This is a genomic window from Endozoicomonas gorgoniicola, from assembly GCF_025562715.2.
In the GTDB taxonomy this organism is placed as follows: Bacteria; Pseudomonadota; Gammaproteobacteria; order Pseudomonadales; family Endozoicomonadaceae; genus Endozoicomonas_A; species Endozoicomonas_A gorgoniicola.
On record NZ_JAPFCC010000001.1, the window covers coordinates 5571816 to 5687158 of the forward strand.

A 115343-nucleotide genomic window follows, 5' to 3' on the forward strand; every position below is an offset into this window, starting at 1 on the left:
CGCCAGTGGACAAATGCTGAGTTGTTGTTGGTCATATCAAAAATCTTTTCTATCACTTTTTCGGCCTCATCTTAAGCGCTTTGGTGCGCTTGTGGAAATTTGCCTCTTTAAGCCCTGCCCTAAATTATTGTTACTATTTGAATAATGAATTCAGCTTTTAATGATCAATAAGCAGGCAGTCGTGATCGAATAAGAGAGAATAACGACAACTACAATAAAAAGCAGTAACTCTGACCAGAGTAAGGCTGAACGGGGTTTTGAACTGCTTTACCGATCCGGTTAGTCAAAGATGGATTTCACTCTGAGCATCCCCCAGTTTCTGCCCATACATTGTGCATGAGACCCTTCAATGACTCTTTGCAGGTGCTTACTCGCGCTCATCAGGTCAGAGTACTGAAACAGACCGAGGTCGGGTTCAAACATTTCCAGCACGTTACTGTCAGAGCGCATGCCCATTATATGGCCCGCTCCTGATATCTCGTTATTAAAGGCGATCATACAGTGGCTGGGCTTGAATGATACCCAGGACGCGATGATACCGGGAATCAGCTGGCATTTTCCGCAGTAAAAATCCCAGTAAACCAGATTCTGAGAATCCAGCAAAGGGATGACCGAATCAATTACATCGTAATCTTGTGGTCGGGGCATTTTTCTTAAGAATGCTGAATGTACGATCCCCATCAGGTGTTGCGAGCCCAGCTCGGCTGCTGTTTTGATGCCTCTGCCCTCGGATGCGAGACTTTTTTTTATCCAGACTGCGGTGATGCCTCCACATAAACCGATGATATTCATTTTATTGCGATACGCCATGCGGGTGTTAAGATCAATCGTTTGTTCAAGCCAATAGACAAGGGGTGATTGCCTGTTGGCCATATCAAAAATCTTCGTAATCACTTTTGTTTCCTCATCTTGAGAGCTTTGGTGCGCTTGTGGAAATTTGCCTCTTTAAGCCCTGCCCTAAATTATCGAATCCACGTAAAACCCCGTATTTTTAGTGCGGGGATGTAAGTGGGGCTTGCGTAGAGCAAGCCTATGCACTATTTTCTTCTTGTCTCTTGCAGACCTACCTCTGGGCTAGAGGAATGTTAAGCCTGCGGAGTTCGTGTGAGACTTGGGGAACATGGGTTGGCTCGTCACCGTAAAAGTTCCCACTGTGGAACTTTTATGCGATAACCAAGCTGTTCCCTGAGCAACGAACTGTGAAACAGGAACCTGTTAGGTGACTAACAGGAATCCCCGTCCTTCAGGGCGGGGAGGATGTCAATGTTACTATCTCCTAACTGAAAGAGGACTCTCTGCGAACCAGCAGGGAGAGGATGTCAAACAGATCCGGTTAGTCAAGTGCTGACTTCACTCTGAAAATCCCCCAGTTTCCACCCAGGCAATCTGGATAACGTTTTGAAATGACTAGTTGCAGATGCTTTACAAAGCTATCCATATCACTGTACTGAAACAGACCCTGACAGGGGTCAAACATTTCCAGCGTATTACTTTCACAGCGCATGCCTATTATATGGCCAAATTCAGATGTCCGGTTTTCAAAGGCAAGCAGGCAGTGGCAGGGTCTGAGAGATGCCCAGATTGCGATACCCTGAGGGTTCAGGTATGTCTTCCCGCGCAAGGCCTCCCAACCTATCAGGCTTTGAGAGGTCAGCAGGGGGGGGATTGAGTCTACTGAATCGAGTCCGAAGCCTTCTGGAGGGGGGGTTCTTGCGAACACGCCATGTACGATTGCCATCAAATGTTTCGAGCCCAGCTCAACAGCTGTTTTGATACCTCTGCCTTTGGATGCGAGGCTTTTTTTTAACCAGACTGCCGTTATGCCAGCACATAAACCGCGATCATCTTTTTCACAGTGGTACTTCATGCGGGTATTGCAACCAATCGTTATTTTGCGCCAGAGGACAAATGCTGACTGCTCGTTAGTTATCTCAAAAATCTGTTCTACCACTTTCTGTCACCTCATCTTGAGAGCTTTGGCGCGCTTTTGAAATCACCCCGGATGGAAGGCAGACCTACGCAGTTAAACAGGAAAGAATAGCGACAGCTACAATAAAAAGCAGTAACAACAGGGAATTGTCGTGACTGGCGTGAAAAATACAACCTTCAAGTCCTCTCAAGCCTCTAAAGCTGTCTTTAAGCATCGTCACCAGCGTCTGGAACTGCCTACCGTGGTTTCAGACCTTGTACGCTCCATGCATCTGTCGCAGGCTGATGCTGACACGGTGTTGTCAAAACACCGGTCTGCTGAGCAGCTGAAGCTTCACCCTCTGGAATATATTGCTTCACTGGAGCTGAGCAGTGCCAGTGAACCCGGAAAAAAGCTGGAACTGGAATGGCTAATACAATGGCTTGCCGCTCTTTCCGGACAGGAATATTTTGCCATTGATCCATTGAAAATAGATGCTTCGGCAGTCACTCCGGTTATGTCCCAGGCTTATGCCCTTCGACATGAAATCCTGGCGGTTGCTGTCAGTAGCGATGAGGTGGTTATTGCCTCTGCTCACCCCTGGTACACAGGCTGGGAAGATAACCTTCAGCATGTGAATCGCAAAACTATTCGCCGTGTTGTGGCTAACCCTGCCGACATACGACGTTTTACCACAGAGTTCTATCGCATTGCCCAATCGGTTCAGGGGGCGATTGAAAACGACGGAGTGCAGTCAGCGAACCTGAACAGCTTTGAGCAGATGCTGGAGCTGGGGAATATGAAATCCCCGGATGCTAACGATCAGCATATCGTCAATATTGTGGACTGGCTTTTGCAATATGCTTTTGAGCAACGAGCCAGCGATATTCATGTTGAACCCCGAAGAGACCAGTGCCATCTGCGATTCCGCATTGATGGCGTGCTGCATTCTATCTATCAGATGCCCGCAAAAGTGGCGGCAGCAGTGACCAGTCGCCTTAAAATACTGGGTCGGATGAATGTGGCAGAGAAACGTAAACCTCAGGATGGGCGGCTGAAGACCGTTAATCTTGACGGTAATGAAGTGGAGTTGCGTCTTTCTACCCTGCCTACGGCCTTTGGTGAAAAACTGGTGATGCGGATTTTTGACCCGGAAGTACTGGTCAAAGGTTTTGCTGATCTGGGATTCTCCAGAGAAGATGAACGCCGCTGGACAGAAATGACCAGTCAGCCCAGTGGTATAGTGCTGGTGACCGGGCCTACGGGTTCAGGTAAAACCACTACGCTGTATTCAACGCTGAAAAAACTGGCGACCGAGCAGGTGAATGTCTGCACCATTGAAGATCCGATTGAAATGGTAGAAGCCAGTTTCAACCAGATGCAGGTACAGCACAATATTGACCTGACATTTGTCAGTGGTTTAAGGGCTCTTTTACGACAGGACCCGGATATCATCATGGTGGGCGAGATTCGGGATCTTGAAACCGCTGATATGGCGATTCAGGCTGCATTGACCGGACATCTGGTGATTTCAACCCTGCATACCAATGACGCGCCTTCTGCGGTGACCCGCCTGATGGAGCTGGGCGTACCGGCTTACCTGATTAAGGCGACACTGCTTGGGATTATGGCTCAGAGGCTGGTGCGCACTTTATGTCCTTCCTGTAAACAGCCGGTTGCGATTGATAAATCAGGATGGCAATCGTTAACCAGACCCTGGTCGGCCCCTCAGCCTGCTGAAGTGTTTAGCCCCGCTGGCTGTCAGGAGTGCAGGGAAACTGGCTACCATGGACGGGCAGGGGTGTATGAAATCATGCCCATGTCCGAAACCCTCCGCAACCTGTTGAACGATGACGCTGATATCCATCGCATCAGGCGGCTGGCGGCAAAAGAAGGCATGTACAGCCTGAGATTGTCCGGCGCACAAAAAGTGGCTTCAGGTCTGACAACCGTTGAAGAAGTGATTCGGGTGACACCAGACCATAACAACCATTAAGGCGCTTAATTGACGACCGATAGTAGAAGTAATGACAAACTGCTACTGCCGGTTGCCATGAATAAACTAACGCTTCTGCTTTTTGCTTTTCTCACCGCTTTGCCTGCCTGGGGAGCCGCCGTTTTGAAACCGGAAGGCAAGCCCACTTCATTTGTTCGCCTGATGAAAGATGACTCCGGCGAGCGAGTGTCTGGTCAGGAATTACAGGCTTATCTGAACAGCCTTTTACGCGCCAATGCGATTTACGACAGAACGGCTTCTGTTGAACAGCCATCGTTGTATTTTTCGGTGAAGGCAAATCAGGCCGGGGATTTGGTTGTCACGCGCAAAGTGACGCAGGCAAACCGAATCGTTATGGAAAACAATACACTGAAAGTGTATGGCATTGGTTATTCCCTGCAATCGGACTGCTCCAGGCTGGAGCAACGCTGCTGGGTTCTGTTTCCTAACCGGAAGACACGTTGGATGGAAATCACTTATGCACCCAAAGCGGTAAAGGAACTGGCAACGGGGATTGGGTTGTTGATCAGGGAGATGCAGCGGTAGGGTATGTAGCTAAATTGGGGGAATCTGCAGATGAACCTTTAATCACTTCAACCACGAAGAGCTTAGATTTATGGTTGGCAATAGTGCGGGGTTATACAAAGCAGGAAAAGTAAGCGGCTGGCGGCTAGTGAGGCAGCCAGTTATCTTCCATGACCTGATCTGTCGTCCACGGGCACGTTTCCGGGAAACTGGTGTGATCGAGCATCTGGTACTTAAGTACATAGCGGTTCATTTCTTTAATGGCGAGTAGTTTTCCGTCCGGATAGGCTTCCTGAAAAGCGGATTCAAGCAGGGACTGAAGGTGAGGGCGTTTTTTGATCAGTTTTCTAATCGCCAGCCTTGTGCGGTCAATGGTGGCGAGCCAGTCCCGGCAATTATAGGGTTCGGGAAGGTTCGGGTTGAGAACCCTGACCTGATATTCGTATTTGAGCAAGTGTAACAAGAGGGTCGTTAACCGGGATTCCAGCGTATCCAGCTCGCTGCCCATATCGTCTACTTCCTCAATCAGATGTTCAATGTCGAGCCGGTCAAAATCACGGTTGAGCAGGTGTTTTTTTTGCTGTTCTTTCCAGTGATAAAAATCGGATTCATACAGTGTTTTGTGTTCATTATCCATAAGGTGATTCCTCTTTTAACAAGCAGATTATAGATTAAGTGCTGAAAGGTTTGTTATGTCAAATATCAGAGTATCAGAATATCAGAGTCAGCAATCCAGCACTGTAGAGTCGGGCAGTCTTACCCACATTTGACCAATATCTTTTTGCTATGGCTGGAAAACTATATCTCGCTTAGCATGAACAGGATTATTGGACGTTAAAGATGGCAAAAGAGGGGGACACAAGGTGTTCACCCATGACCATATTCCGGGGTTCCATTTGACTCGGCAATAGAAAACTTACAGATTCAGTCGAAGCATCTAATTTCCAGAACGGAGCAGATCGACTTTGAAGACGATGACGGACTGAAGGCCAGGATTGTCCGTTTTTACGCCGATGTTGGCAGCCGGATGCAGCTGCCCAGAATCCAGGTTCCCTTTTTCAAGACCGCCTCCTAACGGCTCCACCCTTCCCGCATCAAGCTGGCAAAGTCACGCTGTGAAAGCACCTGAGAGCAATCCCGCAGTCATTGTCGGGAGGCGTTGTATCTCAGGTCAAAGCCGTTGCAGCTGGGTAACGGGCGGTTAAACTGGGCAACTCTGTGGGCAGTTTTATTTGCGCTTGGAAGAATGAAATGTACCTTAGTACACAGTATGAGACGAGGGCAAAACGACGCTTTGATTTTGGGTGTGTGGCTTTTTAGCCTTGTTTTATAAGGTTTTTCGAGAGGAGAGAGACAAGATAAGACGACATGTACCGAATAATAGTAAGCCCCCCCAAACCGCCGCTGTCACGTAAGCCCGTTGCTGTTAAGCAACGGTGGAAGTTGCTGTAGTGAATCGGGCTTTCCACTGCATGGTGGACCTGCGCTCCAGCACCAACGAGGAACTTCCTGGTATGGTATTATCAGCCCGGGTCTTTAATGACTGGCAAACAGACCAGGGAGACTTGAGTTCGATTATATCGGTTCTCGCTCTCAAGTCTGTAGGTTTTTTTTGCTATTGATTTATTTTTTAATAGTGCCGTAGGATGTAAAAAAGTGGGCTTTTCTGATGGCGAACGTTAGCTGTCGAGATTGGTCAGGGCCTGGTCCAGCTTGCCCATCATATCCTGAATCTGCTGCTGGGCGTCGGTGTTGTTTTCGAACTGACTTTCTTTGAGTTGCAGTAGCTCATAGCTCATATTCAGAGCTGCCATGACCGCAATTCGTTCCAGACCAATCACTTTTCCACCCGACTTGATCTCTTTCATTTTGTCATGAAGTTGGTGTGCTGCTCTCTGCAGTGAAGCTTCTTCTTCACGGGGGCAGCTGATGCGATATTCTTTATCGAGAATTTTTACAGAAGTGGTCGAAGAGTTATCAATCATGCTTTATTGCTCCAATCCTCGTAATCGTTTGATCATGTCCTCGACTTCACCTCTCGCCTGATCTTTTGTTGACATCAAATAGGCACGCTCAAGCTGCCACTTGCGTTCCTCATTCCGCAGCAGCCTGTTTTCTTCCTTTAATTTATTACAGAGACTCACCAGGTATTCTATTTTCTGGCTGAGTGCTGTTAAATCCGGGTCGTTCATAAAATCAAGTAGACCGTTTTATCGAATCCACGAAAAACCCCGTCCTTTCAGTGGGGGGATGTAAGTGAGACTTGCGTAGAGCAAGGCCGTGATCTATCGTACTTCCCGTCTCTTGCAGACCTACCTCTGGGCTAGAGGAATGTTAAGCCTGCGGAGTTCGTGTGAGACTTAGGGAACATGGGTTGGCTCGCCACCGTAAAAGTTCCCACTGTGGAACCTTTATGCGATAACCAAGCTTGTTCCCTGAGCAACGAACTATGAAACAGGAACCTGTTAGGTGACTAACAGTAATCCCCGTCGTTCACGGCGGGGAGGATGTCAATCCCTCTACTATAGCGGCTAGAGAGCGGCTAGGGAATAGCAGAACACCCCGTCTGTTTTGCCTGTTTGCGCATATTGGGAACTTTTTTTGCTATAGGCGAATCTTTTGCTTTGCACGACAGGTTTATTATTTCTCCTGGCAGGGCGATAAGAGCTTCAGCTGTGCGTTACAGACAGTCGGAACTTTGGCACCCTGTCGAGCGGCATGACAAAACCGTCTCCCCCAAAATTTGGGCCATCCTATACTTCTGGAGGTGATTTTGAAACGAAGGCTTCGGTTGCTCGCCTACGGGTGTGCAGGAATGGCAGGTATGTTTGCCTGATGAGGTAAGGTTTTATTCCGGATGAAATTTAAATATTACTTAGGCTTCATATTGCTAATCTCTGTATCGCAAAAAACACCCTGTCACTTATTATCTGAGTCCACCCGCCAATTGTTAATACTGTCCAGACAGCAAGTTCTGGTGGTTGCTGATCAGGGCACAGATAATAATGGGCAGATGTTCTGTTATCAAAAGAACGGAGAGAAGTGGTATAAAGCCTGCTCAGACATTCCTGTTGTATTAGGGCGTAATGGCCTGAACAAACAGAAGGAGGGGGATCAAAAAAGTCCTTCTGGTATTTTTAAACTAACCCGTGCTTTTGGTTATAGCTCTAAGGCTCCCGCAGGAGCCACCATGCCATGGATAGCTTTGAAGAAATCTTCTTTGTGTATTGATGACCCTGACTCAAAGCATTACAACCAGATTATTGACCGTAGCGACGAAGGCATAATCCCTGACTGGGAAAGTGCTGAAAAAATGCGTCGTGACATCTACTACCAGGATAACTTATACGAGTTTGGCCTCATACCGGAAGTCAGTTCGGAAATAGGCTCCTGTGTGTTCTTTCACGTCTGGAGAGGTGAGAACAAGCCAACCGTCGGGTGTACAGCAATGAGTAAAGCAAATATTCTTGAGCTTCTTCAGTGGCTGTCCCCCGACATGAACCCTGTGGTTATTCAGGGAGATAAAAAACAGATTCAAAACATACAGGAAAACGGGTTTCTGCAATACCATAATGCCTTCAACTAAGCGCTTCTCTTTTATCAGAATTGCCCTGCTGGTGCTGTTCAGCGAGGGTGGCAATATCTGTTAAACTGCCTGCATTGATGTATTCAGGTTTTAGAGACATGTCTCACAATGAAATGGGTATCAAGCCCATCCTTTTTGATGAACTGGCAGACAGACTGGTAGAGCTGGGCGGTGGCAGTCACCCATCGGAATTGCATGGTTTGCTGTGTGGCCTGCTGGCAGGCGGAGAACGCCCGGGTGTGGAAGCCTGGCAACGTCAGGTCGCAGGTATGTTGAGCGATGAGCCGCTGGATGAAGTGAGCCTGCAACAATTTGCCGCTATGTATGAGGGTACCCGCTTGCAGCTGGAGCAGGGAGATTTTGGCATTCAGGTACTTTTACCTGATGATGAAGAGTCGATGGAGCAGCGCACTGAAGCGCTGGGTCTTTGGTGCCATGGTTTTCTCTCGGGTTTTGGTGAAAGTGCTGCCAGCAAGAAACTGAGTGAAGACCTGAACGGCATCCTGCACGATTTCTCTGAGATCGCCCAGATTCAGGAATCGGATGAAAGCGATGAAACCGAGCGCTTTTTCCTGGAAGTCAGTGAATATGTGCGCATGGCGCTGCTGAATGTGTTTGCGGAAATGAATTCAGACGAAGAAGCGGCAGCACCGGTGCCAGCCGAAGAAAATAGTCGTCTGCATTAAACAGCCATGAGCGGAAACAGCCATAAGCTGCATTTTCATCGTAAATAATAAATACAAACAGCTATGAATAGCCCTTCATGGCTAATGAAATCGGGGGAGATATGACGGAGAAGCAGTTCGATATCCTGATTATCGGAGGAGGGCTGGTAGGCACCAGTTTTCTGTGTGCGCTGGAACCCATTATAAAAAGTCATCAGCTTAAGGTCGGACTGATTGAAAGCCATGATCTTGATAAGCCAGGGGACACTCCACCCAGCTATGATGCCAGGGCATCGGCGCTTTCATACGGTACCCGTCTTATTTATGAGCAGCTGGGCATCTGGAAAGAACTGTCTGACGATGCAATGCCAATTCTTGATATCCATGTTTCGGACAGAGGGCATTTTGGTCAGGTACACCTTAACCACAATGAAGAACATGTTCCGGCGTTGGGTTATGTGATCGAAAACTTTCGTTTGGGTAAGGTATTGCTCAGGCGTCTTAAAGCTTTTCGTGACCAGCAGTTGATCAAGGTGTTAAGCCCTGCTGAAGTCACTGGCATCAAGCCTGTTCCGGAAGCCCGAATGGCGGTTGAAGTGGTTACGGGGAATGACCAAAGTGACTCTCAAGGTAACTCTCAAGGTAACTCGCAAGGTAGCTATCAAAATAGCTATCAAAATAGCTATCAGGCTGACCTGATCATTCTTGCGGATGGTGGTCGTTCGTCACTGCTGGATAAACTGAACATATCCCGTAAACAGTTTGACTATCAGCAGCATGCCCTGGTGGCGAATGTGTCCCTTGATCGCCCTCACGCGGGCATTGCGTACGAACGGTTTGCCGGTGAAGGCCCAATGGCGTTATTGCCCCTGACAGGCACTGAAGCCGGAGATTACCGATGTGGTCTGGTGTGGACGCTGCCAAACCGACAGATTGATGACTATATGGCACTGGATGAAGAGTCGTTTATGGAGCGACTGCAACAGCTGTTTGGCACGCGTGCCGGGCGGTTTGTCCGGCTGGGTCAGAGAAGCAGCTACCCGTTGTCCTTAAATGTTGCCAGAGAGCAGGTTCGTCCAGGTCTTGTGGTGCTGGGCAATGCTGCCCATGTCATGCACCCTGTTGCCGGGCAGGGATACAATCTGGCGATCAGGGATGCGATGGCACTGGTGAGTAATATATCGGACTCTCTGGCTGCGGGAAAATCGCCCGGTCAGCTGAGTCAGTTATTGCAGTATGTTGAAGGTCAGAAACGGGACCAGACTATGACGCTGGATTTCTGTGACAACCTGGTCAAACTCTTTGCCCGAAAAGAGACTGGAGTGATTCTGGCCCGTAATCTTGGGCTGACCGGATTGAATGTCAGTCGTCGCCTGAAGACCCGTTTTGCCCGAAAAGCCATGGGGCTTTGATCTGATCAGGGAAGGAGTATGTTCCTATGCAAAGCTATGATGTTGTCATCGTTGGTGGTGGAATGGTGGGCGCCGCACTGGCGTTGAGTCTGAGTGAAACCTCCCTGCGAACAGTCGTTATTGACCAGTATCGTCTGAAGCCTGATCTGGTTTCAGAAAGTGACCCTTATTCTCCACGGGTCAGCGCCCTGACAGAAGCTTCAGTGCAATTGTTTAAACGTCTGGGTGTCTGGGACACCCTGTTATCCCAAAGGGTTTGTCCATACCGGCACATGCGGGTCTGGGATGGTGAAGGTACCGGGGAGATAGCCTTTGATGCCGGGTCGACAGGTTATCCACAGCTGGGGTATATCGTTGAGAACCCGGTGATTCGGGCATCTTTGTTAAAAGGGCTGGAGAATACATCGGTTGACCTGCTGGAGGTTTCGGGCGAATTGACATTCAGGCAGCTTGAAGCGGGTTATGAGGTATTAGTTGAAAGCGGGCAGGCATTTCATTGCCGGTTGCTGGTAGGCGCTGACGGTGCCGAGTCTGCGGTAAGAAAATGGGCGGGTATTCCGCAGTCACAAAAAGATTGTCTGCATCATGCCATTGTCACTACAGTTGAGATTGAAAAAAACCATCAGGATACGGCCTGGCAGGTTTTTCTTGATACCGGCCCTCTGGCATTTCTGCCTGTGCCTGATCAAAACGACAGACATTACTGCTCTATTGTCTGGTCACTACTGCCTGAGCGTGCTGATGAGGTGATGTCTCTTGATGAAGAAGCGTTCTGCAAAGTGCTGGGCAACGCTTTTGAACACCGTCTGGGTAAAATTATCCGGGCAGATCAGCGCTACCGTTTTCCCCTCAAACATCGTCATGCCAGGCAATATTACCGGGAAGGCATTGTGCTGGTGGGAGACGCCTGCCATACCATTCATCCTCTGGCGGGGCAGGGTGTGAACCTGGGGCTGCAGGATGTCGAAACGTTAAGCCGGGAATTAATCCGTGCCTGTGAGCGTGGCGATGATATTGCAGGTGAGCATATTCTCGGGCGTTATCAGCGTCATCGCAAAGGTGCCAACATGACCATGTTAGCGGCGATGGATGGCTTTCAGCATTTGTTTCATGCTGACGATCTGGCTATTCGCTGGTTACGTAACACGGGTTTAAAACTGGCTAATAATTCTCATTTAATAAAAGAGTGCATTGTTAAACAGGCAATGGGAATTAGCGAAACTAGGTGAAGACTGGTTAAACCGAAAATTTTTTCTATTCTGTTCGCAAGGTTAATTCTAAAGCGAACAGAATAATGAGTAACTTCTGTAGCTGGAGGGGCTGGAGGGTACTGCTGGCTCTTTTAGCGACCGCTTACCTGCTACCCCATTTTGCAGCTGCTGAGTCTCCGGATCTGGTTATCAGTCTGGTTCGCCATGGTGATCGTTCTCCCCGGGTACCTTTGAATGAAGCCCTCTGGCCTATGGGTAACGGTGAGCTGACATTAAAGGGGGTAAAGCAGTGCTACGAGCTGGGGAAAAAGCTCAGACAACGCTACTTCTCTGATGATTTTCCTGAAACCTGGCACAGTGGTTACAGCCGACATATTGCTAAAAGCCTGAATCGCACCATCCAGTCTGCCAATGCCATCCTTCAGGGCTTTTATCCTGCAGGGGTGGCTGAAACCGGCCTGCCGAACCAGACGCAAACTCCCTCTTTGTTTGTCTATCCTCCGGAATCTGACTTTCTGTTCGGTGCCCATCACATTTGTCCGGGATTTGTGAAACGCATGGAAGCTCTGGAAAACAGTGCGACATGGCGACAGAAAAAAGCGAGCTATGGAGCGCGCTTTTCACACTGGGCAAAAGTGGCTAACCGGCCGAAACAGATTTTTTCCCTGATTCCTCTGATAGATGCCGTTTTCATCCGCAAGCTTTACAACATCCCGTTGCCTGATGATCTGACCCCTGCAGATCAGGAACAACTGATTGGTTTGCTGGACTGGTTTTTCACCGAACTGATTAAAGATAAGCAAATGCTCCAGCTCCTGAGTGCAAATTTTATTCAGGAACTGATCGACACTCTTGATGGCTATCAAGCCCGGAGTCAGGCTTGCAAGCCCGCCCGCCATAAAACCTGTAAAGGGAGTCATTGCGAACGCTTTGTCCTTTATGTGGCCAGTGATCTTAACCTGCTGACATTTCTGGCCATTATGGGGGTTGCACGCACTCAGAATGTCGTCGGCTACGGGTCTCACCTTGATCTTCTTGTGAGCAGCAGTGAGGCAAGAAAGCCCGTCGTTAAATGGTTTCTCGATGATGAGCCTCTAATATTAACTGCCTGTCAGGGGGACTGTTCGCTTGAGCAAGTGCTATCCCTGCTCAGAAAACAGCTACCAGAGAACTGGCAGGCGTTATGTGAATTTGGGTCAGGCGTACAGCTTAAAGGCAGCCGTTTTCAGTACTACGACCATAACAGTGAGACGACAAAAGAAAATGACTGATTTTGTGAACTATATTTACTCAGCTCCGTCAAACGATGGTGAACAAATACTAAATTGAGCCCGTATCATTGGTTCCCGGATGTTTTATATGGTTTTCATATAGATGTTAGGCAATGGTTCTCAGGGTTCAGTCCCCGGAAGGAGAATTGAATGCGTAAAGTTGTTTCGGTAGGTTTTCTGCCCGCAGTGGCTGTATTGGCCATTCTGCAGGGATGCAGCAAGCCCAAAGAATGCCCAAAAGTGACGCCTGTGGTTGACGATAGCCGCCCTGCAGCCGTTGAAGAATCTTACGACTGTTCCATAGTCGACAACAGTGACCCCATGAAACAGACCTGGTGTGAAGCCAGAAGCTTGTTTGATGAGAGCGCTGCGGCAGGTGATCCTGAGGCCTTTGGTCCTTTCCTGAAAGGTTTCCGTCAGGGCATCAACGATGGCAGGCGTGCTGAAGTCAGCAGTGTTGCCCGGGAACCACTTGAAGGACAGAATGAAAAGCCTTTCGAAGCAGGCTACCGTGCAGGCTACAACGGCATGGTTGATAAGCTGGGCATTCTGGAATATGACTGTCGGGACGGCGAGCAGGCCAGTGAATATAAAGATCGCTGGTGTGAAGCTGAAGACGCCTATCGAATTGCCGGTGTAGGCAGCAGTGATAATCCATTTATGAGAGGTCGCTTTGTTGATGGTTATATGGCGGGTGGGCGTGTAGCGCTGACCGTACCAACCTCTATGGAGTCTTTCTTCAGTGGTGAGAATCCGGAAGGTAAGCAACCGGCAATATTCAAGCCTGAGGATAGTGAAAATCTGCAGGGAACCACTCTGGCGTTCTATCGTGGCTTTGATGAAGGTTACAAGGCAATGATTGCCAGTATCCGTGAATCCATTAATCAGGTGATGCAGCAGATGCAGATTCCAAACGATATGCAACTGCCTGAAGGCCTGATGCCTCCTCAACCGGATCAGGGGCAGTAAGATCTGGCTTGACAGAAGAAAGCCCGGATACTGGCTTTCTTCTTCTAATGATTTAAAAAAGGAGTTTTAAACATGCGTAAAAGAATTTACCTGAAATTTGTCATATTATTATTTGCTGTTTTGAATGTTTGCTCATCAAAAGCAGAAGTTATGGCTGTTTTTCATGAAAGCTATCGTTATGACCCGGCTATTGAAGTTGTAATAGATAATTATATTAAAAGTGCTGAAGTTAAAGGTCATAAAATAATAAAAGTATTTGTACCTACGCAGACAATCACTGAACTGGCAGATAGCATTCATATTAATTTGCTTAGTCAGGATGTGGCTTTAAAAGATATTTCAGGTATTAATTTTTATGGTCCTGTATTGTCTGAAAAAGTAACTGTTAATTCGACAGAACTTTCTGGTTACAGTCTGTTCAGACTTCAAAATATTATTTATGAACCTCAGGCATCTGATGATGTGCTTTTAGTTAAAAGTGATCATATGTTTGATATAGTGAGATGGGTCTCTCATCAGTCTTTTAAGTCTAATAAAGAGTTAATTAATCATTTAAACAAATCATCGAAAAATATTGCACCTGATAACTCTGTGAATCTTGGAATTCAGCACCTGAAGGACTTAGAAGAAAATATTTATAAATGTATACCGTATTTCTATGGAGCATATATACAACAGCGAGATGATATCCGTATTCTCTATAAAGGATTATCATGGCTTCTCTTTTACGCAACTCTCTCATTACCACAGCTTGTAGAGCCCAATCTTTCCGGCTTCACCAAAACGGCGAAGGATATAGCAAGATTGTGTAGTTTGGGAGCGATGAGTTACTACATGCTAAGCTTTGTGCCTACCTACACAGACAGGTTGTTGAAAGGAAACGAGATAAATGCTGAAGAGTTTTGCCGTAAATTCATTATCCCTGTCATGAACAATGACGGGTTGTTAAAAACTTTCCAAAAGAACGATCAGTTTTAATAATCGTTTCCAGAATGTTAACCGGGACCGCATTGCCTGAGCCATAAGACAGCAGTGTGATTCAGGCTTCTTCAAAACGGTGTATGCAACACTAACTTTGCAAAAGCGGAAGATAAACTGCTAAATTCTAGTGTGTAAAAGAATCATTTATGGAATGGAGGCAGCATGCACACGGCAGTGTTTTCAATCAGCCTGAACTCTGAGCAGGTTTTGCTCTATTACAAAGGCAAAAAACACCGGGTTCAGGTGCGAACCAGAGAAGGCTTCACCATGAGCCTGCCTTACGACATTCTGCTACAGCATGTCACCCGTGAAGGCATTCACGGAACCTTTGAAATATCCTATAGCGATGATGGCAAGCTGGGTGATTTGCGCCGTCTGAGTTAATACAGCCCTGAGCTAATACAGCCCTGAGCTAATAAACAGCATAGGCAGACACAAAAGAGGCATTGTCAAAAACAATGCCTCTTTTGTATTGAACTGCATTAAGCCGCAGATATTACGCAGCGCTGGTGATGATGGTGTACTTTTCCATCAACTCCTCTTTGGATTCCTGGTGTTCAGGGTTCAGCTCAATGCAGTCGACAGGGCAGACATTCTGACACTGAGGCTCATCGTAATGACCCACGCACTCTGTACACAGAGTCGGGTCAATTTCATAGATTTCATCTCCCGGGGAGATGGCGCTGTTAGGACACTCAGGTTCGCAGACGTCGCAGTTGATGCAATCGTCAACAATGACTAAAGCCATGGGGTCTTCTCCGAAAAGCCTGTTCTGATCAATTCAGTCTTTCTGACCAAATTTTTCAGCCAGAGCCTTGCCAACGCAAGGGTCTACAAAATTCGTTATATCTCCACCCAGAGACGCGATTTCACGCACCAGGGTTGAGGATATATACGAATACTGCTCCGCAGGCGTCAGAAACAGGCTGTCTACAGATGGCGCCAGAACACGGTTCATGTTCGCCATCTGAAATTCATACTCAAAGTCAGAAACAGCACGCAAACCACGCAGAATCACGGTTGCCTGCTGCTCTTCCAGAAATTTTGCCAACAGAGAACTAAAGCCAGTGACCTTGACATTATCAAGGTGAGCAATGCTTTCCTCAGCTAATCGAACCCGCTCGTTCAGGTCGAATAAAGGTTTTTTTGTGGGGCTGGCAGCCACCGCAATAACAACTTCGTCGAAGATGCGAGCGGCGCGCTCGACCAGATCCATATGGCCTTTAGTGATCGGGTCAAAAGTGCCAGGATAGATAACTTTGCTCATCGAAAGTGCTTTTCCTGCTATATCCTCCTAAACGGAGGTTGTGTTGGCAAATCAGGGCGCAATCGTAACGAAATCAGCCTTCAGGCTCAAATTTATCAACCGCAATCGGAGTAAGTAGACAGCCATCAACTCAAGCGGTTGATGGGCTGCGCAGGAAGTTTAATGTCAATCATCGTGTTGCAAGAAACTTCAGAATAGCCTGCTTAAACTTGCTGTTATGGGGGGGGAAGATCAGTTTTACTGAATTTAAGCGCCCCTTGGACAGAACTGATTTCGCTTTGCTGAAGGTCAGGAATCCCTCCTGCCCGTGGTAGTGACCCATGCCTGAAGGCCCGATGCCGCCAAATGGCATATCGTCGATGGCAACGTGCATCAGTGTTTCGTTAATGCAGACACCACCAGAGTGGGTCTGTTGCTGTACCTGATTCTGGCGCTGTTTACTGGATCCGAAATAATACAGTGCCAGAGGGCGGGGGCGCGTCCGAACAAAGTCGATCCCTTCTTCAAGGTTATCAATCGCAATGACCGGCAGCAACGGACCAAAGATTTCCTGTTGCATTACCTTCATGTCGTCTGTGGCATTCAGAATCAGGTGCGGAGGAATACGACGAGAACCGTCAGTGATGGTTTCATCATCCAGAGTTACAACAGTAGCGCCTTTGTCTCTGGCATCCTGAATTAACGACAAAAGTCGTTGATGCTGGCGATTATTAATAATGGCTGAATAGTCACTATTACCGCTGACGGTTGGGTACATTGACCGGAACGTCTTAAAATAGGCGTCGATGAACGCCTGCTGCCGTGACTTGTTGATAAGAATGTAATCTGGTGCCACACAGGTTTGACCGGCATTCAGGGACTTACCATAGCAGATGCGTTCGGCTGCTTCCTGCAATGGAAAGTCATTGTCTATGATCACCGGCGATTTACCACCCAGCTCCAGAGTCACAGGTGTAAGGTTGTCGGCAGCGGCACGCATCACATGCTTGCCAACCGATGTTGAGCCGGTAAACAACAGATGGTCAAAAGGCAGTCTGGAAAAAGCAGCGGCAACATCTGCCTCACCGTTGATCACAGTAACAAGACCGTCCGGAAAGGTTCTGGCAATAATATCAGCCATCAGTTTTGAGGTTTCCGGAGTGAACTCAGACAATTTCAGCATGCAGCGATTTCCGGCTGCCAGTGCGGCAACTAATGGCCCCATAGCCAGAAACAGCGGGTAGTTCCAGGGAACAATAATGCCTACAACCCCCACCGGCTGATAAATGACCCTGGCTGAAGCTGGCTGCAGGTGCAGTGGTACGCGCCGACGGCTGGGCTTCATCCATTTTTTCAGGCGTTTGCTGGCGTAAGCAATATCACTCAGGGAGGACATAAATTCCGCCAGCAATGTTTCATTGCGGGAACGTCCACCAAAGTCGGTATCAATTGCCTGAATAAGGTCTTCCTGATGATTGAGTAAGGCCTGCTTGAGTTGCTGTAGCCATTTGCGCCGCTCAGAGGCGTCAGGGCAAGGGTTTTGAAGGAAGGCTTTCTGCTGTTTGCGCAACTGTCCTGCCAGTGTGTTTTTTATATCAATAGCTGGTATTTCAGTTGCGCTGGTGGTTTGCTTATTATTTTCCAGAACGATCTCACTCATAACCTGCTGCCCTCCGGTGGTAGAGGGTCAGTGTGCCAGAGATTGAATTTAAAGCTCAATGACTTTTTGAAGACTATCAGTAGTCGCTTTCATGCCATTCATTAGAGTTAAGGTATTCGCTTGCAGCTTTGATAATTTCAATGCCTTGCTTTTTGCTCAGTTCCTCGGTGTGTAGCGATGCATCTATTAATTTTGTTTTCAATGAGTCCAGTTGTGCATTGATCGACTCTTCAGGCGTGTCATTGTGACTCTCGCTAGCCAGTTCAGATGAGCGGAATTTCAGGTATGCCTCATCAGTTATTGGCTCTTTCCAATATATGGAATTAATACAGTATTCCGCCGCGCAGATCAGTTCTTTTTCATCTCTGGGGAGTGTTGAAAGGGCAGGCCAGTGCTTTAAAGTTTCGCTCAATTCTGTATAGGCAAGTTCTTTCCGGAGGTCGTGTGTGTTTTTTAAACTATAAGTTGATTCTTTTGATTCAAAAATCAATGGCTCAGAGCGAGGTGATGTTGATGCCGGGATTGAATCTGCAGAGAGCTCTTCTTCGGCAGCGTCAAGTGTCGATGTAGGCAAGTGACTATCAGGCTCAAACTCTTCAAAAAATTCACACGCAGCCAGTATCGTTTTTTCTATGTCGGGATTACCATTTTTATTCATTAAGGATATACCTAAAAGTTCCTGTAAATCCATTAGGCTATTGTTTTTCTTATCTCTAAATTTTTGAGCGTACCCTTTATTGGATCCCTCTATTTCTTCAGACCTGCTACTTCTGTTAGCAAATTTTTCTAAGTCTTTATATATGTATGTTTTTGCGACTAATTCTCTGTGCTGTTTGAGTTGTTCAATGCTTTTTTCGGCGAGATAAATCAGATTTATTTCAGAGCGGGTATTAAGTCTAATTTTGTATTTTTCTTGTAATATTTTTTCTAGTCTGGAGAAGGCTTTTTGTGTTTTTTCTTGCTTTTCTTTACTCCATTTATTTGAGTGCTTCAATTTTTTTCTTATTGGCTTTGGAGTAGTGCCTGCAACTATTCCAAGCAAATCCATATTTTCATTTAGTTCACTGAATTCTTTTTCTGGTAAGGATTCGCTCATTAATAATTTAGCCTTATTATATAAGGCGTTGGCATAATGTTTGTTTCTTTCCTTATCATTGTCATGATAAATCTGTTTAGATATCTTGTTTCTTAAGGTAATTAACTGAACATAAATTTTTTCATCTACAGTAATATGTTTTTTTAGTTTTGTTGTTTTTTGTATTAATTGATTGATATTTTCTATATTTATTTTCAGTTTTCGCTGCTTTTGTTCTTTCTTTAGCTTGTTCTCTAAGTTGAAATCAACAAGGACTTTAGCTAATTCATCAAGTGAATCCTGGCATGAATTGACTATTTCATTATCTTTAGAATCAAGTAGTTTTTTTTCATACTGAGCCAGTTTGTCTGCTGTTTTGTCTGCTGTTTTGTCTTCTTGCTTTAGGCTATCTGTATTAACGCCTTTTGTATTTAGCCATTGTTCAACATATTTTACTGCATCCCTTTTATTAGTTCTAAGAATTCCACTCTCCAGGGGATGTTTAGCATTAGCTTCTTGCCTTTTTTTTTCAGATGTATTCGGCTCTTCAGCTAATTGAACTTTTCGTTTCTTGACAGGCTTTTCTTCCTGATCGTCACAGATGATGGGTGACGAGAGATTTCGCTTAATGGCCTTGTGCGGTATAAGCCTGGGCGTTGATACAGACTCAGAATAAGCGGCGCTGGTTGAAGCCTCGCTATGATAAATAGGTTGTGATGCTCTGTTTATGCTGTCCATAGCTGTTTATTAATCCTCAATGCTGTCAAAAAAGATCGTTCGGTTCTATTTTGATAGCTGATTAGCAGGAAAGTTCCGGTACTAAGATATGATTTGTAGAAGGGAGGGCGTGTCAGCTCCTGGCTGGAGCTGACACGAAAAGCTAATCAGCAGATGCGGTCAGCTTTGTAGTAAGCGGAAGCCGCGTCAATACCATTGTCAAACTGAGTCTGACCGTCGGTAGAGGTCTTCAGGTTCTCGCGGGATTCAGCGGTTTCAGCGGGCAGCAGGTGGTCTACAGCGGCTTTTTCTTCCAGCAGTTCCTGCTCAGTCTTCTTCATCATGGCCTGACCGTATTCGTTGACTTCCAGGTCTTTAATAATCTGGTAGCTGCCGAATTCGCAGATACATGGGAAGGAGTAGTAGATGCCCTTGGCGACGCCATAGCTGCCATCGGAGATGATGCCCATGCTGACAATTTTGCCTTCACTGCCCAGAGCCCAGTCGCGCATGTGGTCCAGACCTGCCTGAGCAGCGGAAGCCGCTGAAGACAGACCGCGCCATTCGATGATTTCAGCACCACGCTTCTGGATACGGGGTGTGAACTCAGTTTTGTACCAGTCTTCGTCGACCTGATCGATAACAGACTCACCACCCAGAACGGTTGCATTGTGCAGATCCGGGTACATGGTTGGGGAGTGGTTACCCCAGACAACAACACCGTCGATGTCTGAAGGGTTCACGCCCAGCTTGTTGCCCAGAATGCCCTGGGAACGGTTGTGGTCCAGACGGGTCATGGCACAGAACTGGGATGGGTTCAGGTCAGGCGCGTTACGGGACAGAATCAGGCAGTTGGTGTTAGCCGGGTTACCGATGACCAGTGCTTTAACATCGCGGTTAGCCACTTCGTTCAGAGCCTTGCCCTGTTCGGAGAAAATAGCCGCATTAGCTTCCAGCAGGTCAGCGCGTTCCATGCCCTTGGAGCGAGGACGGGCGCCTACCAGCATAGCGTAGTGAACGCCTTTAAAACCGTCGAATGGGTTGTCGTGCAGGGTGATGCCGTGAATGAGTGGGAATGAGCAGTCTTCCAGCTCCATGGCTACGCCGCGCAGCTTGTCCATTGCCTGTGGAATTTCAACCAGTTGCAGAATAACTGGCTGGTCAGCCCCCAGCATTTCACCAGCGGCAATCTTGAACAGCAGAGAGTAGCTGATGTTACCGGCTGCGCCAGTCACCGCAATGCGTACAGGTTGTTTCATGAAACCGCTCCTTAGGTTTTATAAATAGTATTAAGTTCAAAATCGCTGTCGTCCGGCATCTTACAATTTTACCGACGATGCTTTTTTTGATCAGGATCAGCGTCGTGAAGGTTACTTAGACAAACGGGGTGTGTCCACTATTTACGCTGTTGAAATGTCGTATGAGGGATTACCATGACACAGCCGGGGCGGTTTTAATGATTACGACCACTTTCAAATCAGGAATGAGCGTATGAAAATCAACTGCGATATGGGAGAAAGCTTTGGTATCTGGAGCCTGGGATGCGACGAAGACATAATGCCTTATCTGGATATGGCAAACATTGCCTGCGGTATGCACGCATCTGATCCGTCAGTCATGACAAAAACCGTGAAAATGGCGAAGCAGTATAAGGTTAGTATTGGCGCTCACCCTGGCTATGCAGACCTTCAGGGATTTGGGCGTCGTTATATTCCCATGAAATCCAGTGATCTTACGGCATTGTTTATTTATCAGGTGGGCGCTTTGCAGGCCATTTGTCAGAGTGAAAATACGACACTGGACTATGTAAAACCTCACGGTGCTTTGTATAACGTCATGATGAAAGACGACAGTGTATTTACTGCGCTGCTCAAAGGCATAAAGAACTATAATGCCAGACTACCTCTGGTGGTGATGGCGGTGCCTGATTTTGCAAACTATCAGGATTTAGCGGCTTCATACGGTGTCGAATTATGGTTTGAAGCGTTTGTTGATCGTGCCTACGATGATAATGGCCGGCTAAAGCCCCGCTCGGAGCCAGATGCTATGCACGCCTCGATTGAGAAGGTTGAGAAGCAGGCACTGCAACTGATTGAGCAGGGCTCTTTGACGACCGCAACCGGCCAGATTATCCCGGTTCATGCTGATACGTTGTGTATTCACGGTGATAGTCCCCTTGCCCTGCCAACAGCAAAGTTGTTACATGACAGGGTCGCCCGCCCATGAAAATATGCCCGGTTAATGAAAACAGTGTCATCATTTATTTTGCTGGCACTCACAATGCAAAACCTACCCCGGAAATAGCTGATGAAATTGCACGGTCTCTGTCGATTATTCAGCAGGAGATGAGTGCCTGCATCATTGATGTTGTGCCATCTTATACGTCAGTTTTTATCAGCTTTGATCTGATGACCATTGGGCATCAATCCTTTGTGCAGCGGCTTCAGTACGTTCTTGATCATTGTCGCAGCCGTCAGGCTGAAGAGGCTGAACTTCCACTGATCGAACTGCCTGTTTATTACGGCCCTGAAGTGGCTCTGGATGCAAAAGTCATCACGGATCACACGGGGCTGAGTTTTGAGGAAGTGATCAATATTCATGCCTCAACACTTTACCGGGTGTATGCCATTGGCTTTGCTCCCGGCTTTGCCTACCTTGGCAATACCGATCAGCGTATTGCCGTTCCCAGAAAAAAAACACCCCGGTTGAGGGTTCCGACATGCAGTGTTGCACTTGCCGAACGACAAACTGCGATTTATCCCAGAGAGTCTCCGGGGGGCTGGCAGATCATTGGTCGTTCTCCGGTCAGCCCCATTGATTATCAGCGTAAAAATCTGTCTTTATTTGAGGTGGGGGCAAAGGTGAAATTTACCCCGGTCAGCAAGGCCGCTTTTCTGGACATGGGAGGTGCTATTTTTCCAGAAGGGCGTTTTCCAGAAGGGCGTTCTCCAGAAAAGCAGCGATTTCAGGAGGGGTTGTGACACTGCGTATTATCGAGCCGGGGCCACTGAGCCTGATTCAGGATCTGGGACGTTTCGGCTATCAGAATATTGGTGTCAGCCCCGGAGGTCCTATGGATGAACACGCTTTCTCCTGGGCAAACCGTTTGCTCGACAACCCGCTTAATGATCCTCAGATTGAAATAAATCTTGGATTATTCCATTGTGAATTCCAGTTACCCACCACCATAGCTATTACGGGTGCCAGTATGTCTGCGGAGCTTAATGGTGTGGCGATTCAACCGTGGCAAAGCTATTTAATCCATACTGGAGATCAGCTGTCGTTTAAAGGGGCGCGCTCGGGGGTAAGGGCTTATCTTGCGGTCAGGGGCGGTCTGGATATTCCTGAAATACTGGGAAGCTGTGCCACTGTCGTACGTGACCAGCTGGGTGGCTTGCACCGTGATGGCAAAAAATTATTAGCGGGTGATTGCCTCCAATACCCGGCTACCAAACCCATGATAACAAAACAGGTGCCTGATGAGTTTATTCCTGAATATTGTCAGGATATCACCCTCGAAGTCATACCCGGCTATCAGTACGAGTGGTTTGACACGCAGGAACGGCAGCGCTTTTTTAACTCGGTCTACTGTGTAACCCCCCAGACAGATCGAATGGGCTACCGCCTTTCAGGAGAAGCTATTTATTGCCAGAGGCAAAACCTCGTTTCGGAAGGCATTGCCCCGGGAGCCATTCAGATTCCGGCCGATGGTCAGCCCGTTATTCTGATGCGGGACCGACAGACCATGGGAGGGTATCCCAAAATGGGCTGTGTGACAGCAGGAAGCCTGAATAGGCTGGCACAATGTCAGCCTGGAGGCACCATCCGGTTTGTTAAGAAAGACCTGTACGAAGCTGAAGCCGGGTATCGGGTTGAGAAACAGTTTTTCTGTGATATGAACCGTTGAATAACCGGCCGTAAACTCAGTGCAATAGAATAGCCGGTTATTTTCTATGGGTCCTGTTCGCTCTGAAGCTTTCTATTATTGATCAGCGTTTCTACAACCTGATTGGGGGGAAAGGTCCATTCTCCGGGAATATCGACTCTGCAATCCGGGCAACTGCGATGGTTATTCATCCAGTCATTAATACAATTACGACAACTTGTATGTCCACATGGTGATACCACAGGTTTTTCAAAGACATCCTGACAAATGCTACAGGTCAGATCATCCTGCAGGTCTTTTTTCTCAACCATATTTCCAGTGTTCAAAATAGAACGGGACCAGCTTTTAATGGTTTCGTAATGCGCTTCATTCGGTTTAAACTGGACAACATAATGAAGGCTCGTAGCCAGTTTCTTAGTCGCTATATAAGCATTGTGCGCGCTACTCTCCCAAAGTTCCTCCGAATTTGTCAGTGTGGCAAGGTAGTGCCCGGTCTGTACTTCAGATAAACCGTCAAGAACTGCGCCGAAATGCTCTGGATATTGTCTGGTCTGCTCTCCCAGGTTAATCATAAGAGAAGTGGAATCCGCTACCGGCAGTGGCTTGATAAGCGTTTTTATACAGCTAAACGGCATTTTTGTAATACCCATCAACAAGAGTCCAGTGACATGCGATGGCTTGATCTCTTTAGAGTTGATCATTGCTGCTGTAGCATCTGTAAGCCATCTGGCCTGATCTTCAGACAACTCAAAGTCTGCCTGCTTCTCAATCAATCTGTCCCTGGGGTTTGCTGATAGCCATTGCAGAAGAGGTGGCATACACGCTTTGCACTGATGGTTGATCACTAATTTAAGAGTCAACACTCCATGCTCGATCTGCATGCGTTTCCAGTTGTCGTTCTTTTTTTCTGGTTTTTGCAAATACTGAAAAACACTTTGGGCTACTGCTTCAGGTTTTGTGTTGTTCAGCAGAAAATCAACACCAGCCGAACCAGCATCTAGCCTTATGGTTATCAGTTCTTTTTGTGTGTCAACAGTCAAATGTTTAAGCCATTCCAGAGCTTTTGCCTTATTGTCAGAGTAATTATTCAAAATATGCTGAAGATATAGTTCGCTACTCACCATGGCAAGCCCGTTATACAATCCCGGGTCGCTTACTTCTAAAGCTTCTTCCATAGCCCTGTACAACATATCAGGAGCTGTCACCAGCTGACTGGCAGCAAGTATGAAGCCGTTTTTTGCCTGCTCTCTTATGAGGAAGGTCAGAAGGTTGTCATTATATTTCGAAGGCGCCAGAAGCACGGTGCTTAATGTTCTCAGAAATTTGTACGACCTGGATGATGGTTCACAGCCCATACTTATATATGACACTAAGTTTATTATGAAGTTTTCCTGTGCAGGCAGGAGACTGAACAGGTTCTGCCATATATCACCCCCTTCTTCTATATATGCGACAATGCTTTTTGCGAGCTTGTCTTGAATAACATTTCCCGGGTAATTAGCCAGATGCTGAAAAACTTTGGTTTTTTTATTCTTTACTATGTAGCTGAAAAGTAGATCCTCCCCTCCATCGAACACATCAATAAGAGAACGAATCAGTTTGTTTTTTGCGTATTCGGGAAGCGCTGAGAGTAAAGCGGTCAGGGTGGCAGAGTGGTATTTTCCAAATTCAAGCGTATCGACCAGCAAATCTGTAAAAGTGTTAACCTGGTTATGATCCATGCGGGAAATGATTTTAGTAATCGTTGTTTCGTCTCCTTTAGAAGCTCGCAGAAAATTCATTTTATCTTGATGAGTAAGCTTTTCAAATGCGGCAAAAAAATGTTCAGGAGACTTATTCAGCTCAATGTCCAGCACATTCCGTTGTACCCGGGGAGGCAAATTGGTCAGAATGGGCCGCAAGGATGCAGAAATTGGGCGAACGCTCTGCCCCCTGTTTGTTGACACAACTTTTGGCTTAAAAAACTCAGACCAGTCAAAACCATTGTTTGTCAACCATGTACAAACCTTACCCATATTGACTTCATGGGGTTTACTTTTCAAAACCCTGAGAATACCTCTCCACTCAACAATGGAATAATTTACCAGGTCATCAGCAACCAGCGCGCTGCTGGATTCAAATAAACTCAGTTCGGCGTTTTCCTGTTGTAGCCAGATAAGCTCCATAACCGAGGAAAAGACTATTTTTTCTAACAATTGAGTCAGCTGTTCTGCCAGATTGATATCCCCTGACTGTGCGAGAGCGGAGTGAAACACGCCTCCATACTGCCTTATGTGTACTGAGTCCGCGAATATAAGTGCCGGTTTGTAGTGGGGGTAAGGCAAGGGGTGCCAGAGCAATTGCAGGAAGGTGTCACAATGAACCTGATCTTCCCGACAGAGGTTTATTTCATAGGGTGATCCGGATTCTGATGGAGAGATAAACGTTAATAACGAGTCGGAGGGGATCAGTACGCTTTCTTCATCTTCAAAAAGCATCAGCTCCATGACCTTCTGGATAACATCTTCTTTAAGCAGACTGAGGACTGGACGATTAACTGAAAGATGTTGTGAATGACTGTCAGGTTCCCACTCGTTATGGAGTAGGGATTCAATACTGGCCGGTAGTCGCTCCCATTTAAACTGATCAACATTGATGATACGGCTCTGTTTATAACCAGCTCCGTTTGTGAAGTTCACTAAAATACCGGTCTTTTGGTCATGCTTAAACCATGAAAGTTCTACGGACACATAGTTCTTTTTCAGGAGGGTTTTATAAAAACTACCCCACAGGTCAAGGGTAGGGGATGGTTGTTGGTTATTTTGACCGGGTTCTGGCCGGGCAATGCTGGCAGGAATCGGAAGCACCTTAAGCACTTCCCCTGTACCAGAAGGATTGTAGGATAATTCAAGATAAAACCGGTTCTGAATATGAGGGCTGTCTATTATGACTTGTTCAGTTACCAGACGCTTGCTCATGTACCAGCTGGCAGAGCTTCGAATCATCAGCGGCAGGGCAGACAGGGTTAACAGAAAGCCTGCATGTTTCAGAAAGGGGCTCGGGGCTAAATTGCTGACCCCACGAGCCACTTGATAGTCTACGTAGCCTGTGAGGAGCATTTGAGTCAGACCACTGAGCAAGGTGTAAACCCCCTCTTTACTTGTCAAATGATAAAGATACCTGCGGTAAGTGATGTCCTTGCCTACACGTATAAAGTATCCAGCACTGCTTTTCTCAACCTGAACCAGACCTGCTTCCTTACCAAAGGAGGGTGCAGCAAAAGTGTATAGCGAGACAGTCAGTAGTACCGATACAAAAGCAGCCAAATAGATATTTTTATATTTTGTTCGCACCATTTATACCTGTGCAATATTTTGCCAGAGCCTTAGCTGGTACGTAAGAATAGATATCAAATCTATCTTGTGGATAATTAACACTGATAAACCCCCGGCTATGCCGGGGAGACTCTCATAGGTTTAACCGTAGCGACAGTAGCTAACCTTCAGTTTCCGACCAAGAAAATTGAAGGTAAAACCAATGAGAGACTACAAGAGTTTGGCTCATACGCGTTGGGATTGTAAGTACCATATTGTCTTTATCCCAAAGAGAAGACGAAAGGTAATCTATGGGAATTTGAGAAAGTTTCTCGGAGAAATATTTCATGAGCTTGCCAGAAGGAAAGGCTGCAAAATTCTCGAAGGGCATTTGATGTCTGATCATGTTCACATGTGCATCAGTATTCCACCCAAATATCCGGTATCTCATGTCGTTGGATATCTGAAAGGAAAGTGTGCAATAGAGATTGCGAAAAATTTCAAAGGCAAGCAGCGTAACTTTAACGGAGAGCATTTTTGGGCAAGAGGTTACTTTGTCTCAACAGTAGGACTTGATGAAGAAGTGGTTCGGGCATATATCCGAGATCAAGAAAAGAATGATGGAAATAGAGATCAGTATGATCTTGACTGGTAAGCGCCCTTGGGCGCAATAAAAGCCCTTAGAGGGCGTAATCTGATAAGCCTCCGGCTATGCCGGAGGTCAGTTAACTTTTTTAACTTTAAACGGACAAAAGGTTAAAACTGACCTGACCCGCCTGTTTTGACTTCAACAGCTGCCAGTCTTGAGGAATCGGCAGAGGGTTCAGTTCTTTCTCGACTTCAATATAAAGAATGGTCTGTTCGTGCAGGTAGCCATTGTCCTGAAGTAAGCGGCAGGTTTCTTCCAGCATTCCCTGGCGAAAGGGTGGATCGAGAAAGATAACATCAAATGGCTCGGGGCAGGGCTTGCTCAGAAACTGCAGGGTATTGGTTCCCATCACCTGACCATTATCGGCTTTCAGTAAGGAGAGGTTGCTCTTCAGGGTTTTGACCGCAGGTGTTGCCATTTCCAGCATAACGGCTTCTTTTGCACCGCGGGACAACGCTTCCAGAGACAGGGCGCCAGTGCCGCTGAAACAGTCCAGAACGCGGGCACCGGGAATGTAAGGTGCCAGCCAGTTAAAAACGGTTTCGCGCACCCGGTCTGATGTTGGACGTAATCCCGGAAGGTCAGCAACAGGCAGTTTTCTGCCACGCCAGTCACCAGCAATGATGCGAATCTGACCACTCCCGCCTCTGGCGGAAGGTTTACCGGATGCTTTTCGAGCCATCGGTACAATCTCTAAACAATTCAAAGGGCGGCGATTGTAACAAAATCACTGCCCAAAGGAGATAACCAGGGGGAGACCCTGAGCAGGTAAGGAAAGTCCGTTTCTTGCAAACGCGATTTAAGATAGGATACGCATTTGATTTATACCCACTGTTTTTTGGCAGTGGCCTATCCCAACTATTTGATGAAGTAGTCTATGTTCGGTTCTCGCAAAAATGATGAGAAAAAGGCCAAGCGACGTTTTTGGCCCTGGGGAAGAAGGGAGGAGAAAACCCAAGCCCCGGAAACCGTGGACAATACCCAGGATAATGTTGAAACAGCAGCAGAGCAGCCCGTTATTGAGCCGGCTGTTGAATCGGTTGTTGAGCCTGTTACAGAAGAAAGCCGTGTAGAGCCGGCTGCCCGGACTGAGCCTGAAGTAACAACTGAGCCTGTTACGGAACAGCCAGAAGTGGCTGAACCGCTTGCAGCGGTCATTACTGAGCCAGAACAAGAAGAAGCACCTCAGGAAGCAGAAACGATTGTTGAAGAGGTAGAGCCGGTTCAGGAAACTCCTGCAGAGCCAGAGCCAGAGCCAGAGCCAGAGCCAGAGCCAGAGCCAGAGCCAGAGCCAGAGCCAGAGCCAGAGCCAGAGCCAGAGCCAGAGCCAGAGCCAGAGCCAGAGCCAGAGCCAGAGCCAGAGCCTGTTCAGGAAGCGGTTGTCGCAGCTGTGCAGCCTGAGCCAAAGGCAGAAAAACTCGGCTTCTTTGCCCGCATGAAGAAAGGACTCAGCAAAACCCGAACGGCTCTGGTCGAGGGTGTGGCTGATATCTTCATCGGTAAAAAAGAGATCGACGATGACCTGCTGGAAGAGCTGGAAACCCAGTTGCTGGTGTCAGACGTTGGTGTGGAAGCCACCACGGAGATCATCAAACACCTGACCCAGCGTGTCAGCCGTAAAGAGCTGAGCGATGCAGATGCCCTGATGGGGGCTCTGAAGCAGGAATTGCAGGGTATTCTGGTTCCGGCTGATAAACCTCTGGTTATTGAGAAGCAAAAAGCACCGTTCGTTATTCTCGTGGTGGGTGTCAATGGTGTGGGTAAAACCACCACCATTGGTAAAGTGGCACGCAAGCTTCAGGCTGAAGGCAAGAGTGTCATGCTGGCAGCGGGTGATACCTTCCGCGCTGCGGCGGTTGAGCAGCTGCAGGTGTGGGGCGAACGTAACAGCATCCCGGTGGTTGCACAGCATACCGGTGCCGACAGTGCTTCGGTTATTTACGATGCTTTCGAAGCCGCTAAAGCCCGTGGTATTGATGTTCTGATCGCTGATACCGCAGGTCGTCTGCATACCAAAGACAACCTGATGGAAGAACTGAAAAAGGTGAAGCGGGTTCTTGGTAAGCTGGACGACAGCGCACCTCATGAAACCCTGCTGGTGCTGGATGCCGGCACCGGGCAGAATGCTTTGAGTCAGGCAAAAATCTTCAACGAAGCGGTTGAGCTGACAGGTCTGGCACTGACCAAACTGGATGGTACGGCAAAAGGTGGCGTCATTTTTGCGCTGTCTAAACAGTTGCAGTTGCCTATTCGTTTTCTGGGTGTGGGTGAGCAGATTGATGATCTGCGACCGTTTGACGCCAGAGAGTTTGTTGAAGCCTTGTTTGACAGAAGGTCTGACACCTAACCAGAGCAGGATGCTGAATGATACGCTTTGACAACGTCTGCAAGCGTTACCCCGGAGGGCATATGGGGCTGGAGAATGTCAGCTTCCACCTGCGCCGGGGTGAAATTGCTTTTCTGACAGGACACTCCGGAGCCGGTAAAAGCACCCTGCTCAAACTGATCATGCGCATGGAACGGGCGAGCAGTGGTCAGGTGCTGGTGGGTGGACATAATGTTAAAGACCTCAATCATGGTCAGGTTCCGTATTTCCGACGGAATATCGGGCTGGTGTTTCAGGATCATCAGTTGCTGTTTGACCGTACGGTTTTCGACAACGTTGCCCTGCCGCTGACCATTGCCGGTGTTTCCCGTGTGGAAGCTGCCGGGCGTGTGCGTGCCGCGCTGGATATGGTCGGCCTGCTCAACAAGGAAAAAATGCTGCCATCTTCCCTTTCCGGCGGACAGCAGCAGCGGGTTGGTCTGGCCCGTGCTGTGGTTAACCGTCCTCCGGTGATTCTGGCAGATGAACCAACGGGTAACCTTGACCCGAACCTGTCTGCAGAAGTGATGAAGCTGTTTGAGAGTTTTAACCAGATTGGTGTCACAGTGCTGATTGCCAGCCATGACCTGGCGCTGGTCGCCCGTATGCGGCACAGGGTGCTGACCCTGGACCAGGGACAGCTGGTGAATGATCAGGAGGTAGCCTGAACGTGTTTCCTAAAAAGGCACTTCCCAGAAATAAAGGCGTGTTTTCCGGAAAGGGCCGCCGTAAAACGTCCGGCAGCCACCTTAACAAGGATGATAAGACCCGCAAGCCAGGCAAAGCCCCTGATATAAGACAGGAAGCTGATGCAGAGCGGGGGGCGGCAAAACATGAATCCGGCAGGTTCAGCTTTACCTACCTCAAGGCACTGCACCGGCAGAATGCCGTTGAGTCGTTCCATCGGTTGATACAGGCACCGGTGTCTACGCTGCTGAACTGTCTGATGATTGGTGTGGCTTTTGCCCTACCTGCACTCATGTATCTGCTGGTGGCTAACCTGCAGGTTCTCGGCAATGGCTGGGAAGGTAACCCCCGCATTTCGGTTTATCTGGACGCAGGACTGAACCGCTCCCAGATCGCCAACATTCGGGCAGAAGTCGCCAATGATCCGGATGTTGACTCTATTGCCTATATCTCGCCTGATCAAGGTCTGCAGCAGTTTCAGCAGAAAACTGATATGCAGGGGGTTGTTAACGCGCTGGGCTTTAATCCTTTGCCGGGCGTGATTGAAGTGTTGCCGGTTCCCGGCCTGACCTATGAAGAAATGGATGCACTGGCAGAACGTTATCAGAACGTTTCCGGCGTTCTGGAGTCCAAACTCGACAGGGAGTGGGTTCAACGGTTGCAATCCATCGTCGACCTGCTGGATCAGTTTGCCCTGTTATTGTCATTACTGCTGGGAATCACCGTTGTTCTGGCGATAGGTAACACAGTACGGCTGGGCATTGAAAGCCGCCGGGATGAGATCAAGGTTATCAAACTGGTGGGGGGAACTGACGGGTTTGTTATGCTGCCATTTCTTTATGCCGGTGTGTGGTATGGACTGGGCGGAGCCCTGCTGGCCTACCTGATTGCCTGGGGGGTGTTGCTGGGTCTGATGTCCAATGTGCTTGAGCTGGCTGGTCTGTATGGCAGTTCATTTGCTCCCAGTGGGCCGGGCAGTAGTATCCTGCTGACACTGTTACTCAGCGGTATTGTATTGGGTATTGCAGGCGCTGCGGTCAGTTGTCGGCGTCATATTCGCAATATTGATATGTCGTAAAGTTGTTCTTTTCCTCTGCTACTTCCCTGATCTGACATTCTCTCCCGCTTGATTTTGGTGGGGGAGACTGTCGAATATTAATATGTGAAATTTTTTTGATGTAAGTTAAGGTAAGTCCTTCCAGTGGTTGTTAAAGTTTTCATTATCGCGACCATTGATGTTCCCAGTTAAGGCATCCCTCGTATCGTTGAACATTTCGCTCCGGATTAATGTATCCGGTGCGTTTACACGACACCTTCGACCTTTTAAAGACTGGCTGTCTGCACCGGGTTGAGCTCGTAACATCTGATTCTTGCCTATCCATTCAATGGTTTGTGTTGCGCTTCATTAAACCGGAAAACTCGTTATGCATGCCATCGGCATCGATATTGGCTCTACTGCTGCCAAGGTGGCAGTTATGGCCGGGCAAACACTGACTGATCATTTTGTAATACCCACCGGCTGGAGCAGCGCAGAAACTGCCAGTGCCATACTCAGCAAACTGGCCAGCAGTGGTATCAATGAAAACAACTCTAAAATTATCGCCACTGGCTATGGTCGGGTGGCTGTTCCCTATGCCCATAAAACCATCACGGAAATAACCTGTCACGGCAGGGGGGCTACCTTCTTTACTGACCAGAACTGTACGGTTGTGGATATAGGCGGTCAGGATACCAAAGTCATTTCCATGGAAAATGGTCGGGTTGTCAATTTCACCATGAATGATAAATGCTCCGCAGGAACTGGCAAATTTATAGAAGTAATGGCCAATACCCTGGGCGTTAGCATTGACAACCTGACTGAGCTGGCTGCCTCTGGCTCTGGAATCAACATCACCTCAATGTGTACGGTGTTTGCCGAATCGGAAGTCACCAGCCTGATAGGTCGTGGTGAAAAAAAAGAGAATATTGCCTACGGCATTGTTGATTCAGTGATCAACAAGGTTAAGTCCCTTTGCATCAAGCATGGAAGGGATCATCACTATCTGCTGACCGGTGGCTTGAGTAGCAATCAATATATTCTTCGCAGCCTTGAAAACAGCCTGCAGGCAACAGTCATTTCCAGCTCTCTGGGGCGCTATGCCGGCGCTATTGGTGCCGCGATGCTGGCACAGGAACGCATTTGTTAAACAATGGGTTGAATATCATGAGTTCTACATTAATCCCTACCCTGCCTGACCAGTTCGAAGAGTTTGCAGAAGCTCGTCGTAACGGCTTTCTTTCGGTCAAGGCGTTTAAAGACCGTGGCGAAAAAGTGGTGGGTACCTTCTGTACTTTTACGCCTAAAGAGCTGATCTATGCAGCGGGAGCTCACCCTGTATCTCTTTGCTCGGTCAGCGAGGAAACGATTCCAGATGCCGAAAAGCACCTGCCAAGAAACCTCTGTCCCCTGATCAAGGCCAGTTATGGTTTTGCCCTGACCGACAAATGCCCGTACATGTACTTTGCCGATATGATCGTGGGTGAAACGACCTGTGACGGCAAAAAGAAAATGTATGAACTGCTGGGTGAAATCAAAGATACCCATGTTATGCAGCTGCCACAAACTCAGGAAAAAGAACATGCTGTGACCTTGTGGCAAGATGAAATGCACAGGCTGATAGGAAAGCTGGAAGATAAGTTTGAGGTGACGATCACCAGAGAAAAACTTAATCAGGCCATTAAAAGCTGCAATAAAGACCGTCGATTGCTGAAGGCCTTTCATCAACTGGGCAAACTCAAGCCTTCTGTTATTTCTGGTATGGATCTGTTTAATGTGCTGAACGGTGCCGATTATACCTTTGACCGTGAAGCCATGCGGCAAAATGTTCAGGACATGATTGATAGCCTTACTGCAAAATATCAGGCAGGCGAAACCGAATTCTCAGCGAATGCCCCCCGAATACTCATTACCGGCTGCCCAATTGGAGGCGTCGCCAGCAAAGTTATTCACGCCATTGAGGATGCTGGTGCCGTCGTTGTTGCTTTGGAAAACTGCCAGGGCTACAAGGAACTTCACCAGGAAGTACAGGAAGATATTGATCCAATAGAGGCTATCACCAGAAAGTATCTGGATATACCCTGCTCAGTAATGACTCCCAATAAAGGCCGTGAGCAATTGCTACAGGAAATGGTGGAGGAGTATCAGGTAGACGGTGTGATTGATATCGTGCTTCAGGCCTGCCACACCTACAATATTGAAAGCTACAATATTCGTAAAATTATCACCGGTGAGAAAAGCATTCCGTGTACAGAACCAAGATATAACTCACTCACTTTCACGATAAAGGCCGGTTATACGCGGTTACCTTAGGTTATAGCTGAATTTGAAGTGGAACCCGTGTTTCATTATATGGGACGGTAAACACGGGCTGTCGTTTAGCTATTTTTCACTCTCTCGCCTGCTGGTTAGTCATCTGCAATTTGAAGTGAGCTTCACGAATCGTGATCTCCTGGTGAAGCCGTTTTCGAAACTGGTCTAGCTGCTCAATCTTAGCCTTTTCTGCCAGGTGAATGTCAGCTGAAGCTTTCCCCAAGAAGATCATCGGAACCGAAGGAGCCATTATAAACAGAGGTGTTGAAATCGTGTTAAACGCGTCAAGGTTGAGAATGACATACCCACCTATCAGCAACATTACTACACCATAAGCCATAGACATCAGTTTTGGCCTGTTGAACTGTTGCCGGTTTGCTGACTGCTTCATGTCGCTACCAGCCTGGTTGTACATCTGTATCAGCTCTTCATAGCTGTACCTCTGCCACTCACTTCTGACCTGATAGTTATTAATATCACGCCCTGCTACCTGCTCTACTGTCTCGTTAAACGTCTGCTGCTGGCTCATACTGCTGAGTCCTTTCTGTTACCTTCCTGACTAAAACCGCTGACTGTCGGCAGTTTTCAGAGCCTGAAATCCTATAAGTGTTTGTTATTACGTCTTTTTATTTTCTGCTTCCGTCGAAAAATAGCGCCGATGTCGTCACTTATGCTATCTCAGCGCTTTGGTGTAGCTGGCTACTTCCTACTTATTTTCTTTGTTGTTAATGTCACGGCCTGCAACTTGCCCAACGGAGCCATGAAAAGATTGGTTAGCAGTGTTTGATGATTGTTGTTTGGTGTTCGATTCATTTATGCGTCTGTTTAGCTCCTCAAGAGCCGTTACTTCTTTTTCTAGCTCTTGATCCAGCTGTTGCTTGTAGAGAGCTATGACACCATCAAGGATCTTCTTGAAGTTTTCGGTTAAATAGTGCTCTGGTATATCTTTGTCTATCCCACTTTCTATTACCAGATTGTATATTTCAGCAGCGTGAGCAGGGGGGTTATCTTCGAATAAAAAGATGAGGCTATCGTGTTTAGGATTGGCACTGAATCGACTGTATATCCATGCCATCAGCCTTACATCTACTCGTGAACGCTTATTATGAGCCTCTTTTCCCAAGAGTAAGTTATCAAGTGATATGTCACTAGAAATTGCAAACTCTATAACTTTTTCATATGGAATTGTTTCTCTCTGCTTCCACTTCGAAAGAGTCTGACGTGTAACTCCTAAGACTTCTGCTAGCTCCGAATCTTTCGTCACCCCAGCTATAGAGGCGACTCTTCCCAAAATTGAATCCAAGTCAAATGAAGACATATCGGCAATATTCCAAATAATTGTTGTCAATAGTTACCATTACGGATACTATATAGTCATTAAGGCTACATAAAGCCTTATAACATCAGCTTTATAGACATAATGGAGAAAACGAGATGATGAGTAAAGAGCTTGAACCAGGCCGTGCCCTGTACTCAAAAGTTCGGGGCCATTTCATGATCCAGGACACCACGCTTTCCAAGTGGTGCAAGCAAAAGGGTATTGCCCTCCAAACAGCAATAGATGTGCTGACTGGCTCCAGAAATGGGCCAAAGTCCAAAGCACTCCGCAATGAGATTGTTGAAGCAAGCGGCATGAATAAGTCCCCCTCGGACGCTGCGTAAAAAGTTCGCAAGTAAAGCTAGGCAGTCTCTGGGAAACCCGACAGGGTCACAATAAAAACAATTTTGGAAGGCCAGACATCATGAATAGACAACAACAGGTCGCCAATGCTGCGGTAGAGCAGGAACTTCAAGAGGCACTTGACCAGATCGCCGCCATTTCTGAAACCAATGCACCTTATATGGCCGGTTTAGCTCGCCGTATTGCTGAAACAGGCAAAGACGTTAAGTCATTAACTGTCGCCGAGCTGCTGGCACTGGATGCCAGGCACAACGCTTATTTCAACTCCCTGCCGCTGTAAACGGGGTTTTAATCATGGCTAAACGAGTCTGGAAACGGGTTTATCCTCGGTCAATTGGGCACGCAATGGAATTGTGTCTGGAGTATGCCAGGGAGAAACAAAACCGCTCCGTTGACCGGGTAGCCGATGAAATGGGGCTGGCCAATCGTTGGACACTGTACAAGTGGATTAAAAACGAGCGCCTGCCTGCGGTGTTGATCAGTGCTTTTGAAGAAGCCTGCGGGATTAACCTGGTAACACGTTATTTAGGTCATGCGGCTCATCAGCTGCTGCTACCAATCCCGAACGGTAAACGCTGTAAAAGCCAGAAGCTTCATAGTCTTCAACAGTCGTTTAATGAAGCGATGGGGCTGTTACTGATATTTCATGAGAAGCAGGTCAACCAGGAACAAACCATTGCAGCCTTAACACAGTTGATGGAGTACGCAGCCTGGCATTTAGGCAATGTCGAACGGTATCAACAGCCAGGGCTGGATTTAACAGGGGGTGATCATGAGCAAGGCTGATGATCTTAAAGAAAGAGAACAGTGGGTGCTGGATGCACTGTATGGGCTTAAGGCGGGGGAGATGCTGAAAGTGTTAAACCATGCCAGCCTGGCCATCCTGAATAAAACCAAGAGTGAGCAGTTCAGAGGTAAGCCAGATACCCAGAAGCATCAGGTACGAAGACGCTTGAGCGAAATTGAAAAAGACCCGGAAGTTGCGGCTTTTATTAAAAGCAATGCCCAGCACAAGGAGCAAGCCAAGCTGTTAAGACAGATGAAAGTCATTTTCAAGGAGCGCTGTCCTTCTCAGTCTGCATTAAGTCGTTACCTGACCAAATGTAGACGACAAAGAGCACAGATAAAAAGGGAGGCTGACTAATGGCCAGGCATCAACAGCCCGCTCTGATCAAGGCTATGGGCGTATGGAAAGCCTTGTCTGAGAATGGCTTCAGGGGAAGAACGGCAACAGAGTTGCGGATTGAGTTCGATATGCCCAAGTCTACCTGCTGGCGCATCCTGAAAACACTGGAGGAAGGTAACTGGGTCGTCCGTAAGCCGGGTGGCCGCCAACGGGAAGACATCTGGCAAATCAGCCCGAGCTTCCTGGAAGTTCTGGCTAAATACCGGCAGTACATGATGGGTCGTGTCCAGGGTGTTAAGGATGAATACAGAGCAGTGACCAAAGAGGATCTGGAAGCATGATCAATAAGAAAGATACTGCTGCAATTGATGACACCAAGACGCTGATCAACCAGTACAAAAGGGCTGAAGCGGCTGAAGAAGATATGAAAGACTTGGAGGCTATTGAAGGTTTTGTCGCTAGAGAGAATTCTGAATCTTTGCAGGAACGTGACCTTGCCAATGAGATTTTTGGTCGCATTCAAGCAATGAAGGCTATGGCCAATTTTGCCGACGTCGTCAGTATTCATCAATTGAAAGAAATTAAAGAAAAGAAGTTATATCAGGCACTTAAAGGAAAAATAGCTTATGACCGTCAGGGTCAAAAACTGCCGACTGTCGGCAGTTGGGAAGGGTTTTGTAAGGCAATTGGTAGTTCAAAATCCAAGGTTGACGAAGATATCCGCTCTTTAGAGACCTTTGGTCAAGAGGCGTTTGAACAGCTTGGCTCTATGGGAGTGAGCTACCGAACTCTTAGAAAGCTCCGCAAATTACCAGAAGAAGAACGAGAGGCTGTCATTAATGGCGAAGCCATCAATTTAGGCGACAAAGATCAGGTTATTGACCTCATTGAAGAGATGTCAGCCAGGCACGCAAGAGAAAAGCAACAGCTTAAGGATAAGAACCAAGAGCTAACAAACCAGCTTGAGACAGATCGTCAATTACTCGCAGACAAAGACCAGAAAATCAATGAGCTGGATCGGGAGATTAATCAGAAACTCTCTCCAGAGCAGCAAAAACAAAAAGAGCTGGAGAAGAACGACCGGCAGATTAACAGCCTCAAGCAGCTTAGTGTTGAGAGCATCAAGAACTTCAGTCAGATGCAGGCTCAGATAGAAGCGATTATTGAGCGCAATGATCTTGCTGAGCATGTGCTGGAAGCCGCCTATAACGAGCTTCGCCTGGTGATTGACCGCGCTATGGGGTTGGTGACGGACTTCAATATTGAACCCAGCCTAATCTTCAACTCTCCAGAGTGGAGAGCCGCCTACAACGCGCATAAGGAATGCGAATATGGAAAGTATTGATCAAGGGGTAACGGAATACCTGCGGGAGCTGATCAAACACCTTGCAGTTGCACCCCGTGGTGACAAAGGCCGGATTGTTGCGGGTGCCTGCGAGTGCCTGGGACGCTCAGAAGACTGGGTTTACCGGCAGTTAAAGAACCTTGGCTATCAGTCCAACCGCAAGCGCCGTAGCGACTCAGGGCAAAGTGAGCTAACAGAGGACGAGTGCAGAAATGTCGCTAACCTGCTGTTGCAGTCTAATCGAGAGAACAACAAGCGACTGATGACCATTGAAAACGCATTGGAGCTTGCCCGATCTAATGCGCTGATCAGTTCTGCCGTTTCAGTTTCAACCGCCACACGACAGATGAAGCGCTATCAAGTGCATCCGGATCAAGTGACCAGACCAGCGCCCTATCAGCCTATGGCCAGCAAGCATCCTAACCATGTGTGGCAGTTTGATGTGTCATATTGCGTATTGTATTACCTGCGCAATAAAGAGGGTTTGCGGGTGATGAATAGACAGGAGTTTTACGATAACAAGCCCCAAAACCTTGAGAAGATCAAAAATGAACGGGTGTTGCGCTATCTGGTCACTGACCATACGACAGGGGCTTTTTACCTTGAGTACTTTGTAGCTCCTGGTGAAAGTACTGATGTGCTGATTCGCTTTCTGATCAACGCTTTTCATCAGCGGGAAGGCAAAGACCCCTTTCATGGTGTGCCGTTTATGCTGGTCTGGGATGCAGGAACCGCCAACATTTCCAGCATGGCGAAGCACTTCCTGGACAACTTGCAGGTTAACCATCAGGTACATACACCAGGAAACCCAAGGGCAAAAGGTCAGGTCGAGCGCACCCATGATCTGGTAGAGCGGCATTTTGAAGCACGACTGTCGTTTATGCAGGTAGATTCTATCGAAGAGCTGAACAGCCAAGCCCAACGCTGGATGCGATGGTTTAACGGCGAGAAGAAGCACACCCGGCACGGGCATACCCGCTATGGCCTGTGGCAAACCATACGACAGGAGCAACTAAGGCTGGCTCCATCCCGCGAAATATGCAAAGAGCTGCTTCGCAAGCATGAACCTGTAACCCGAGTAATACAGGGTGATCTGACCGTCAGTTACACCATGCCCGGTTATGGCTCGATGAAGTACAGCGTTAAAGACCTGGATGGAATCAATGCTGGGGACGAGCTGAAAGTGACGTTTAATCCCTACTACATGCCAAAACTGACTGTAATTATCGACCATGCGGACGGTCGCCAGACTCAGGATCTGGTTGAGCCTCTGAAGTTTGATGAGTATGGCTTTGTGACTGACGCCGCCGTTTATGGCGAGGAGTATAAGAGCAAGCCGGACAAGCAGGTTGACAAAAACCGCAAGCAAATGAACCGCGAGGCCTACGGTGTAGAGACTGACCAGGAAGTAAAAGCCGCACGCAAGAAACGGACTCCCGCCTTTGAAGGCCGTGTTGATCCGATGGCTGATGTGAAACAACAGGAGCCAAACCTGCCGGATTATATGAGCCGCAAGGGAACAGACTTGCCTGTTGAAGCGCCGCGTACTCTGTCGGCCCTGGTAATGAGCGCGACCAAGGCTCAAAAGTTGATACGGGATACTTTCAGCCTCAGTCCAGAGCAGACCAGGGAGATTGGCCAGTTATTGAGAGAGCGTTTCCCGGACGGGATACCAGAGGAGGAGTTAAACCCATTTGTAGAAGAGGTTATACAGAACCATGACCAGAAAAACACAGCCACCGGCTGACAAGAAAAAACGGGCAAAGGCACAAGCCCCTGCCCGCCGGGGAAAGCTGCGGCCACAGCCAGCCCCATTCCAAACCGATGAAGAGATCAATCTGGAGGTTGAAATGTTAACACATCAAACGATCAAGCACTTCAAGCTGTTTCGAAACCCGTTTATGGACGATGTCCGCAGTGTTGAAGATGTCTTTATGAGTCCGGATATACGCTATGTGCTAGCGTCGATCCTAGACTCTGCCAAGCATCAGGGCTTCTCAGCGGTTATCGCTGACAGTGGTGCCGGAAAATCCATTATTCGCCGCCTGGCAATGGAAGAGCTGAAGAAAGACGGCAATATCACCGTGATCATGCCCCGCATCTTTGACAAAACCCGAGTAACTGCCGCAGGTCTCTGTGAGGCGATTATTGCTGATATCAGTAGCGAGAACCCGAAGCGTTCCATGGAGGCCAAGGCTCGTCAGGTTGAGCGCCTGCTACGTCAGGCCAGCCAGAGCGGACAACGGCATGTAATGATTCTGGAAGAAGCCCACGACCTGACAATTCCGGTACTGAAGTATCTCAAGCGATTCTGGGAGATGGAGGACGGTTTTTCCCGCCTTCTGGGTGTGGTGCTGATAGGACAGACCGAGCTGAAAGAGAAGCTTAACCTGAAGCGTCATTACGAAATGCGGGAGGTCATACGCCGGGTCATTATCGCAGAGCTTAACCCTCTGGATAACCAGTTAAAGCCTTACCTGGCGTTCAAGCTGAACCGTACCGGCACCTCAGCAGACAAGGTTTTTGCCAGCGATGTGTACGAAGCTATTCGGGAGCGTCTCTGCCGCCGTATTCGTGGAGGCGGCTTTATCAGCCAGGCTCATCCTCTCGCTGTTCATAACCTGGTAGCTCAGGCAATGAATCTGGCTGCCGAACTGGGCGAGCCAAAAGTAACCGCAGAAATTATCAAGGAGGCATAGGGTTATGGCTACTGTAGATTATAAAAATATTGCTGAAGCCGGAAACTCCATTGATCGCCTGGATTTTGCAATACAGGCCTTGCAGGGATTAAGCAATGTTCTTAACAGCCCAGAGCAAGAGGAAGTGATGCATTCAACTCATGATCTCGGAGCCATGCTCTGTGTTCTGTTGCTGCATCTAGAGCGTTCCCATAATGAAGTTGAGGAAGAGCTGGTCGCACTACGTGAGCAGGTAGCGCAACTGGCACCAGTTAACGGGTTGTAACTCGCCGTTTAACAGATGAATAACGATGATTAATGGCATGAGGAAAATAACAATGACCCGGACACCGATTCATAACTACGTCAATGATGGAACTACCCTGGAGCAGATGGCGCTGGCTCTTGAAGCAATGAGTGCTCTGACAAGCGTATGCAGTGAAGTAAATGAAGATCGCCCGATTCCAATAGATCGCTTTGCTGTTCTGCTGGATGTATTGCTGCTGAGACTGGAACAGGTTTACGAAAAACTGGCTGACGAGGAAGACGCCAGACGTGCACTTGGAATGGAGCCTGTTGAGGGCTAGCAGATCTTAAGAGCAGACTGTATGTTAGTACTAATAGCAGCACCCCTTCACGGGGTGCATATCTTACCAAATGCCCACCCCTCTTTCAGACTCATTTTAAAGCGCTCTAAGGCTTGCTTCTGTCTACCCATGCAATGAGTCAGGTTTGCGCTAAAAGCCTCTCTATCGAAGAGTTAAAGGGGTATTGAAACCCTTGTAATTCGATTTCGAAATTAATTTAGTAGATGATTATTTCAAATTGATTGGTATTATGGTGCTTCCAATCTAATTATTGCCCGCTACCTGTCAGAGGCTATTTTAACTTTTCCCACGATGCGCTAATACGCAGCCCCACTAAAAAAACCAATTCTAAAGGGTTTTAGGGGCTTTTACAGTCCGGTACTTGGCAGAATGAGTTTGTCCTATGACAAACCAAGGTAAGTGCCATGAATTTAGATAACGTAAAACCTGCTTACGAGCAGTTCCGTCAGCTTGAGTCCCAAACAGCTCAGTGCCATGAGCGCATCCAGAAGATGCACGACACTTTAAGCCTGAAACAGGCTGAGTTGGTCGATGCTGAAAATGAGTTCAACGACGTTTATAAAAAACATCAGGAACAAAAACTGTCCAGCCTGGTCGGTGAGCCTCATGATGAGGGACAAAAGAAACTGACTGACCATTCAGACAATTTAAGCAGGCTCAGGCATCAGATCGCTGAATTAAAAGACGATATTGCATTGTTGCAATCCGGTTTGAAGGATTCTGAACCCAACTCTGTTTATCTGAACAACCAGCTCAAGGAAGCCAAAGCTCACTATATCGGGCAGTTGGAAGCAGCGATCATAGACCACTATGAAGCCAGCCTTGCACTGTTCTGTGAAGAAAATCTAAAGCCAATGATTTTACTCAATATGATGGCTTCCTCTAATGGCGTCAGCCTTAAAAGACCCGGATGGAGAAAAAAGAATATAAGCCTGATGTCAGTTGGTGATGCTAACTGGCAGATATGCACCGGGATTTTATCGCCTAAAGTCGATACGCCTGATGTAGAGGCGTGGCAAGAAGCCATAGTTAGTGAACTCGTCAGCGATGACGGCGACGAGGAGGCTTAACCATGATCATTACTCCAAGTTCAGTCAGTGCTTTGTTCACCACCTTTCGGGCTCTTTATGACCTGACTTATAAGGCTACGCCTAGCCACTGGAGGCAAGTTGCTACCCTTATCAACTCAGGTACAAGAAGCAACACCTACGGCTGGTTGGGTCAGTTCCCGGACTTCAGGGAATGGATCGGTGACAGGGAAATTAAAAGCCTTCAGGCGTATGGCTACGAGATTGAAAACAAGAGCTGGGAAAGCACAATTGCCGTAAGCCGGACTGAGATTGAAGACGACAACATTGGTGTTTTCTCACCGATATTTAAAGAAATGGCACGTGCTGCAAAGGTTTTTCCTGATAAACAGGTGTTCCAGCTACTTGAACAGGGCTTCACTGCCCAGTGCTATGACAATAAGCCTTTCTTCGCTTCCGATCACAGCGTTGGTGCAAGCAAGGTCAGCAATATGCAGGCTGGTTCTTCAGAAGCCTGGTTCCTGCTGGATACCTCGCGGCCATTAAAGCCTTTGATCTACCAGGAGAGGGAAAAGCCTCAATTTGTCAGAAGAGACCAGGCTCATGACGACCCTGTGTTCATAAAAAATGAGGCTCAGTATGGGGTGGATATGCGCTGTAATGTTGGCTTTGGACTTTGGCAAACTGCCTTTGGTTCAAAAGCAGAACTCAATACAGACAATTTCAATGATGCCTGGGGAGCTATGACCGCCTTTAAGTCTCCAGAAGGACGGCCTTTGGGGATCACTCCGACATTGCTGGTTGTCCCGCCCAAGCTTCGCACCAGGGCTTTTGAAGTGGTCAAAGCGGAACGCTTGGCCAATGGTGGTAGCAACGTAAACCATAATCTCGTTGAAGTATTGATCTGTCCCTGGCTGGCGTAAGCAGGGGCGCAAAGTTTCCGGCAGGCGGCACTTTCCGTCTATGGCGGGCACTTACCTTAAGGTGTCGTTTGTCGGTTTTTACTCCTGAGTGGGGGAGAAGCAGTATGGGTAAGAGCGAAAAATAAGGGACTGGTTATCCCTTCCTGTATCTCTATTAAACAGTTGCTTTACTCCTTTTGTGTCAACCGTTAAGAGATACAGGCGCTCTCACTCATTTTAATGGCAGTACAAGGAGGCAGCTGTGCAGAAAGTAACAACCAGGCTACTCGCCGAAAAACTCGGCATCAAGGAACTTCTGGAGCCGGATATACAGGCCATTATTGAAGATAAAAACCAGTGGCCAAAAGACTTACATACTGTTGCGCAAGTTGCCATGGGGGAATTAGAAAGACTTGGTACTAATAAACAAGTCAGCAGGCAAATTGTTGAAGCGCTACTGGTTGCTATGGCCTTCAGAGTAGGAGGCAAACAATTTTACTTTCCAAAAGGAAGACAGTTAAAAGGAGCAATAAGGAAGTATTGGATATATAAGGATTCAAAGTCACTCAGTGTTAGAGAACTGGCAAAAAAATACCAGATGACTGAAGCCGCTATATATGACGCTATAAAGCAGCAAAAGGCAATCGAAAAGACCGCTGATGAAATTGACTGATGACTACCGACCGAACCTGTTCAAAGCTTTAAATCTGATTGATGATGAGCTACAGGAACTTGGCTATGAAAGCCGAGCTATAGCGAATACACAAAAGGCAATCCTTTATGCCCTCTGGAGCCAGTCGAACCGGGGGCACCTTTACCTTCCAATGTGTCTAATCCTGACCAAGCGCATCAGGAATGACTTCATCTACAGCCTTTATAATGGAAGAAATAAGCGACAGTTATGCAGGTGTTTTGATTTGCATGAAGTGACGTTAACAGGGCTGCTCAAAAGCGAAAAGCGGAAGCGACTACGGTATTGGCACGTCAATAAAAACGAAGAGCCGCAACATGACCCAATGAGCACCTCATAAACGGAACCGGCAAAGCCAAATCAAGCAATTGCCCGACCCAATCAAGCAAGAGTTACACAGGATGCTCAGGGAAGACCGCATGAGGCAGGCTGATATACTGGCAGCCCTTAATGAGCTTTGTATTGAGGAAGGATTACCTGCCATCTCTCAGATCAGCCTTAGCCGCTACAGTGTCAGAATGCGAAAGATGGGCCAGAAAGTAATAGAGTTAAGGGATGTGTCGGCAATCTGGGTTGAAAAGCTAGGTGAAATGCCAGAAGGCGACGCAGGAAAGCTATTACTGGAAATTATAAGAACGCTGTCGGTTAATATAGTCACAGGTATTAACGAAGACGACGAAGTGTCAATAGAGACACTTAATCAGCTGGCTCTCCTGTCTTAGCGTATTGAAAAAGCAGCGCTGATCAATAAAGAGAGAAAAGCATCCGTAAGGCATTTGCTGAAGAAGCATCAAAAGAAGTTGAGAAGCAAGTTGGAAAGAACAAAGGAATGACAAAAAGGACGGTTGATGACATCAAACGAATGCTATTAGGTATAGCTTGATAAGGCATCTGACCGGACATAAACACAGGCTGACATAGAACCGATGAGAGACTGATACCATGAAGCAATGGGTAAAACTGATACCGGCTGGTGAGTTTCAAAGCCTGGCCAATGGACAAATGCTCAACAACGACACACCATCAACCATAGTCTCAAACTTCAAAGATTCTGGTTGGAGCATTCCTGTAGATCTTCAACACGCCACCATACTCAAAGCACCCAATGGAGAACCAGCCCCAGCTCAAGCCTGGATCGAAGAACTGGAAGACCGGGAAGGGGAAGTATGGGGTCGTATGGACTGGAATAAAGACGGCCTCAAACTGGCAAGAGCGGAAAGGTTCAATAAGCTATTGCCAGCTTTGCAATATGACAAGAACACAGGCCGTATAAAAGGTATAAGGTCGGTGGCGCTAATACGATCTGACGAATTGACCTCACCAGCACTCAACCATGAAATCTGTGACGGAAGTTACAGGTTGGCACTCAACTCTTATGGTGCGAACCTTGACCACTCTGAAGCAGGAGCCACAAAACAAGTATTGACCGCCCAGCAAAAACAAATTTGCGAGATGATGAGCATCTCTGAAGCCGATTTTATTAAGACCCTTAATGAGCTATCACCTGACCAGTAAAGAGTTATAAAACCACCTGAAGAGCGTTTCAAATATGAAACAGCTGTTCCGCTATATGAGAAAAGGCAAAATCGGAATATCATGCAGATGGGGCCGGAATATCATGCGGCGCTACAATTCCGTTCATGACGCTGGAGACCAACTATTCTGAGTCCGATACCGGACAGATAAGAACCCGTATGGAAGCTTTTGTCGAAATGCTGTAGCCCCACCTCCACCCTTTCAATTGAAACACCGGGCAGATTGCCCGGTGTTTTATCAGAACCTTTCCGGAATTCCTGAGTCCAAGCTTGACAGAGAGTGGGTATAGCGGCTGTAATTCATCCGGGCCTGCTGACACTGGTTGTCAGCGTCATATACGAAATCTTGATAGGTCGTAAAGTTGATCCCTGCCGCTGTAAAAGGCGCAAGAATCCTGTAAAGTGGCTGGCTTCAAAAATGATAAACTTTGATATAATGGGAAACGTTGTTTCCTTGTTACATCTGTTCAACAGTCAGAATGTTTAGAAGAGTGCCTGTATTGCACTCCAGTGGAGTTGATTATGGGATCCAGTCTTCAACCAGTTGATATGTTAGTGCCAGGACGCAATATTGAAGCGTACATGCAGGGCGTTAGCAGTATTGCTGTGTTGTCTGCTGAAGAAGAGCGATCCATCGCAGATCGCCTCTACTATAAAAATGATCTTGAAGCTGCCCGTCAGCTGGTAATGTCGCATCTGCGTTTTGTGGTTCATATTGCCAAAAGCTATACCGGTTATGGTCTGCCCATTTCTGACCTGGTTCAGGAAGGCAACGTTGGTCTGATGAAGGCGGTCAAGCGTTTTAATCCTGAAGTGGGTGTACGCCTGGTGTCTTTTGCTGTGCATTGGATCAAAGCGGAAATTCACGAATTTATTCTGAAAAACTGGCGAATTGTTAAGGTCGCCACCACCAAGGCTCAGCGAAAACTGTTCTTTAACCTGCGTAGCTCCAAGAAGCGTCTGTCCTGGTTTACCAACGATGAAGTAAAATCTGTTGCCAGTGATCTGGGTGTAGAAGCCAAGGTCGTGCGGGAAATGGAAAGTCGTATGGCAGGGCAGGACACTGCCTTTGACGGCTATGCAACTGACGACGATGATCAGGCTTATCAGGCTCCGGCTCACTATCTGGAAGACAAAGGCCATGACCCGGCTACTCTGCTGGAAGACAGTGACTGGTCGCAATCATCCGTTAATATGCTGCGCAATGCACTGGCACAGCTTGACGAACGCAGTCAGGATATTTTGCAGCAACGCTGGCTCAGTGAAGAAAAAGCCACATTGCATGAGCTTGCTGATAAATACGGCGTTTCTGCCGAGCGTATTCGTCAGCTTGAAAAGAATGCCATGAAGAAGGTTAAGGTTGCTATTTCAGCCTGAACAATTTCTCTCTTCTTAAAACTGCATTTCCATAGTAAACAGGATGGCAAAAGCCATCCTGTTCTGGTTAAAGCACCTTGATTTCCATTCTGGTTTCTACACCTCTCCCGGAAACCTGCTGTTCTGTCGTGTCAGCATTCAGAATAAAAAGACGTTCAGGGCTTAGCCCCTGTTCTACCAGATAGTTTTTGATGGATTTTGAGCGCTCAATAGCCAGGCCTCTCAGGGCAATTTCATCATAGGGCCATTGGCTGACCAGTTGCTGGTTGATCGCCTTCAGGGTTGAGGCTGATTCGATATTGATGGCCTGAGCTTCAGCCAGCTGTGCCATTAACTCCAGCCTTATGTCTTCGGTCAGAATATCGTTATCCAGGGTGTTTACCGCCTGATAATCCTGCCAGCTCAATTCTATAGCGTCTTCTATTTTTGCTTGAGCGATCAGTGGCCAGTCTTCACGAATCGAAGCAGTCCCCCGAATCTCCAGTTCTACCTCAGGTCGCTCATACAGGGCGACGAATAACTGGTTCAGTGAGTCTGTTTGCTGCAAAGGAATAACTGGCGTACCCGGAGCAAATTGAACGGATGACATTGTTTCAGCATCGCCCCCCACCAGAGAGGCAAGGAAATCGAAAGGAGCGGCAACGATATTGCTCAGCATATTAGTGAGCGCCATACGCATAAATGACCCCAGTTCAAACTCCGGGTTATTCAGGTCGCCACTGACAGGCAGTTGAATATCAATGTGTCCGTTCCGGTCTTTCAAAAGGGCAATGGCGAGCTTAAGGGGAAGTTCAATCGCTTCCTGACTGTCCACTGGTTCCCCCAGGGTCAGGTTGTCCAGCAGCATAGCGTTATGGGCTTTCAGCTGAGCGTCGGTGACCTGGTAATTCAGGTCAAGATCCATGTGACCTTTTTCAATAAGGTACCCTGCAAATCTTCCTGAATAGGGGGTAAGCGTCGTTAGTTCAACATCGTTAAACGACATGCTTATGCTGGTTGTATCCAGAGGTTTTGAAGGTATCAGGCTGGCTTTGATATTAACCGGAGAGTATCGATCAACCTGACCTTTCAACACCAGTGTTGCTGTCTGGTCCGTGGGTAATGCCAGCCCGTTGAGCTGACCATTGAGACGACGGATTGGTGTGGCAAAGCCCGGCTGAAAGGAGTGGTCAGCAAAATCAATGAAGGCATTTTCAATATCAAACTGTCTGATGCTGAAACTTATAGGGGAGTCAGTGTCCTGGTGGGGCTGCTCTGCGGTTAAATCACCCTGTTTCAAACCGCTCTGTTTCAAACCGCTCTGTTTCAAAAGGCTTGCCAGATTGACGTTAAGGCTCTGATCAATGGCGATTTTTACATTCGGCTGTTGCAGTTGAATCTGGTTGATGGTCAGGCTGTTTGAATGTTGATGGTACTCGATAGGCTGGAGGGCAAGACTTTTCCATGCGAGAACATCGGACTGGTCACGGCGGTCGACCAGTTTCAGCTGATCAAGATTGATCTGGGCGAGGGCGGACAAACCGCTTTCCGGCAACCAGTCCAGCTTTGCCGAGAGAGTCAGAAAACCCCGGTTTAAACCAACGTACGAGAAGCTGGTGACGTAGGGTTGAAGGCTGGTGATATCCAACTGACTGATATCAACCTGTGTCGATACTTTCCGGGCGGGTAGCTGTACATTGCCGGATAACGCCAACCTGCCCTGTTCCTGAATGTTGCCCTCAATGGAATAGGTGCTGGTGCTTTCCGGCCAGTTAAAATTCTGGAGTTTAAGGTTGAGGCTATCCAGGGCTACTGTGAATGGTTGGCCTGACTGTTCGGCAATAAGCTGATCCATAAAATGGATGTTGGCATTATTTATTGACAGCGAATCCAGAGTCAGAGAAAAATCGACTGACTCTTGTTCAGATTGAGACTTTTGTTCACGTTTAGACTCTGCTGAAGGTGATAAGTCATTGGAATGGAGCAGATGACTTAAATTAATCTCTCCCTGCTCATCAAGGACAATTCTGGCAACAGGATCATTCAGTTCAATCGCTCTTATATGAGGCGTACCTGACAAGCTGTTCCAGCCTGCCTGAACAGACAGTTCTGAAAAGCCAAGTATGGGGTCCTGAAGGTCGCCAATTTTTAACGATTGCAGGGTTAGCCGCAGAGAAAAAGGGTTTAAATGGATGCCACCCAGATGCAGTGGCTGGTTAATAATGCGCGGAGAGAAAAGATTAATAGCAAGATGTAGTGTTGCGGGTAGTATGGCAAAGCCAAACAGAGCGTAAAAGGTAACGCCGAGGATAACCGCTTTTATAAAACGACGCATGACTTATGTTTCCCTATACTTTTTCCAACAGTTTTTTGCACGGTATGCTTTGGTGTTCATGGCTGCGCAGTGTATTCAGGGAGGGTGGACTACTCAAGATTATTTTTGGGGATGTTCCCGATCCAGCTTCCGGTAATGGATCGCTTCCGCCAGATGATTCTTCTGAATGGACGCCTGTTCATCCAGATCGGCCAGAGTACGCGCTACCCTGAGAATGCGATGTACGGCTCTGGCTGAATACCCAAGCTTGTCACACAGGTTAGTCAGAAAGGTCTGCTGGGCTTTATCCAAAGCACAGTAGCGGTTGATTTCCCGGGCTGATAAACGGGCGTTTGTTTTGCCCTGTCGCTGGAATTGTCGGTTTCTGGCTTTAACCACGGTTTGTCTGATGGATTCAGTGGAGTGTTCTTCGTCAGTCGTGTTGTGCTGGAACAGCGTTGCGGCATTCTGGGAAGCAACTTCAATTTGCAAGTCTATGCGGTTTAGCAGTGGGCCGGATATTTTCCGCTGATAACGACGTACCTGCTCCGGCGAACAGTCGCAGCTTCGCCGGGTATCCCCCAGATAGCCACAGGGGCAGGGGTTCATGGCAGCAACCAGCTGAAAGGCGGCTGGAAAGGTTGCCTGCCCTCTGGCGCGGGCAATCACTACTTCTCCGGTTTCCAGCGGTTCGCGCAATACTTCGAGAGCCAGTCTTTGAAATTCAGGCAATTCGTCCAGAAAAAGAACACCCTGGTGTGCGTAAGAGATTTCACCGGGACGTGGGTGAGAGCCACCGCCTACCAGAGAAACGGCAGAAGACGTATGGTGAGGATTCCTGAAAGGGCGCTGTTTCCAGATAACCGACTGCTGCTGTGATGACAGGGAATGTATCGCTGACACTTCAAGGGCTTCGTCATCAGACAGTTCTGGCAATAGTCCGGGCAAACGGCTGGCCAGCATGGTTTTTCCGGTTCCCGGCGGGCCAAACAGCAATAAATGGTGACCACCGGCAGCCGCAGTTGCCAGCGCTCGTTTTGCCTGCTGCTGTCCTTTTACGTCGGATAAATTCGGGTAGTCAATTGCCTCATTATTGTTGAATTGTGCTGTGACAGGTTCTAACACAGCCTGCCCGGTCAGATGCGCGCAGACCTGCAAAAGGTCTTCTGCCCCGAACACTTTTGCCTCACGACAAAGGCTGGCAATCTGTGCGCTGTCGCCTGGCAGAAGTAGCCGGTGAGATGCCTTCCTGGCGGCTATTGCAGCGGGTAATGAGCCGGTAACCGGACGCAATTTGCCGGTCAGTGCCAGTTCTCCCAGAAATTCATAACCATTCAGAGTGTCCAGAGGCAACTGGCCTGAAGCTGCCAGAATCCCAAGGGCGATAGGTAAATCAAATCGACCGCCTTCCTTTGGTAAATCGGCTGGTGCAAGGTTCACTGTGATCCGGCTGGTTGGAAACTCGTAGCCACTGTTGATTAAGGCGCTGCGTACCCGGTCTTTGCTTTCCCGAACAGCTGTTTCAGGGAGACCCACCATGTTAAGGGCAGGAAGCCCGGCTGAAAGATGAACTTCAACCGTAACAGGCGGAGCTTCCAGTCCGGTTCTGGCACGAGTGTGAACAACCGCAATTTTGGACACGAAAAGAGTTGCCTCTGTTTTGTTGTTAGTCTTGGGGGGGCAGAATGGAGAGAAAGAATAGCAGTGAATCCACCTGCGGGCAGGCGGATTTATTGAGTTTGGATTATTCGGGCTTTTCTGCCAGTGCCGTTTCCAGCTCAGCCACTTTTTTCTCCAGTGCCTCCAGACGTTCACGGGTATGTCGTAAAACAGCCATCTGGGCATCGAATTCGTCCTGGGACACCAGCTCAAACCGGGTCATTGTACTGCTGACCAGGGCTTTTATATTGTGTTCAATATCTTCAGCGGTTTTGCTTTTCTCTGTACTGAGTATCTGGCCTGCCCGGCTGGCAATATTATTGATGATGGCTGCCTTGTCGATCATGGGGGAGTCCTGACTGCTTATTGGTTGGGTATGGTTGGCGCTGTCATGACTGTAAGCAAAGTGATTTCAAGATTCAAGATAAGTACCCGGCTATATGAAATCGAATAGTTCAGACTTATTGGTCAGGTGCTATGTAATACCCTGAAGAAAATGAGAGGAGGGTATTTGCACCTTATTAGTGCGTTTTCCCGATACTTGTAAAAAGGCGATGCACGAAAAGAGTGCAATGACCGGGAATGCTCAGAAAACAGCGCTGACAGCCATGACACTGACTGGAATTTAAGTTGGCACAACATCTGCTTTAACAAGAATAAATTTATGAGGCAGGGCTTAACCGCCCATGGCGAAAGTCGTAGACTTAAGCTCCCTCCTCACTGTTTCAGCTAGTCAGGCTAGCTGTTTATTTTTACCCAAGAGCTAACTAGACCCGGGAGAGATGCATGAAGTTGGTATCAGCCATTATAAAGCCCTTCAAGCTGGATGATGTTCGTGAAGCATTATCAGAAATTGGCGTGCAGGGTATTACCGTAACAGAAGTAAAAGGTTTTGGTCGCCAGAAAGGTCATACCGAGCTGTACCGTGGAGCTGAATATGTCGTTGACTTTCTGCCCAAGGTGAAGATTGAAGTGGGTATTTCCGATGACCTGCTGGATCAGGTGATTGAAGCCATTTCCAAAGCCGCAAACACTGGCAAAATCGGTGACGGCAAAATCTTTGTAACGACGCTGGAGCAGGCGATTCGAATTCGAACCGGCGAAACCGGTGAAGACGCTATCTGACAGGCGTCGTCAGACTACCAATAAATAGCGGTTAATCAATAGCTTTGAATCAGTCTGTAACGGTCGTTGTTTTTCACCTGAAAAATACGTTCACAGCAAAAGAATAATATTGTGAATTCCTTCGGGGAGGGGACTCGTGGAAAATCTTGCTCAGGTGTCGTATGCACTCGATACCTTTTATTTTCTGATGTCGGGCGCACTGGTCATGTGGATGGCGGCTGGTTTTTCCATGCTGGAAGCAGGCCTGGTGCGTTCGAAAAACACCGTAGAAATTCTTACCAAAAACATTGCCCTGTTTGCCATTGCCTGCACCATGTACCTGTTATGTGGTTATGCCATTATGTATCCCGGTGCTAATGAAGGCGGCATTCTGCCAGTACTCGGTACACTGATTGGTGGTGAAAATTCGGTTGAAGCCGTGACTGCCGGTGGCGATGATGCACCTTACTATTCATTGCGTTCAGATTTCTTCTTCCAGGTTGTCTTTGTGGCGACCGCTATGTCCATTGTCTCTGGTGCAGTGGCTGAACGAATGAAACTCTGGTCATTCCTGCTGTTCGCAGTGTTCATGACCGGCTTTATCTATCCCGTTCAGGGTTTCTGGAAGTGGGGCGGAGGTTTCCTTAATGAAGCCGGTTTCCAGGATTTCGCTGGCTCGGGTGTTGTTCATCTGGCGGGTGCTTCTGCTGCGCTGGCAGGCGTTCTGCTTCTGGGGGCTCGTAAGGGCAAGTACGGCAAAGACGGTTCCATTAACCCAATGCCGGGTGCCAACCTGCCTCTGGCGACTCTGGGTACCTTCATCCTGTGGTTGGGCTGGTTTGGCTTTAACGGTGGTTCACAGCTGAAGATTTCTGATGTTGAAAACGCTAACGCTGTCGCCCAGATCTTTGTTAACACTAATGCCGGCGCGGCGGGCGGTGTTATTGCTGCCCTGATTGTTGCACGACTGCTGTTTGGTAAGGCTGATTTGACCATGGCTTTGAATGGCGCTCTGGCTGGCCTGGTTGCGATTACTGCCGAACCTCTGACGCCAACAGCCCTGGCTGCTACGCTGATCGGTGCTGTAGGTGGCTCACTGGTTGTGTTTGCTATCGTTGCCCTCGACAAACTGCGCCTGGACGACCCGGCCGGTGCCATTTCTGTACACGGTATTGTGGGAATCTGGGGACTGCTGGCAGTACCTTTGACTAATGGTGATGCAACACTAGGCGCTCAGCTGTTGGGTATCGCTTCAATCTTTGCCTGGGTCTTCGGTGCCTCACTGGTTGTCTGGGGTGTGGTGAAAGCTGTTATCGGCCTGCGCATTACTGAAGAAGAAGAGTATGAAGGCGCAGATATCACTGAATGCGGTATGGAAGCCTATCCGGAGTTTACCGGAAAGCAGTAATCTGAAGCATCCAGTCACCCTGGTTTGGGCGGGGATGTCGCTACTACCATATCGTGACATAAAAATTTTAGCGATGACATAAAACGACAACTTTGACAAAAAAGACCTTGGCAACAATACTTCAGGTGTTGTTTAACCGAGGTCTTTTTTTATGTACCGCAGAAAGCTCGGGAAGTCCAAGGTCAAAAATATACACCGTTTTGTCAGCCCTAAAAACGGTACTACGCTCCTTATTGAATCAACTCTTGAGTTCCACAGCTGCTACCCCCTTGAGTATAACCGAGAAGTAAAATCCTTTGAGGCTCAGCCAGAAGGCTTTGAATATGTATATGAAAATAAAGTTCACAGATACACTCCTGATCATCTTGCTCGGATGATCAGTGGTCAAGAGCCGTATATAGAGGTAAAGCCATCAAGAATCGCTAATCGAAAGGATTTTCAAGATCGTTTTTCCTGCCAGAGAGAAGCGGCAAAGGGCTTGGGAAGAGATCTTTTATTATGGACTGAAGAGTTCATCCGTAGGCAGCCCTACTTTGATAACCTCCAGATAATCCATAAATACAGAACGCAAGGTCCCATAACTGCTGAGCATAGGCACATTCTAGCTACTGCTTCTTCATATGCGAATCATGTAGTAACCATTCAGGAGCTTGCTTGTTTTGCAGATATGAATGAACCTCATTTTTTTCCTCTTGCATATGACCTGATCGCCAGAAACCATTTGGTCACAGATCTGAATACATCACATTTGACCAAAAATTCCTTAGTAGGTATCAATCATGGCCATTATCCAAAGATTTACTGAAGGAACTGTATTCAAGCTGCTTCCAGGGGCAGAAACTGAAGAGGAGTTACTGTTAAGGATAGAGAGTCGGAGTAGTGATAAGCTTGATCTCACAAACCTTTTGCAAGGTGGCTCTACGTTAAGTCGAAGTATTGATGAGATAGAGTTGAGCCTTGCTGAAGGAAGAGTTGAGTTTGTGATCAGTAGCCCGGACAGTCAGAAAGAGGACTCTCTCTCCGAGGACTTAGCTTCTCTGCCCAAAAAGCAGAGAGAAGAGGTTGTTCGTCGGTTCACGTATGTGACTAAATTACGGCAAAAAGTCAAAACCTGGACAGAAAAATCCCTCACACCCTTAATCTCCGAAATAGCCAAAGAGTTAAACGACGATAGACCACCAAATTGGAGAACACTTGCACGCTGGAATGAGTCATATAGTTCAAATGGTCAAACTGTTAAGGCGCTATTTACAGATCAGATGAAACAAGGAAACCGAACAAAAAGGCTTTCTGATGAGGTTGAAGGATACATACGAGATGCAATAGAGACATACAAAACTAAAGAAAGCTCAGGTTTAGAGTTCTTAAAACATGAACGTTCGGTAAAATATTTAGCGTCGGCGCAGCCAACCCCGTCAGGCACACAATTTAAACCTGCCTGAACCGTTTAAATCATTGGTTCTGAGTTCATTTATGTCGTTTTTCCAAAAAAACTATCCGAACGTTCGTTTTTATCCGGCAATTTCAGCTCTAATTTTTGCTCATATCGGTTCCAGCAGCCACGAATTCGAAACTGCGGAATAATCCAAAACAGCGCGCGCCTAAGCATTCCGGCCGTGACTGTATGGGGGTTCCTCCAGGCAGTTTTGGCCAACGCAATGGCCGCAGGATTTTGACAAATGGTCAGCAATTGCACCAGCGCATACCCTGCCATTTTAATGTGCATCCATCGTAACAGCGTTCTGAGTTTCTGCTGCCATAAATGCTTGCATCCAAACTCGTGTTTAAGTTGCTGGAACATAGGCTCTATAGGCCACCTGAGCGAGTAGGCTAATAGCACTTCATCGGCTTTCAGGTCAGGATTTGTGGACAGAAATAGTTTGGTTTCTGTTTCTCCCTTGTCGTTTTCAAAACGACTCCAGACGACTCGGACAATACGGCCTTTCAAAAAACGAGCCCGGCAAATACAGGAACGAAAAGAGACAGTCCGGTTCTTTCTGTAAAGCCAGAGAGTCATCTTGGTCTCTGGTAATTTCTCTACTTCCTCAGGTGTCATTTTGACACCATACTTACGCTTGCGGCCTTTCCTTTTGAAAGGAGAGGGAGGAAGTGCATCGACTGGAAGCGCATAAAGTGCCCGGTTTTTGGGTATATGACCAATGACCTCATACCCAAGCTCAAGCGCGGGCTGCATCATGGTGTGATTCATAAACCAGCAGTCAGTGAGTAGCCGAAAAGCTCGCCCCTGAAGAGTCTGCCGTACAGATTTCAGCATGGCCTTTGCAATTTTAAGTTTACTGATATTGCCTGATTTAGGTGATGGAAATGCCATCACTGGAACCGCAGTATGCACCTTGTCTGATGGTCTCTGGAAAGGAATAGCCAGAAAGACCCAGCATTGACCAAGAAGATAAGTACACCGGTTCTTTTTCTTGCTGTGTTGGTGATGTATTCGGCATGCCGGTGCTTTGTCAGAGCAACGTTCGAGTGTCAGGTCGTCAAGAATCAGGGGAATGGTCTGACCGTCAGGCACTTTAGAACTGACCAGCAATATCAGACGATGCGCCAGGTTTCGCCAACGCCACTTACCTTGAGAGACCCAATGATGGTAGCTGTTCCAGAAATTCTCGTAGTGGATCGTCAGGAGAGCCTGTGTAACAAAGCCTTCGCCAGAAAGCATGCCACCCAGAAGTAACTCACAGAACGTTGGTGCCGCAAGTGGTGATAGCGCTTTTGCAAGAAATGTCGTATATAAAGAAAGCTCTCGAAGGATTACTTTCTGATCTGAAGTGAGCATGGCAACCGCTTTTTCCTGGTAGATGAAGCGGTTGCTTAACCTATTTCGGCATCAAAAAATACAAAACGTTAGTACTTATAATTCTCTAAACTCGAGTAAAGAAAGAACCTGAATTCGTATCATAAGTGCATAACCTCTGTAACCAGAGGATTGTTTCAGAACCTTTGAAGTGAATCAGAACTCAGGGGTATTCTGTAAAGCAACCAAACCATACAGAGGAAGCCAAGGATGGCCTATACACACCTGAGCTCTGAAGAGAGATATTATATCGAAACTGAACTCAAAAATGGGACTTCACAAAACAAAATTGCTAAAAAGCTTGGCCGTTCACAGCCTACCGTGTCGCGAGAAGTAAACCGCAATAAAGGGCAAAGAGGGTACAGGCACCAACAGGCTAATCGCACAGCTCGGCAGCGGCACAAAGATAAGCCAAAAGCTATTAAGCTGACAGACGACATTAAACAACGTATTTCAAACGATATCCGTTCAGATTGGAGTCCTGAACAAGTGGCTGGAAGGCTTGAAAAGGACGGTGTAATCAAGCTGCATCATGAGACGATTTATCAATTTGTAGCGGATGATAAACGGCGCGGAGGCTCGCTCTATAAGCACTTGAGGCACCAGAAAAAAACTTATCGAAAGCGATACGGTTCAGCTCATAACCGAACCGGTATACCAAATCGGGTTGGCATTGAAGAACGCCCCGAAGTGGTCAACAACAGAGAGCGAGTTGGTGACTGGGAAGCTGATACTGTAATAGGTAAAAATCATAAAGGAGCCATCGCTACATTAGATGAACGAAAAACCAAGCTTCGCCTTGCTGTCCCTCTACCAGGCAAGAAGGCAAAAGCGGTTAAACAGGGAATAATTGACGTACTCAAGCCTCTGAAAAGGTTTGTAAAGACAATAACATACGACAATGGAAAGGAGTTTGTTCAGCATGAATCAATTGCCAAAGCTTTAAAATGTGACAGCTACTTTGCTGCCCCCTACCATTCTTGGGAAAGAGGCCAGAATGAGAATGCTAATGGTTTGCTAAGGCAGTATTTCCCCAAGTCGATGGAGCTTAATGGCGTGACAGAAAAAGATGTCATCATTGCAGTGGATAAGCTGAACAACAGGCCAAGAAAGTGCCTGGGCTACAAGACTCCTTATGAGGCATTTAAAGAGTCAACTGGAATAGATGCAAGAAAAGTCATGGGTTATGCACTTATGACTTGAATTCAGGGAATATCAATTTATGAGGCTTGGGATAATCTTGATGGTTATATTACGAATGCAAATAAAAAAAGACCTGAAGGTGATAAGCTAAAAACGCCGTGCTACGACATATTAAGGAAAAGGATTAAGGCAGAGTCTCCTTATGAAATAATGGTTGCCAGAGAAGGAAAAAGAAAAGCTGATATTGAGTTTGCTTCTGTTGGTATGTCTTTAAAACTCGAAAGGGCAATGCAGCGAGTAGAGGTTGATCATACAAAATTGGACGTATTTGTTGTCGATGATGAAAATTATCTGCCGTTGGGAAGGCCTTGGCTAACCACTTCAATTGATGCCTTGTCGAGATCAATTACTGGGTTCTATGTTGGTTTTCATCCCCCAAGCTTTTTAACATTAACAAAGCTTCTTAAGTCCATAATTATTCCTAAAAATTATATCAAGGAACGCTATCCAGAAATAAGAAATCCATGGGTTTGTTCCGGAGTTCCAGAACTTTTTGTGTTTGATAATGGAAAAGAATTCTGGTCAAAAGACCTTGAGGTTGTTTTGGCAGAACTAAATATTCAAACTCAATATAACCCGGTACAAAAACCATGGTTAAAAGGGAAGATTGAGCGATTATACGGAACCATCAACAAAAAGCTTCTTATTGATTTACCAGGAAAGACTTTCAGCAATATATTTGAAAAAGGCGATTATGACCCTGAAAAGAATGCTGTTATTACTTTCAGTACCTTCCTTGAAATTCTTTATACTTGGGTTGTTGATGTCTATCAGCAGCAGCCTGTTGCTAAAGGTACGATTATTCCTGATCTTGCCTGGAAAGAAGGTATCCTTGATTTTCCTCCACGCCATGTCGACCCGAAGCGATTGGATATCATTCTGGGTAGAACGAAGTACAGCAAGCTTCGTCGTGGCGGCGTCCAATATTCGAACCTGAGATATGATTCGAATGATCTTGCCAAGCTGAGAGGCAGGATTGGAAGTGTTCAGGTTATGTATAAGATTGATCCTGATGATCTTGGTTATATTCATGTGTTCAATGAATCTGAACGTCGTTACTTAAAGGTTCATGCGGTAGATTTTGAGTATGCCGATGGTCTTTCAGAGTGGCAGCATAAAGTACATAAAAAATACGCCCGAAAATATATTCGCAAAAAGTATCGGCATGACGATGTGGTAGCAGCTCGTGATGCTATCAAAGAACTAGTCAAGCGCGAGATTGAACGCTGGGAAACCCATGGGAAAGCTGGGAAGAACAGTACCTCTGTAAGAGCTGCCAGATATGCCAAGGTTGCTGATAACTCAACTGGTTCTTTGACTAGTGTCATCAAGGGGCCAGAGAACAATGCAGTGAGCATCAATTCAGGTGATTCGTCAGAGAAAAAAGATGATTGGTATGTTCCTATTGACCGAACAGCGTGGAGTTCTTCTGGAGGTGAAGAGTAATGGAATTAGTACTGTCAGACTGGCAAAAAAAGAGAAGTGCTCACGTCAGAGATATGCGTATCTGGATGGAGATTCATAACCTTATTTTTAGCGACATGGAAGAATGTAAGGAGTTAGCAAAGTACGGTGGAGAACCTCCATGCATGTTATGTTACGGAGACACTGGCTCTGGAAAATCTGCACAAATTGAAAAATTCAGAAATGATCATAAGCGCTATGAGAAGGCAGATCGATCAGTGATACCTGTCGTGTATAGTGTGTTACCGACGAAACTGTCAGAGAGAGGCCTTTTGATCAAACTACTAAAAGCCATTGGTCAAGAGATTGAAGATTATAAGGAACTGGATGAAGATGATCTGCTGCAATTAATAGTGAAATATGTGGATCAGCTTGGTATTGAACTTTTCATTATTGATGAAGCTCAGGGGTTTCTGGAACATGAGAGTAGAAGATTGGTTTATGACGCCACAGAGTGCCTTAAAAGGTTAATTATAGAAACAAAAAGACCTTTTATCCTTTTTGGGATGCCTTGGTGCCTGTATGCTATTGAACAGAACTCTCAGCTAGCAAGCCGTTTTCTTCGTAGAAGATATCTGTCCCCATTTATCATCTCAGAGCTATCAAAAAAAGCGGTTTATCTCAATTTTCTGGATGAGTTGGATGAAAGACTGGGGTTTGAAGAGAAAGCTGATCTGAAGAGTCGAGAAATCTCTCTTCGGTTGTTTGTAGTGAGCCGGGGCAATTTACGGGTCTTGAGGAATGTTATCGATCAGGCTGCATTTCTTGCAATTAAAGAAAATGCTCGACAAATTACTTATGACCATTTTCTGAAAGCTTGTGAGGCATTCTTTCCAGGAGATGAAAATCCATTCCGTATGCAGAACCTTGATAAGCTAGAATTTTTTGAGCTAGAGAAGCCATCATACTGGGATCAAAATGCAAAGAGGGGTGTTAACCCTGTTGTTGAGCAAACGTTTACAGAAGTGAAAACCCTGTCTGAGATCGTTTAGAGTGATCTTGTAGTCCAGTTGTTATCTGGGCTACACAAAAATACATTTTTTTTCACCACCTACGCTGCTGCCAAATCTACCCTTATTCCGTAACCTCAACCCTGCCTCCAGACGAGGCTCGAAACATGGCCCACGGTGGGTTGTGTAGAATGCTTGAGGGTTTTCTCATGGCTAAGTCCAAGACCAGTACTCCTATGACTCCCAGTGCAGCTGCACGTATCCAGAGCAGTGAAGCAAAAGCTAATGGGGGTAAAGTCTCCAGTGATAGCTTTGCAGCTCGTGCACAGGGGGCGGCTGCCAGAAATGAAGGAAAATCAAAAAAATAAAAACTGATCAAAGCAGGTATGCCTTAGCGCATACCTGCTATCAAGGATGTTGAAACATGCGAAAGTTCAGCAGTTGTAAGGAGATCGGCGCACTGGTTTCCATGAAAGTCAGCCAGGGCTGGTTATTTCAGAACGGTAAAAGACATGGAAAGCTTATTTCCCCATTCGGTCCATTTCTTACGGTACCATGCTCGCCAAGTGACAGAAGAGCGTTTCAAAACTTCAGACGAGATATGAAGGCTATAGAGAGGGAGTATCTGAAACATGGCGGCTAACAAAATACCAGAACGCCCATATCTGACTGTGGGAGAGATATATCGCAGTATCTCTGTGGCTTTCGGAACCAAGAACCGGAACTCTGAGGTAGATCAGATGGCTCGCCGAGGCGACTACGACTATCGGCTGAGAGATAAATTGCTTACAGAATTGTTCTATGAACCAATTAAGAAGCAAGCGGGTGATAAGTTTGCCTTATTTGTGTGTCAGGCAATTGATCATTTGATCAATGAGTACATAAACCTCGTCAAGAAAATCCCATTGGATGCTATGACAAGAAAAGAGTCTCTTCCAGTGTTATTTGAGTTCTTTTTCTCTCGTCAGGTTGCAGGCATTGCTACTCAGTTTTTCAAAAAATTCGGCGGCCCCAACCCAATACACTATTTCTGTGCCGACACTCCCGCCAAGCTAGGGATAACCTGTAGGTGGCTGGAAGAAAATAACACTTCTTTTTCAGAGCTTGTGAACTCACTGGATGACAAACAGGCACAAGATCAATATCGAAAGTGGAAGCAGGGAAAAGAGCTACCCAAAGTGAGTTCGCTCTCTGTATTTCTTGACAGTTTGTCATTACCAGATAAGCAGACGGTATGCCTCCATCTTATTGTTGGAAGGCTTATTCAACATTATGTGAATAACCACTCTCAATTTGCTATTTGCAGGAATGTGAGCCAAGTCCTCTGGGAAGCAGAACACTTTGACATTGGTATGGCATTATCCTTTGCGCATATTGATGCAGCTGAAAAATTCGCACCATTACAACATGCGGTTATTCCTGTGTTTGAAGCACTGGATAGAAAAAGTAAGAAAAGCCAGCAGGCGAAAGATGAAAGTTGGGCTCTTCTGGAAAAGTTTGAGCAGGAAACAAACCGGCTAGATCCCGTCGGTATTACCCGTCATGTACTGGAGTGGCAAAAAGCACGTTGGTATGTATTCTCCGGAGATTATAAGACTTCGTGTAAGAAGTATGAAAGAGCGTTTGAGTACTCTTTATACCGAGCATCGAATACACCTGAAATTTTACAAGAATCTCTGGCTATTGCCGCTAAAGAACGTAATAGAAGCCTGCTGAAACGACTTAAAAATCAGGCCATTGCATTTGGTTATTACGAGATTCCTGGTGACCATGACAGCCTCTCCCAGGCTAACAAAAAATCCAAAAGTCATGTTGTTGAAGATTGGGAAGTAGAGCAGTGGGATAGTGCTTTTGCCTACCTTTTCAAGCCTGAATGCTGCTTCCCACAATGGATTGATGAATCAAAACATAAAATACAGCTTCCATTCCTTCACCACGTTGAAGAAAAGTACTTTAAGCGTAAACCTGACTTGTCCCGTCCAGACAGAAGAATCGATGTTGGTATTTCCATCGGAGGAGAAAAACGAAAATATCCACAATTGATATGGCATGCGGACTTAAATCATCCACACCATGTGAAGTCTCTTCTTGACGCTGGTGCGAATGTAGATCAGTTATCAGACACGTCGGATTCAGCACTATTGCTGGCAACCATAGAAATTGTGAATACCGGTGACCGTCGTTGCTTTGACTTAATTAAACAGCAACCGCACAGTCATGAAACCATGAATGTGAGAACCGACAAAAAGAAGCTGACGCTTCTTCTGGAGGCCGTTGATACTGGGCAACCAGATGTCGTCGAGACAATTTTGGATATGGGCGCAGAGGTAGACAGGCGTGGTCATACAGATCATTCAACAGCCCTCAACCAGTGCATTAAATATATTGGCAATGTCAAAAATCCAGAAAAGGCCCTTGCTAATATGTTGAACTTTAACCTCGATGACCCGGTGCTTATAGATACAATTCGCAGAAACTCTCATGGAGCAATGGGCTTAACTGAAGCAGAAGTCAGAAAGAGCTTATCTCGATTTGAAAAAGACGAAACAGCAGTTGCTTGCCGGATAGCTGCTGTTGAGTACTTGCATAAGCAACAGCAAAAGCGGTTTGAGTATGGAAAACTTCTTAAAATAGCCAAGCTGTTACTGCAGAGAGGTGCTAACCCGGATGCAGTGCATACAAGCCCTCTTCCTGGATATACACCACTGATGTTGGCAGTAGAGCTGGATGAACCTGAGCTGGTACAGCTAATGTTGCAGAATGGTGGTAACCCACACAGAACATACCAGCATGGCTCGCACCCTATTGACTGCTGGATGATTGCCAGAGGATTTCGCTCATACAGGGCTCTCTCTGTACTTGGCAGAAGTAGCTGAGCCCTGCACCTCTCAGACTCTCCCGATTGACCGCTCTTGCTGGCTTATAAAATCTGCGAAAGCTCCATATTCAGTAACCTCTGAAGTTCGGGCATGAACCATACTGAAACGAATAATTTCACCCTGATGATCATGCCCGTTAGCCCACTCAAGCTGTACCCGATATGGTGCAGACTGATGCTCAAGTAGTGATTCATAGGCGGCGAGGGCATCAGGGAAGCGGTTAAACAGCTTCTTGCAGACAACCTCTGTGTAAAACTGAGCAAGCCCTTCAACAATAGCAAGATCAGCCTGAGCGAATTTCTGGGTGTTCCAGCTCTTGGCGTCAATATCTTTTCCCAGATGGGTGTAGGCATGTGCCAGCTCATGAGCAAGAACGACAGTAGTCAGAGCTGGGACAGGGATTCCGTAAAGCAGTGACACGACACCAATGGCCATCCAGTAAATTTCTACTCTGGACTCTCTGAAATAGTAAGCACCAAGAATATCCTGATCAATATTTGCAAGCTGTTTGGTTATATCGGTTTTATTGAGCTCCCGGATAACTCTATGGAACCATTGGCCTACTTTTGAAAGTTCAACATCATCAAAATTGGGCTCTACCAGCGCGGACAGTTGTTCAAAATGACGACGGGCTATTTCGATCCCATGTTCAGTTTGTTCCAGTGTTCGCTTATGAAGCAGTAATGGAGCCAGCCTATCGTGACCGCCTAGAACGTCTGCAAGAGGGTATGGAAAGCCATCTTCAACCCTGACAGCAACTTGAGATGTATCAGTGCCAATGGAGAGCCTGAGAGCTGTTTCATTGCGTAGGTGATCCCTGACCTGCAAATTCCATTGCTTCACTGTCCGCTGTACTTCTTCCTTTAGAACCGGATACTTCTGACGCAGTAGCTCAGCCCATCTTTCCAGCTTGCTTGTGTTGCTTTTTTCGGAGTAGTAAGCATTACCCCAAGCATTAAAATTTGGCACAAAATTCTCCTTTCTGGCATTCAGGCATAATCTGAATGCCAATAACCACTTTTCATTCTGTTATTTCGCATCCCTGTTGCGGATGTCGCCATAAACCCGGTGCAACAGATGATCCGTTGCCACATCACGAAACTCTTTGTCGGTCATCAGGCGATTAAAGATATCTTCATTGCCTTCCATCCGGTCAATTACCAGATTCTCAAAGGCTTTTTCAAATACCTGCCGGAAGTCGTCCACATTGTTGACCGCTGCCGCCTGCTGCAAAGGCTCACTGGTGATGGCTTCTTCTTGTATCTGGTCAAAGAACAGCTGATCGGCCGGGGTGAACTCGGTGCCAAAGCGGTCGTTGAGAATCTCAATCAGTTCTGAGAGAAAGACCTCTTCATCTTCATTGCGGCCTCCACCTGTATGGTTCGGCCCCTTGAGCGGATCGGCCTGTCCATCGTTCAGGTCAATACTGCCCTCACTGATTTTTTGCAGCCGGTAATACTGAAGCTGAACATCATCCTCAATATCGTAACCCGCCCCCGAAGCTCGACGAGGCAGCTTGGTCAGCAGGAAACGCAGGTAGGTGTACAGTTTTTCAAGGTCAGTATCCTGATAAGGGATGACCTGAGACAGAAAGGCATACAAATTCCGGAAAGCAACAATCTTGCTTTTCACTTCATCCTGCTCATCCTCCTCCAGTGCCTTAAAGCGCTCTACGGCCTGGTCAAGAATGCCATTCATTTTGGCATGATCCTGAACACTCTCTTTCTTGCGGGGCAGGAAGTAGATTTTTGTGAAGTCCAGTACTTCGTCGTCAAAGATAATATTCGTTTCTTCCACTTCATCCTGAAGCTCGTAAAGCCTGTGGGCATCAGTCAACGGCTCGACCGGGGTGTCTTCGTAAAATGGCTTGAACGCTTTAAAGATATCTTCCGGCGTGTTGACAAAATCCAGTACAAAAGTGTCGTCTTTTCCGGCGCAGATACGGTTCAGCCGGGACAGGGTTTGCACCGCCTGAATGCCGGACAGCTTTTTATCCACATACATGGTATGCAACAACGGCTGGTCAAAACCGGTCTGGTACTTTTCGGCCACCAGAAGCACCTGGTAATCATCGCTGTCAAAGCGGGCAGGAAGCTCGGATTCCTTTACCCCTTCGTTCATGGATACTTCCGTCCATGACTTCTCGGGAAACTTGGGATCATTGACCGTACCGGAAAACGCCACCAGTGACTTTATATCGTCATACCCCATCTCTGAGATATAGCCGTCAAAGCTCTCCTTGTACCTCACCGCGTGAAGACGTGAACCGGTAACAACCATCGCCTTGGCCCGACCACCAATCTTGTGGCGTACCTGATTGCGGAAGTGCTCCACCATCATTTCGGTTTTCTGGCGGATGTTGTAATCATGCAGGTTCAGGAAACGCCCCAGGGCTTTGGCAGTTTTCTTGCGCTCGACCTGTGGATCATCTTCGGCGGTATGCAGCAGCTTGAAATAAGTATCAATATGAGTGAAGTTCTTCAGCACATCATGGATGAACTTTTCCTCAATGGCCTGTTTCATGGTGTATTGATGGAACGGAGCCTCACCCATTGGCCCCGGCTCATCAAAGACTTTTTTGGTCTTGTATTTGGGGGTGGCCGTAAAAGCAAAAAAGCTGATGTTTGGTTGACGACTGCGTTTCAGCATCTCTCTGGCAATCTCTTCCAAAGCCGTTTCGTCCATATCGTCATCGGCGTTGTCAACGGCGTACTGTGCCGCTTCTTCCGCAATGCCATCCTTGTTCAGCACATGTTTCAGCTCCATGGCGTTTTCGCCGGACTGGGAGCTGTGGGCTTCATCGACAATCACCGCAAAGCGTTTGCCCTGGGTGGAAATGGCCAGTTCACTGTCACTCTCAACCCCTTCGTTCAGCTTTTCCAGGGTCTCTGCCACAAAGGGAAATTTCTGTAAGGTGGTGATGATAATCGGCGTATCCGTAGACAGCGCCTTTGCCAGCTGGCGGGTATCCTCATCAATTTTTTCGACAACGCCTTTCTTGTGCTCAAACTGGTAGATGGTGTTCTGCAATTGCTGGTCCAGCACCCGGCGGTCGGTCACCACAATCACGGAATCATAAATCTTGTTGTCGTTATCATCGTGCAGGCAGGACAAACGATGGGCCAGCCAGGCAATGGAGTTGGACTTGCCCGACCCAGCTGAATGCTGCACCAGATAGTTACGGCCAGAACCGTGCTTCTGGGTGTGGCTAATCAGGCTTCTCACCGCGCTCAGCTGATGGTAGCGGGGAAAGATCATGGTCTCTTTACGGATTTTCCTGATGCCCTTGTCGGTAGGAATCCGTTTGTCTTCGACCTGTAAATGCATAAACCGACCCAGGATATCCAGCAAACTGTCCCGCTGCCAGACTTCCCGCCAAAGGTAGCTGGTTCGATAACCGCCATCCGCAGCAGGCGGGTTTCCTGCACCGCCATTGCAACCTAGGTTAAAGGGCAGGAAGAAGGTTTTGTTGCCCGACAGTCGGGTGGTCATAAACACCAGATCCTGATCCACCGCAAAGTGAACCAGAGCCCGTTTTTTAAACTGAAACAACAGTTCACGGTGATCACGGTCGTTTTTGTATTGATACTTGGCGTTCTCTACCGTCTGGCCGGAGTTGGGATTCTTCAGTTCTACCGTCACCACGGGCAGGCCGTTCACCGACAACACCAGGTCAGGCTTATTACCGGCCTTGTCGTATTTCACCTGTCGGGTCACCGTCAGGCGATTGTCACGGTAGAGCTTCAGGCTGTCAGGGTTTTTCCGGTTGCCGGGCGCAAAAAATGCCACCCGCAGTTTTTTACCAAAGCATTTAAAGCCGTTGCGCAGCACCTTGAGCATGCCGGAACTGTTCAGGGTTTTGCACAGGTCATCGAGCACGACCTTTTCGGTATCACTTTTGTGGATAGCCCGCAAAGCCTGCCAGGGCTTCGGCTGCGTAGTCTGGATAAACGACAGCACCTGCTGCGGGAACAGCGCCCGCTCCCTGTCATACTCTTCGGCTGAGCCCTGTTGGTAACCGCCCTGATGAATCAGTTCGTATTCTATGGTATCTTCCAGCCGGTCTTCCGTGTGCTTTTTTTTCATTTGCTGATGAACCTGTAGGCTATGCTTTGCCCTGAATAAGAAGTAATAACGACTCTTTACAATGAATAAAAATCAGCGTGAAAGCCTGTCAAAAATGTGGTTTGATCTGGTCAAAGTGCCGCTGGCCCTTTGTGTACTGGGGCCATTGGTAACAGGTGTAGACCAGTTGTTCGAAATAGAAATATTCGGTTTGTCTTTAGTCATACTCTTTACCTACATGGGGTACATAACAGGAGAAAAGTTATGAATATGGGTGATATTTACCTGCTTATGACCTTCATCGCATTCCTTGTAGCCATCCCCCTTATTCTCTGGATCAAGCGGGAAAACAGGAAGCCCTGACCCTTTTCGCGAAGTCACGAAAAGGGTGCCTGATGATTCCATGAAAATCATCAGGCTGTATCCTCTAGCCTGATCTGGCGTACGTCGATTTTGCCGGTGACGGCAGCGGTGATCAGAGCTGTTCGGTATTCGTTGAGTTTATCAATCATTCTCTGCTTTTCGGCAATCAGAGTGTCCAGCTGGCTGATTTTGTGGTCAAGGAAGTCGACTACTCTCTTTTGCTCAGAATAGTCATCAGGATAAGTAACAGGCAGGCATACCAAATCAGTAGCATTAATGGCAGGATAACTTACACCAACAGATTCTGAGACAACCGCATCAACAAACCCCTGATTCTCTAAGGCGTAAGCCAGAAATCTTGGGTGGATGTCTTCTGAAGGTCGGATTACAGCAAATCCAGTAGATGCAATCAGGTTATCTGGTGCATTTTCTATGTGTGCGATAGCTTTCAGATAGGTTCGAACTGTTGAAATTACAGTGTCGCCATTTTGCACTACTCGCCTGGCGCGAGAAGGTGCATCTTCGAAGAACATTACTTCTGTGTACTTAATGCCTTCAACCGAGCTCACACTTGAAATATCAATGTATTCAATTTCGTAGTCAGGCTCGGTTGTATCTGGTAAAGCCTCATCATTGTAGGAAGCTACAAACTTTAACCTCCTCACATTCCACCCCGATGGAACCTCCCCCAACCACTCAACCCCGGAATCCTTCATCGGCACAGAAGCATCCAGCCCCTTGGTCACGGCCTGGGTAATCAGAGCAATCCGCTTTTCATTAAGCTTGTCGATCAGTCGCTGTTTTTCAGCGATCAGGGTGTCCAACTGGCTGGTTTTGTGGTCGAGGAAGTCTGCGATTAGCTGTTGCTCATCAGTCGATGGCGCAGGTGCTCTAAGCTGTTTTAAATCATCTTGACTTAAATTTGGTTGTCCGCCACCAACAGACTGGGATAGCAAATAGGGTCTTGCCATCCATAGCCAATAGAAGAAGAATTTTGTATGGAACTGTTCAGGCTCAGAAAATACGCAACAGGCTTGGTTTACGGTTGCATCAACTCCTAATATCCCCAAGCGTCCGATTGTTGCTCCATACATTGCAATTGCAAGGCTCCCAGCAGGGTACAGCTTTAAAGTGCTGTAATCTTCTAATGCTTCTCCAGTTAATCTCTGCTTGGTTAGCTTAACAGTATTCTCACGAAGTTCAGAAGTCGTTATCCAAGGGATATCCCCACCGTAATAAGCAGTGTTTTCACTTTTTGGTGTTGTACCACTCCCAATTGAATTGAAGCCATGAGTAGCCTTCCAAGTTACCCAGTGAGAAGGAACCTCCCCCAACCATTCAACCCCGGAATCCCGGTACTCCGGATACTTCGGATAGCGCATCACACCACCTCCGCCAGCATCTTCACAATACGATCTTCCAACCCTTTGATATCGGCCTCAATATCAGACAGAGGTCTTGGCGGCTGGTACTGGTAAAAATGGCGGTTAAAGGGAATCTCGTAACCCACCTTGGTTTTGCTGTGGTCGATCCAGGCATCGTCACGATAAGGCAGCACTTCGTCTTTCAGGTACTGTTCGCAGTGATCTTTGACCAGTTCCAGCAGCTCGGTATTATCAATCTTGCCTTTGTTTTTCTTGTCCGGATAAGTCAGTGGTAGCGGCAGGGCAATATCCATTGGCAGGTCCACATTCTCTGTATCCCTAAGTTTCGGATCAGGCACCAGCTCACCCTTGGCGTTGTGGAAGGGTTCAGCGGTTTTGTCTTCCTCAGCAAAGGCGTCAATCAGTGTATCCCGGAGCTTGGCAGACCACTTCTCGGTGCTTCCTTTGAACGCTTCCTTAAGCATATTTTCAAAGGGAGTACGGGACTTGTAGAGGGTGTCATCGGTGATAGCTTCTACTACCCGCAGAATTTCCTGTTGGCGCAAGCGACCGGCGGCTTCTTCCTGTTCGGCCTGTTCCCGGTTCTTGCGTTTTTTGGAAATAGCCAGCTCCAAAAACCAGGCAGTGCGCCTCAGGCAGCCAATGCGCTGCTCATTAACCTGGAAGTTAAACCGCTTCGGGCGCTCTACGGTCATTTTCAGATAACCAAATTCATGGTTATCAAAAATCTTGCTGTGTTCGGTCTCTGTAAATTCTCCGTACATTCGGGTGATTTTGGCGATATGGTTGGGCTTGCCATCGTCCCCGTCACCGATTTCGTTACGCTTGTCCCCCAGACTTTTCTTCATTTTAACGAAGTAGTCCGTGGCATTAATCAGCTGCACCTTGCCTTTTCGTTCAGCCGACTTGCGGTTGGTGACAATCCAGACATAAGTGTAAATGCCGGTGTTGTAGAACAGCTGGTCGGGCAGGGCGACCACGGTTTCCAGATAGTCCTTTTCAATAATCCAGCGACGGATATTGCTCTCGCCACTGCCTGCGTCACCGGTAAACAACGGCGAACCGTTAAAAACAATGGCGATACGGGAGCCTGTGCCTTTTTGCTCAGGGGTGGGCTGCATCTTGGACATCATATGCAGCAGAAACAATAACGCACCGTCGTTTATTCGAGGAAGGCCGGGGCCAAAACGCCCTCTGAACCCCAGTTCATTATGCTCGCTGGTCACTTCGTTTTTTTCCGGCTTCCACTCCACGCCAAAGGGCGGATTAGCCAGCATGTAATGGAACTTGTGATCGGGCAGACCGTCGTCAGTTTTGCCATCCCCGAGGGTGTCACCAAAAACGATGTTATCGACGTTTTCCCCTTTAATCAGCAGGTCTGAACCACAGATGGCGTAGGACTCTGGGTTATATTCCTGCCCGTACAGTTCCAGATTGGCATCAGGGTTGTGCTCGTTGATGTATTCTTCAGAGACTGACAACATACCACCCGTACCACAGGTGGGGTCATAGATTTTTCGGGCAATGCCTTTTTTATAGATGTCCTCGTCTTTGGTGTAGAGCAAATGCACCATCAGTTTGATGACTTCACGGGGGGTAAAGTGATCCCCGGCTTCTTCGTTGGCCTGTTCATTGAAACGGCGTACAAGGTCTTCAAAGATATAGCCCATGGCCATATTGGGAATACGGTCAGGGTGCAGGTCAACATCCTTGAATTTTTTGACCAGCTCAAATAACCGGTTTGCTTCGTCGAGCTTTTCGATCTCTTCCTCAAATTTGAACTTCTGCAAAATATCGCGAGCCTTGCTGGAGAAACCGGCTATGTAATTGCCCAGGTTTCTAGCCAGCTCATTAGGATCATTCAACAGATTGTTAAATGTGAACTCACTGGTATTGTGAAAGTTGAGGTTGAAGTCGTGGTCGATCTTTTTCTCAATCACCGCACTGAGGAGTCCTTGTTCCTTCAGCTCAAGGTATTTCTTTCTGACCTCCTTGCTGTGTGGCTCCAGTACTGAATCCAGACGACGGAGTACAATCATTGGTAACATAACCCGGCGATACTGGGGCGGACGATAGGGGCCGCGTAGCAGGTTGGCTATTTCCCAGATCAGGTCAATATGCTTTTTGTACTTTTGGTACAGTTCCTGTGTTTTCATTCTGTCTTGATCCTCAGAGTCTTCCTCCCTTTCTGGTAGCGGGTCAGAAGTAACTCGTGACTGATAATGGCTAAGGTGTTTGATGGGAGTACGGAGGCTTGTACCTGCTACTCAAGGGCTTTCAGAGCTTTGCCCCTTTTGGTCGCTGACAGGGCATACAGTGTTTTGATCGCTTTGGCCAGCCAGTCTTCTTCGCAGTAGAAATAACTGGTTGGCACATCAAGCACTTCAGCCAGCCGCTTCAGGGTAGCGAAATCCGGAGCGTGTTTGCCTTTTTCGTACTGGTTCATCCTCGAACTGGCGGAGAACTCATCAATACCGGCGATTATACCCAAGTTTTTCTGTGATAGCCCTTTTGCCAGCCTTGCTTCCTTGAGCCGAACAGGGAACGGTGAATGGGCTTCCGAGCTTCGGTTGCTCATAATTATCCTAGCTATAAAAGCTAAGATATTCTGAGTTTTGATTGTGGTACGATACTAAGGAATACTTAGCTATCGTGATGTAGGGCAATGAACAGTCACAAACGTAAAACTTATTCTCTCGCCTTTAAGATTGAGGCTGTAGAGCGGTATCTTGAAAATGATCGAAATCTGAAAACCACTGCGGAGGAGCTTGGCGTACATCCGGCTACGATGAAGCACTGGGTGAAAAAAGGTATTAATGAGCTGAGGGAGCAGCGTAACAGCCCTGATACCTCATTGGAGACAAAGATTAAGAGGCTGGAAAACGAGCTTCGTCGTCTGACTGAGGAAAATGAAATCTTGAGAAAGGCTGCAAGAATGTTTGCGGCGCAGACCTAAAGAACAACTCCAAATATTGATGGTGCATATTTAGAGAAAACGGCTACATTGAATACTCAGTAATCCTTAGCATGTAGTCTTATGTTTCTGCTTCGTCCTGATCCTGAACAAGATGAGTCCCTTGAGAGTTATCTGATACGACTGTCTGAATTGAACCACTTCAGGATCAGGAATCTGTTTCCGCATTTCGGCAAGCTTCTCAAGAAACAGCATGGACAGCTTGCTGGTTCAATGCCTTCAGAGCTTGGCCGGTTCAACTTGTACCACGCTTATTCTTCGTCGAGTAAGAGATATTGGGCGCTTCACCTTCTGTCAGAACGGTGTTGTAAAGACCGTTTGCCTATGCTGGAACTGGCTGTGCTTAAAACTGACCGGCGGTTTGCGGGTCATCATACAGCACTGATTTGGAAGGGGATTGAAATACCCAGATTATTTTTTCGGTCAAAGAATATTCCTGTGTGTCCTCAGTGCTTGCAGGAAAAACCTTATATCCCCGTTTTCTGGCACATCTCTCTGGTGAGGGCCTGCCCAAGACATCAATCATCCCTGGTTTTTAAATGCCCTCAATGCGGTCTTGACGTGGACTATATTCGAGATGAGGCTGTGCTCTTATGTCAGTGTGGTTTTGATTTATCCACGGCAACGTCTGAACCGGGAGACCCAAAGCTGATTAAGCTGGCTGAACAGGTATATGGTTTCGAGCCTGAGAGTAGCGAAGCAGACAATCTGCTTTTTAGAAAATTAACGACTGAAGCCGTTTTTGGTGCTGTGCTCTGGTTCATGCAATGGGTAGATGAAGAAGGTTGTCATTCATCACAGGTTAGTGAAGGCGTTCTGTTTCGATGCACTGATTACTTTGACAATTGGCCTGCCAGGCTGTTCGCTCAACTGGACGAACTGGCACATGACGGTCTTGAGTACTCTGTGAGATCAATGCGCGAAACCGCGTTTCACTCCATCTTTGGGTCTTTGTTGAAGGTGAGTCGTAATCTGCCAGATAGCAGACTGGCAACTAACGCAATACTCAAGGCAGTTTTTTCATTTCTTGACCGAATTACTTTTCAGGAAGGTCATCAATACGCTGAGATTTCCCAGACCTTGCTCGATAGTTTTGAAGCTTGTGTGATTTTAGGTACAGGCACCAGACAGGTGGCCAGACTGGTCGAGGAAGGGTTGCTGCATCCCTGTAAGCAGCAAAAGGATAAAAAGCCGATCAGCGCTGGCATGCCGTTATTCAGGCTGAGGGACGTTTTCGTCTTATGGTCAGTTGGTTTTCAGTCAAGACATTCTAACCGTAGCCTCTATCTACCGAGGTGGTAGCAATGATGATATTGGGTGACCTCCTAAAGGCAGAGAGTGAACAAGAACTCAATACAACGCTAAAAAGAGCATTTTTCTCCGACATCCCTGTGGTCATTGATGATCATGTTTCTGAAGCCCTGACCATTCTGACAAACCTGACTCGCTCAACATCAGAAAGTGCTGATCTGCTTGACGTTGCAGCAGCAAAAGAGCTTTATATGGATGAGGTCTGGCATAAAGGTATTATCGTTACAGTTCCGTGGGTTGCTACTCATTACCTTAAAGACCCGAACAGTCGTGCGACAGGCTGTGCCCGATGGTTTCCTGAAAACTATGGTGAAGATGGACAAAAACATCTTGGTTGGTCCCACAACAGTAACAAAGTATCCAGAAGTCATTTTTTGGCAACCGAGTTCTGCTGGAATAACCGAGTAACTTCTCTATATGAACAGTTTTCGAAAGAGGAAAAAAGTTCGTTAATAGATGCGCTCCTAACCCTTGGGTTTCCATTAAACAGAGTCCAGCAGTTACAAAAGCCTTGTAATGGGGGCATGTCCAACTCTTTACCAGATTTTGTCAGTCCTCACAGTAAGGTTGTTCTGTTCCCTGATGGAAGCGGTGACTATGTGGCTGTTACCCCACTGGTTTCAGCGGGTTTTCAAAGATGGGTTCACAACCTTATAGGTCATCCCGACATCAGCTGTCGTCCGGTATTTTATTCCAAACCATTTCAGGTAAGCAGTTTTTTAGGTACTTGCGGTGGAAGGCTTTACTGCCTCTACTATCCTCCGAAGCTTGGGAGGCATGACTATAATCTGAACTATTTGCTGAACCATTGGCGATACAAGAAAAACCTATTAAATGCAGGAGGCATTTTTCATAAGAAGAGCCTGAATTTTCTGCTGCAACTGGCTTCTGGTAAAGCGTTTGTTGAGTCAGAAAAGCAGAAGGAAGGACGGTTGAAGCATGAAGCTTTTCGGCTTGAGAACATCGTCGAAGAAGCATTTTTATTCTTATTTGTAATGAGGGTTCATTATCTGGCTGAGCAAAGTCAGATTGACAACGCTTTGGGAAAAACCTTCGAGTTGGCTCTCATTCAGGGAGACCTGAGTGAAGCAGGTAAAGCGGTTGAATATTTTTTATCTCAGCTAAACGGCATACTTGAGCGATCTCATTACTCAGCCCAACTCGCCTACAACCCTGTGCTGCTGCCATTGTTTGAAAAAGCAATAAAGAAAATCTTGAATAAAATCACTCAGTCTGTTTAGGCTTCTCATGAGCCAGGGCAATTTCTTCATTTCAAAAGATTATTAGCTTATAACGCAAACGCCAGAAGTAACCCATATGTTGTAGGTCTGCCCTCGTTGACAGCCTGGGCGGGGCTAGTGCATGCCCTTTTATGTAACCTGGGATACAAGAGTGACCGGACAGATTTCCGGTTTGCTGTAGTGCTAGGGAAGTATGCCTTGAATGAGGGTCATCCCCTTCCAGCTCAAGAAATAAAGAATGGGAAACTATCAAATAGCCCTGTGATTGACCACAGGAGCTGTGATCTTGAGTTTGATTTGATTGTGCAGCTACCGAAGACCCGAGAAGAGATAGACCTGAGTGAAGACAACCTGTTTAGCTGTCTACCCCCAAGGCTTGCCGGCGGAACTTTAACGCACCCAATGGAGGGGAGTTATGGTCAATGTAAGCTTTACAGGCAGTGTGATCGTTATGGAGCTATGGAAGAAGTTTCAGCATCACTGATGCAACTGCCCGGTTATGGGAGAGTGATTACCGCTGTATGTAATGCTCCCGAGAGGGGCGAGCTACTGGGGAGGCTGTCTGAAGGTAAGAGTTTTCCCATGGGTGCCGGGTTTCGATTCCTGGGTAAACCGAAAACAAGAGTGGGTGCTGGAGATTGCCCTCATGCTTTTGCCACCCCTGTCTTATCCGTTGTTGCACTGCGCCCGGTGCATCAAATAAATCCTCTTGATCGTGCTTTTTGGTCTATGAATTACAGCAGCTTTGGTATTGAGGTTTTGGTAAAGGAGGTCTCAGGTGATGAAGCTGTGTAGTCAGCACGCTCAACAACGATCAATCTATCTTGGGAAGGGGTTGTTTTTCTGGGTTGATGGTGAATCCAGAGAGCATCCATTGTCTCCCGAGACAACCACTATCGCAGCAACCAAAGACAATTACTCAGAAGCCTACGCAAAAGGAGAAGTCAAGGAAAGTTGTAAGCCGTCGTCTTTATCCTATGCAAATCCTCAAACTATTCAAGAGGTCTATATGCCTCCAGAAGCACAGGCCTTGATTATTCGATTCTCCGTAACTATCAGGTCTCACTCTGGACAATTGCACAGATGTGATAGTGCTGAAATGAAGAATGTTGTGGCAAGGTTGGCAGAATCTTATAAAAATGTAGGCGGATATCGGGTGTTGGCTCGAAGATATTTAGAGAACTTTTTGTTGGGCAACTGGCTATGGGAAAACCAATGTACGCTCGGAACTGAAATTCGCCTCAAAGATTATAAATCGAAAGAGCAGCTTGTTGTCGATAATGTGGAAACAAGGCGCTGGAGCAGAGACCTGGATGATCTTGAAGAGACGATAGGGTCGTGGGTTGATAGATTTGAAAAAGCTCTGACATCTCCGAAAGAATGTTGCTCCGTATTGGTCGAGGCTAAACTCATTTTACCCCTCTGTGCAGAAGTGTGGCCGAGCCAAAAGTTTACTGACGGAGAGGAAAAAAATAAGCTTCTGTCAACCTGTGATTTTAATGGAGAGGAGCAGGTTATTTTTACAAGACACAAGCTGGGGGCCGCGATGCATCAGATTGATGACTGGTATCCGGGGGCAGACACTCGAAAAAAAATTAGCGCATATTGCGCAGATAGAGAAAATCTAACAGCACATCGTCATCCAGTTACAGGAAAGGACTATTTCTCTTTATTGAAAAAAGCTGATGAGTATATTGAATTTCTGGAATCCGAACCTGATATGAATGATCCGATGATGGATGATGCTAATTTCATTATGGCCTGTCATATTTGTGGGGGTATGAGATTGGAGAGCAAAGGATGACACGCCATGCCTTTGGTATTCAGTTTGAGGCTGGATCAAATAATGAGCTGTTAGTTGGAAGGTGCTTAAAAATCCTTCATGGATTCCAGTGTAGGCACAGTATCAACAGCATTGGTGTTACGTTTCCGGAAAATAGTCATGAAACTATTGGTGCAATAATCGCATTTGTTTCATTAGATCAATCATTTTTACTGCAACTAATGGCTCAAGAATACTACCAACAAATGCAGAGGCTCCAGAAATTTTTAATTCACGACATAGTAGCGGTCCCTGACAACGTCTTAGAGGTGCGTTACTCACGAGACAGTAAACGTGACAAACAATGCGCGGGAGGTCGGCAACGCAGCATAAGACGTGGGCAGCGAATAGCAGAGAATGCAGGTTATCAATATCAACCTCGAAGAAATACAGTGGTTTCAGAACGGCAAAATCATTTTTTTTATAATATTCCTATAACCAGCTCTAGCAATTGTTCTCAAGTCTATTATCTGCGAATACAACGACATATAGCTGAAGATTTTGTGTGTAATAGCTATACGAGTTATGGCTTGGGAAATAAAACTGATAAGCGAGGATCGGTGCCTGACCGACTTCCTTTCAAAAAATAATGAAGGTTTGTAACTGGTTGTTTTCACTAAAAAATATATGGAGCTTTAAAGAAAGGGCATTAGAGGGGAATTTTGATCTATCCTCTTGTCATACGCACTCTAGCGGTATTTTGACTTCAGGTGACCTGCCGGGTAGGCAGTTGAGAATATCTCAATGAAAAGAACTTCCCACATGTCTTCGTGACCTGCCGGGTAGGCAGTTGATAAAGAGTGGGGCATCGAAGCTTATTCTGATTTCACATAACCTACCGTGCAGGTAGATAACTATCAGTGTAAACAAATGTCATGACATGGGCGTAAAGTTAATTATTTGCCACAATATGGTTGTTTTTGTTATGACAAATGAAGTTGCAAGACCGTCATAGCCCTTGGTATATCGGAATTGAAATTGTCACGATATGGTAGTACCGACAGGGGATGTGTTGTTTGAAGCAAAAGCTAACAATATAAAGAATATACTGACAATAGCAGAAAAATAAGCCGACAATATATTTGAAGCAAAACTTGACAACATACGACTCTGGTCTAACTTTTAAGCAGTTAACCAGAGTTGTATGGTTATGAAATGTCGTAAACTTCATAAATCTCGATCTAAGCAGATTTTTGGATTCAATAGCATCAAATCTGGCAAGTACTTTCGAGTGGAATCCCCTATCGAATTTGATGCATGCTACGATCTTGAATCTCGTCAGGATATAGCCTCTTTTGAAGCTCAGCCAACAGGGTATGAGTATGATAACTTCGGCAAAAAAGGAAAATATACCCCTGATTTTGGGGCTACCTACACAGAGTCAGACAAGGAAGGAAGAATTGAGGTTAAATCTGATGAAGAAGCAGATAGTCGAAAGTTCAAAGAGGTTTTTATCCAAAAGCAGGCCGCTGCCGATAGATTGAACACCCCTCTTCAGCTATTGAAAGCGTCCGATATAAGAAAAGAACCTCTACTCAGCAATCTAAAACTTCTCTACAAATACCAAACAGCAGAAGAACTTAATGATCATCATTATGCTCTTCTTGACCTGATAAACGCACAAGGCCCCTTAGCGATCAAAGATTTGCCTGACATTTCCGGCATAGAAAAAATGTATTGTTATCCAGTGGTATATGACCTTCTGGCAAGAGGCGCATTGGTCACTGAGTCACCTTTGGAATCAACCCCTCTCAATAGTCAGGCAGTCGTTAGGTGCAGTCATGAGCAGATTTATTGAAGGCACTAAAATCAGACTGGAAGCACTCGATGGTGACAAACATGAATATGTACTTGCTGCTCGGGAAGGAGAAAATATCAGACTTGAAAGCCTTTTGGAGGAAGACAGAAGCACCACACTTTCATTGTCAGGGCTTCAGGATGCACTAAAGAGTGGGCGAATAGAGTTTATAAGTTCTTCCGGTGACGAAGAAAAAAAAATGTCGGAAGATTTGATGGTTTTTACAGAAGAAGAGCGTAATGAAACCCTTAAAAAATATAAATATCTCATGGGGCTGATTGATAGAGGCATTCAATACTGGAGCCCACAGTATATAGAGGATCTACTACCTGAAGTAGCTGCTGAGCTAGGGGACAAAAAGCCTCCCAGCTGGCGAACAATATGTCGATGGCATAGCAACTATGTTAAAGCTGGCTATTCCATTAGAGGGCTGTATTCCGCGACTTTCAAAAAAGGGAATCGGAAAAGCCGGCTGAAAGAAGAAGTTGAAAAGTGCGTTAAGAAAGCTGTTGATTATTACTCCAGCGAGCATAGACCGACAAAGAAAGCCGCTTATAAAAGGCTCGAAAACGCCCTTGAAGAAGTTAATGGATTAAGAAGAAGTAAAGATATTAAGGAACTGCCGGTTCCAAGCTATCGAGCATTTCTTGATAGGCTGGAAAAATTAACACCCTATGAAAAAAAATCGGCCAGATACGGAAAGAGAAAGGCCAAAATAGAATTTTCTCCTATTGCTGAAGGTGTGAAAACAACTAGAGTAATGGAGAGGGTATGCGTTGACCACACCAAGCTTGATCTGTTTGTGGTTGATTCAGAAACACTAATGCCCATAGGCAGGCCTTGGCTCACACTTGCTATAGATGAATATTCTCGATCCATTGTTGGCTTCTACATTTCTTTTCGTGATCCCGATTTTATAGTTCTAATCAAACTAATAAGAAACATCATACAACAAAAAAGCAGTATATTAGAGCAATACTCATTCCTTGAAAATGAGTGGCTTTGCTACGGAGTTCCTGAGTTATTTATTTTTGATAATGGCAAAGAGTTCTGGTGTGATGACCTTGAAGTGGTTTTGGCTGAATTAAATATACAATATGCATTCAACCCAGTTCAGCATCCTTGGTTCAAAGGAAAAGTCGAAAGAAAATTCGGAACTGTAAACACACAACTTCTATCTCAGATGGAAGGCAAAACATTCTCATCACTAGCAGAAAGGGATGACTATAACCCTAAAGAAAATGCAGTTATTCGGTTTAACACTTTTGTCGAAATTTTTTATAAGTGGGTAGTTGATGAATACCAAATAGCACAAACTACAGAAGGAAAAATCATTCCAAATTTATATTGGAAGAAATCAGTGGAAGAGTTTCCTCCAAAGTTAGTTGAGGCCGACAGGCTGAATATTGTTCTTGGCCGAACAGAGGAAAGTAAATTAAGAAAAGGTGGCATTTTTTACAAAAAAATCCGTTATGATTCTGAGCAACTTGCTAGCTATAGAGCTAGGGCAGGTAGTGTAATGACTAGCTATAAGGTTGATCCTGACGACTTAAGTTCAATATATGTCTTCAATAAACTCGACCGAAAATATATCAGAGTTGAAGCGATTGATCAGGATTATGCTTGTCGGTTCAATGAAGTACAGCATGACGTTCATATGACTTATGCCAGGAAGAATACTGAGGGAAGTTATAACCATCAGGATGTTGTAAGGGCCAGTCTGGAAATTGAACGCAGAATTCAGGAAGAAGCGAATAGCTGGAATATTAGCTCAACAGCTCCTGTCAGCTCCACCACCGCATTAGCGAAATATTTGGACATTGCACAAGATGCAAATTCAAGTCTGAACGAAGGTCTGAAAGCTATATCTTCTCCCCCCAAAAAAAACAAAGAGCAGGAACCCCCTACTGCTTCAGCTGCTGACTTTGAATTAGAAGACGATGAGGAGATTGATACAACTGGATGGCGGAGCAATGTGTGATGAATGAACTCTATGATCGGTATGACAACATAACAGCTGAACAAGATGAAAAACGCCTCAAAGTAAAGAATTGCTACATCAGTTCTCCCAATCTGGCTCGTATTCTGGCAGACATACATCGATGCAGGAATATGTCGAAAGGAAGTGAATACCCAGAGTGCATGCTGGTGCTTGGAGAACCCGGTTCAGGAAAAACTACCCTTATAAGGGAATATTTACGACTAAACCCCAATAGAGAGGAATCCGAGCGGTCTATTATCAATGTTTTTTCCAGTGAATTCCCTGACAAAACGGTTCCAAGGGAAGCCGCTATCTGCTTTTTGCAGGACCTTGGTCACGAACTCTCATCCAGAGGGCTTACAGAACCAGAGCTAACAAGATTATTGACCAATTTGATGACTCATTGCGGCGTTCAGATCAGCCTGTTAGATGAATTTCAACATCTGATCGAGACAAAATCTTATGAGGTGCTTGAAGATGTGGCGAAGTGGATAAAAATCCTGATTAATAGATCAAACCTTCCTGTTGTCCTCTTTGGTATGCCTTACAGTAATATTATTCTTAACTGTGATGACGCTCTTGCTGGTCGATTTATGATCCAGAGGAAGATCGAGCCGTTTCGGATTATAAATAAAGAACAGCGACAAGAATTCCGAGCATTCTTGAAAGTATTTAACGACAGTTTGCCATTTTCAAAAAAGCCTGGACTACATAAGCTGGAGTTTTATTCTCGGCTTTTCGCTTTCTCTAAAGGTAATATGAGAAGGTTGAGAGTTCTAATAAATTATGCCGCCGAAGAAGCAATCTTGAATCAGGATGATGAGCTAAATATGGAGCACTTTAAGGCGGGCTATCACTACTATATGCAGAATATTACTGAAAAGGATCAGATTGATTCTACTGAAAAAATAGAAAGCCAGCCTAACCCATTTGATGTACCTGTTGAGGAACTGGAGTTCAAGCAAATGGAGTCTGCATCTTACTGGAAAATGGATGCACGCAAGGGGGAACCTCGTATAGCCCAAGCAAAGTATACTCGAGCCGTACCGCTGCGTTCTATTGAACCACTGCGATCTTTATTGAAACGCAGATAATCATCCGTCCTTTCATTCCCTGTTACTCCTTACCCTAAAGGCATAAAATACCGGACAACTTACCGTTTCACCCTCCCTGATGGCTTATTGCTCTAGGGATAAACAGGTTTCACATGTCCGATTTTAAACTAATCCAGCAACTGGAAACACGACTCTGGTCAGCTGCCGATAACCTTCGCGCTAACAGCGGTCTTACGGCTCAAGAGTATTCCCGGCCGGTGCTGGGGCTGATCTTTTTGCGTTATGCTGAGTACCGGTTCTCGGAAGCTAAAAAGCGGTTGGAAGCGAAGGCTTCAACCCGTCGGCGTCGCAGTGGTGGGGATATCCGTACCTTGATCCAGGCTGAAGGGGCGATGTTTGTTCCTGATGAGGCTTTGTACTCCAGTCTGCTTGAATTGCCGGAAGATCGTTCTGTGGGGCTGGCTGTTAATGCGGCTATGAAAGCTCTGGAAGCTGAGAACGAAGCCATCAAGGATGCTCTGCCAAAAACCTATACCCGCTTTGAAGACGATATTCTGAAAGACCTGCTAAAAACCTTTGCCGGTATCCGCTTTGATCTGGGTACTGATGTGTTTGGTCGTATTTATGAATACTTCCTCAATGAATTCGCCAAAAGCGAAGGTCAGGGTGGCGGTGAGTTCTTCACACCTTCCCCACTGGTACGTTTGATTACTCAAGTTCTTGAGCCTTACCATGGCAAAGTGTTTGATCCTGCCTGTGGTTCTGGCGGTATGTTTGTGTCCAGTGCGGCGTTTGTGGAAGAGCATAACCGTAACGCGTCCGATGAGCTTTCCATTTTTGGTCAGGAAAAAACCGGTGACACCGTGCGGCTGTCAAAGATGAACTTGGCAGTACATGGTTTGCAGGGCGATGTTCGGGAAGGTAACTCCTACTATGAAGATATCCACAGATGTGCCGGAGCCTTTGATTATGTGATGGCGAATCCTCCATTTAATGTGGATAAGATTCAGAAAGAGCGGCTGGAAGACGATAAAAAGCGTTTCCCCTTTGGTATGCCCCGCAATGATAACGGTAACTATATCTGGATTCAGATGTTCTATGCAGCTCTGAACAAAACAGGTCGCGCTGGTTTTGTTATGGCAAACTCTGCCAGTGATGCCCGTGGTTCGGAGCTGGAAATTCGACAGAAGCTGATTGAGACCGGGGCTGTGGATGTGATGGTGGCTGTATCCAGTAACTTCTTTTACACCGTAACCCTGCCCTGTACGCTCTGGTTTTTTGATAAGAACAAGCAGGAACAGAATACGGACGCCAAGGATGGCGGAAGTACTGACAATGCAGGAGCAATTGCCAGTAAAGATAACGTTCTGTTTATTGATGCCCGCCATATTTTCCGTCAGGTGACTCGTGCTGTACGGGATTACACCTCCGAACAACTGACGTTTATTGCCAATATCGTCAAGCTTTATCGGGGTGAGCAGCCAGATCATACTTTCGTTGAAAATCACCCTGATGATAACAATGATGGCAGCTGGTCTCTCGACTCGTATTTTCCTGAAGGAAAATACAAGGATATTGCCGGACTCTGTAAGGTGGCCACGCTTGATGAAATTGAAGCTCAGGGGTGGAGTTTAAATGCTGGGCGTTATGTAGGTGTTGCTCAGGGTGAAGAGGAGCACGATGAAGACTTTGCTGCCAAGCTGGAGGCTTTGCAGGAAGAACTGGAAGTGCTCAATGCAAGCGCTCGTCAACTTGAACAGAAAATCGGACTGAATCTCTCCAAAATACTGGAGGCAGTATGAAATTTGGTGATTTTGTTGAAGTTAACCCTTTGGTTTCTTTAGGCAGAAAAAAAGAATATTCATTTGTTGAAATGGCTAATGTTGCTCCCGGCTACCGGTTTGTAGAGCCCGGTCAGAAAAGGGTGCTCAAAGGAAGTGGTGCAAAATTTGAAGATGGAGATACTCTGTTCGCAAGAATAACGCCTTGTCTTGAAAATGGAAAAATAGCTCAAGTTGAAAGACTTGAAGGCGCTGTGGGGTTTGGTTCCACAGAGTTTTTCGTTTTTCGTGGTAAAGAAGGTGTATCTGACTCTGACTTTGTGTATTACTTATCGCTATCTGATGCAATTCGCTTACCAGCTCAGAAGAGTATGACCGGCGCATCAGGAAGACAGAGAGCAGACATAGAGGCAATCAAAAATATTGATCTTTCCTTTCTTGATAATCTCTCTTTGCCAAATCAAAAGCAATTAGCCTCTGTGCTCTCAAACTATGATTTCTTTCTTAAAAACAACAGTCGTCGTATAGCCATTCTGGAAGAAATGGCCCAGTCCCTTTATCGAGAGTGGTTTGTTCACTTTCGCTTTCCTGGGCATGAGCAGGCAAAATTTATTGATTCTATGATGGGTCAAGTACCCTATGGTTGGCAGATTATCTCTGCATCAAAAGCAATTCAAGTCAACCCAAAAACAAAGCTTGCCAAGGAAGGTGAAAAGCCATTTGTACCTATGAGTGGATTATCTGAAGACTCTATGCTGATTGGGGATATTCAGATGAAGTCAGGCAACAGCGGGGCAAAATACATGAATGGTGACACGCTGTTCTCCCGGATTACCCCTTGTCTGCAAAACGGTAAAATTGGCTATGTTCAGTATCTTGATGAAGTAAATCCTGTCGGTTTCGGTTCCACAGAATTTATTGTTCTGAGAGAAACAGAGCTTTTAACCTCCGAATTTATTTACTTGCTAGCCCGTTCCATGCCCTTCAGAGAAAACGCAATCAAAAGTATGACAGGAGCGACAGGCCGGCAAAGGGTTCAGAATGCCTGCTTTGATAGCTTTAAGTTAGCTTTGCCACCAAAAGCGCTACTGGAAAAGTTCACAGAGTCTGTACAGCCGATGTTCAAGAGCATTTTTAACCTGACTCGACGGAACGAAAACCTCAAGCAACAACGAGACATGCTCCTCCCCAAACTCATCTCAGGTCAAATACAGCTGTAAGGAAGCCAAATGAAAGCCACGGAAACGCGACTATTCAAGTTTTTGCAAAAATCTGCCCAGTTCATTATTCCCATCTACCAGCGTCAGTACAGCTGGAATTCAGCCCAGTGTGAGCAGTTGTGGAACGATATTTATCGTGCCGGATCTTCGGAGCTTGAAGGTCACTTTATCGGCTCTGTCGTTTATGTTGAGCGCAGTCTATACAGCCACAGTGATGTGCCTGAGCTGTTGGTGATTGATGGTCAGCAACGTCTGACTTCTAACAGCCTATTGATTGCGGCCCTGTCACACGAGATCGATCGCCGTAACCAGAATGCTGAGCAAAAAATTGTTATTGAAGGCACTAATCCCAAAAAGCTGAAAAATTACTATCTCTGCAACGTTGAGGAAGACGGTGAGCTGTACTACAAGCTGGTACTGACCAAAAGTGACAATGAGGCTCTGCACCAGATTGTTGATGGTAAGACAGAGATAAAAGAGGAATCGAGGCATCGGGTCGAGCTGAATTATCGCTTCTTCGCCAACAAGCTGGCAAACCTTAGCCAGGAAGAACTCGGCTTTATCTATAAAGGACTGCAAAAGCTGATTATTGTCGATATCGCTCTGGACAAAGACAAGGACGATCCGCAGCTGATTTTTGAAAGTCTGAACTCTACCGGTCTGGCACTCAGCCAGGCGGATCTGATTCGCAACTATGTGTTGATGAAGCAGGATATAAAGGAGCAGAACCGCCTTTACAAAGATTACTGGTTCCCCATGGAGAGGAACTTTGGCCATGGTGAGCATAGCTCGCAATTTAATGCTTTTATGCGTGACTTCCTCACCATAAAAACCGGTAATACACCACGCCAGGATGCGGTGTATGAAGGCTTTAAAAGCTATGTAGCACAGAGTGTCGAAAGTATTCAGGATATTGTGGCGGATGTTTATCGCTATTCCTCCTACTACGTGGCTTTTGCACTGGGTACAGAGGAAGAACCAGCCCTGAAACAGGCATTTAAAGATTTGAATGCTTACAAGGTGGATGTGGCGTATCCGCTGGTTCTGGAGATGTATAACGACTATGACCACAAAGTCCTGAGTCTGGATGAATTTGTGGAGTGCGTTCGCTATATCGAAAGCTATGCCTTCCGTCGGCTGGTGTGCTTGATTCCAACGAATTCCATGAATAAAACCTTTGCCCGGTTCAGTAAGGATTTAAAGAAAGATCGCTATGTGGAAAGCTTTAAGGCAGCTTTCCTGCTATTGACGGGCAACCGTCGTATGCCACTGGATGAAGAGTTCAAGCGCTGTTTGCAAACCAAAGATATGTATAACATGCGCAGCAAGGCTTACTGGCTGCGTCGACTGGAAAATTATAAGCGCAAGGAAACAGTTCAGGTATCGAACTACACCATTGAGCATGTAATGCCCCAGAATCCGGAGTTGTCACAAACCTGGCAGGCTGAGCTGGGGGCAAACTGGCAGGAAGTTCACGAAACTTATCTGCACACTCTGGGCAACCTGACCCTGACAGGCTACAACTCCGAATTGAGCGACAAGCCTTTTCAGGAAAAGCAAAGCATGGAAGGTGGTTTTGCCGACAGTCCGCTGCGGCTGAACAAGTTCCTGGCAAAGTGTTCGACATGGAATGAGGCCGCAATTCTTGACCGAGCCAAAGAACTGAGTGAAACCATGGTAAAGGTTTGGCCCTGCCCTGTGCTGGATGACGAAATCCTTGCCACCTATCGACAGCCGGAAGTGAAGTCGGCTTATAGCCTTGAAGATCACCCTTACCTCAATAAAGAGCCAGTGAAATCCCTGTATCAGAAGCTCAGAACCCAGGTACTGGAACTGGATGAGGATGTGAAGGAAGAGTTTCTGAAAAAGTATGTTGCCTTTAAGCTGGACACCAATTTTGTTGATGTGGTGCCACAGGCTTCTGGCTTGCGCCTCTCCCTGAATATGAAGTTTGACCAGGTTATCGATCCGCATCGGCGTTGCAGGGATATCAGCAACGTAGGACGCTGGGGTAATGGTGAGGTAGAAATCAAAATGTCGGAAGTGAGTGAGCTGGATTATGTTATAGAGCTGGTTCAGCAGGCTTTGGATTTGCAGGTTGGGGAGTAAGAATTAAGTGAGTATACAAGTTGACCTTCTACGAGTATCAGGCTTTCGTGGTATTCAGAATTTAGAAATGACTTTACCACGAGTAGCTGTGCTAATTGGCACTAATAACTCTGGCAAAACGTCAGTAATAAAAGCTTTGCAGCTCGCCCTGGGGGACTACAGCAGATATCTTTCTGATGAAGATTTTCATATTGATGCAGATGAAAAAGTAGCGTCAAAAGTTTTGGTAGATATAAGAATAATTGCCGTAGATAGCGGTGGAAATCGCACAGAAAAGTTCGAAGATGAATGGGTACAGGAATTTGGTGATAAAATTCAGCAAGAAGCGGACGGAAAGCAATTTTTTGCACTCAGAACAGAAAGCCAAAGTGATCCAATTAAAGGGGGCTATAACACAAATCGATATGCTTTGAGCCGTTGGCCTGCCTTTGATGAGTGGCAACAAGAAAGAACAAACAAGAAAAATAGTATTCCGGGACGACTGGATGCTCTGCCATTTATTGGTATAGAGGCACAGCGAGACATCCACCAAGAGCTAAAAGAGAAGTCCTCTTTAATAGGTCGAGTTTTAGCCAGTGTCGATTATGATTCTGAACAAGTTTCGCAGCTGGAGTCAATGGTTCAAGAGATTAATGAGCTTGCGGTAAAAAATAGTGAATCTCTCACGAATTTGAAGCAGCACCTTGGTAAGCTTAACCAGTCTTTCCAAGGCTCTGGAAGGGCGGAAATAACCCCATTTCCAAAAAAAATGCGTGATCTCTCCAAACAGTTTACGGTTCATTTTGGTGAGCAGGAGAGTTCCTCTTTTTCCATGGAATATCATGGTATGGGAACCCGCAGTTGGGCATCCATGCTAACAGTCAAAGCATTTACTGAAATGCTATCTCAGAAGTATGAGGAAGAAGCAGAGCCATTTTTTCCAGTAGTTGCAGCCGAAGAACCTGAAGCTCATTTGCACCCAAACGCCCAGAGAACCTTGTATCGTCAGCTAGTAAATTCAGTAGGTCAGATTATTGTTAGTACACATTCGCCTTATTTGGCAGCCTTGGCGAACCAGAATGAGTTACGATACTTGGTATCAGCTAATGGAAATGTCTCTGTCAGCCAATTGGATGAAACTTTGTCACCTGAAGATAAACGAAAGTTGCAAAGAGAAGTAGTTCATTCCAGAGGTGAGCTTATATTTTCAAAGGCGTTAGTTCTTTCCGAAGGAGAGACTGAAGAGCAAGCTTTACCGCAAATGTTTGAGAGATACTTTGGGCATGAAAGTTTTGAGCTTGGCATCAACTTTATTGGTGTTGGTGGCTCTGGGGCGAAATATCGACCATTCCTGAACTTTGCCCACAGTTTTGGTATACCTGTCTTTATTTTCAGTGACGGTGAAGAAAAAACAGTTAAGGAACTCTCAAAGCAGTATCAGAAGGTATTTGGAGAAGTTGATATTCACAACAATGGAAATATCACTATTCTGGATAAAACAGACTTCGAAGGTTATTTGTTAGAAGCTGGCTTTGCTACACAGATAGAAACCGCAATAATTGAAATTGACGGGCAAGGGTATATAGAAAGCCAAATCGAAAAAAAACAAGGGACACCCCTGAAGCCTAAGCGTACAAACTTGCCTAACTGTAAGGCGTGCAAGCAGCCAATTTTTGAATCTCCACTGCGAGACTACTCTGGTGATGACGGCAGAAACAAAGCTATCCTTGAGATAGTTGATGCAAAAAAACCTATGTATGCTCAAGCTATCACCGAAGAACTATGCAAGCTTGAAGCCTCGCAGCTACCAGAAAAAGTGATAGATATTTTTGAAAAAATTAAGGCAGGGCTTCACTTATGATTCACTTATCAGAGAGCCAAAGACAGGTAGTTCAATCCCCTATAGGCAATGCTATGCAGGTTTTAGCATCCGCTGGCTCAGGTAAAACCAGAGTTCTCACCGAACGTGTACGCTATATCCTTGAGCAAACAAAAAAAGACTGTGTAATTGCCTTAACGTTTACAAATAAGGCCGCTGATGAGATGCGGCAAAGGCTGGATGACACTGATAGCATGGAAGATCGTGCCTGGATCTCCACTATTCACTCAATTGCTCAAAGAGTCATTGAGCAGTATGGGCATACCATCGGTCTGCCAGCAGAGCTGCATATTTATGAACGTGATAAAGATCGAATGGAGGTATTCCTTCAGTCATTGCGCGACCATGGCGTCAACATTGATGAATATCTACAGGTAGATGATGCACGGGAACGGCGCAATCGTGAGCGCGTTATGCAAAAGTACATGGATGCGTTTTCAAATATAAAGCGTGAGTTAGCCACCACGGAAGAAGAAGTGTCTGCGCTATATCCAGATGATTCAGAGCGGATTTGGAGAATTTATCAGGACTATCAGGGTGCGTTACTGGATAGCGGTGGTATTGATTTTGATGACATCCTGATCAGAGCCTACGAAATATTGCAGACCCAAGAATGGGTTGGGGATGTGTACAGAGCTAAATATAAGCATATTTGTATTGATGAAGCTCAGGACCTCAATAAAGCTCAATATGAGTTCATCAAAATTTTTTGCGGTGATAAATTAAAAAGTATCTTGATGGTTGGTGACCCAAACCAGATGATTTATGGCTTTAACGGTTCTTCATCAAAATACATGTGTAGTATGTTTGTTGAAGATTTTCAGCCATCAGAATACAGGCTTACAGAGAACTATCGCAGCACCACTAAAATAATTGAGACGGCTAATAAGCTGAAACCGGGTTCCCAGAAGGAACATGATGCAGCCCTTCAAGGTTTTGTTGAAGTGGTTCCTCAAAATGATGAATTTTTCGAAGCTGCCTGGGTTGTAAGGCAAATTCAAGCCCTCATAAAACTTGGAACCCATGATGAAATAGAAGGTAATATTTCGTTATCTAATATGGCTGTCATTGCCAGAAACAGGTTCATCTTCCCGGCACTAGAAAAAGCTCTGGAAAACGCTAAGATTCCCTTTCATATGAAGAAAGGGGAGCGAGCAGCTGAGCCAGACTCTTTGTTTGGTAGGGTTCTTGATTTAGGTATAAGAGTAAAGCTCAATCCAAGAAGCTGGGTTGATGGAAAGAAACTTTGCCAGCTTCTGCAAATTACAGCACCATCCAAATGGGATGACGGTGAAATACTTCTCGCACTGGCGGATCAAACAACTGCTTCAGAAGTGATTAACTCGGAACTTCTTTCTGGTCTGTTGACTGAAATCCATAAGCTAGACTCGGATGCCCCTAACATCAGAAAGTTCAAACGAACATTCGAGCAGAGATTGGAGGCGATAGCTAAATCCTCCGAAAATACATCTGATCCCGAGTTGGCGACCAGCATTTCTGAATTAAATGAGTTTTTCAGTAGCTGGACGAAGTTCAGACAAAAAGGATTGGGAGAATCTCTTCAGTCTTATCGAAATGCAAAGGCCCTGGGGCAATTGGAGGGTGAAACTAATACTGACGGGTTAACCCTGAGCACAGTTCACACCATGAAAGGGCTGGAAAAGGATATCGTTTTTCTTATCGGTATGTGTGAAGGTGTTTTTCCTGACTACCGAGCAAAATCGAAGCGTGAGTTAGAAGAAGAAAGAAACAGTGCTTTTGTCGCAGTGACTAGAGCAAAGCGCTGGTTGTATGTTACTTATCCAAATCAGCGCACAATGCCCTGGGGAGACGTGAGACCTCAGACTAGATCTCGTTTTGTAGGGTCTATGCTGAGTTAGACCCATATCGCCATCCCACTACTATCTGTCGTACAATCCAGCCTATTCTCACCCTTAACTGGATTGTACAAGGATGAATTACACCGAAGACCTCCTGGTAGAACAACCTGCAATAAACCTTTTCGAGTCAATGGACTGGGAAACGGCTATCTGCTGGGAGGAGGTCTTTGGTGGTGAGGGAAGCTTTGGCCGTGAAAACCGGTCAGATGTCGTGCTTTTCAAGCGCCTTTCAGAAGTGTTGCAAAAGCTCAATCCTAATGTTGACCCATCTATTCTCCAGAACGCCATTGATGAAATAGCCCGTGACCGAAGCGTAATGAGTCCCATTGCGGCGAACGAAGAGGTTTACCTGCTAATAAAGCAGGGCTATAAACATGTTGATCATTCTGGCGATGGAGATGATGTTGTTATCCGTTATATTGACTGGAATGAGCCGGGCAACAATGACTTCCTGTTGTGCAGCCAGATGTTTATCAGTGGTGAGATAGAGACCCGTCGCCCGGATTTGCTTGGTTTTGTGAACGGGCTGCCACTGGTGTTCATCGAACTGAAAGCCAGCCATAAACAGTTGATCAATGCCTACAAAGACAACCTTAAGGATTACCGAAACACTGTTCCCCAGCTTTTCCATTACAACCAGTTGATCATTCTTTCAAACGGCATTCAGTCCCGTATAGGAACGGTATCCAGCCAATGGGAGCACTTTGCTGAGTGGAAAAAAATTGCCAGTGAGGATGAAGAGCGAAAGGTCAGCCTTGAAGTCGCGATTAGGGGAACCTGCGATAAAAAACGGCTACTGGACCTTGTGGAAAACTTCACGCTGTTCGTCAAAAGTAAGCAGACCATCAAAATTCTGTCGAAGTATCATCAATACTTGGGTGTGAACGAGAGTCTGTCTGGTCTGGAGAATATTGAACAGCGCAATGGTCAGCTTGGGGTGTTCTGGCACACTCAGGGTAGTGGCAAGAGTTTCTCCATGGTTTTTTTCACTCAGAAGGCCTTCCGTAAATACCCTGGAAATTGGACTTTTGTGGTGGTAACAGATCGAACCGATCTGGATGAGCAAATTTATAAAACATTCAACTCCACCGGAATGTTGAACGAAATTTGTCAGGCTAATTCTGGAGCTGAACTGAGGCAGTTATTGAGTGAGGACCATCGTTTTGTCTTTACTCTCATTCAGAAGTTCAAGGCTGACAAAGGCAGCGATTATCCAGTTTTATCTAAACGTAGTGACATCATCGTTATTACCGATGAAGCTCATCGCAGTCAATATGATACTTTGGCGATGAACATGCGCAAAGCCATGCCTAATGCCGGGTTTATGGCTTTTACAGGGACACCTCTTCTGGGTGAAGGAGAGCAGAAGACCCGTGAGGTATTTGGTGATTATGTCAGTATTTACAATTTTGCTGATGCTGTCGATGATGGGGCAACCCTGCCGCTGTATTATGAAAACCGTGTTCCTGAGGTTAGCCTGAATCGGGATGATCTGGGTGATGATATTCTGGAACTGCTTGATAATGCAGATCTGACTGATGAACAGCAGACAAAGCTTGAAACCGAGTTCGGTCGAGCCTACCACGTTATTACCCGCGATGACCGGCTGGATACTATTGCCAAAGATCTTGTGAATTACCACATCAACCGGGAACCGTTTTCCGGAGGGCTGTGGGGCAAGGCCATGATGGTATCCATCGATAAGGCCACTGCTATCAAAATGTACGACAAGGTTCAGTACCACTGGCAGCAGATTCTTGAAAGCCTGCGTACACGCCTAAAATATGCCTCTGGCAGTACAAAAAGCAAGCTTCAGGATCAAGTTGCTTACATGGAAAGCACCGATATGGCGGTAGTGGTTTCCGGTGGGCAAAATGATTATGAACGGTTGGAGAAGAAGGGACTTGATTACCGCTTCCACCGTGAACGAATGGTAAAAGAAGACTTGGATGATAAGTTTAAAGATCCTGATGACCCACTGCGTATTGTTTTTGTATGCGCTATGTGGCTAACGGGCTTCGACGCTCCCAGTGTCTCTACTCTTTATCTGGATAAGCCCCTTAAAAATCACACGCTGATGCAAACCATTGCCAGAGCTAACCGTGTTTTTCCGGGTAAGCCCTGTGGGCAGATTGTTGATTACATCAATATCTTCGGAGCCCTTCAGAAAGCTCTGGGGCTATACAGTGGTGGCGTCGCAGAAGATGTACCCATTTACGACGTACCTGACAATGTCAATACGCCAGCAGACGAAAAGCAGAAACTACTGAATGCTTTGACACAGGCTGTGGTGGAGCTGAAGTTGTTTCTTACCGAGCGCAAAATTGATTTGCAGGCGATTATAGATGCCCCACCGACTGACTTCAGCAAATTGCAGTTATTGGATGAGGCCAGTGACATTCTTCTGGAACCCGCAAATAAAGAGGCTTTTACCTCGTTTGTTCGTCAGATAAATCGTATTTTTAAGGCCATACTCCCAGATAGTAGTGCTGATACTTATGTTCAGGAACGTGTTGCTATCAATGTCATCTATAAACAAATGCGTGAAAAATCCGGACTCAGTGTTGATGATGATGACGTTCTGGACGTGGTGCGTCAACAGGTGAATGAGCTTCTGGATGAATCCATAGAAACCATCAAGATTGATTCAAACCTACCTGACCCCGTGAACATTGCTGGAATAGATTTTGATGCCCTGGCAGAAATGGTCAGCAAAGTAACAGCGCCAAGAGTTTCTGACGCAGAAAAGCTTAAAAACCTTATTGCCCGCAAGTTGGCACCAATGGTTGCCAGAAACAAAAGCAGACAAGACTTGCAGCAAAAATTTAAAGAACTTGTGGAAGAGTACAACCTCGGTGCCTATACCGCTGAAGAATTCTTTGGCCAGCTTCAGAATTTTATCAAAACCCTGAGTGAAGAAGAGACCCGCACTGTCAGAGAAGGACTGAGCGAGGAGGAAATGGCAATATTTGACCTGCTCAGTAAAGATGTTCAGCTATCGGAGAAAGAGCGCAGGGAAGTCAAAAAAATTGCTAGAGACCTGACGGATAAAATGCAGGGAGTACTGGTGCTTGACTGGCGTAAGAAGCAGCGCACCAAAGCCAGAGTGCGCAATTTTATTGAGGAAACACTTGATCAGCTACCCGAGGTGTATGATGACAACCTATGGCCCCAGGCTTGTGATGATGTGTTCTTGCACGTTTATGATAAGTATCCTGGGCAGGGGGTTAGTCTTTATCATTGATATCTCAAGAAGCCAAATGTAGTAGACAGGGGATATTTTATGGTTCCATAAATTCCAGAGTCCTTCCTGAGTTGAGAACGATGATATTGTAAGGCAAAGTACCGGATTTAAACTTGCTACTCATTGCTTTGCCTGGTCCAACATAAAGAACGAACCAATCAGGCATTTTAGTACTCAGCTCCTGATAAAATTCAAGTTCAGGCAATGGTTTTTCTAGCCCCCGCGCCACGACATCAATAGTATTGAATGACGTTTGCGACAGGGCAGAGGTGTACCAGGTTTTCTCACCGATACCCAATCCGATGAAATCCGGTTTGGGCTTGTTGTAAAAGTACTTACTTGCGTTCAGGTAGATGACCAGAACACAGTTGTTCGCACTTTCAACGCAACCATAATCCTCATTGACCAGTGACCATTGGAGTACCGGAACCCCATCATTTAGGATTTTTTTATCTATCTTCTTAAGTTTGAATCCCTGTCCGTTCAAAACTTCTGCAGAATGGCTCAGGAGCTTATCCTCAAGAAGCTTCCGGGCTTCGGCTTGGTTATGAGCCTGATTTTGAGGTACATAGGCAAAGAACCTGTTGGCGCTCCATTGATCTGAGTCGGACACTGCCCATACACCGTGAGCCGCATTGAATGCCGCTGATCCGGCACCACTCATGCCCAGCACACCGCCTTCAAAAGCACCGACTCCCACATTGGCAATGGCGATCAGGTCACCAAGACCGACACCGGGGCCGGAGTAAAGAGCTTTGGCTTCACTGGCAGGCCTGTCCTTAATGCCCATCATCAGGCCGCCTGCATTGGCCAGGTTGCGAGCTTCTGACCAGTTATCTTTATAGGAAGGAGCTTTCGCAGAACACCCTTGCAAAAAGATCACACAAGTAAGCAGGCCGCACACAAACACATTTTTTTTCATTTTTATACCTTGTGTTTTGATGGCTTTTTTCTCACCCCGAGTATTAGCCGTGATTTACGGTAAAGTTAACTGACTGTCAAACAAAGAGGCGTGAGAATAAAAGTTCTACCATATTTTCAACATTAAGCTTATAGCTCCCAGTCAAAAAAATCCCTGATATTAACTCCTAAAGCTTTCGCCAGCCTTTTCATGCTGACAAGAGTAAGGTTTTTCTCTCCCCTTTCAATATCACCGACATAGGTGCGATTCAGCCCAGCTCTATGTGCCAGCTCTTCCTGAGTAAAGCACTGCTCTTGCCTGATTTCTCGTAAACGGTTTCCAAACTCTCTCTGGACTGTAGTCAAACTCAGTATCCCTCTCTATGAGGAAGAAATACTGATTTGCACCACGCTTTTCGCTCTACCGTCTATAATAGTCATTTTGTAAGTAGATTAGAAAACTCCGTAGCAATGCTTCGGTAGGAGTGGCTGAAATGGCCAGGAAAACAACCACTAAAGCCTTTCGGGAACGTGCGATCTCTATGGTTCTTGCGGGTAAAACAACTGAGCAGGTTGCAGCAGAATTAGGTGTTGAGCATCACAAAGTACGACGGTGGTTTAATAATGCGGTAAGTAATTCTGCCTGTATGAACCCGGGTATCTTTGATATTCCTGCCAGCAATACAAGCTCGGACAAGACTTCAGGGGAGGCGAGGACAACAGTAGATAAGGAAAAACGCAGGCTAGGAGCCTGACCGAGAATAGCTTAGGCAGTCCTCCTAAAGGTTTCGCAAAATTCAAAATGAGCAAAAAACAACCACTTTTTGAGGTTGATTTGCTCATTTTTGCCAATTTACAGCTTTTCTTTACCTTTATGCCGCTTTTTCAACCTTTTTTAAATCCTCAAGACGGAGTGACCCCGTTAAAGCTTTCTTCACAATTTTTTTGAAATTATGCACTGTGCATACCAGTGAAAACTCTGCTTCCACTTTCTCTTTCCCGCGCAGACTGAAACTCCTGAATCCAGAGTTTTTTATCTGACCAAACGGCGGTTCCGCTATTACTTTGCGACGTTCGTATACCGCTTTCGCTTCGCTTGTTTCCATTTTTTTATTCATGGCTTGTCGTGCAGTTTCAAACTTGTCTGTGCGAATTACCTTGCCTGCACTTTTCTTGGAGCCACTGCATCTGGAGCGGTAAGCGCACTCTCGGCATACTTCCTTGTTTGCCCGGTAGCCTTTCCTCTTAGCTTTACTGGCTGGATTGGTAACCAATTTTTCCCCAGCCGGACAGATGAAGACGTCAGCTTCAATATTGTATGTAAAATCCGCTTTGACAAATTTTCGATCAGTATTTTCAAGGTCCGTAACAGCCGGTTTTTCTTCCTTGTCAGTAGCGATATAACCGTCTATTCCATGTTTATCCAAGGTGTGCAGATTTGGCCCTGAAAAATAGCCGTTGTCCATACTCCATTTATCCACAGCCGCGCCATCGGTAGATTCTGACAAAGCCTGAAGAGCAGGCTCTACTTCCTGTACGTCGTTGGCGCGTTGACTGATGTGTTGGCCGACAATGATCTGGTGATCCGCATCTACATTAATTTGAGCATTGTAGCTGTATTCGCAGTACCCCTTCTTGCTCATCATCCGGGCATCATGGTCTGCAAAGCTAATCTGTTTCTTGTCGTCTATTGGCTCGTCCGGATTGAGGGCTTTCTCACGCTCTTCCAGTGCTTTTTTAGCAGCCTTAATTTTCTTCAGCCGTTCTTCTTTAAACAGGAGGTCTTCAGGAATACTGTAGCCATTGGTTTCTTTGTAGGCGTCGTCTTCTTCCTGATCGCACTGGCTGGCTTTTTTGATCAGTTCATCAACCTCAGCGCTGAGTTCTGCCTCTTTGGCTTTAAGCCGGCCGTAGCTCATGGCCTTATGCTTTGAACTGTTGGCTTTGAATTTCGAACCATCCAGGCTGATATGCCCAAGCGATGCCAGTTTCAGCTCCATCGCCAGCTTGACGGACTGTTTGAAACAGTCATGAAAAAACGACAGGTTGTTTTTGCGGAAGTCCCCCAGGACCCGAAAGTTTGGGCAATTCATCTGAGAGATGTACATGAATGCCAAGTCCTGCCGACACCGTTTTTCTATTTCACGGGAGCTGAATACACCATGACTGTAGGCGTAGATCAGGATACCTACGATCAGCTTGGGTGGGTAGGCATGCTGTCCAAGGTGATGGTACTGCTTTTCAACTTCCGAGGTATCAATGTTCTGGAAGATGGTCTCATAGATGTAGCAGTCATGATCTTTGGGAAGAAGATCAAAGATGTTGGTTGGAAACAGCAGGTGCTGGTCGAACTCAACAGGGCTATCCTTGAATTTTGGTGGTGGCGACATCAGGCTTCATCAGGGCTGCGTTTTGAACGCTATTATATCAGATAAATCCTATTCTCGGTCAGGCTCCTAGGAGCCTGTCGGACTTGTAACAAGTCCAGAAAAGAAGGCGGCATCATAACCCTGCTGCCTGTTTAAGCTACTGTGCAAGCTGTTCTCACAACCGCCACTCTTACCCGTAAATAGTAAAACATCGCCCAAAAAGCTCTGTATGCAGCCAGAAGTTGAATCATAAATAACCAATTTTCAATGTCCGCCATCGCCATGGCAAACATTTTCTTCAGATTGAAGCCTGTGCAGAGCAGATCCCATTCAGCAGACACCTCTGCAAAGCCTCGAACCAGAAATTGGCGATACCCCATCACTTCTTTCTGTATTCCAAAGGTTGGTTCAATCGTACTTTTCCGCAAGGCATAAACAGCCCGACCTTCTTTTGTCTGCAGCCGCCAACGCATCAGGTCTAATGCTGTTACATCGTCGCCTTCCGGCATAGGATCATCAGGTTTAAAGCGCTCCATCAAAGGTTTATTGTGGGCATCACGCTTCTCTGCGATATACGCAGTTGCGCCATAGTTATCCACAGCTGACACATTACTCTCACTGAAGTAGCCTGTGTCTGCCAGGATCGCTTCGGGCTTGCCAAGTTCGTCTTCACGAGTTGCCAGTTCTTCAAGGGCTGGCTCTACCTGCTGTTTGTCGTTTGTTGCCTGAGTAATGTGTTTTTCTACGATCAGTCCGCTTTCAACATCAACTGCAGCCTGCGCATTATAAGCTTGTTCATAACTGCCGCCTGATGTTGGCATGATGCGGGAATCACGATCTGTCAGATTGACCTGGTCTTTGTCTCTTGGGTCTGCCTCTGGGGCTTTGGGTTCTCTACCCCTCGGCTTTTTTCCAGACTCCCTGATCGCTTCCCTGCGAGCCACTTTTTCCTCATATTCTTCCAGCTCGTATTGGTATCGCTCCTCAGCGCGACGCTCTATTTCTGCTTTTGCTTCGGCAATAACAGCAAGGCGATCTTCCCTACGCTTGAGCTCCTCTGGAATAGAAAGCTCTTCAGGCTGCTCTTCTGCATCGGCTTTCTCTGCCATTTTCAGGAGCTCATCCACCTCAGACTTGAGCTGTTTTTCCAGCTTGCAGGCATACTCGTAGCTGAGGGCTTTGTGTTTGCTGGCATTCGCTTTCATTTTGGTGCCATCCAGACTGATGGTTCCCATTTTTAACCACTGGGCTTCTTTAGCGATCATTAGAATCTGGGTAAACAGGTTGCTGATTTCCTTGCGAAACCGCTTCCGGAAAGCATTAATACTGTCATGATCTGGGTGTTCATTGGCACAGATATAGCGGAAAGCAATAGAGTCGTGAGTAGCCTTCTCCAGCTTTCGGCTGGAAAAGACACCTGTCGCATAGCCATAAAATAACAGCGAGAGCATGAGCGATGGATGCCAGGCTTTGGAACCTCTACCGCTGTAGGACTTGATGAACGGATCAAGATCGAGCTGCTCGACGACCTCTACAACAAAACGGGCGAGATGACGTTCCGGCAAATAATCATCGACACTGGCGGGAAACATGTCTGGAATACTGCGGTCAACGGGTCTGAAAGTCCATCTCTTCATTTGTCAGAGGTTGCTTGCTTGAAAAGTGATTATTGGCAATTATGCCAGATTTTTGCTCTAAGTCCGACAGGCTCCTAGAACAAGAAAATAAGCACTTGCGTGAACTGGTACACCTCAGCACTCAATGGATTTCAGCTTATATTGCAATGCAGGCTGAATACCGTGCCGGACATTGAGATATAACGATGTTACTGCGTCCTAAATCCTTGCGTTCAGAGGCACTGGAAAGCTACATGATTCGGTTGGCTGATTTGTACGGATATACATCTCAGCAGCTGATAGAGCGATTTCATATAATTCTGGACGAAGAAGATCAGAAGTTGTCTGGCGCATTACCTGGGAACCTTTGGCAGCTCAATATTTATCATGCCAACACTTCATCTTCCTTTCGTGTTGAGTGCCTGGAAGTACTGGCAGAAAAGATGGGTAGGGGTCGCTTGCCCATTATGGAGCTGGCTGTTTACCGATCCAGAACAAAGTATGGATTAAGGCATCATTCTCTTTTTTGGCAGGGACTGGATATCCCTCGTTTTTATGTTCGTAAGGAATGCATCCCTGTCTGCCCCCTATGTTTTCAGGAAGACGAGAAACCGTTTATGCCTTTTTACTGGCATTTACATCTCGTAAGAGCCTGTAGCAAGCATGGTTGTAAACTCATCGAGCAATGCCCGGACTGCATGGAGAGCCTCAACTATATTCATACAGGCAATTTGAAAGGCTGCTCATGTGGTAAAGAGTACAAAAGCATGCCTGCAGAAATCGCACCGGAGCCACTCATTCATCTTGCAGCCAAGGTTCAGGAAGAAAAAGTTACCGCTGAGAATTTCGATAATCTACTCTTCGAACTTGAAGATATACATCAGCTATTCGGAATGATTTTGTGGTTTTACTCTTATGTGGCAGAGCGTGGAAGCAAGAGAAGTTTTACAGATGAAACGTTGTTAGATTGCATTGCTTTTTTTGATAAATGGCCTCAAAATCTCCACACATTACTCAAAGAAAAAATAGAAACAGCCATTGTACTTGCTGACCGGCGTTTTTCAGAAACATCTTTCCAGTCTATTTTTAGAAATCTTCTGTTTGCAAGCAAGCGACTTCCAAGTAATGTTCTTAGCTCCAATCCAGTACTCAAAGAAGTTTTTACGTATTTAGATCAATGCATTCATGCAGATAATGAACTGTCTGAAATAGGCTATAGCCTGCTTAATGGATATGAAGTAGCAACACTTCTTGATACTGATGACGAACAGGTAGCCAGACTTCTGGATGAAGGGAAATTACCCGTTTCAAAAAGGCTGAAAGACAGCACTGCATTCAACCCCAAGATCCCACTATTCCCTTTAAAAAGCACATTTAATGTCTGGCTGGCCGGATTTCAGTCTCGTCTTTCTAATCGTCATATTTATATGTCCAGGTGGTGACATGGTTGTATTAGATGAGCTGATAAAAGAGACGGAAAGCAAGAGGCTGGATAAAACGTTGAAAAAGGCATTTTCTGCTCTTGCTGATCCAGTCATCATAGATGGAAAAGAAAACGAAACCCTGCTTTTCTTGATAAACCGTACAATAAAAGGCAACAAGAAGTTTCTGGATGAAAACTCCCTGAAGCTTCTCAGGGATGAGCCTTGGCGTAATGATGTCCTTAAAGTTACGGAATGGATACATACCCATAATCTCAAGTACCCATACAGTAAAGCAGACGGATGCATCTTCTATTATGAAAAAAACCTGCGTTTCCGGAAAAACAAAATACTTGGCTATGCAAAAGATTCAAAACAGATCAATAAGTGCCAGTTTTTGGTAACAGAGTTTTTCTGGAAGGGTAGTGTAACCAGCTTGGTTGAGCAGTTTGCCTTTTATGGTGAAGATGACTGTAGTCTTGTGGATCAGTTGATAGAGCTTGGACTCTCACAGGAGTGTATCCCAGCATTCCAGAAAAAATGTTCAGAAGCAATAAAAATCAGATTGCCTGATTCTGTACACCAACACTGTAAGCAGGTGCGTTTTTTTCAAGCGGATGGCAAATCTATTGCCGTCACCCCTGTTGTTAGTACCGGGATACAGCGAACTATTCATAAACTGACTAGGAGCCTGACCGAGAATAGGATTTATCTGATATAATAGCGTTCAAAACGCAGCCCTGATGAAGCCTGATGTCGCCACCACCAAAATTCAAGGATAGCCCTGTTGAGTTCGACCAGCACCTGCTGTTTCCAACCAACATCTTTGATCTTCTTCCCAAAGATCATGACTGCTACATCTATGAGACCATCTTCCAGAACATTGATACCTCGGAAGTTGAAAAGCAGTACCATCACCTTGGACAGCATGCCTACCCACCCAAGCTGATCGTAGGTATCCTGATCTACGCCTACAGTCATGGTGTATTCAGCTCCCGTGAAATAGAAAAACGGTGTCGGCAGGACTTGGCATTCATGTATATCTCTCAGATGAATTGCCCAAACTTTCGGGTCCTGGGGGACTTCCGCAAAAACAACCTGTCGTTTTTTCATGACTGTTTCAAACAGTCCGTCAAGCTGGCGATGGAGCTGAAACTGGCATCGCTTGGGCATATCAGCCTGGATGGTTCGAAATTCAAAGCCAACAGTTCAAAGCATAAGGCCATGAGCTACGGCCGGCTTAAAGCCAAAGAGGCAGAACTCAGCGCTGAGGTTGATGAACTGATCAAAAAAGCCAGCCAGTGCGATCAGGAAGAAGACGACGCCTACAAAGAAACCAATGGCTACAGTATTCCTGAAGACCTCCTGTTTAAAGAAGAACGGCTGAAGAAAATTAAGGCTGCTAAAAAAGCACTGGAAGAGCGTGAGAAAGCCCTCAATCCGGACGAGCCAATAGACGACAAGAAACAGATTAGCTTTGCAGACCATGATGCCCGGATGATGAGCAAGAAGGGGTACTGCGAATACAGCTACAATGCTCAAATTAATGTAGATGCGGATCACCAGATCATTGTCGGCCAACACATCAGTCAACGCGCCAACGACGTACAGGAAGTAGAGCCTGCTCTTCAGGCTTTGTCAGAATCTACCGATAGCGCGGCTGTGGATAAATGGAGTATGGACAACGGCTATTTTTCAGGGCCAAATCTGCACACCTTGGATAAACATGGAATAGACGGTTATATCGCTACTGACAAGGAAGAAAAACCGGCTGTTACGGACCTTGAAAATACTGATCGAAAATTTGTCAAAGCGGATTTTACATACAATATTGAAGCTGACGTCTTCATCTGTCCGGCTGGGGAAAAATTGGTTACCAATCCAGCCAGTAAAGCTAAGAGGAAAGGCTACCGGGCAAACAAGGAAGTATGCCGAGAGTGCGCTTACCGCTCCAGATGCAGTGGCTCCAAGAAAAGTGCAGGCAAGGTAATTCGCACAGACAAGTTTGAAACTGCACGACAAGCCATGAATAAAAAAATGGAAACAAGCGAAGCGAAAGCGGTATACGAACGTCGCAAAGTAATAGCGGAACCGCCGTTTGGTCAGATAAAAAACTCTGGATTCAGGAGTTTCAGTCTGCGCGGGAAAGAGAAAGTGGAAGCAGAGTTTTCACTGGTATGCACAGTGCATAATTTCAAAAAAATTGTGAAGAAAGCTTTAACGGGGTCACTCCGTCTTGAGGATTTAAAAAAGGTTGAAAAAGCGGCATAAAGGTAAAGAAAAGCTGTAAATTGGCAAAAATGAGCAAATCAACCTCAAAAAGTGGTTGTTTTTTGCTCATTTTGAATTTTGCGAAACCTTTAGGAGGACTGCCTAAGCTATTCTCGGTCAGGCTCCTAGAGACCCGGACATATTCGGAACAACTATTTTTCATGACCGTCCTTCCTCTCTGGGAACCTTTGTCAGCGCTTGCGGTGGGAGGGTCAGATGCTTGAACTATCCACCAAGACTCGGAAGTAACGATCGTTCAACAGATCACTTAATCAAGCAATGGAGCTATAAGCATCATTTATTGAATGAAAAAGTATTATTCAGCAAACAAGCAATCAATCTTCTTTTTGGAATGCTCAAGAAAGATAAAGCGTTCTCAACTTATCAGGCTGCAAAAGTTAGAAGAGAGGAAAGGGAGCAACGCCTGAAACATCTGGTAGAAGAACTCTTTTCTGATATTTTAATCCTCCAATCCAAACCCCTAACAGAGTACCCAAGGCTATCGAGAGAAATCGATGGAAGTCTGGAGAAAAGCGTGATCATGGGTGATTTCGACCATGAACAAGCAATCAATCATTTCACTCGCCAGATTCATGAGCAGCTAGAAAGAGGTAAATATAGTCAGGATTTAGCTTACCAGCCAGTCCTGATAGAAGCTGTTGCTAATGGGGTCAAATCCTTCTTCAAGAAGGGAAGTTCAAGAAAGCTACCTGAAGATTCTATCTACTTACATTTCGAGAGACTGTTAGCGTACGGCTCCAATTGTCAAAGCTCCCCTTACCTGATTGGTCTTCCCAGCCTGACTGCCTTTGCAGGTCTTGTTGATGCATTTTTATTGAAGCTGGGAGTGGCAAAAAAAGTAGGGTTTGCGATAGGGCTTCGCCGCTTTGCCCGAAGAAAGGGGCATCCACTGGCAAAACAAATTTGCAAAAATCATGTTGTCAGAAATGATACAGTCATCGACAGCCAGCACTGCGACATAGAGTTTGATTTGATTGTTCAACTGGATGAAGCATACTCAGAGCTTGATTGCAGTAGTCGTAATTTATATAGATGCCTTCCCAGACGCTTTGCAGGTGGTGTACTGTCATCTCCCATTATTGGTACTTGTCAGAAATCTTCTTTGTTCAAACGTTGCAATGTATATCGCAGCAATGATGAATTGACTAAAGGCTTATGCCTAGTTCCAAGCTTTACAAGGTTCATTGCAGATGCAAGTCCAGAGACCGGCTACAACAGCCTGAGTGATTTGCCTGATATCTTAAAAATATCCCCAACACTGCTTCCAGTAAATAAAGGATTTAAATTCCTTGGAAGTTTATGCCAACGAGAAGGCGCAATTGCTGATCAGCATGCTTTTGCCGAACATATACTTGGTCTGGTCAGGCTGCAATCACCAGGGTCTGTAATAGCTTCCCCTGAAATCAGAAAGCAAATTTCTTGGAACATACACGTATCAAAGTATGCAATAGAGCTACTTTCAGGTGAACCAAATGATTGAACTTTGTAATCAGTTGTCTCAAATCCGGTCGCTCTTTTTCAGCCCTGCATTTTTCAAATGGGTGCATAAGAAAACACAAGAAGAGATACCGCTTGAATGCCGTACCAGAACAATCTTGGGACTCAGGGATGGCTATTCTAAAGCCTACAAAAAAGACGGTCAGGTAAAGAATGATTTAACAAGACTAGAGCTGTCTTATGGCAACCCTCAAACTATTGACGAGTGCTTTCTATCTCCAGAAGCAGAGCATGTGATTGTAAGCTTTTCACTTCAGATTTGCGCTCTCACTCAAGAGCTTCACACATGTAGTGACCCCGAAGTGCGCAGGGTTCTTTTGGAGTTTGCCGTTGCCTGCAAAAAAATTGGTGTTTACGAAGAACTAGCTAAACGTTATTTGCTTAACATCTTTATGGGGCGTTGGCTGTGGATGAATCAGAGGACAAGAAGCACAGAAATCAGCTTAACGGATATGGATGATGAATGCCTATATACGGTTTCGGATGTTCAAAGGAGACGCTGGACAGGAGATATGTCAGGGTTTGAAGAAAATTATCAAAAATTAATTGACCGATTCGCACTTGCTCTCACAGATGAGCAGCAATACTGGGATATAGTGGTCGAGGCCAAGCTGAAATTTCGTCCAATGGCCGAAATATTTCCTAGCCAGACTTTTTCGTCTGGCTCAGAGAAAGATAGAAGTCGAATTTATGCAACATTTCGCCTTGGGGAGAGAGAACAGCTAATATTTACCTCCCACAAAACAAGTGCCGCAATTCATACTATTGACGACTGGTTCCCCGGAGCTGAAGAATGGCTGCGTGTTTCAGCATTTGGTTCGGATAGAAGCAATGCAACAGCCCACCGCCATCCAGAAACAGGGCATGATGTGTATTCTATTATGCGCTTGGCTGATGAGCTGACAGAGTTTATTAATAGCGGCAAAAAGATCGACACAAAAAACATGAACAAGATTTATTATCTTGCGGCTATGTTTGTATGCGGCGGTATGCGACAGGTAGGGGAGGAGTAAAATGCGTTATGCATTTTTAGTGCAGTTCTGCGATCCAAGATCTGATGTTTTTCTGCTTGCATCTCGCTGTCATCAGGTTCTTCATGGCTTTCAGTGTCATAATAATCTGCGAGCCATCGGAGTGGCATATCCTCGCTGGAATCTGAGAACTTTAGGAGACAGTATTGCTTTTATTTGCCACGATAAGGGCTTATTACAACAATTTTCTCAACAGCCGCTGTTTCCTCAAATGAAAAAAATAAACAAGTTTGCTTGGGGAGATATTGCTCTGATTCAGGAAGGTGGCCCTGAAGTACAGTACTTTCGCACCCAGAAGCCGGATAAGTACACACAGGCATGGTTGGAGAAAGACAGCCGTAGAAGGGAGAAGCGTGGAGTTGAATCAAGAAAATACATTCCCCAAATACAGCTTTTAGAACACTACCACTCTGTTAAGAAAAGAAATGGCTACTTACATATCCATCGTAGTTTTGCCAATCAGGTGACCCAAGGACAGTTTAGTAGCTACGGCCTTTCTGGTGAAATGAATTCTGGTACTGTACCGTTACTGTAGATGAGCTTCAGAAGCTTTAGGTGCTTTTACCCTTTTTTCATATAAGAAAATAAGGCTCTTCCTCAATTTGAGTGGGTGATTTATTATATTCTGAAGCACTCAATGCAAGGATGCACCGATGCGTGATAAGCAACTCTATTCTCAAATACTGGGTATTGAGTCTCCTTGGTTCGTTTCTGAAGTTGAATTGTCATTACAGGATCAACAGGTTCGGGTATTCATTGAACACAATGGTAAAAAGGCCTGCAAATGCAGTGTTTGCGATAAGCCCTGCTCTGGCTACGACCACATCACTCAGAAGTGGCGTCATCTGGATACCTGTCAGTTTCAGACTATTCTAGTTGCCAGGGTTCCACGGACCCAGTGCCCTGAGCATAAGGTGTTAGCCATCAATGTGCCCTGGGCTGAATCTGACTCTCGATATACAGCTCTGTTTGAAGCCCTTGTTATTGACTGGCTAAAGGAGGCAACTACGAAGGCAGTTGCACGACAAATGAAGCTTGGTTGGAATGCCATAGACGGTATTCAGCAGCGTGCAGTGAAGAGAGGACTGGCTCGTCGTGATGCTAAGCCACCAAAACGAATCGCTGTTGATGAAACCTCATTTCAAAAGCATCATGAATACGTCACAGTGGTCACTGACCACGACCAAGGCGTTGTTATTCACGTTTCTGATGACCGTAAAAGTGACAGTCTCAACGAGTACTTTGACACACTGCCCTATGACCATAAAGAGGGGATCGAATGCGTGACGATGGACATGTCCAAGGCTTACATCAAGTCAGTCAGTGAGAATGTTCCAGACGCAGATCAGAAGATTGCATTTGATAAGTTTCACGTTGCTCAGTCTCTGGGTAAAGCTGTCAACAAGGTTCGGATAGAAGAGAACAAAGCCCTTGTAAACCAAGGTGTAGAGCTGCTTAAGGGGACTCGCTACGACTGGCTGACTAACCCTGAAAACATGTCTGAAGAGCAGTGGGATAACTTCGAACCACTGAGAAACTCGACACTTAAAACAGCTCGCGCCTGGGCCATCCGGCAAATGGCAATGAGCTTATGGAATTACAAGTCCAGAGCTTGGGCAATCAAGGCCTGGAAGAGGTGGCTATGCTGGGCGCAGAGATGTCGGCTTGAGCCCATAAAAGAAGTTGCCAGAACGGTCAAAGAGCACTTGTGGGGTATCATCAACGCTATTGTCCTTGAGGCTAATAACGGTCGAGCAGAGGGAGTGAACAGCAAGATTCAGAGTTTGAAGAATCGGGCTTGTGGCTTTCGAAACCGTGAAAGATATAAGACAGCGATCTACTTTCATCTTGGAGGCTTGGACTTGTACCCCACTGGCGTACGTCGTTGAAAACTACCCACTTAAAACAGGGAAGAACCGAAAATAAACTTCAGCCATATCAATGGCCTACATGTAGTTGAAAAAATATAGGGTTTTCAGCAGAGTTTGATGTAACCTATTAATACCGGACTGGATTCTGTGAATTTCGTTCAGTGTTCTACCGGGTAGGCAGCTGAGTATAATAGGTGACAGTCGACAGGACAATGGCAGCAGTGTTCTGCCGGGTAGGCAGCTGAGCATGTCAGTCCATTCTGCAGAGCAAGAGTCAGAGTGTGTTCTGCCGGTTAGGCAGCTGAGCATAGTCGAATCCACCTATGTCCTGAGTCATGGAAGTGTTCTGCCGGGTAGGCAGCTGAGCATTCATCATTCGAGCAGGATCAGAGCTTGCCGTTGTATTCTGCCGGGTAGGCAGCTGAGCATCGCTTAAACTTGGCATAAAGCTTTTGTGCCGCGTGTTCTGCCGGATAGGCAGTTGAATAAGAATGAGGCATGGAAGCGTACCCTGAATTATCTACTCTGCCGGACAGGCAGCTCTATCGCTGGGGTAATGGAATCCCCAGCGCTTATTGTCATGATACTCTTCAATTTCCATTAAAAATTGTCACTTTATACTTTAAAACATAATTGCCACTTTATTCTTTATAGTCTCATTTGCCTGTAGGTGAAATGGTTTCATTGTCGATTTATGCTTCAAACAACAGGATGACTGGGTGCTTATGATTAGTGAAATGTTAACCAAGAGTACTGGAGATCATCATTAAAGCACTCAGAGTGATCAGAATGAGAGTCAGCCTGTGCAGCGCTTTGTCAGATACTAATTTAGTGTTAATCCATCTACCGCTTTTAGTAGTGTTGGCATAACGTCCAGGAACGTCATTGCTACTGTACGTGGGTGTTGCATTTGGTCTTGTGAGCCGAACGTCTTGATTACTGTCTTAGTTGCTGGCTCACCTACTGTTACCTGACCAGATACACCTACGAACGCGATGAAGCGGCGACCGTCTACGTTAAGTACGCGAATTTGGTCTTTATACCAAGCGTCTGCTAGTAGTGCAGAGAAGCCATCGTGTTTCCAGGCGCTCTTAACTTCGTCGTTACCTTCGATTAGATCATCAATGAACTTCTTAGGTACTACTTGTTCGCCCTTACGGTTCTTACCGTCGTTCATCAGGAGATCCATTAGCTTTGCACCGTCACGCGCTGTAACGTGGTGGCCACCTGAGGCAACAGCCTCACCGTTACGGTTTGTCATCATTTCAGCGTCATATTCCGCGCCCATTGGTTTAAACAGGCGTTCTTCCAGGATTTCAACGTAACGCTTGCCTTCTAAGCGTTCCATTAGCATCGCTAGCATTTCAGTGTTCATACATAGGTATTCGAACGCTTCACCACGTTTAACGTCACTACGCTGACCTAGTGTTTGAGCTACTTCAATGATGTTTTTGTAGTCGTACTTAGATGGACCATTCCAGTCTTGTGTTTCACTCTGTCTTTCATCGACCATCTTCCCTGGCGTTTTGATTACTTCGATACCAGAGCGCATATCCGCAACTTGCTCAACGGTCGCACCATCCCAACCAGTACCTTTAAGCTCTGGAAGGTATTTAGTTAACTGGTCTTTCATGTTTACGCGACCTTCCGCTACGAATGTAGATAGAAGAATGCCTGTGTAAGACTTACCCGCTGACATTTCCAGGTGCGTTTTAGCCTTGTGCATACCGTTCCAGTATTGTTCGTGTACTAGCTTGCCGTCTTTAAGAACTACCAGCGCTTCCATTTTCAAGCGGAACGGGATAATTGTGCTTAGTGGGTATTCGCCGTCGAAGTCGTTACCAGTTAGCTTGTCCAGGTCAAGAAGTTGTTTGGTTTCGCCCAGGTTCCAAACGTAATCACCAGTGTGCATTTTTACGTAGTGAGTGAATTTGTAGGCTTGTTGGTAAGTAAGAGATTCGTTCTCTTCTTCCCAGTTGTCTTGAGTGATGCCAACCACACCAACTTGTTCAAGGAACGCCGCATCTGGCTTATGGATTTCTAGCGCCTGTGCGCCGAACGAGGTCGTTGCTGCCACAGCCATAGCAATAATGGTCTTTTTCATTTTAATATCTCTTTGAAGTAGGGTCGCACCTTGGCGCGGCATACATTAGAAATTAGTAGTTCTTAATGTGAACTTCTTTGTGTTCGTCGTCGGTACGCATGTACATATCGACTTTTTTACCGTTCGCTGTCTTCATAAACTCTTGCGCCGCTTTTAAGCGCTCAAGGGTATGAGAGCCGAACTCTTGTGATTTCTGCGCTTCGTAGATTTCCCAACCTAAATGCAGTGATGGCGTAGAGTCCTTTTCGATAATTTCACCACCGTCTAATTGACGTGCAGTACCCTCATCAGCAAACAGCTACATTAAACAAAAAATGGATATAAGCAACACTAATAAATAGTATTTTTGATTATAATCAATGATTTATGGGCTATGGCATTTACGATGTTGTTTGCCAGAAATGAAATGAAAACATACTGTGAATTTTTCCTGAGCTGAGCAGCTTCATTCTGTAAACTACCATGCTCAATGCAGGCTTTTTAAGATCGCTGCTTGACCACAAGGCACCACTTAAAAGTGTTGATACTGCTGTGAATGCCATAACAAGGCCTGTGGAGGTGGCAATGACGGAGGAATCGCTATGTCAATGAGGTTACTCACACATGCTTACTCCGGAAATCATTCCGAAACCCGTCGCGAAACCGTTGTTCAGGTAGTAGTGGTTATTCAGGTGTTCTACCATCCCCTTTAGAAAGCTCGGTTCATCATGGGAACGGAATAAACCAAAGTTTGGATCAAAAAAATCATAGACTCCATTTTCAGATCGTCCGCCCAGTGTATGGTAACCACCGTCTTTATGCTTTAGGACTATTATGCAATACCCCTTACTCCTGGCCACATAGGCAGTAGCTTGAACCGGATTAAACCCTGTACTCAGTTGTATGTGTGGTGATACTGCACGTAGCCCTTGACTCGCCAGCAGAACGGAAACAGCTTCACGCAGGCTGTTTACCTCTTTCATGCCGTATTCTCTACCGTACATGGTTTTTTTGAAGAGACTTGAGTTCACAATAGCCATCAAATGCTGTGAACCCAGATCAACAGCTGACTTGATCTCACCGTATGAAGCTATACTTTTTTTAAACCAAACCATCAGCATGGCGCTACATATTCCCAGTGGTTTTTTCACTCCTCCAATATGGCTGGCTTTGATATTGCCAGATGGATCTATTTTCCAGTGACAAAAAGCGGATTCGATATTTACTATCGGGAAAATCTTAGTAAACATCGCTAACAACCTCCACGCGCTCAGGTTCACTGAGAGCAAAAGTATTTCTGGTCATTGGCATACAGTAGCCCAGTAGCCCAAATTTCTGCAAATGGTTGAAACAATGAAGTCATTTGGGATGATGGCAACCAGTCGTAAAACAAAAACACAGCGGAACCATTAAGGAACAGCTGTGTTGTCAGGCTTGAGCTGAGCTACGGTTTAGGCTATTGCATCGCCAGATAAAAAGCATCGAAATTACGCAACGTTTTACCCGTGTTTTTAGCAATAGCAAAATTCGTGATCAAAGGGATACGCTGTTCAGAAATGCCACCATGAGAACGCAGGGTTCCGTGCAGGCGTCCCAGGTCGTGATGAGCTTGCGATTTACCCAGTACAAAATCAGGTTCCGCCAGTAAAATCAGGTTGCCAATTCGTTCGGGGTCCAGCTCAAATCGTTCTGCCGCTTCTTGTCGGGTGAGTACTGCTGCAATGCCTTTCTGCTCGTTCAGGATTTTTCCGATATCCTGCGCCAGCGCCTGATCTTCAACATAAATAGCAGCAAAAGAACCCAGTGCGCTGTGGTGGGCAACATACGGGTCAGTGATTGGCAAAATGGTGCGGTACGAATTCGCTGGAAAGAGTTCTTCGAGTACTTCGTCAATAAATACGATGTTGGCTTTGCCATGCTCATCCGTTTTGGCGTTCATGCCATGATCAGCAGTGATCACCATTCTGGCACCCAGCGTGTGGAGTTTGGCAAAGTAGCTATCCAGCATTTCATAAAAACTCAGGGCGCCTTCCTGTTCGGGCGCAAACGTATGCTGAATAAAGTCGGTGGTTGTCAGGTACATTAAGTCCGGTTGTTCCTGCTCCAGCAGTTTAACCCCCGCTTTGAAAACAAATTCACTGAGTTCCGGGCTATAAACGTCAGGGGTTGGCATACCGACAACCGATTCAGCATTGTCAATGCCATGCTCTTTTAGTGTGGTTTGACTGGCCAGTTCTGAAGAAAAGCAGATAGCATTACCTTTGCTGAAGTCCAGCCCATGGCTCAACATGGCTCTCAGTTTGTCTTTGGCTGTTACAGCAATTACTTTTGCACCAGCCTGGTTAAACCTTTCAAGAATGGTTGGTGCTTTCAGCAGGTCAGGATTGGTCATCATGACATCCTGAGAGCCATTAAAATAATAATTGCCACAAATGCCATGGTGTGCCGGCGCTACGCCGGTAACAATGGACATATTATTTGGGTTGGTAAAACTTGGGATTACACAGTCCGATTCATGCTGATGACCCTGCTCGATAAGCTGTTTGATAAATGGCATTCGCCCCTTCTCAACAGCTGATGAAAAATATTCTGGTGCATTGCCATCAATGCAGATAACGACAACAGGCTGTAATGGTTTTTTGTACAAACGACCGTTGATGTTTTGTTCAGTGTTGTTCATTTTGTTTACCAATAGTTCTATTAAAAAAGTCCAATCGCATTATAAGGGCAGCAGTTATGACTGAATTCAGCAGTCGTTAATCGTTTAAGACATAATTTTCTTGCGCAGGAAATTGCTCACCTGTTCAACAATAACAACCAGAAGGAAAATCATCAGGATAATAGTAGCCGCTGTACTGTAGTTGAACATATCCATGGCTACTTTCAGCTCGATACCAATTCCTCCAGCACCCACAAGACCCAGAATAACCGATGAACGGGTGGCTTTTTCCAGGGCAAACAGGGAGTCGTTAATAAACGACGGTATAGCATTTGGAATAACCGAAGTAAATGTCACATCAAGCGTGGAACCTCCGATCGTTCTGATGGCTTCCTGGGAGCCTTTGTCCTGTTCTTCCATTGACTCAGCAAAAAATTTACCAAGAAAACCAATTGTATCAACGGCGATCGTGAGTACACCAGCCACTGGCCCCAGGCCAACCGTAATGACGAATACCAGAGCCCAGATAAGGTCGGGGACTGTTCGAAAGAATGAGATAAGATTGCGCATCACCCAGCGCACCAACGGGTGAGGTGACAGGTTACGGGCAGACAGTATTGCCATTGGCAGGCTTAGGGCTATGCCCAGGGCTGTACCACTGACCGCCATCAGAAATGTTTCCCACAGCAGCTCTGCCTGCATTTCTAACCGTGACAGGTTGGGCGGAAACATTTGCTCTGCCAGCCGTCCGATGCGTGGCACACCCTCTATTAATGTCTGGACAGAGAACCCCGTCTCAACAAAAGCGGTATACAGCAGTGCCAGTGTTGAAATCATCAAAACAAATGATAATGCAGAAGGTGGTTTCACCCTGTGAGGGATATCATGCGTAGTCATAGATACTTCCTAATTCTTCTACCGTGGTATTGGAAGCAGCAACATCCAGATTGATGGTTCCCTGTTTCAAACCAATGATACGGTCGGCGTACTTTACGGCATGAGATAAATGGTGAGAGATAAAAACCAGAGTGACGCCGGTTTCATCGGATAACTCAGAGAAAAGTGCCATAACTTCATTGCCTGCCACCGGATCAAGGCTGGCCACTGGCTCATCCGCAATAATCAGCGATGGCTTTTGCATAAGCGCCCTGGCGATGGCGACTCGCTGTGACTGGCCTCCCGATAATGAACTGGCAGGTCTGGAGGCCAGACTGGTCAGCCCAACCCGATCCAGGCATTCCATTGCTTCTTCACGCAGTTGTTTGGGTGCCAGGGCCTGGTTCCAGCACAGGCATCGAAAACGGGCTCTGCCCAGGGCGCCATGCAGAACATTGGAAAGCACAGAGAGGCGTTCCATAATGTTGTGCTTTTGATGCACAAAGCCAACCTTTGCCAGAACGTTACGCTTCTGTCGTCTACTGGTGCGGTTATCCACAGGCTGGTCAAAGAAATGGACAGACTCTGACTGGCTCGGAATAATGCCAAGGCAGGCTCGCATCAGTGTGGATTTACCTGCGCCATTAGAACCAATAATCGCCAGTTTTTGCCCGTCAGGAATATCAAGGTCCAGATTACGGTAAAGATAGCTATTGCCATCAAAGGAAACATTGAGTTTTCTCACCTTTAACGCAATGTTATGACAAGGTTCAATGATTTTTGATAGCGCGTTGAAATTTTGTTCCAGTGCGACAGCTGATGACATGGTATCCGCTCCCAAAATGCTAAACATTATTTTTTAAAGCTCATCAGACCGGTCGATTCATACATATCACGGATGCGATCATAGTCACTGTCGTCGATCCGGGTGAGAAAGTGGCCATCTGCGTATTTTTTATTCATTTCGCTGGTCATAATGGCTTCCAGCATTTCTTTCTGGTTATCAGCAAACGCCTGACGAACCCGCTTAATGTCGTTATCCGACACATGTTTTCCTGCCACAATCTGATCATTCGGCAAATCGGCACCACGCCCAATGACTTTGAAGCTTTCATCAGGATACATCTTTCGAATGCCGTCCATATAAGCGCTACTGATTGCCACTGCATCAATATCACCCCGTAGCATGGCTTCCACAGATACATTGCGATGAATATTAACAGCGTGGTAGTCCCTGCCCTGCTCTAAACCAAAGTCAGATAACAGTTGAACCGGTGCCAGGTGCTGAGAGGTTGAGCCGATATCGCCAAAAGCAATGGTTTTACTGGTAAGACCTTTAAGGTTGTTAATTGTTGAGTCAGCGCGAGTAAACACAATGGTGTAGTAATTCATCCGCTGCCAGCCAACAACAGGCTGAACATCAGCACGACTGCGGAAAATAACGTATTCAGCAGGACCCACCAGAGCAAAATCCAGTAATCCCGAGTCTAGTGCTTCAACGGCTGCATTGCGGCTGCTAACCGGGAAAAACTCCACATTTTTGCCGGTCAATTCTTCCAGCTTGTCTTTAAATGGGCCAAAGTTGGTCTGCAACGCTTCCAGACCTGCCACTTCAGTGGCTGCAAACCGAATAGGGTCTGACGCTATTGCCTGCCCTGCTAACAGAAGTGCCGGAAGTGCCAGAACTTTTAGAATATTTTTTACTATCAACATGTTATTTTTCTCTTATTAGTTTAATTGCTTGTAAATAAAAAACGACTTGTGCCTGCAATACAGATTGATGAATAGAGTAGCGAAAAGATATGACAGAAAAGAAACAAGATTATGACTAATGTATGACTAATGTATGACTAATGTATGAATTTTTTAAGCAGCCAGCTGGAGGGTGGTCTTCTCGTTATGGTTGAGAGCGTATGGCACGGAAGTCGAGTAAGCTAGCAGCGTTGGATTTACATCCGTATAGAACAGCTCGATCGCGTGGGGTGCTACCATCAAGAGCCTTGACATTAACATCGGCTCCTGCCTTGATCAGAGCATCAAGAGCCCAGTTAAAATTATCCCGGACGGCAACCAAATGAAGGGCAGTTTCACCTTTAATGTTAGTGGCATCAAGGTCAACCCCCAGACTGACAACCTTTTTGATTAGTCTCCCCCCCCCTTCTCTGGCTGCTATGTGTAACGCAGTCTCTCCGTTTTTGTCTTTTAAACTTAGGTCAACACCTTTTTTAGCCAGTATTTCAAAAGTAAATGTATGGGGTTCCATGGCCGGCGTCGCCGCCCGGTGGTAAAGGGTGGAGAGATTGTCTTGAGTTAACAGATCAACGTTAATAACCCTGTTACGAATCAGGTTATAGATCTCATGAAGTGCGAGATGACTGACAGCCCAATCAAGGATTGTCACCTTTTCATTAATACTGGCAGGCATCAGTAAATTAGCGCCTGCATTCATCAGCTTTTTGGTGACAGTCCAGCGTTGTGATTCTAATGCATGGTAAAGCAATGTTGAGCCTTTCTGGTCAACAGGTGCATTAATATCCCGCACGCTCGAAAAAGGGTTCTTTTCGGGTAAGCTATCGAACAGCTCGTTTGCCGGAAATATATCGAACAGTGTTTTGTTATTTTGCATACGGGTAGTGATGTCTTCACCTCTGGAAAGCAGGTATTGAACTGTCTCCAGATCTTCAGTTTCAGCGGCCAGCTCAAGGGGAAGGGTTCCTAAGGCATGAAGGTTTGCACCGCAGTTTATAAGAGTTTCAGCTATGTCAGTCTTTCCTTTTTGGAGTGCCACATCGAGACAGGCTGTTAGTGTATTAGCGTCGATATCTGTGCATTCCAGGACATCACACAATTCATGACGGCTTAGTTCTGTCAGGTAGTGAGTTATATGGCGAGTTATATGGCGAGCATCAGTGTCGTCGCAAGGGGTATCAGGGCCAATACTCTTTTTGATAAGAACTTTGGCCAGGTAGCAGCGCACATCCGGTCTTTGAGCCATGTCAAAAGCGGTTTTATTGTTTTTGGTGCAGATGGAAAGGTCGGCGCCGTGGTTAATCAGGGTTTTAACAATATCCAGATTTCCTTTTCTGGCAGCCAGCATCAGTGCCGTTTCACCTTGCTTGTTAAGTGCATCAACATCAACAGAAACTTTATTAATGAACAACTTAACCGCAGGCATTGATCCTTTTTCGGCCGCTTCGTGAAAACTTATGGAGAGTGGTACAACATTTTCGGGATTGATCTCGGAACGGCAGTTGGGGCAGAGATGGTTATGTGCCATATTTTTTGTCAGGCATTCACTGTGATAATAATGTTCGCACGGAGTTAAACTAACGGTTCGTGATTTAAATTTACCTTTGCCCTCAAGAGGGTCCAGGCAAATAGAACATTCACCTAAATCCGTTAAATCCAGAGGCTGATTGGCTTCGTTGCCTGATACCGGGCGTGACATTGTAAGTCCCATAATACGAATATCCTGTATGTATATGCGACTCTTTGACCTGTTCTGATGGAAAGAGTTCCCAGTCAAAACTGTTCAAATTTGCCGGGGCAGGTAAGAAACCGGGTTTGAGAATAGAAGGGTAATGGCTGAATAATCTCACAATTATCCGTATTATAGAGCGCCAGTGATCCCCGGGAGTTTGAAATAACCGGGCCTTTGCGTTTAAGGATAGTTTGTTGATTAACCGTATTTTAATAGTAAGAAGCATCAGGAAGCTGCTGACGCTGAAACCACTGGCGCTGAAGCTGCTAATGATGGTGTTGCCATTGTTTATGGTGCCGGTCTGGGCAGCAACCTGGACGCAGGTTGAAAAGCAGGCAAAAGAACAGACGGTCTATTTCTATGGCTGGGGTGGGCATCCCCAAATAAACGACTATATCCAATGGGCAGCCCGGGAAATTAAACGACTAAACAATGTTAATCTGGTGCATGTCAAAGTAGGCGACATCAGCGAAGCGGTCACGCTCATTCTGTCAGAGAAAAGTGCAGAGAGGCATTCTCAGGGTCGGGTAGACCTGCTCTGGGTGAATGGTGAGAATTTTGCCGCCCTGAAGCGTGCTGAACTTCTGTATGGCCCATTTACCGATCAGCTACCTAATTATTCACTCGTCGATAAACGACTTCCTGTTGATATTGATTTTGCCACGCCGGTTGACGGGCTCGAAGCGCCCTGGGGCGTAGGGCAGATGGTGATGATGTTCGACAGGGCGGTCACACCCCGGGTGCCAGCATCTGCCAGCGAACTGCTGCACTATGCCAGAAAGCACCCTGGTAGAATCAGCTATCCACAACCCCCGCAGTTTCATGGCGTCACTTTCCTTAAGCAACTGTTGTCTGAGCTGGTGGAAGACGCTCAGGTATTGCAGAAGCCTGTTGATACCATTGATTTTGATAAAGTCACTGAACCTCTGTGGCACTATCTTGACCAGTTGCACAAAGTAGGC

105 protein-coding genes, 1 other RNA gene and 2 pseudogenes (2 of these 108 cut by a window edge) are annotated in these 115343 nt (G+C 46.3%); 72 read left to right on the top strand and 36 right to left on the bottom strand.

Features of this window, described 5'->3' with window-relative positions; all coding sequences use genetic code 11:
- The 3 genes from NX722_RS25075 to NX722_RS25085 all read right to left on the bottom strand — a co-directional run.
- Positions 1-35, bottom strand: partial view of a hypothetical protein gene (locus NX722_RS25075; RefSeq protein ID WP_262565580.1) — the 5' portion only. The gene continues 559 nt to the left of window position 1, outside the view; only the first 35 of its 594 coding nucleotides appear in the window; its start codon is at positions 33-35; its stop codon lies off the left edge, out of view.
- 244 nt (positions 36-279) lie between these two features.
- Complete coding sequence (locus NX722_RS25080; RefSeq protein ID WP_262565581.1) at positions 280-894, bottom strand: hypothetical protein; 615 nt, start codon at positions 892-894, stop codon at positions 280-282.
- A 439-nt stretch (positions 895-1333) separates the two neighbouring features.
- Positions 1334-1951: a hypothetical protein gene (locus NX722_RS25085; protein ID WP_262565582.1), complete on the bottom strand. Its 618-nt coding sequence runs from the start codon at positions 1949-1951 to the stop codon at positions 1334-1336.
- Positions 1952-2195: 244 nt separating this feature from the next.
- Here NX722_RS25085 and NX722_RS25090 point away from each other — a divergent pair, with 244 nt between their 5' ends.
- Together NX722_RS25090 and NX722_RS25095 are read left to right on the top strand one after the other, a co-directional pair.
- Positions 2196-3905, top strand: a complete 1710-nt coding sequence (locus NX722_RS25090) for a GspE/PulE family protein (protein ID WP_262568719.1) — start codon at positions 2196-2198, stop codon at positions 3903-3905.
- Between the two features lie 9 nt (positions 3906-3914).
- A complete protein-coding gene (locus tag NX722_RS25095; RefSeq protein WP_262565583.1) occupies positions 3915-4451 on the top strand; it encodes a hypothetical protein in 537 nt (178 codons plus the stop codon).
- A gap of 124 nt (positions 4452-4575) precedes the next feature.
- On the opposite strand, the gene NX722_RS25100 is transcribed toward NX722_RS25095, so the two are convergent.
- The 4 genes from NX722_RS25100 to NX722_RS25115 all read right to left on the bottom strand — a co-directional run bounded on the left by NX722_RS25100 (position 4576) and on the right by NX722_RS25115 (position 6622).
- Positions 4576-5067, bottom strand: a complete 492-nt coding sequence (locus NX722_RS25100; RefSeq protein WP_262565584.1) for a DUF29 domain-containing protein — start codon at positions 5065-5067, stop codon at positions 4576-4578.
- A gap of 749 nt (positions 5068-5816) precedes the next feature.
- Positions 5817-5995: non-coding RNA, 6S RNA (ssrS, locus tag NX722_RS25105), on the bottom strand.
- A gap of 114 nt (positions 5996-6109) precedes the next feature.
- On the bottom strand, positions 6110-6415 hold the full coding sequence (locus NX722_RS25110; RefSeq protein ID WP_262565585.1) for a cell division protein ZapA: 306 nt from the start codon (positions 6413-6415) through the stop codon (positions 6110-6112).
- A gap of 3 nt (positions 6416-6418) precedes the next feature.
- Complete coding sequence (locus NX722_RS25115; RefSeq protein ID WP_262565586.1) at positions 6419-6622, bottom strand: TIGR02449 family protein; 204 nt, start codon at positions 6620-6622, stop codon at positions 6419-6421.
- Between the two features lie 785 nt (positions 6623-7407).
- Here NX722_RS25115 and NX722_RS25120 point away from each other — a divergent pair.
- From NX722_RS25120 to NX722_RS25155, 8 genes are all read left to right on the top strand, one after another.
- Positions 7408-8016 carry a L,D-transpeptidase family protein gene (locus tag NX722_RS25120; RefSeq protein WP_262565587.1) on the top strand — a complete coding sequence of 203 codons (609 nt, stop codon included), beginning with the start codon at positions 7408-7410 and terminating at the stop codon, positions 8014-8016.
- Positions 8017-8114: 98 nt separating this feature from the next.
- Positions 8115-8702, top strand: a complete 588-nt coding sequence (locus NX722_RS25125) for a UPF0149 family protein (RefSeq protein WP_262565588.1) — start codon at positions 8115-8117, stop codon at positions 8700-8702.
- A gap of 77 nt (positions 8703-8779) precedes the next feature.
- Entirely contained in the window at positions 8780-10093 is a 1314-nt protein-coding gene (gene ubiH, locus NX722_RS25130; protein WP_262565589.1) for a 2-octaprenyl-6-methoxyphenyl hydroxylase, read from the top strand.
- A 26-nt stretch (positions 10094-10119) separates the two neighbouring features.
- Positions 10120-11322 carry a UbiH/UbiF/VisC/COQ6 family ubiquinone biosynthesis hydroxylase gene (locus NX722_RS25135; RefSeq protein WP_262565590.1) on the top strand — a complete coding sequence of 401 codons (1203 nt, stop codon included), beginning with the start codon at positions 10120-10122 and terminating at the stop codon, positions 11320-11322.
- A gap of 65 nt (positions 11323-11387) precedes the next feature.
- Positions 11388-12575 (top strand): histidine phosphatase family protein, encoded by a 1188-nt coding sequence (locus NX722_RS25140; protein WP_262565591.1) that lies wholly within the window; start codon positions 11388-11390, stop codon positions 12573-12575.
- Between the two features lie 150 nt (positions 12576-12725).
- Positions 12726-13544: a hypothetical protein gene (locus NX722_RS25145; protein ID WP_262565592.1), complete on the top strand. Its 819-nt coding sequence runs from the start codon at positions 12726-12728 to the stop codon at positions 13542-13544.
- Positions 13545-13616: 72 nt separating this feature from the next.
- On the top strand, positions 13617-14522 hold the full coding sequence (locus NX722_RS25150; protein ID WP_262565593.1) for a hypothetical protein: 906 nt from the start codon (positions 13617-13619) through the stop codon (positions 14520-14522).
- Positions 14523-14687: 165 nt separating this feature from the next.
- Positions 14688-14909: a DUF2835 family protein gene (locus tag NX722_RS25155; RefSeq protein WP_262565594.1), complete on the top strand. Its 222-nt coding sequence runs from the start codon at positions 14688-14690 to the stop codon at positions 14907-14909.
- Positions 14910-15021: 112 nt separating this feature from the next.
- On the opposite strand, the gene NX722_RS25160 is transcribed toward NX722_RS25155, so the two are convergent.
- The 5 genes from NX722_RS25160 to NX722_RS25180 all read right to left on the bottom strand — a co-directional run bounded on the left by NX722_RS25160 (position 15022) and on the right by NX722_RS25180 (position 20482).
- On the bottom strand, positions 15022-15273 hold the full coding sequence (locus tag NX722_RS25160; protein ID WP_262565595.1) for a YfhL family 4Fe-4S dicluster ferredoxin: 252 nt from the start codon (positions 15271-15273) through the stop codon (positions 15022-15024).
- A gap of 33 nt (positions 15274-15306) precedes the next feature.
- Positions 15307-15792 (bottom strand): pantetheine-phosphate adenylyltransferase, encoded by a 486-nt coding sequence (gene coaD, locus NX722_RS25165; RefSeq protein ID WP_262565596.1) that lies wholly within the window; start codon positions 15790-15792, stop codon positions 15307-15309.
- Between the two features lie 169 nt (positions 15793-15961).
- Positions 15962-17431: a coniferyl aldehyde dehydrogenase gene (locus tag NX722_RS25170; RefSeq protein WP_262565597.1), complete on the bottom strand. Its 1470-nt coding sequence runs from the start codon at positions 17429-17431 to the stop codon at positions 15962-15964.
- 76 nt (positions 17432-17507) lie between these two features.
- A complete protein-coding gene (locus tag NX722_RS25175; protein ID WP_262565598.1) occupies positions 17508-19244 on the bottom strand; it encodes a hypothetical protein in 1737 nt (578 codons plus the stop codon).
- 146 nt (positions 19245-19390) lie between these two features.
- Positions 19391-20482 carry a malate dehydrogenase gene (locus tag NX722_RS25180; RefSeq protein ID WP_262565599.1) on the bottom strand — a complete coding sequence of 364 codons (1092 nt, stop codon included), beginning with the start codon at positions 20480-20482 and terminating at the stop codon, positions 19391-19393.
- Between the two features lie 232 nt (positions 20483-20714).
- Between NX722_RS25180 and NX722_RS25185 the strand changes: the two genes are divergently transcribed.
- From NX722_RS25185 to NX722_RS25195, 3 genes are read left to right on the top strand one after another with little or no spacing between them, the layout of a single operon-like run.
- The gene (locus tag NX722_RS25185) at positions 20715-21449 is read left to right on the top strand and encodes a 5-oxoprolinase subunit PxpA (protein WP_262565600.1); all 735 of its coding nucleotides are present in this window, start codon (positions 20715-20717) and stop codon (positions 21447-21449) included.
- On the top strand, positions 21446-22204 hold the full coding sequence (locus tag NX722_RS25190) for a 5-oxoprolinase subunit B family protein (RefSeq protein WP_262565601.1): 759 nt from the start codon (positions 21446-21448) through the stop codon (positions 22202-22204). The genes NX722_RS25185 and NX722_RS25190 overlap by 4 nt, the downstream gene beginning before the upstream one ends.
- Complete coding sequence (locus tag NX722_RS25195; RefSeq protein WP_262565602.1) at positions 22201-23130, top strand: 5-oxoprolinase subunit C family protein; 930 nt, start codon at positions 22201-22203, stop codon at positions 23128-23130. Before NX722_RS25190 ends, NX722_RS25195 begins: the two co-directional genes overlap by 4 nt.
- A gap of 44 nt (positions 23131-23174) precedes the next feature.
- Here the strand turns inward: NX722_RS25195 and NX722_RS25200 are convergent, their stop codons facing one another.
- Complete coding sequence (locus tag NX722_RS25200; RefSeq protein ID WP_262565603.1) at positions 23175-26444, bottom strand: RING finger domain-containing protein; 3270 nt, start codon at positions 26442-26444, stop codon at positions 23175-23177.
- Between the two features lie 181 nt (positions 26445-26625).
- On the opposite strand from NX722_RS25200, the gene tnpA reads away from it, so the two are divergent.
- Positions 26626-27057: an IS200/IS605 family transposase gene (tnpA, locus tag NX722_RS25205; protein ID WP_262563698.1), complete on the top strand. Its 432-nt coding sequence runs from the start codon at positions 26626-26628 to the stop codon at positions 27055-27057.
- A gap of 85 nt (positions 27058-27142) precedes the next feature.
- Here tnpA and rsmD read toward each other — a convergent pair whose 3' ends face one another.
- Positions 27143-27733 carry a 16S rRNA (guanine(966)-N(2))-methyltransferase RsmD gene (gene rsmD, locus NX722_RS25210; protein ID WP_262565604.1) on the bottom strand — a complete coding sequence of 197 codons (591 nt, stop codon included), beginning with the start codon at positions 27731-27733 and terminating at the stop codon, positions 27143-27145.
- 195 nt (positions 27734-27928) lie between these two features.
- On the opposite strand from rsmD, the gene ftsY reads away from it, so the two are divergent.
- The 5 genes from ftsY (at position 27929) to NX722_RS25235 (ending at position 33452) form a co-directional block, all read left to right on the top strand.
- The gene (gene ftsY, locus NX722_RS25215) at positions 27929-29398 is read left to right on the top strand and encodes a signal recognition particle-docking protein FtsY (protein ID WP_262565605.1); all 1470 of its coding nucleotides are present in this window, start codon (positions 27929-27931) and stop codon (positions 29396-29398) included.
- A 17-nt stretch (positions 29399-29415) separates the two neighbouring features.
- On the top strand, positions 29416-30084 hold the full coding sequence (gene ftsE, locus NX722_RS25220) for a cell division ATP-binding protein FtsE (protein ID WP_262565606.1): 669 nt from the start codon (positions 29416-29418) through the stop codon (positions 30082-30084).
- A 2-nt stretch (positions 30085-30086) separates the two neighbouring features.
- Entirely contained in the window at positions 30087-31181 is a 1095-nt protein-coding gene (ftsX, locus tag NX722_RS25225; RefSeq protein ID WP_262565607.1) for a permease-like cell division protein FtsX, read from the top strand.
- A 346-nt stretch (positions 31182-31527) separates the two neighbouring features.
- A complete protein-coding gene (locus NX722_RS25230) occupies positions 31528-32289 on the top strand; it encodes an acyl-CoA dehydratase activase (protein ID WP_262565608.1) in 762 nt (253 codons plus the stop codon).
- A 17-nt stretch (positions 32290-32306) separates the two neighbouring features.
- Positions 32307-33452, top strand: a complete 1146-nt coding sequence (locus tag NX722_RS25235) for a double-cubane-cluster-containing anaerobic reductase (RefSeq protein ID WP_262565609.1) — start codon at positions 32307-32309, stop codon at positions 33450-33452.
- Between the two features lie 76 nt (positions 33453-33528).
- On the opposite strand, the gene NX722_RS25240 is transcribed toward NX722_RS25235, so the two are convergent.
- Both NX722_RS25240 and NX722_RS25245 read right to left on the bottom strand, forming a co-directional pair.
- On the bottom strand, positions 33529-33981 hold the full coding sequence (locus tag NX722_RS25240; protein ID WP_262565610.1) for a hypothetical protein: 453 nt from the start codon (positions 33979-33981) through the stop codon (positions 33529-33531).
- Between the two features lie 177 nt (positions 33982-34158).
- The gene (locus tag NX722_RS25245; RefSeq protein WP_262565611.1) at positions 34159-34800 is read right to left on the bottom strand and encodes a helix-turn-helix domain containing protein; all 642 of its coding nucleotides are present in this window, start codon (positions 34798-34800) and stop codon (positions 34159-34161) included.
- 86 nt (positions 34801-34886) lie between these two features.
- On the opposite strand from NX722_RS25245, the gene NX722_RS25250 reads away from it, so the two are divergent.
- The 19 genes from NX722_RS25250 to rpoH all read left to right on the top strand — a co-directional run bounded on the left by NX722_RS25250 (position 34887) and on the right by rpoH (position 46423).
- Positions 34887-35114 (top strand): hypothetical protein, encoded by a 228-nt coding sequence (locus tag NX722_RS25250; RefSeq protein ID WP_262565612.1) that lies wholly within the window; start codon positions 34887-34889, stop codon positions 35112-35114.
- Positions 35115-35194: 80 nt separating this feature from the next.
- Positions 35195-35413: a hypothetical protein gene (locus tag NX722_RS25255; protein ID WP_262565613.1), complete on the top strand. Its 219-nt coding sequence runs from the start codon at positions 35195-35197 to the stop codon at positions 35411-35413.
- 14 nt (positions 35414-35427) lie between these two features.
- Positions 35428-35919 (top strand): helix-turn-helix transcriptional regulator, encoded by a 492-nt coding sequence (locus tag NX722_RS25260; RefSeq protein ID WP_265442386.1) that lies wholly within the window; start codon positions 35428-35430, stop codon positions 35917-35919.
- Positions 35906-36277: a hypothetical protein gene (locus NX722_RS25265; protein WP_262565615.1), complete on the top strand. Its 372-nt coding sequence runs from the start codon at positions 35906-35908 to the stop codon at positions 36275-36277. The genes NX722_RS25260 and NX722_RS25265 overlap by 14 nt, the downstream gene beginning before the upstream one ends.
- The gene (locus tag NX722_RS25270) at positions 36277-36600 is read left to right on the top strand and encodes a helix-turn-helix domain-containing protein (protein WP_262565616.1); all 324 of its coding nucleotides are present in this window, start codon (positions 36277-36279) and stop codon (positions 36598-36600) included. Before NX722_RS25265 ends, NX722_RS25270 begins: the two co-directional genes overlap by 1 nt.
- The gene (locus NX722_RS25275) at positions 36597-37604 is read left to right on the top strand and encodes a hypothetical protein (protein WP_262565617.1); all 1008 of its coding nucleotides are present in this window, start codon (positions 36597-36599) and stop codon (positions 37602-37604) included. The genes NX722_RS25270 and NX722_RS25275 overlap by 4 nt, the downstream gene beginning before the upstream one ends.
- On the top strand, positions 37591-39351 hold the full coding sequence (locus NX722_RS25280; RefSeq protein ID WP_262565618.1) for a transposase: 1761 nt from the start codon (positions 37591-37593) through the stop codon (positions 39349-39351). Before NX722_RS25275 ends, NX722_RS25280 begins: the two co-directional genes overlap by 14 nt.
- On the top strand, positions 39323-40303 hold the full coding sequence (locus NX722_RS25285; RefSeq protein ID WP_262565619.1) for an ExeA family protein: 981 nt from the start codon (positions 39323-39325) through the stop codon (positions 40301-40303). Before NX722_RS25280 ends, NX722_RS25285 begins: the two co-directional genes overlap by 29 nt.
- A gap of 4 nt (positions 40304-40307) precedes the next feature.
- A complete protein-coding gene (locus NX722_RS25290) occupies positions 40308-40568 on the top strand; it encodes a hypothetical protein (protein WP_262565620.1) in 261 nt (86 codons plus the stop codon).
- Between the two features lie 52 nt (positions 40569-40620).
- Entirely contained in the window at positions 40621-40869 is a 249-nt protein-coding gene (locus NX722_RS25295) for a hypothetical protein (protein WP_265442387.1), read from the top strand.
- A 425-nt stretch (positions 40870-41294) separates the two neighbouring features.
- A complete protein-coding gene (locus NX722_RS25300; RefSeq protein ID WP_262565622.1) occupies positions 41295-41960 on the top strand; it encodes a hypothetical protein in 666 nt (221 codons plus the stop codon).
- Between the two features lie 2 nt (positions 41961-41962).
- A complete protein-coding gene (locus NX722_RS25305) occupies positions 41963-42841 on the top strand; it encodes a Mu-like prophage major head subunit gpT family protein (RefSeq protein WP_262565623.1) in 879 nt (292 codons plus the stop codon).
- A 241-nt stretch (positions 42842-43082) separates the two neighbouring features.
- Positions 43083-43493 carry a Mor transcription activator family protein gene (locus NX722_RS25310; RefSeq protein WP_262565624.1) on the top strand — a complete coding sequence of 137 codons (411 nt, stop codon included), beginning with the start codon at positions 43083-43085 and terminating at the stop codon, positions 43491-43493.
- On the top strand, positions 43480-43851 hold the full coding sequence (locus NX722_RS25315) for a Mor transcription activator family protein (RefSeq protein WP_262565625.1): 372 nt from the start codon (positions 43480-43482) through the stop codon (positions 43849-43851). Before NX722_RS25310 ends, NX722_RS25315 begins: the two co-directional genes overlap by 14 nt.
- A 28-nt stretch (positions 43852-43879) precedes the next feature.
- Positions 43880-44233, top strand: coding sequence for a phage protein Gp27 family protein (locus tag NX722_RS25320; RefSeq protein WP_322740956.1), 354 nt, complete (start codon positions 43880-43882; stop codon positions 44231-44233).
- Between the two features lie 41 nt (positions 44234-44274).
- Positions 44275-44394, top strand: coding sequence for a phage protein Gp27 family protein (locus tag NX722_RS29010; protein WP_407648081.1), 120 nt, complete (start codon positions 44275-44277; stop codon positions 44392-44394).
- Between the two features lie 59 nt (positions 44395-44453).
- Positions 44454-45026 (top strand): phage protease, encoded by a 573-nt coding sequence (locus tag NX722_RS25325; protein WP_262565626.1) that lies wholly within the window; start codon positions 44454-44456, stop codon positions 45024-45026.
- Between the two features lie 125 nt (positions 45027-45151).
- Positions 45152-45232: a 2-hydroxyacyl-CoA dehydratase gene (locus NX722_RS29015; protein ID WP_407648082.1), complete on the top strand. Its 81-nt coding sequence runs from the start codon at positions 45152-45154 to the stop codon at positions 45230-45232.
- A 336-nt stretch (positions 45233-45568) separates the two neighbouring features.
- Complete coding sequence (rpoH, locus tag NX722_RS25330; RefSeq protein ID WP_262565627.1) at positions 45569-46423, top strand: RNA polymerase sigma factor RpoH; 855 nt, start codon at positions 45569-45571, stop codon at positions 46421-46423.
- 67 nt (positions 46424-46490) lie between these two features.
- Here the strand turns inward: rpoH and NX722_RS25335 are convergent, their stop codons facing one another.
- The 3 genes from NX722_RS25335 to NX722_RS25345 form a co-directional block, all read right to left on the bottom strand.
- On the bottom strand, positions 46491-48737 hold the full coding sequence (locus tag NX722_RS25335; protein ID WP_262565628.1) for a DUF748 domain-containing protein: 2247 nt from the start codon (positions 48735-48737) through the stop codon (positions 46491-46493).
- 99 nt (positions 48738-48836) lie between these two features.
- Positions 48837-50357: a YifB family Mg chelatase-like AAA ATPase gene (locus NX722_RS25340; RefSeq protein WP_262565629.1), complete on the bottom strand. Its 1521-nt coding sequence runs from the start codon at positions 50355-50357 to the stop codon at positions 48837-48839.
- 103 nt (positions 50358-50460) lie between these two features.
- Positions 50461-50721, bottom strand: coding sequence for an accessory factor UbiK family protein (locus tag NX722_RS25345; protein WP_262565630.1), 261 nt, complete (start codon positions 50719-50721; stop codon positions 50461-50463).
- 440 nt (positions 50722-51161) lie between these two features.
- Here NX722_RS25345 and glnK point away from each other — a divergent pair, with 440 nt between their 5' ends.
- From glnK to NX722_RS25365, 4 genes are all read left to right on the top strand, one after another.
- A complete protein-coding gene (gene glnK / locus NX722_RS25350; protein ID WP_262565631.1) occupies positions 51162-51500 on the top strand; it encodes a P-II family nitrogen regulator in 339 nt (112 codons plus the stop codon).
- Between the two features lie 136 nt (positions 51501-51636).
- Positions 51637-52887, top strand: a complete 1251-nt coding sequence (locus NX722_RS25355) for an ammonium transporter (RefSeq protein ID WP_262565632.1) — start codon at positions 51637-51639, stop codon at positions 52885-52887.
- A gap of 151 nt (positions 52888-53038) precedes the next feature.
- Positions 53039-53692, top strand: coding sequence for a Tn7 transposase TnsA N-terminal domain-containing protein (locus NX722_RS25360; protein ID WP_262565633.1), 654 nt, complete (start codon positions 53039-53041; stop codon positions 53690-53692).
- The gene (locus NX722_RS25365; protein WP_262565634.1) at positions 53667-54329 is read left to right on the top strand and encodes a hypothetical protein; all 663 of its coding nucleotides are present in this window, start codon (positions 53667-53669) and stop codon (positions 54327-54329) included. Before NX722_RS25360 ends, NX722_RS25365 begins: the two co-directional genes overlap by 26 nt.
- Positions 54330-54358: 29 nt before the next feature.
- On the opposite strand, the gene NX722_RS25370 is transcribed toward NX722_RS25365, so the two are convergent.
- Positions 54359-55684, bottom strand: coding sequence for an IS701 family transposase (locus tag NX722_RS25370; RefSeq protein WP_262563599.1), 1326 nt, complete (start codon positions 55682-55684; stop codon positions 54359-54361).
- Positions 55685-55912: 228 nt separating this feature from the next.
- Between NX722_RS25370 and NX722_RS25375 the strand changes: the two genes are divergently transcribed.
- From NX722_RS25375 to NX722_RS25395, 5 genes are all read left to right on the top strand, one after another.
- Positions 55913-56905: an IS30 family transposase gene (locus NX722_RS25375; RefSeq protein ID WP_262563592.1), complete on the top strand. Its 993-nt coding sequence runs from the start codon at positions 55913-55915 to the stop codon at positions 56903-56905.
- Between the two features lie 150 nt (positions 56906-57055).
- A complete protein-coding gene (locus tag NX722_RS25380) occupies positions 57056-58351 on the top strand; it encodes a transposase family protein (protein WP_262565635.1) in 1296 nt (431 codons plus the stop codon).
- A complete protein-coding gene (locus tag NX722_RS25385) occupies positions 58351-59361 on the top strand; it encodes a TniB family NTP-binding protein (protein WP_262565636.1) in 1011 nt (336 codons plus the stop codon). The genes NX722_RS25380 and NX722_RS25385 overlap by 1 nt, the downstream gene beginning before the upstream one ends.
- Before the next feature lie 167 nt (positions 59362-59528).
- A complete protein-coding gene (locus NX722_RS25390) occupies positions 59529-59687 on the top strand; it encodes a hypothetical protein (RefSeq protein ID WP_262565637.1) in 159 nt (52 codons plus the stop codon).
- Positions 59688-60017: 330 nt separating this feature from the next.
- Positions 60018-62195, top strand: a complete 2178-nt coding sequence (locus tag NX722_RS25395) for a hypothetical protein (protein ID WP_265442388.1) — start codon at positions 60018-60020, stop codon at positions 62193-62195.
- Positions 62196-62207: 12 nt separating this feature from the next.
- Here the strand turns inward: NX722_RS25395 and NX722_RS25400 are convergent, their stop codons facing one another.
- Positions 62208-63167, bottom strand: a complete 960-nt coding sequence (locus NX722_RS25400; RefSeq protein WP_262565639.1) for a hypothetical protein — start codon at positions 63165-63167, stop codon at positions 62208-62210.
- Between the two features lie 60 nt (positions 63168-63227).
- Positions 63228-66284: a type I restriction endonuclease subunit R gene (locus tag NX722_RS25405; RefSeq protein WP_262565640.1), complete on the bottom strand. Its 3057-nt coding sequence runs from the start codon at positions 66282-66284 to the stop codon at positions 63228-63230.
- 61 nt (positions 66285-66345) lie between these two features.
- Between NX722_RS25405 and NX722_RS25410 the strand changes: the two genes are divergently transcribed.
- Positions 66346-66531 (top strand): hypothetical protein, encoded by a 186-nt coding sequence (locus NX722_RS25410; RefSeq protein WP_262565641.1) that lies wholly within the window; start codon positions 66346-66348, stop codon positions 66529-66531.
- Positions 66532-66676: 145 nt separating this feature from the next.
- On the opposite strand, the gene NX722_RS25415 is transcribed toward NX722_RS25410, so the two are convergent.
- The 3 genes from NX722_RS25415 to NX722_RS25425 all read right to left on the bottom strand — a co-directional run bounded on the left by NX722_RS25415 (position 66677) and on the right by NX722_RS25425 (position 70589).
- Positions 66677-68008 carry a restriction endonuclease subunit S gene (locus NX722_RS25415; RefSeq protein ID WP_262565642.1) on the bottom strand — a complete coding sequence of 444 codons (1332 nt, stop codon included), beginning with the start codon at positions 68006-68008 and terminating at the stop codon, positions 66677-66679.
- On the bottom strand, positions 68008-70167 hold the full coding sequence (locus tag NX722_RS25420; RefSeq protein WP_262565643.1) for a type I restriction-modification system subunit M: 2160 nt from the start codon (positions 70165-70167) through the stop codon (positions 68008-68010). Before NX722_RS25420 ends, NX722_RS25415 begins: the two co-directional genes overlap by 1 nt.
- A 107-nt stretch (positions 70168-70274) precedes the next feature.
- The gene (locus NX722_RS25425; RefSeq protein WP_262565644.1) at positions 70275-70589 is read right to left on the bottom strand and encodes a helix-turn-helix domain-containing protein; all 315 of its coding nucleotides are present in this window, start codon (positions 70587-70589) and stop codon (positions 70275-70277) included.
- Between the two features lie 87 nt (positions 70590-70676).
- Between NX722_RS25425 and NX722_RS25430 the strand changes: the two genes are divergently transcribed.
- The 15 genes and pseudogenes from NX722_RS25430 to NX722_RS25500 all read left to right on the top strand — a co-directional run bounded on the left by NX722_RS25430 (position 70677) and on the right by NX722_RS25500 (position 92285).
- Positions 70677-70967, top strand: a complete 291-nt coding sequence (locus tag NX722_RS25430; RefSeq protein WP_262565645.1) for a transposase — start codon at positions 70677-70679, stop codon at positions 70965-70967.
- 81 nt (positions 70968-71048) lie between these two features.
- Positions 71049-72287: a TniQ family protein gene (locus NX722_RS25435; protein ID WP_262565646.1), complete on the top strand. Its 1239-nt coding sequence runs from the start codon at positions 71049-71051 to the stop codon at positions 72285-72287.
- Positions 72288-72289: 2 nt separating this feature from the next.
- Positions 72290-73537 (top strand): hypothetical protein, encoded by a 1248-nt coding sequence (locus NX722_RS25440; RefSeq protein WP_262565647.1) that lies wholly within the window; start codon positions 72290-72292, stop codon positions 73535-73537.
- A 42-nt stretch (positions 73538-73579) separates the two neighbouring features.
- Positions 73580-74332: pseudogene (locus NX722_RS25445) on the top strand (type I-F CRISPR-associated protein Csy2); the annotation flags it as partial.
- Positions 74319-75341 (top strand): type I-F CRISPR-associated protein Csy3, encoded by a 1023-nt coding sequence (csy3, locus tag NX722_RS25450; RefSeq protein WP_262565648.1) that lies wholly within the window; start codon positions 74319-74321, stop codon positions 75339-75341. The pseudogene NX722_RS25445 and the gene csy3 (NX722_RS25450), both read left to right, overlap by 14 nt.
- Positions 75338-75949 carry a type I-F CRISPR-associated endoribonuclease Cas6/Csy4 gene (gene cas6f, locus NX722_RS25455; protein WP_262565649.1) on the top strand — a complete coding sequence of 204 codons (612 nt, stop codon included), beginning with the start codon at positions 75338-75340 and terminating at the stop codon, positions 75947-75949. Before csy3 (NX722_RS25450) ends, cas6f (NX722_RS25455) begins: the two co-directional genes overlap by 4 nt.
- A 641-nt stretch (positions 75950-76590) precedes the next feature.
- Positions 76591-77157 (top strand): TnsA endonuclease N-terminal domain-containing protein, encoded by a 567-nt coding sequence (locus NX722_RS25460; protein ID WP_262565650.1) that lies wholly within the window; start codon positions 76591-76593, stop codon positions 77155-77157.
- Positions 77141-79138 carry a Mu transposase C-terminal domain-containing protein gene (locus tag NX722_RS25465; protein WP_262565651.1) on the top strand — a complete coding sequence of 666 codons (1998 nt, stop codon included), beginning with the start codon at positions 77141-77143 and terminating at the stop codon, positions 79136-79138. The genes NX722_RS25460 and NX722_RS25465 overlap by 17 nt, the downstream gene beginning before the upstream one ends.
- The gene (locus NX722_RS25470; RefSeq protein WP_262565652.1) at positions 79138-80232 is read left to right on the top strand and encodes a TniB family NTP-binding protein; all 1095 of its coding nucleotides are present in this window, start codon (positions 79138-79140) and stop codon (positions 80230-80232) included. Before NX722_RS25465 ends, NX722_RS25470 begins: the two co-directional genes overlap by 1 nt.
- A gap of 113 nt (positions 80233-80345) precedes the next feature.
- Positions 80346-81995, top strand: coding sequence for a class I SAM-dependent DNA methyltransferase (locus NX722_RS25475; RefSeq protein ID WP_262565653.1), 1650 nt, complete (start codon positions 80346-80348; stop codon positions 81993-81995).
- Positions 81992-83194 carry a restriction endonuclease subunit S gene (locus NX722_RS25480; protein ID WP_262565654.1) on the top strand — a complete coding sequence of 401 codons (1203 nt, stop codon included), beginning with the start codon at positions 81992-81994 and terminating at the stop codon, positions 83192-83194. The genes NX722_RS25475 and NX722_RS25480 overlap by 4 nt, the downstream gene beginning before the upstream one ends.
- 9 nt (positions 83195-83203) lie before the next feature.
- Complete coding sequence (locus tag NX722_RS25485) at positions 83204-85303, top strand: DUF262 and DUF1524 domain-containing protein (RefSeq protein ID WP_262565655.1); 2100 nt, start codon at positions 83204-83206, stop codon at positions 85301-85303.
- Between the two features lie 7 nt (positions 85304-85310).
- A complete protein-coding gene (locus NX722_RS25490) occupies positions 85311-87143 on the top strand; it encodes an ATP-dependent nuclease (protein ID WP_262565656.1) in 1833 nt (610 codons plus the stop codon).
- Positions 87140-89041, top strand: a complete 1902-nt coding sequence (locus NX722_RS25495; RefSeq protein ID WP_262565657.1) for an ATP-dependent helicase — start codon at positions 87140-87142, stop codon at positions 89039-89041. Before NX722_RS25490 ends, NX722_RS25495 begins: the two co-directional genes overlap by 4 nt.
- 73 nt (positions 89042-89114) lie before the next feature.
- Positions 89115-92285 carry a type I restriction endonuclease subunit R gene (locus tag NX722_RS25500; RefSeq protein WP_262565658.1) on the top strand — a complete coding sequence of 1057 codons (3171 nt, stop codon included), beginning with the start codon at positions 89115-89117 and terminating at the stop codon, positions 92283-92285.
- Positions 92286-92322: 37 nt separating this feature from the next.
- On the opposite strand, the gene NX722_RS25505 is transcribed toward NX722_RS25500, so the two are convergent.
- Together NX722_RS25505 and NX722_RS25510 are read right to left on the bottom strand one after the other, a co-directional pair.
- On the bottom strand, positions 92323-93207 hold the full coding sequence (locus NX722_RS25505) for a hypothetical protein (protein ID WP_262565659.1): 885 nt from the start codon (positions 93205-93207) through the stop codon (positions 92323-92325).
- 128 nt (positions 93208-93335) lie between these two features.
- Entirely contained in the window at positions 93336-93551 is a 216-nt protein-coding gene (locus tag NX722_RS25510; protein WP_262565660.1) for a helix-turn-helix domain-containing protein, read from the bottom strand.
- 128 nt (positions 93552-93679) lie between these two features.
- Here NX722_RS25510 and NX722_RS25515 point away from each other — a divergent pair, with 128 nt between their 5' ends.
- Positions 93680-93940 (top strand): helix-turn-helix domain-containing protein, encoded by a 261-nt coding sequence (locus NX722_RS25515; RefSeq protein WP_262565661.1) that lies wholly within the window; start codon positions 93680-93682, stop codon positions 93938-93940.
- Between the two features lie 117 nt (positions 93941-94057).
- Here the strand turns inward: NX722_RS25515 and NX722_RS25520 are convergent, their stop codons facing one another.
- Positions 94058-95575: an IS1182 family transposase gene (locus NX722_RS25520; protein ID WP_262563985.1), complete on the bottom strand. Its 1518-nt coding sequence runs from the start codon at positions 95573-95575 to the stop codon at positions 94058-94060.
- Between the two features lie 269 nt (positions 95576-95844).
- Positions 95845-97191: pseudogene (locus NX722_RS25525) on the bottom strand (IS1182 family transposase); the annotation flags it as partial.
- Positions 97192-97376: 185 nt separating this feature from the next.
- Here NX722_RS25525 and NX722_RS25530 point away from each other — a divergent pair.
- The 7 genes from NX722_RS25530 to NX722_RS25560 all read left to right on the top strand — a co-directional run bounded on the left by NX722_RS25530 (position 97377) and on the right by NX722_RS25560 (position 105300).
- The gene (locus tag NX722_RS25530; protein ID WP_262565662.1) at positions 97377-98612 is read left to right on the top strand and encodes a TniQ family protein; all 1236 of its coding nucleotides are present in this window, start codon (positions 97377-97379) and stop codon (positions 98610-98612) included.
- A 58-nt stretch (positions 98613-98670) separates the two neighbouring features.
- A complete protein-coding gene (locus NX722_RS25535) occupies positions 98671-99312 on the top strand; it encodes a hypothetical protein (RefSeq protein WP_262565663.1) in 642 nt (213 codons plus the stop codon).
- Between the two features lie 32 nt (positions 99313-99344).
- Positions 99345-100862, top strand: a complete 1518-nt coding sequence (locus tag NX722_RS25540; protein WP_262565664.1) for an IS1182 family transposase — start codon at positions 99345-99347, stop codon at positions 100860-100862.
- A gap of 220 nt (positions 100863-101082) precedes the next feature.
- Positions 101083-102363 carry a hypothetical protein gene (locus tag NX722_RS25545; RefSeq protein WP_262565665.1) on the top strand — a complete coding sequence of 427 codons (1281 nt, stop codon included), beginning with the start codon at positions 101083-101085 and terminating at the stop codon, positions 102361-102363.
- On the top strand, positions 102356-103393 hold the full coding sequence (csy3, locus tag NX722_RS25550; RefSeq protein ID WP_262565666.1) for a type I-F CRISPR-associated protein Csy3: 1038 nt from the start codon (positions 102356-102358) through the stop codon (positions 103391-103393). Before NX722_RS25545 ends, csy3 (NX722_RS25550) begins: the two co-directional genes overlap by 8 nt.
- Before the next feature lies 1 nt (position 103394).
- A complete protein-coding gene (gene cas6f / locus NX722_RS25555) occupies positions 103395-103946 on the top strand; it encodes a type I-F CRISPR-associated endoribonuclease Cas6/Csy4 (protein ID WP_262565667.1) in 552 nt (183 codons plus the stop codon).
- 118 nt (positions 103947-104064) lie between these two features.
- Positions 104065-105300, top strand: a complete 1236-nt coding sequence (locus NX722_RS25560; protein WP_262564907.1) for an ISL3 family transposase — start codon at positions 104065-104067, stop codon at positions 105298-105300.
- Positions 105301-106105: 805 nt separating this feature from the next.
- Here the strand turns inward: NX722_RS25560 and NX722_RS25565 are convergent.
- The 7 genes from NX722_RS25565 to NX722_RS25595 all read right to left on the bottom strand — a co-directional run bounded on the left by NX722_RS25565 (position 106106) and on the right by NX722_RS25595 (position 114360).
- Positions 106106-107386, bottom strand: coding sequence for a serine hydrolase domain-containing protein (locus tag NX722_RS25565; protein ID WP_262565668.1), 1281 nt, complete (start codon positions 107384-107386; stop codon positions 106106-106108).
- A gap of 593 nt (positions 107387-107979) precedes the next feature.
- On the bottom strand, positions 107980-108615 hold the full coding sequence (locus NX722_RS25570) for a YopT-type cysteine protease domain-containing protein (RefSeq protein WP_262565669.1): 636 nt from the start codon (positions 108613-108615) through the stop codon (positions 107980-107982).
- Positions 108616-108821: 206 nt separating this feature from the next.
- Positions 108822-110045, bottom strand: coding sequence for a phosphonoacetate hydrolase (gene phnA, locus NX722_RS25575; RefSeq protein WP_262565670.1), 1224 nt, complete (start codon positions 110043-110045; stop codon positions 108822-108824).
- An 84-nt stretch (positions 110046-110129) separates the two neighbouring features.
- The gene (phnE, locus tag NX722_RS25580; RefSeq protein WP_262565671.1) at positions 110130-110921 is read right to left on the bottom strand and encodes a phosphonate ABC transporter, permease protein PhnE; all 792 of its coding nucleotides are present in this window, start codon (positions 110919-110921) and stop codon (positions 110130-110132) included.
- Positions 110908-111726: a phosphonate ABC transporter ATP-binding protein gene (locus tag NX722_RS25585; RefSeq protein WP_262565672.1), complete on the bottom strand. Its 819-nt coding sequence runs from the start codon at positions 111724-111726 to the stop codon at positions 110908-110910. The genes phnE and NX722_RS25585 overlap by 14 nt, the downstream gene beginning before the upstream one ends.
- Positions 111727-111752: 26 nt before the next feature.
- Complete coding sequence (locus NX722_RS25590; protein ID WP_262565673.1) at positions 111753-112613, bottom strand: phosphate/phosphite/phosphonate ABC transporter substrate-binding protein; 861 nt, start codon at positions 112611-112613, stop codon at positions 111753-111755.
- A 184-nt stretch (positions 112614-112797) separates the two neighbouring features.
- Positions 112798-114360, bottom strand: a complete 1563-nt coding sequence (locus NX722_RS25595; protein WP_262565674.1) for an ankyrin repeat domain-containing protein — start codon at positions 114358-114360, stop codon at positions 112798-112800.
- Positions 114361-114575: 215 nt separating this feature from the next.
- Here NX722_RS25595 and NX722_RS25600 point away from each other — a divergent pair, with 215 nt between their 5' ends.
- Positions 114576-115343: the 5' portion of an ABC transporter substrate-binding protein gene (locus tag NX722_RS25600; RefSeq protein ID WP_262565675.1), read on the top strand. The gene runs 432 nt beyond the window's last position; only the first 768 of its 1200 coding nucleotides appear in the window; the start codon lies at positions 114576-114578; its stop codon lies off the right edge, out of view.

What these genes read in the sequence shown, in the direction of transcription:
- NX722_RS25150 (WP_262565593.1), top strand. Translation starts at nt 13,617, where the DNA reads ATGCGTAAAAGAATTTACCTGAAATTTGTCATATTATTATTTGCTGTT.
- NX722_RS25140 (WP_262565591.1), top strand. Translation starts at nt 11,388, where the DNA reads ATGAGTAACTTCTGTAGCTGGAGGGGCTGGAGGGTACTGCTGGCTCTT.
- NX722_RS25160 (WP_262565595.1), bottom strand. Translation starts at nt 15,273, where the DNA reads ATGGCTTTAGTCATTGTTGACGATTGCATCAACTGCGACGTCTGCGAA.
- NX722_RS25530 (WP_262565662.1), top strand. Translation starts at nt 97,377, where the DNA reads ATGTTACTGCGTCCTAAATCCTTGCGTTCAGAGGCACTGGAAAGCTAC.
- NX722_RS25305 (WP_262565623.1), top strand. Translation starts at nt 41,963, where the DNA reads ATGATCATTACTCCAAGTTCAGTCAGTGCTTTGTTCACCACCTTTCGG.
- csy3 (WP_262565648.1), top strand. Translation starts at nt 74,319, where the DNA reads ATGAAGCTGTGTAGTCAGCACGCTCAACAACGATCAATCTATCTTGGG.
- NX722_RS25375 (WP_262563592.1), top strand. Translation starts at nt 55,913, where the DNA reads ATGGCCTATACACACCTGAGCTCTGAAGAGAGATATTATATCGAAACT.
- coaD (WP_262565596.1), bottom strand. Translation starts at nt 15,792, where the DNA reads ATGAGCAAAGTTATCTATCCTGGCACTTTTGACCCGATCACTAAAGGC.
- tnpA (WP_262563698.1), top strand. Translation starts at nt 26,626, where the DNA reads ATGAGAGACTACAAGAGTTTGGCTCATACGCGTTGGGATTGTAAGTAC.
- NX722_RS25540 (WP_262565664.1), top strand. Translation starts at nt 99,345, where the DNA reads ATGTCGCCACCACCAAAATTCAAGGATAGCCCTGTTGAGTTCGACCAG.
- NX722_RS25410 (WP_262565641.1), top strand. Translation starts at nt 66,346, where the DNA reads ATGAATAAAAATCAGCGTGAAAGCCTGTCAAAAATGTGGTTTGATCTG.
- NX722_RS29015 (WP_407648082.1), top strand. Translation starts at nt 45,152, where the DNA reads ATGACGCTGGAGACCAACTATTCTGAGTCCGATACCGGACAGATAAGA.
- NX722_RS25505 (WP_262565659.1), bottom strand. Translation starts at nt 93,207, where the DNA reads ATGAAAAAAAATGTGTTTGTGTGCGGCCTGCTTACTTGTGTGATCTTT.
- NX722_RS25370 (WP_262563599.1), bottom strand. Translation starts at nt 55,684, where the DNA reads ATGCTCACTTCAGATCAGAAAGTAATCCTTCGAGAGCTTTCTTTATAT.
- NX722_RS25295 (WP_265442387.1), top strand. Translation starts at nt 40,621, where the DNA reads ATGACCCGGACACCGATTCATAACTACGTCAATGATGGAACTACCCTG.
- NX722_RS25485 (WP_262565655.1), top strand. Translation starts at nt 83,204, where the DNA reads ATGAAAGCCACGGAAACGCGACTATTCAAGTTTTTGCAAAAATCTGCC.
- cas6f (WP_262565667.1), top strand. Translation starts at nt 103,395, where the DNA reads ATGCGTTATGCATTTTTAGTGCAGTTCTGCGATCCAAGATCTGATGTT.
- NX722_RS25420 (WP_262565643.1), bottom strand. Translation starts at nt 70,167, where the DNA reads ATGAAAACACAGGAACTGTACCAAAAGTACAAAAAGCATATTGACCTG.
- NX722_RS25145 (WP_262565592.1), top strand. Translation starts at nt 12,726, where the DNA reads ATGCGTAAAGTTGTTTCGGTAGGTTTTCTGCCCGCAGTGGCTGTATTG.
- NX722_RS25260 (WP_265442386.1), top strand. Translation starts at nt 35,428, where the DNA reads ATGGCTAAACGAGTCTGGAAACGGGTTTATCCTCGGTCAATTGGGCAC.
- NX722_RS25110 (WP_262565585.1), bottom strand. Translation starts at nt 6,415, where the DNA reads ATGATTGATAACTCTTCGACCACTTCTGTAAAAATTCTCGATAAAGAA.
- NX722_RS25275 (WP_262565617.1), top strand. Translation starts at nt 36,597, where the DNA reads ATGATCAATAAGAAAGATACTGCTGCAATTGATGACACCAAGACGCTG.
- ubiH (WP_262565589.1), top strand. Translation starts at nt 8,780, where the DNA reads ATGGCTAATGAAATCGGGGGAGATATGACGGAGAAGCAGTTCGATATC.
- NX722_RS25250 (WP_262565612.1), top strand. Translation starts at nt 34,887, where the DNA reads ATGATGAGTAAAGAGCTTGAACCAGGCCGTGCCCTGTACTCAAAAGTT.
- NX722_RS25585 (WP_262565672.1), bottom strand. Translation starts at nt 111,726, where the DNA reads ATGTCATCAGCTGTCGCACTGGAACAAAATTTCAACGCGCTATCAAAA.
- NX722_RS25440 (WP_262565647.1), top strand. Translation starts at nt 72,290, where the DNA reads ATGATGATATTGGGTGACCTCCTAAAGGCAGAGAGTGAACAAGAACTC.
- NX722_RS25515 (WP_262565661.1), top strand. Translation starts at nt 93,680, where the DNA reads ATGGCCAGGAAAACAACCACTAAAGCCTTTCGGGAACGTGCGATCTCT.
- NX722_RS25570 (WP_262565669.1), bottom strand. Translation starts at nt 108,615, where the DNA reads ATGTTTACTAAGATTTTCCCGATAGTAAATATCGAATCCGCTTTTTGT.
- NX722_RS25590 (WP_262565673.1), bottom strand. Translation starts at nt 112,613, where the DNA reads ATGTTGATAGTAAAAAATATTCTAAAAGTTCTGGCACTTCCGGCACTT.
- NX722_RS25495 (WP_262565657.1), top strand. Translation starts at nt 87,140, where the DNA reads ATGATTCACTTATCAGAGAGCCAAAGACAGGTAGTTCAATCCCCTATA.
- NX722_RS25235 (WP_262565609.1), top strand. Translation starts at nt 32,307, where the DNA reads ATGAGTTCTACATTAATCCCTACCCTGCCTGACCAGTTCGAAGAGTTT.
- NX722_RS25405 (WP_262565640.1), bottom strand. Translation starts at nt 66,284, where the DNA reads ATGAAAAAAAAGCACACGGAAGACCGGCTGGAAGATACCATAGAATAC.
- NX722_RS25155 (WP_262565594.1), top strand. Translation starts at nt 14,688, where the DNA reads ATGCACACGGCAGTGTTTTCAATCAGCCTGAACTCTGAGCAGGTTTTG.
- NX722_RS25190 (WP_262565601.1), top strand. Translation starts at nt 21,446, where the DNA reads ATGAAAATATGCCCGGTTAATGAAAACAGTGTCATCATTTATTTTGCT.
- NX722_RS25430 (WP_262565645.1), top strand. Translation starts at nt 70,677, where the DNA reads ATGAACAGTCACAAACGTAAAACTTATTCTCTCGCCTTTAAGATTGAG.
- glnK (WP_262565631.1), top strand. Translation starts at nt 51,162, where the DNA reads ATGAAGTTGGTATCAGCCATTATAAAGCCCTTCAAGCTGGATGATGTT.
- NX722_RS25465 (WP_262565651.1), top strand. Translation starts at nt 77,141, where the DNA reads ATGAGCAGATTTATTGAAGGCACTAAAATCAGACTGGAAGCACTCGAT.
- NX722_RS25255 (WP_262565613.1), top strand. Translation starts at nt 35,195, where the DNA reads ATGAATAGACAACAACAGGTCGCCAATGCTGCGGTAGAGCAGGAACTT.
- NX722_RS25365 (WP_262565634.1), top strand. Translation starts at nt 53,667, where the DNA reads ATGGCCATTATCCAAAGATTTACTGAAGGAACTGTATTCAAGCTGCTT.
- NX722_RS25115 (WP_262565586.1), bottom strand. Translation starts at nt 6,622, where the DNA reads ATGAACGACCCGGATTTAACAGCACTCAGCCAGAAAATAGAATACCTG.
- NX722_RS25475 (WP_262565653.1), top strand. Translation starts at nt 80,346, where the DNA reads ATGTCCGATTTTAAACTAATCCAGCAACTGGAAACACGACTCTGGTCA.
- NX722_RS25300 (WP_262565622.1), top strand. Translation starts at nt 41,295, where the DNA reads ATGAATTTAGATAACGTAAAACCTGCTTACGAGCAGTTCCGTCAGCTT.
- NX722_RS25100 (WP_262565584.1), bottom strand. Translation starts at nt 5,067, where the DNA reads ATGGATAATGAACACAAAACACTGTATGAATCCGATTTTTATCACTGG.
- NX722_RS25520 (WP_262563985.1), bottom strand. Translation starts at nt 95,575, where the DNA reads ATGTCGCCACCACCAAAATTCAAGGATAGCCCTGTTGAGTTCGACCAG.
- NX722_RS25325 (WP_262565626.1), top strand. Translation starts at nt 44,454, where the DNA reads ATGAAGCAATGGGTAAAACTGATACCGGCTGGTGAGTTTCAAAGCCTG.
- NX722_RS25280 (WP_262565618.1), top strand. Translation starts at nt 37,591, where the DNA reads ATGGAAAGTATTGATCAAGGGGTAACGGAATACCTGCGGGAGCTGATC.
- NX722_RS25390 (WP_262565637.1), top strand. Translation starts at nt 59,529, where the DNA reads ATGGCTAAGTCCAAGACCAGTACTCCTATGACTCCCAGTGCAGCTGCA.
- NX722_RS25500 (WP_262565658.1), top strand. Translation starts at nt 89,115, where the DNA reads ATGAATTACACCGAAGACCTCCTGGTAGAACAACCTGCAATAAACCTT.
- csy3 (WP_262565666.1), top strand. Translation starts at nt 102,356, where the DNA reads ATGATTGAACTTTGTAATCAGTTGTCTCAAATCCGGTCGCTCTTTTTC.
- rpoH (WP_262565627.1), top strand. Translation starts at nt 45,569, where the DNA reads ATGGGATCCAGTCTTCAACCAGTTGATATGTTAGTGCCAGGACGCAAT.
- NX722_RS25425 (WP_262565644.1), bottom strand. Translation starts at nt 70,589, where the DNA reads ATGAGCAACCGAAGCTCGGAAGCCCATTCACCGTTCCCTGTTCGGCTC.
- rsmD (WP_262565604.1), bottom strand. Translation starts at nt 27,733, where the DNA reads ATGGCTCGAAAAGCATCCGGTAAACCTTCCGCCAGAGGCGGGAGTGGT.
- NX722_RS25125 (WP_262565588.1), top strand. Translation starts at nt 8,115, where the DNA reads ATGTCTCACAATGAAATGGGTATCAAGCCCATCCTTTTTGATGAACTG.
- NX722_RS25290 (WP_262565620.1), top strand. Translation starts at nt 40,308, where the DNA reads ATGGCTACTGTAGATTATAAAAATATTGCTGAAGCCGGAAACTCCATT.
- NX722_RS25135 (WP_262565590.1), top strand. Translation starts at nt 10,120, where the DNA reads ATGCAAAGCTATGATGTTGTCATCGTTGGTGGTGGAATGGTGGGCGCC.
- NX722_RS25415 (WP_262565642.1), bottom strand. Translation starts at nt 68,008, where the DNA reads ATGCGCTATCCGAAGTATCCGGAGTACCGGGATTCCGGGGTTGAATGG.
- NX722_RS25185 (WP_262565600.1), top strand. Translation starts at nt 20,715, where the DNA reads ATGAAAATCAACTGCGATATGGGAGAAAGCTTTGGTATCTGGAGCCTG.
- NX722_RS25435 (WP_262565646.1), top strand. Translation starts at nt 71,049, where the DNA reads ATGTTTCTGCTTCGTCCTGATCCTGAACAAGATGAGTCCCTTGAGAGT.
- phnE (WP_262565671.1), bottom strand. Translation starts at nt 110,921, where the DNA reads ATGACTACGCATGATATCCCTCACAGGGTGAAACCACCTTCTGCATTA.
- NX722_RS25345 (WP_262565630.1), bottom strand. Translation starts at nt 50,721, where the DNA reads ATGATCGACAAGGCAGCCATCATCAATAATATTGCCAGCCGGGCAGGC.
- NX722_RS25230 (WP_262565608.1), top strand. Translation starts at nt 31,528, where the DNA reads ATGCATGCCATCGGCATCGATATTGGCTCTACTGCTGCCAAGGTGGCA.
- NX722_RS25170 (WP_262565597.1), bottom strand. Translation starts at nt 17,431, where the DNA reads ATGAGTGAGATCGTTCTGGAAAATAATAAGCAAACCACCAGCGCAACT.
- cas6f (WP_262565649.1), top strand. Translation starts at nt 75,338, where the DNA reads ATGACACGCCATGCCTTTGGTATTCAGTTTGAGGCTGGATCAAATAAT.
- NX722_RS25470 (WP_262565652.1), top strand. Translation starts at nt 79,138, where the DNA reads ATGAATGAACTCTATGATCGGTATGACAACATAACAGCTGAACAAGAT.
- NX722_RS25240 (WP_262565610.1), bottom strand. Translation starts at nt 33,981, where the DNA reads ATGAGCCAGCAGCAGACGTTTAACGAGACAGTAGAGCAGGTAGCAGGG.
- NX722_RS25180 (WP_262565599.1), bottom strand. Translation starts at nt 20,482, where the DNA reads ATGAAACAACCTGTACGCATTGCGGTGACTGGCGCAGCCGGTAACATC.
- ftsY (WP_262565605.1), top strand. Translation starts at nt 27,929, where the DNA reads ATGTTCGGTTCTCGCAAAAATGATGAGAAAAAGGCCAAGCGACGTTTT.
- NX722_RS25200 (WP_262565603.1), bottom strand. Translation starts at nt 26,444, where the DNA reads ATGGTGCGAACAAAATATAAAAATATCTATTTGGCTGCTTTTGTATCG.
- NX722_RS25360 (WP_262565633.1), top strand. Translation starts at nt 53,039, where the DNA reads ATGTACCGCAGAAAGCTCGGGAAGTCCAAGGTCAAAAATATACACCGT.
- NX722_RS25385 (WP_262565636.1), top strand. Translation starts at nt 58,351, where the DNA reads ATGGAATTAGTACTGTCAGACTGGCAAAAAAAGAGAAGTGCTCACGTC.
- NX722_RS25285 (WP_262565619.1), top strand. Translation starts at nt 39,323, where the DNA reads ATGACCAGAAAAACACAGCCACCGGCTGACAAGAAAAAACGGGCAAAG.
- NX722_RS25175 (WP_262565598.1), bottom strand. Translation starts at nt 19,244, where the DNA reads ATGGACAGCATAAACAGAGCATCACAACCTATTTATCATAGCGAGGCT.
- ftsE (WP_262565606.1), top strand. Translation starts at nt 29,416, where the DNA reads ATGATACGCTTTGACAACGTCTGCAAGCGTTACCCCGGAGGGCATATG.
- NX722_RS25090 (WP_262568719.1), top strand. Translation starts at nt 2,196, where the DNA reads ATGCATCTGTCGCAGGCTGATGCTGACACGGTGTTGTCAAAACACCGG.
- NX722_RS25335 (WP_262565628.1), bottom strand. Translation starts at nt 48,737, where the DNA reads ATGCGTCGTTTTATAAAAGCGGTTATCCTCGGCGTTACCTTTTACGCT.
- phnA (WP_262565670.1), bottom strand. Translation starts at nt 110,045, where the DNA reads ATGAACAACACTGAACAAAACATCAACGGTCGTTTGTACAAAAAACCA.
- NX722_RS25480 (WP_262565654.1), top strand. Translation starts at nt 81,992, where the DNA reads ATGAAATTTGGTGATTTTGTTGAAGTTAACCCTTTGGTTTCTTTAGGC.
- NX722_RS25560 (WP_262564907.1), top strand. Translation starts at nt 104,065, where the DNA reads ATGCGTGATAAGCAACTCTATTCTCAAATACTGGGTATTGAGTCTCCT.
- NX722_RS25315 (WP_262565625.1), top strand. Translation starts at nt 43,480, where the DNA reads ATGAAATTGACTGATGACTACCGACCGAACCTGTTCAAAGCTTTAAAT.
- NX722_RS25565 (WP_262565668.1), bottom strand. Translation starts at nt 107,386, where the DNA reads ATGAAAAAGACCATTATTGCTATGGCTGTGGCAGCAACGACCTCGTTC.
- NX722_RS25595 (WP_262565674.1), bottom strand. Translation starts at nt 114,360, where the DNA reads ATGGGACTTACAATGTCACGCCCGGTATCAGGCAACGAAGCCAATCAG.
- NX722_RS25380 (WP_262565635.1), top strand. Translation starts at nt 57,056, where the DNA reads ATGGTTGCCAGAGAAGGAAAAAGAAAAGCTGATATTGAGTTTGCTTCT.
- NX722_RS25270 (WP_262565616.1), top strand. Translation starts at nt 36,277, where the DNA reads ATGGCCAGGCATCAACAGCCCGCTCTGATCAAGGCTATGGGCGTATGG.
- NX722_RS25265 (WP_262565615.1), top strand. Translation starts at nt 35,906, where the DNA reads ATGAGCAAGGCTGATGATCTTAAAGAAAGAGAACAGTGGGTGCTGGAT.